General features: G+C 41.6%; 75 protein-coding genes. 46 read left to right on the forward strand and 29 right to left on the reverse strand.

The genetic code is table 11. The features are described from left to right. The first annotated feature begins 207 nt into the window (after positions 1-207). The 25 genes from BP74_RS15240 (at position 208) to BP74_RS15360 (ending at position 40,187) form a co-directional block, all read left to right on the forward strand. Entirely contained in the window at positions 208-1,131 is a 924-nt protein-coding gene (locus BP74_RS15240) for a flavin reductase family protein (protein WP_496375217.1), read from the forward strand. A 580-nt stretch (positions 1,132-1,711) separates the two neighbouring features. Continuing rightward, the gene (locus BP74_RS15245) at positions 1,712-2,317 is read left to right on the forward strand and encodes an RNA polymerase sigma factor (RefSeq protein ID WP_496375218.1); all 606 of its coding nucleotides are present in this window, start codon (positions 1,712-1,714) and stop codon (positions 2,315-2,317) included. A gap of 89 nt (positions 2,318-2,406) precedes the next feature. Then, entirely contained in the window at positions 2,407-3,585 is a 1,179-nt protein-coding gene (locus BP74_RS15250; RefSeq protein ID WP_496375219.1) for a FecR family protein, read from the forward strand. A gap of 200 nt (positions 3,586-3,785) precedes the next feature. After that, positions 3,786-7,223, forward strand: a complete 3,438-nt coding sequence (locus BP74_RS15255) for a TonB-dependent receptor (RefSeq protein WP_496375220.1) — start codon at positions 3,786-3,788, stop codon at positions 7,221-7,223. Positions 7,224-7,241: 18 nt separating this feature from the next. Further along, entirely contained in the window at positions 7,242-8,663 is a 1,422-nt protein-coding gene (locus tag BP74_RS15260; RefSeq protein WP_496375221.1) for a RagB/SusD family nutrient uptake outer membrane protein, read from the forward strand. A 124-nt stretch (positions 8,664-8,787) separates the two neighbouring features. Then, positions 8,788-9,972, forward strand: a complete 1,185-nt coding sequence (locus BP74_RS15265) for a thioredoxin-like domain-containing protein (RefSeq protein WP_496375222.1) — start codon at positions 8,788-8,790, stop codon at positions 9,970-9,972. Between the two features lie 19 nt (positions 9,973-9,991). Then, positions 9,992-11,143, forward strand: coding sequence for a redoxin domain-containing protein (locus tag BP74_RS15270; protein WP_496375223.1), 1,152 nt, complete (start codon positions 9,992-9,994; stop codon positions 11,141-11,143). 43 nt (positions 11,144-11,186) lie between these two features. Then, a complete protein-coding gene (locus BP74_RS15275) occupies positions 11,187-12,395 on the forward strand; it encodes a redoxin domain-containing protein (RefSeq protein ID WP_496375224.1) in 1,209 nt (402 codons plus the stop codon). A 194-nt stretch (positions 12,396-12,589) separates the two neighbouring features. Next, on the forward strand, positions 12,590-13,786 hold the full coding sequence (locus tag BP74_RS15280) for a redoxin family protein (protein ID WP_496375225.1): 1,197 nt from the start codon (positions 12,590-12,592) through the stop codon (positions 13,784-13,786). Between the two features lie 853 nt (positions 13,787-14,639). Beyond that, positions 14,640-15,206: an RNA polymerase sigma factor gene (locus BP74_RS15285; protein ID WP_496375226.1), complete on the forward strand. Its 567-nt coding sequence runs from the start codon at positions 14,640-14,642 to the stop codon at positions 15,204-15,206. A gap of 101 nt (positions 15,207-15,307) precedes the next feature. Further along, positions 15,308-16,435 carry a FecR family protein gene (locus BP74_RS15290; RefSeq protein ID WP_496375227.1) on the forward strand — a complete coding sequence of 376 codons (1,128 nt, stop codon included), beginning with the start codon at positions 15,308-15,310 and terminating at the stop codon, positions 16,433-16,435. 162 nt (positions 16,436-16,597) lie between these two features. Further along, the gene (locus BP74_RS15295; RefSeq protein WP_496375228.1) at positions 16,598-20,170 is read left to right on the forward strand and encodes a SusC/RagA family TonB-linked outer membrane protein; all 3,573 of its coding nucleotides are present in this window, start codon (positions 16,598-16,600) and stop codon (positions 20,168-20,170) included. A gap of 19 nt (positions 20,171-20,189) precedes the next feature. Continuing rightward, complete coding sequence (locus BP74_RS15300; RefSeq protein ID WP_496375229.1) at positions 20,190-21,647, forward strand: RagB/SusD family nutrient uptake outer membrane protein; 1,458 nt, start codon at positions 20,190-20,192, stop codon at positions 21,645-21,647. A gap of 5 nt (positions 21,648-21,652) precedes the next feature. Further along, on the forward strand, positions 21,653-22,819 hold the full coding sequence (locus BP74_RS15305; protein ID WP_496375230.1) for a redoxin family protein: 1,167 nt from the start codon (positions 21,653-21,655) through the stop codon (positions 22,817-22,819). An 18-nt stretch (positions 22,820-22,837) separates the two neighbouring features. After that, the gene (locus BP74_RS15310) at positions 22,838-24,238 is read left to right on the forward strand and encodes a thioredoxin family protein (protein WP_496375231.1); all 1,401 of its coding nucleotides are present in this window, start codon (positions 22,838-22,840) and stop codon (positions 24,236-24,238) included. 784 nt (positions 24,239-25,022) lie between these two features. Continuing rightward, complete coding sequence (ppsA, locus tag BP74_RS15315) at positions 25,023-27,464, forward strand: phosphoenolpyruvate synthase (protein WP_496375232.1); 2,442 nt, start codon at positions 25,023-25,025, stop codon at positions 27,462-27,464. Positions 27,465-27,507: 43 nt separating this feature from the next. Further along, positions 27,508-27,960, forward strand: a complete 453-nt coding sequence (locus tag BP74_RS15320; RefSeq protein WP_496375233.1) for a protein-disulfide reductase DsbD domain-containing protein — start codon at positions 27,508-27,510, stop codon at positions 27,958-27,960. A gap of 61 nt (positions 27,961-28,021) precedes the next feature. After that, positions 28,022-30,025: a protein-disulfide reductase DsbD family protein gene (locus tag BP74_RS15325; RefSeq protein ID WP_496375234.1), complete on the forward strand. Its 2,004-nt coding sequence runs from the start codon at positions 28,022-28,024 to the stop codon at positions 30,023-30,025. 11 nt (positions 30,026-30,036) lie between these two features. Further along, positions 30,037-33,003, forward strand: coding sequence for a M16 family metallopeptidase (locus tag BP74_RS15330; RefSeq protein WP_496375235.1), 2,967 nt, complete (start codon positions 30,037-30,039; stop codon positions 33,001-33,003). A gap of 11 nt (positions 33,004-33,014) precedes the next feature. Beyond that, positions 33,015-34,094, forward strand: coding sequence for a PLP-dependent cysteine synthase family protein (locus BP74_RS15335; protein WP_496375236.1), 1,080 nt, complete (start codon positions 33,015-33,017; stop codon positions 34,092-34,094). Positions 34,095-34,205: 111 nt separating this feature from the next. Then, positions 34,206-35,189, forward strand: a complete 984-nt coding sequence (gene trxB, locus BP74_RS15340; protein ID WP_496375237.1) for a thioredoxin-disulfide reductase — start codon at positions 34,206-34,208, stop codon at positions 35,187-35,189. A gap of 191 nt (positions 35,190-35,380) precedes the next feature. After that, positions 35,381-36,523 carry a histidine decarboxylase gene (locus BP74_RS15345; RefSeq protein ID WP_496375238.1) on the forward strand — a complete coding sequence of 381 codons (1,143 nt, stop codon included), beginning with the start codon at positions 35,381-35,383 and terminating at the stop codon, positions 36,521-36,523. Between the two features lie 5 nt (positions 36,524-36,528). Beyond that, positions 36,529-37,953 carry an L-serine ammonia-lyase gene (locus BP74_RS15350; RefSeq protein WP_496375239.1) on the forward strand — a complete coding sequence of 475 codons (1,425 nt, stop codon included), beginning with the start codon at positions 36,529-36,531 and terminating at the stop codon, positions 37,951-37,953. 731 nt (positions 37,954-38,684) lie between these two features. Next, positions 38,685-38,936: an ACT domain-containing protein gene (locus BP74_RS15355; protein ID WP_496375240.1), complete on the forward strand. Its 252-nt coding sequence runs from the start codon at positions 38,685-38,687 to the stop codon at positions 38,934-38,936. Positions 38,937-38,942: 6 nt separating this feature from the next. Next, complete coding sequence (locus BP74_RS15360) at positions 38,943-40,187, forward strand: hypothetical protein (RefSeq protein ID WP_496375241.1); 1,245 nt, start codon at positions 38,943-38,945, stop codon at positions 40,185-40,187. A gap of 599 nt (positions 40,188-40,786) precedes the next feature. Here BP74_RS15360 and BP74_RS15365 read toward each other — a convergent pair. Continuing rightward, positions 40,787-41,572 carry a transporter gene (locus BP74_RS15365; protein WP_496375242.1) on the reverse strand — a complete coding sequence of 262 codons (786 nt, stop codon included), beginning with the start codon at positions 41,570-41,572 and terminating at the stop codon, positions 40,787-40,789. Positions 41,573-42,474: 902 nt separating this feature from the next. Between BP74_RS15365 and BP74_RS15370 the strand changes: the two genes are divergently transcribed. After that, on the forward strand, positions 42,475-43,377 hold the full coding sequence (locus BP74_RS15370; RefSeq protein ID WP_496375243.1) for a DUF1338 domain-containing protein: 903 nt from the start codon (positions 42,475-42,477) through the stop codon (positions 43,375-43,377). Positions 43,378-43,811: 434 nt separating this feature from the next. Here the strand turns inward: BP74_RS15370 and BP74_RS15375 are convergent, their stop codons facing one another. The 4 genes from BP74_RS15375 to BP74_RS15390 form a co-directional block, all read right to left on the reverse strand. Continuing rightward, positions 43,812-43,997 carry a hypothetical protein gene (locus tag BP74_RS15375; protein ID WP_496375244.1) on the reverse strand — a complete coding sequence of 62 codons (186 nt, stop codon included), beginning with the start codon at positions 43,995-43,997 and terminating at the stop codon, positions 43,812-43,814. After that, complete coding sequence (locus BP74_RS15380) at positions 43,987-44,226, reverse strand: hypothetical protein (protein ID WP_496375245.1); 240 nt, start codon at positions 44,224-44,226, stop codon at positions 43,987-43,989. Before BP74_RS15380 ends, BP74_RS15375 begins: the two co-directional genes overlap by 11 nt. Next, on the reverse strand, positions 44,213-44,626 hold the full coding sequence (locus BP74_RS15385) for a DUF5675 family protein (RefSeq protein ID WP_496375246.1): 414 nt from the start codon (positions 44,624-44,626) through the stop codon (positions 44,213-44,215). The genes BP74_RS15380 and BP74_RS15385 overlap by 14 nt, the downstream gene beginning before the upstream one ends. Before the next feature lie 350 nt (positions 44,627-44,976). Beyond that, positions 44,977-45,732, reverse strand: coding sequence for a hypothetical protein (locus BP74_RS15390; RefSeq protein ID WP_496375247.1), 756 nt, complete (start codon positions 45,730-45,732; stop codon positions 44,977-44,979). A 133-nt stretch (positions 45,733-45,865) separates the two neighbouring features. Between BP74_RS15390 and BP74_RS15395 the strand changes: the two genes are divergently transcribed. Continuing rightward, positions 45,866-46,081 carry a hypothetical protein gene (locus BP74_RS15395; protein ID WP_496375248.1) on the forward strand — a complete coding sequence of 72 codons (216 nt, stop codon included), beginning with the start codon at positions 45,866-45,868 and terminating at the stop codon, positions 46,079-46,081. A gap of 459 nt (positions 46,082-46,540) precedes the next feature. Here BP74_RS15395 and BP74_RS15400 read toward each other — a convergent pair whose 3' ends face one another. Then, entirely contained in the window at positions 46,541-47,968 is a 1,428-nt protein-coding gene (locus tag BP74_RS15400; protein ID WP_496375249.1) for an AAA family ATPase, read from the reverse strand. 946 nt (positions 47,969-48,914) lie between these two features. Between BP74_RS15400 and BP74_RS15405 the strand changes: the two genes are divergently transcribed. Next, complete coding sequence (locus tag BP74_RS15405) at positions 48,915-49,265, forward strand: YegP family protein (protein WP_496375316.1); 351 nt, start codon at positions 48,915-48,917, stop codon at positions 49,263-49,265. A 302-nt stretch (positions 49,266-49,567) separates the two neighbouring features. Here BP74_RS15405 and BP74_RS15410 read toward each other — a convergent pair whose 3' ends face one another. Next, complete coding sequence (locus BP74_RS15410; RefSeq protein WP_496375250.1) at positions 49,568-49,888, reverse strand: ArsR/SmtB family transcription factor; 321 nt, start codon at positions 49,886-49,888, stop codon at positions 49,568-49,570. Positions 49,889-50,245: 357 nt separating this feature from the next. Between BP74_RS15410 and BP74_RS15415 the strand changes: the two genes are divergently transcribed. From BP74_RS15415 to BP74_RS15430, 4 genes are all read left to right on the forward strand, one after another. Next, positions 50,246-50,926 (forward strand): YciE/YciF ferroxidase family protein, encoded by a 681-nt coding sequence (locus BP74_RS15415; protein WP_496375251.1) that lies wholly within the window; start codon positions 50,246-50,248, stop codon positions 50,924-50,926. Positions 50,927-51,453: 527 nt separating this feature from the next. Continuing rightward, complete coding sequence (gene pta, locus BP74_RS15420; RefSeq protein WP_496375252.1) at positions 51,454-53,607, forward strand: phosphate acetyltransferase; 2,154 nt, start codon at positions 51,454-51,456, stop codon at positions 53,605-53,607. A 50-nt stretch (positions 53,608-53,657) separates the two neighbouring features. Further along, entirely contained in the window at positions 53,658-54,875 is a 1,218-nt protein-coding gene (locus BP74_RS15425) for an acetate/propionate family kinase (RefSeq protein WP_496375253.1), read from the forward strand. 166 nt (positions 54,876-55,041) lie between these two features. Continuing rightward, positions 55,042-58,347, forward strand: coding sequence for a WD40/YVTN/BNR-like repeat-containing protein (locus BP74_RS15430; RefSeq protein WP_496375254.1), 3,306 nt, complete (start codon positions 55,042-55,044; stop codon positions 58,345-58,347). 230 nt (positions 58,348-58,577) lie between these two features. Here BP74_RS15430 and xth read toward each other — a convergent pair whose 3' ends face one another. The 5 genes from xth to BP74_RS15455 all read right to left on the reverse strand — a co-directional run bounded on the left by xth (position 58,578) and on the right by BP74_RS15455 (position 64,447). Further along, the gene (gene xth, locus BP74_RS15435; RefSeq protein ID WP_496375255.1) at positions 58,578-59,354 is read right to left on the reverse strand and encodes an exodeoxyribonuclease III; all 777 of its coding nucleotides are present in this window, start codon (positions 59,352-59,354) and stop codon (positions 58,578-58,580) included. A 113-nt stretch (positions 59,355-59,467) separates the two neighbouring features. Then, positions 59,468-61,312 carry a glycoside hydrolase family 2 TIM barrel-domain containing protein gene (locus tag BP74_RS15440; RefSeq protein WP_496375256.1) on the reverse strand — a complete coding sequence of 615 codons (1,845 nt, stop codon included), beginning with the start codon at positions 61,310-61,312 and terminating at the stop codon, positions 59,468-59,470. A gap of 129 nt (positions 61,313-61,441) precedes the next feature. Then, complete coding sequence (locus tag BP74_RS15445; RefSeq protein WP_496375257.1) at positions 61,442-62,116, reverse strand: ABC transporter ATP-binding protein; 675 nt, start codon at positions 62,114-62,116, stop codon at positions 61,442-61,444. Between the two features lies 1 nt (position 62,117). Continuing rightward, positions 62,118-63,371, reverse strand: a complete 1,254-nt coding sequence (locus tag BP74_RS15450; protein WP_496375258.1) for an ABC transporter permease — start codon at positions 63,369-63,371, stop codon at positions 62,118-62,120. Next, complete coding sequence (locus BP74_RS15455) at positions 63,368-64,447, reverse strand: efflux RND transporter periplasmic adaptor subunit (RefSeq protein ID WP_496375259.1); 1,080 nt, start codon at positions 64,445-64,447, stop codon at positions 63,368-63,370. The genes BP74_RS15450 and BP74_RS15455 overlap by 4 nt, the downstream gene beginning before the upstream one ends. Before the next feature lie 155 nt (positions 64,448-64,602). Here BP74_RS15455 and BP74_RS15460 point away from each other — a divergent pair, with 155 nt between their 5' ends. Together BP74_RS15460 and nifJ are read left to right on the forward strand one after the other, a co-directional pair. Beyond that, positions 64,603-66,387 (forward strand): glycoside hydrolase family 9 protein, encoded by a 1,785-nt coding sequence (locus BP74_RS15460; RefSeq protein ID WP_496375260.1) that lies wholly within the window; start codon positions 64,603-64,605, stop codon positions 66,385-66,387. A gap of 211 nt (positions 66,388-66,598) precedes the next feature. Next, positions 66,599-70,168 carry a pyruvate:ferredoxin (flavodoxin) oxidoreductase gene (gene nifJ, locus BP74_RS15465; protein ID WP_496375261.1) on the forward strand — a complete coding sequence of 1,190 codons (3,570 nt, stop codon included), beginning with the start codon at positions 66,599-66,601 and terminating at the stop codon, positions 70,166-70,168. Positions 70,169-70,393: 225 nt separating this feature from the next. Here the strand turns inward: nifJ and BP74_RS15470 are convergent, their stop codons facing one another. The 15 genes from BP74_RS15470 to BP74_RS15540 all read right to left on the reverse strand — a co-directional run bounded on the left by BP74_RS15470 (position 70,394) and on the right by BP74_RS15540 (position 84,182). Then, positions 70,394-70,789, reverse strand: coding sequence for a hypothetical protein (locus BP74_RS15470; RefSeq protein ID WP_496375262.1), 396 nt, complete (start codon positions 70,787-70,789; stop codon positions 70,394-70,396). Between the two features lie 9 nt (positions 70,790-70,798). Next, positions 70,799-72,208 (reverse strand): NADH-quinone oxidoreductase subunit N, encoded by a 1,410-nt coding sequence (locus tag BP74_RS15475; RefSeq protein WP_496375263.1) that lies wholly within the window; start codon positions 72,206-72,208, stop codon positions 70,799-70,801. Between the two features lie 7 nt (positions 72,209-72,215). Continuing rightward, a complete protein-coding gene (locus tag BP74_RS15480) occupies positions 72,216-73,700 on the reverse strand; it encodes a complex I subunit 4 family protein (RefSeq protein ID WP_496375264.1) in 1,485 nt (494 codons plus the stop codon). Positions 73,701-73,707: 7 nt separating this feature from the next. After that, positions 73,708-75,639: an NADH-quinone oxidoreductase subunit L gene (gene nuoL, locus BP74_RS15485; protein ID WP_496375265.1), complete on the reverse strand. Its 1,932-nt coding sequence runs from the start codon at positions 75,637-75,639 to the stop codon at positions 73,708-73,710. A gap of 3 nt (positions 75,640-75,642) precedes the next feature. Then, entirely contained in the window at positions 75,643-75,957 is a 315-nt protein-coding gene (gene nuoK, locus BP74_RS15490; RefSeq protein WP_496375266.1) for an NADH-quinone oxidoreductase subunit NuoK, read from the reverse strand. Between the two features lies 1 nt (position 75,958). Further along, positions 75,959-76,576 (reverse strand): NADH-quinone oxidoreductase subunit J family protein, encoded by a 618-nt coding sequence (locus BP74_RS15495; protein WP_496375268.1) that lies wholly within the window; start codon positions 76,574-76,576, stop codon positions 75,959-75,961. Beyond that, the gene (locus BP74_RS15500; RefSeq protein WP_496375270.1) at positions 76,576-77,052 is read right to left on the reverse strand and encodes a 4Fe-4S binding protein; all 477 of its coding nucleotides are present in this window, start codon (positions 77,050-77,052) and stop codon (positions 76,576-76,578) included. The genes BP74_RS15495 and BP74_RS15500 overlap by 1 nt, the downstream gene beginning before the upstream one ends. 56 nt (positions 77,053-77,108) lie before the next feature. Further along, positions 77,109-78,185 carry an NADH-quinone oxidoreductase subunit NuoH gene (gene nuoH, locus BP74_RS15505; RefSeq protein WP_496375272.1) on the reverse strand — a complete coding sequence of 359 codons (1,077 nt, stop codon included), beginning with the start codon at positions 78,183-78,185 and terminating at the stop codon, positions 77,109-77,111. 76 nt (positions 78,186-78,261) lie between these two features. Continuing rightward, on the reverse strand, positions 78,262-79,407 hold the full coding sequence (locus BP74_RS15510) for an NADH-quinone oxidoreductase subunit D (protein WP_496375274.1): 1,146 nt from the start codon (positions 79,405-79,407) through the stop codon (positions 78,262-78,264). A gap of 63 nt (positions 79,408-79,470) precedes the next feature. Further along, on the reverse strand, positions 79,471-79,923 hold the full coding sequence (locus BP74_RS15515; RefSeq protein WP_496375276.1) for an NADH-quinone oxidoreductase subunit C: 453 nt from the start codon (positions 79,921-79,923) through the stop codon (positions 79,471-79,473). Further along, complete coding sequence (locus tag BP74_RS15520; RefSeq protein WP_496375278.1) at positions 79,910-80,470, reverse strand: NADH-quinone oxidoreductase subunit B; 561 nt, start codon at positions 80,468-80,470, stop codon at positions 79,910-79,912. Before BP74_RS15520 ends, BP74_RS15515 begins: the two co-directional genes overlap by 14 nt. Beyond that, positions 80,461-80,811, reverse strand: a complete 351-nt coding sequence (locus BP74_RS15525; RefSeq protein WP_496375280.1) for an NADH-quinone oxidoreductase subunit A — start codon at positions 80,809-80,811, stop codon at positions 80,461-80,463. The genes BP74_RS15520 and BP74_RS15525 overlap by 10 nt, the downstream gene beginning before the upstream one ends. A gap of 99 nt (positions 80,812-80,910) precedes the next feature. Further along, entirely contained in the window at positions 80,911-81,942 is a 1,032-nt protein-coding gene (locus tag BP74_RS15530; RefSeq protein ID WP_496375282.1) for a 2-oxoacid:ferredoxin oxidoreductase subunit beta, read from the reverse strand. Between the two features lie 3 nt (positions 81,943-81,945). Next, positions 81,946-83,823 carry a 2-oxoacid:acceptor oxidoreductase subunit alpha gene (locus BP74_RS15535; RefSeq protein ID WP_496375284.1) on the reverse strand — a complete coding sequence of 626 codons (1,878 nt, stop codon included), beginning with the start codon at positions 83,821-83,823 and terminating at the stop codon, positions 81,946-81,948. Positions 83,824-83,834: 11 nt separating this feature from the next. After that, positions 83,835-84,182 (reverse strand): 4Fe-4S dicluster domain-containing protein, encoded by a 348-nt coding sequence (locus tag BP74_RS15540; protein WP_496375286.1) that lies wholly within the window; start codon positions 84,180-84,182, stop codon positions 83,835-83,837. A gap of 388 nt (positions 84,183-84,570) precedes the next feature. On the opposite strand from BP74_RS15540, the gene BP74_RS15545 reads away from it, so the two are divergent. The 6 genes from BP74_RS15545 (at position 84,571) to BP74_RS15570 (ending at position 93,981) form a co-directional block, all read left to right on the forward strand. Continuing rightward, positions 84,571-86,142, forward strand: coding sequence for a response regulator (locus BP74_RS15545; protein WP_496375288.1), 1,572 nt, complete (start codon positions 84,571-84,573; stop codon positions 86,140-86,142). A gap of 7 nt (positions 86,143-86,149) precedes the next feature. After that, on the forward strand, positions 86,150-90,184 hold the full coding sequence (locus BP74_RS15550) for a response regulator (protein WP_496375290.1): 4,035 nt from the start codon (positions 86,150-86,152) through the stop codon (positions 90,182-90,184). A gap of 2 nt (positions 90,185-90,186) precedes the next feature. Continuing rightward, positions 90,187-90,555 carry a response regulator gene (locus BP74_RS15555; RefSeq protein ID WP_496375292.1) on the forward strand — a complete coding sequence of 123 codons (369 nt, stop codon included), beginning with the start codon at positions 90,187-90,189 and terminating at the stop codon, positions 90,553-90,555. Between the two features lie 9 nt (positions 90,556-90,564). Then, entirely contained in the window at positions 90,565-91,377 is an 813-nt protein-coding gene (locus BP74_RS15560) for a CheR family methyltransferase (RefSeq protein ID WP_496375294.1), read from the forward strand. Continuing rightward, on the forward strand, positions 91,356-91,955 hold the full coding sequence (locus tag BP74_RS15565) for a chemotaxis protein CheB (RefSeq protein WP_496375296.1): 600 nt from the start codon (positions 91,356-91,358) through the stop codon (positions 91,953-91,955). Before BP74_RS15560 ends, BP74_RS15565 begins: the two co-directional genes overlap by 22 nt. Before the next feature lie 1,828 nt (positions 91,956-93,783). Beyond that, on the forward strand, positions 93,784-93,981 hold the full coding sequence (locus tag BP74_RS15570; protein WP_496375298.1) for a hypothetical protein: 198 nt from the start codon (positions 93,784-93,786) through the stop codon (positions 93,979-93,981). A gap of 2 nt (positions 93,982-93,983) precedes the next feature. Here the strand turns inward: BP74_RS15570 and BP74_RS15575 are convergent, their stop codons facing one another. After that, positions 93,984-94,820, reverse strand: coding sequence for an MBL fold metallo-hydrolase (locus BP74_RS15575; protein WP_496375300.1), 837 nt, complete (start codon positions 94,818-94,820; stop codon positions 93,984-93,986). A 608-nt stretch (positions 94,821-95,428) separates the two neighbouring features. Here BP74_RS15575 and BP74_RS15580 point away from each other — a divergent pair. The 4 genes from BP74_RS15580 (at position 95,429) to BP74_RS15595 (ending at position 101,763) form a co-directional block, all read left to right on the forward strand. Further along, positions 95,429-96,859, forward strand: a complete 1,431-nt coding sequence (locus BP74_RS15580; RefSeq protein WP_496375302.1) for a hypothetical protein — start codon at positions 95,429-95,431, stop codon at positions 96,857-96,859. Positions 96,860-97,020: 161 nt separating this feature from the next. Then, positions 97,021-98,673 (forward strand): sodium:solute symporter family protein, encoded by a 1,653-nt coding sequence (locus tag BP74_RS15585; RefSeq protein WP_496375304.1) that lies wholly within the window; start codon positions 97,021-97,023, stop codon positions 98,671-98,673. A 9-nt stretch (positions 98,674-98,682) separates the two neighbouring features. Then, positions 98,683-98,886: a hypothetical protein gene (locus BP74_RS15590; protein WP_496375306.1), complete on the forward strand. Its 204-nt coding sequence runs from the start codon at positions 98,683-98,685 to the stop codon at positions 98,884-98,886. 927 nt (positions 98,887-99,813) lie between these two features. Further along, entirely contained in the window at positions 99,814-101,763 is a 1,950-nt protein-coding gene (locus BP74_RS15595) for a tetratricopeptide repeat protein (protein ID WP_496375308.1), read from the forward strand. Between the two features lie 172 nt (positions 101,764-101,935). Here the strand turns inward: BP74_RS15595 and BP74_RS15600 are convergent, their stop codons facing one another. After that, a complete protein-coding gene (locus tag BP74_RS15600) occupies positions 101,936-102,538 on the reverse strand; it encodes a hypothetical protein (RefSeq protein WP_496375310.1) in 603 nt (200 codons plus the stop codon). An 810-nt stretch (positions 102,539-103,348) separates the two neighbouring features. Between BP74_RS15600 and BP74_RS15605 the strand changes: the two genes are divergently transcribed. Continuing rightward, positions 103,349-104,509: a right-handed parallel beta-helix repeat-containing protein gene (locus BP74_RS15605; protein WP_496375312.1), complete on the forward strand. Its 1,161-nt coding sequence runs from the start codon at positions 103,349-103,351 to the stop codon at positions 104,507-104,509. Positions 104,510-105,227: 718 nt separating this feature from the next. Further along, positions 105,228-105,941, forward strand: a 714-nt coding sequence (locus tag BP74_RS15610; protein ID WP_496375314.1) for an immunoglobulin domain-containing protein, incomplete at its 3' end; no start/stop codon positions are given.

The raw sequence follows: 105,941 nt of genomic DNA on the forward strand, positions 1-105,941 counted from the left end.
CACAGAGAGCTGTTTTTAACACCCCCTGCACCCCCAAATAATAGTAGTAATAATGTTGAGTAAAACTGATAGAATTAAAACAAAGGGTTCCTTTTTGGACGAGCAAAAAGGGACATATATAATTGCCGAAGGCAAAGAAGTGAATAAATATTAAAAACCAATAGCATTTTCTTCCTCCCCAGCCGTCTATATGAAAAAAAAGCCCAAATGGAATTCGACCTCTCAAAACTATCATCCCATGAATCCTATTCCCTCCTCACCAATCTAATCGCCCCCAGACCCATCGCCCTGGTCTCAACCATCGATGCCGAAGGCAACTCCAACCTGAGCCCTTTCTCCTTCTTCAACATATTCTCTTCCAATCCTCCCATACTAATCTTTTCCCCATTACGAAGAATCAAAAACAACACAACAAAAAACACTCTGGATAATGTAATCGCACATCCCGAAGCAGTCATCAACATCGTTACAAAAGACATCGTTGGTCAATCCTCATTAGCTTCTTCTGATTATGATCAGGGAGTAGATGAATTTATAAAGGCCGGCTTCATCAAGCAATCAGCCCGTGTGGTCAAGCCACCCATGGTTTTGGAAGCAAAAGCCAAACTCGAATGTCGTGTCATTGAGATCAAGCCCTTAGGCCATGAAGGTGGCGCCGGCAACCTGGTCATTTGCGAAGTCGTGTACATGCATATCTCCGATATCTTTTTTGAAAATGGAAAATTAGATCCATTAAAATTGAACCTGGTTGCCAGGTTGGGGGGATCCTGGTATTCCGAAATAAACGCAGGCAATTTATTTCAGCTACCCAAGCCGGCAAAGGAACCAGGAATGGGTATGGACAGCTTATTTGGACGGCTAAAAAACCGGCATCATTTCAACCAAAATGAACAGGCCGCCCTGGCAGGTGTCCCTGCAATCCCGGAAAGGAGAGGGGACTTCTTCGATGAAAAAGTTGATGCCATAGAAACCTACGTCAAAGGCACCCGCAAAACCGAACTATTGATCGCATACATCCGCGAACTCCTCGCAGAACAAAATACCGACTCCGCCTGGCAGGTACTCCTAACCCTTGAACCACATCTATGCAAAGAAACGAGCCCACACGAAAACATGGCCCTCAATCTATGATTGAATGCCTGCCATCAAAATGCCTCTCCAACCTAAAGAACTACAAACTACAAACCTCAAACTATAAACTGCCTATGTGCCTATGTCCACTCTATGTGCCTATGTGGTGAAAACTCTTTCATCCTAAGTAATGCCTGCCATCAAAAAGCCTCTCCAACCTAAACAACTACAAATCACAAACTCTCTTTGTGTCCTACGTGGTGAAAAATTTATAGTGAGCGAAGCGAACCATCCTTTCCCCTAAATAATGCCTGCCATCAAAAAGCCGCTCCAACCTAAACAACTACAAACCACAAACTACAAACTATAAACTCTCTATGTGCCTATGTGATGCCCTATATGTCCTATGTGGTAAATTCACAGTGAAGCTAAGAACCTCTCACCCCATAGAAAAAGTTTACACATAAAAACATGGAAGAAAATTTTTCTTATTCTCCTTCGTGTTTCTTTGTGTCTTTGCGTCTTAGTGGCAAAAGGCCTGAGAAAAAACCTTCCCCCTGCACCTCAGTGCCACCTCACCTCCTCGCATCAAGTTCTCTCTTTTCCCTACTTTTATTCCATCTTCACCATTAATAGCTCTATGCCTGGCCCAACATTAATAAGCGAAAAAGAACTGTTACACCAGGTAGCACAGGGTAGTGAATCAGCCTTTACCCAGGTCTTCAACCACTACCGTAAAAAAATATATTCCATAGGAATTGCCATTACCCATTCCCCTGATATTGCTGAAGAGATGGTACAGGATGTTTTCCTGAAAATTTGGTTGAAGCGCAGCGAATTGACCGCCATTCAAAACTTTGAAGCACACCTGTTTGTCATGGCCCGCAATGTGGCTTATGATATATTGCGGCGCCTGGCCACACAGCGAAAGGCCTACCAGCAGCTACATAAGGAAGCACCCTCTTTTGGAAGCATTACAAATGATGCCCTGGTGGAGAAAGCCAATAAAAAAGTATTGCAGGAAGCCATTGATCGACTGTCACCGCAGCAAAAGCAGGTTTACCTGCTCATGAGAGAAGAAGGACTGAAAAGGCAGGAGGTTGCCGACCTGATGGGTATTCAGCCCAACACGGTGAAGGAACACATGGCAAAGGCCCTTAAAAGCATCCGAGCCTATTGTGTCTCCCATCTCGACCTTTTTATCCAGGGACTTTCCATCATTCTTCCTTTAATGAACCGTAAATAAAAAAATATTTTCACTGCCACCCCCCCCCGGCAGCCTCATTGGTGCGTCTTTACTTCTGTGAGGTGAAGATGGGCCGTAATAAATTGAACATGTTAGAACGATTAGCTTTTTTATTTGACCGTTATATTTCCAGGACTTCCACACCTGGGGAAGTAGATGAGTTGATGACCCTTGTGGAAGACCCCCAGAATAAGGAAATGGTCTATTTACTGTTGGACCAGGTAGTTAGCAGGACAAAAGAAGAGCAGGATCTGAACCAGGGATCAGCAGATGCCATTCTAGCTGCCATCTTTAGTGTTGATGAAAAAGAAAAGGAAACGCCAGTAGTTCCAATGCGTTCCCGGAGGAGAGTATGGCTCACAGTTGCTGCAGCGGCAATATTTATTATTCTGGCAGGAAGCGCCATCTGGTTGCTGAATACTAAAAAAGAAGCACCTGTGGTAGCATCCAGACCCAGTCCTGCAGTCGATATAAAGCCGGGTTCTGACAAGGCCATTCTTACTTTGGCAGATGGGCGCCAGGTGATTCTCGACAATGTAGCCAATGGAGCCGTAGCAGACCAGGCAGGCACTAAGGTCATCAAGATTGGAGGATTACTGTCCTACAAGGAAGTAAATGCAACAGAAGTAGTTTACAACACCATCACTGTACCCAGGAAAGGAAAATACCAGTTGATCCTGGCCGATGGCTCCAAAGTATGGCTGAATGCAGAAAGCTCTTTACGTTTTCCCAATGTTTTTTCGGGAAATGAACGAAAGGTTGAGTTAACGGGTGAGGGCTATTTTGAAGTGGCACATAACGAAAAGCAACCCTTTATCGTTCAAAGAGGGCAGGCCGAAGTAAAAGTATTGGGAACGCATTTTAATATCAATGGCTATGAAGACGAACCTTCCCTGAAAGTAACACTCCTGGAGGGAAGAGTAATGGTTAAGAAAAAGGAGAAACTCGTATTCCTTAGTCCGGGTCAGCAGGCATTGGTACAGCCGGCACAGGATAACATCAGGGTGGATTATGATGTAGATACAGAAGAAGTAATAGCCTGGAAAAATGATTTATTCATTTTTAACAGCGCACCCCTTGAAAGCATAATGAGGCAGATTGAACGTTGGTATAATGTAAATGTGGTATACCAGGGAAGCATTCCGCAAGATAGGTTTAATGGTAACATAAGCAGGAACACGAATCTTTCAGAAGTTTTAAAAGTATTGGAATATAGTAATATTCGTTTTAAGGTCGAAGGAAATACCATTACAGTATTGCCTCAGTAAATAAAACAAACAAAATATTTTAAAAGAACTGCACTCAATAGAACAGGAGCGGTTGCAACGCTCCTGTCTGTAAATGAGTTGCTGTTTAACAATTGGAGACTGCTATACATTAACCCAAACAACACAAAACTATGCAATTTTATGGGCAAACAAAACATGCCTTCCCCAGAAGCTTGTTCTCTCAAAAAACTCTGCTGATTATGAAATTCACAGCTGTCATTTTACTGGCTGCTTGTCTGCAGGTAAGTGCCGGAAGTCATGCACAACAAGTGACGCTTTCCGAGCAAAACAGTTCCCTGCAAAAAGTGTTTAAAGAAATCCGGAGTCAAACGGGCTACCAGTTTTTTTACAACACACATCTCCTGGAAAAAGCGCAAAGGGTTAGCATCAATGTAAACAATGCACCCCTTACCAAGGCCTTAGACCAGGTATTTGCCAATCAGCCTCTTGATTACAGGATAGTTGATAAAATTATTGTGGTCAGGGAAAGAAATGAAATAGCGGCAATAGCAGCCACTTCTGTTTTATTTGCCGACATACAGGGTCGTGTAACTGATGAAAATGGCAAACCCTTAAAAGATGTATCTGTTCAAAATAAAAATACCAACGAAGGCACTGCCACCAATGCCAGTGGAGACTTCTCTTTGAAAGCATCTGTTGGCGATATGCTTGAATTTACTTTCGTAGGATATAAAACACGTCAGTATAAAATCCGTTCAGGACAGGCACCCATATTCATTTCCATGGAAGTGGTGTTGGCCCAGATGGATAGCATGGTAGTCATAGGTTATGGCTCTGTACGCAGAAAGGACCTCACAGGTTCTATAGCTTCAGTCAACCAGGATGAAATAAAAAATCTTCCTTTAACCAGTGTCGACCAGGCGCTTGCTGGTAAAGCCTCCGGTGTCCAGGTTATACAAAGCGATGGTTCTCCCGGTGGGGCCACCCGTATCAGGATACGCGGCGGTGCTTCGCTCCTTGGAAGTAATGATCCGCTTTACATTATCGATGGTGTGCCTATAACGGTGCAAAACAAATACGTTCCTAATGAAGCTGAAATTGCCAACCCCATTGAAACTTATTATGGTGAGGATTTTAATACCGTTTCGGGCACGTTTGCCCGTGGGCTTAATGGATTGGCTGGACTCAATATTAATGATATTGAAACGATAGACATCCTGAAGGACGCCTCTGCTACAGCTATCTATGGTTCTAAGGCAGCTAATGGCGTAGTTATTATTACTACCAAAAAAGGTAAGATCAATACCAAGCCTGTACTTGAATTAAATTATTATGCTGGTGTCACCAGGCCATTGAAAGAAAAGGTACTGAACGCAGAGCAGTACAAAATGATAATGAAAGAGGCAGCAACCAATTTAAATGTTGAAAGAGCCAGGATAGGCAGGTCACCCAATGCCACTGCTACAAAGATCGTGAACGATCCAGACTTCTTTGGTTCTGCCAATACAGATTGGTTAGGTCTCGTCTTGCGTAATGGTGTAGCTCAAAATGCAGACATTTCCGTAAGAGGTGGGGGTAGTGGATCCAGGTACTATACTTCCATAGCTTACACCAGGCAAACCGGGACCTTGATTGGTACAGATTTTAACCGTATTTCAGGTAAAATTAATTTGGATAACGATATTACCAGCCGGTTTAAGGTGATAACAAATCTTGATTACGGTTTTACCAAAAACAATATTACTAATGGTATTTATTCCCATGCCTTATTTGCACCACCAACAGAAAGCCCTTACAATGCAGATGGTACATTCTCCAATTTTGGCTTGCTGAATTCAGCCTACCAGGGATATCAAAATCCTTTGGCTCTGGCTTCAGGCATCAACCAGGCAAAAAATGCTTCATTATTGGGATCATTAGCTGGAGAATACGCTATTTTAAACAACCTGAAATTCAGGTCAGTAGTATCAGTGAATTATGGCACCTATAATCAGATTAACTATGTCCCCAGTTATGTAAAAATCAATTCATTTTATGGAGCGGTCAGTTCCAATGGTGGCACCGGCGGACAGGCAAATACACAATCACTGAATACTTTTTATGAAAATACGCTTACCTGGGATAAAGAATTTAATGCCGATAACAGGTTAAACCTCCTGGCTGGTACTTCATGGGAAAAGTTTCGTTCCAGTTTCTTCTCAGCCAGTGGTTCAGGCTACCCGGATGATAATTTCTTAAATAACCTGAATTCAGCGGCTATCCCTGTTTCAGTAAAAGGTAGTAACCCTGCTGTGCAAAATGCGCTTTTATCCTTTTACCTCAGGGCCAATTATGCGTTGAAAGAAAAATATCTTTTCACTTTCACCGGCCGTTCAGATCAATCTTCCAAGTTCCCATCTTCCAATCAAATAGGTTATTTTCCTTCCGGCGCCGTAGCCTGGCGTATTTCCCAGGAAAATTTCCTGAAGAGCGTTAAATGGATTGATGAAATAAAACTCCGGGTAAGTGCAGGACTTACTGGTACCCAGAATATAGGTGATCATTTGTTCCGCACATTATTTACCCCGGTAAGTTATGCAGGTTTAAATGCTATAATACCATACCAGTTGGGTAACAATAAAATTAAATGGGAACAGACACTGCAAAAAGATCTCGGTTTAGATTATTCTCTGTTTCATGGTAAACTTCGCGGCACCTTTGGTTATTACGAAAAAACCACTGATGGTCTCCTGTTAAATGTATCTACTGCTCCCAGTTCTTCCTTTGATAATGTTATCCTGAACATCGCCAAAATTCGCAACCGCGGACTGGAAGCTGACATCCGCACTGATGTATTAAAAGGAAAAAGATTTGGCTGGTCGGCAGCTTTAAATATTTCCAGGAATATTTCTAAAGTATTGGATATCCAGGGTGGTCCTTTTTCAAATCCCAACGATAGGGATGCATTGAACCTTGGCACCAGCATTGTGAAAGAAGGTGAACCTTTAGGTTTATTATATGGCCGTGTTTCTGAAGGTATTTTTAAAACTCAGAAAGAAATAGACGAATACAATGCGGCTTTCTCCTATGGTTCCATTTTTGCTCCCTATCTGAACATTGGTGACCAAAGGTTTCAGCTTGACTCCAATGCCTTTGGACCTGGCATTGCTTACTATTCAAATGGTATTATTGGCAATGCTACACCCGACTTCTACGGAGGCCTTACCAATATTTTCAGCTTGGGTAACCTTGAGTTGACAACATTATTTACATTTTCTTATGGCAATGATTTGATTTACCAGGCAGATGTTGCCAATGGCACTGTAGATAACCTGGCTAATCGCGGAGTAGCCATATTAGGTCGCTATACACCAGAGAATACTGATAGCAAGCGTCCACGCTTGTTATATGGTTCACAGTTTAGGCCATTGAGCAACGATAATGTATATGACGCTTCTTACCTCAAATTAAAATCGCTCAGCCTTTCTTATACTTTGCCTGGAAAGCTGTCCGATCGTTTGAAACTTAAAAATGCTTCCTTCTATTTATCGGCTACCAATCTTTTTACCATCACCAGTTACCCCGGGCTTGATCCGGAAGTAAGCGATGATCCCAACAGCATCATTGGTGGCGGCCGTGATATAGGTAGCTATCCCACTTCTCGTGCCTATACATTGGGAATTCGCATTGGATTGTAAACCATTTAAAAAATTAACATGAAAAAATTGATTATAAATATGCTGGTAGTGGTGGTTGCGCTTGGCAGCTTCCCGTCCTGCAAAAAAGAATTGAATGCATTGCCGGATCAGGCCAAGGTAGAAGGCAACGTCATTGTAGATCAAAGGAGTGCAGAAGTGGCATTGAATGGAGCCTATTATCGTTTTGCCAATGTAAGAGATAATTATACCACAGGGCTGCCCGGCACCAATTGGACCTATGACCATGAAATTTATTCTTCTTCTATGGCTGGTAATATCGTTTTCTACCAGGGGCCCTATCTGGGAGGTGAAAACGATTTTAAAGCTGAGAGTTATGAAAGTGCAGATGTTTGGAGAACAAGTTACAACCTCTTGAATGCTGCAAACAGTGTAATCAGTGAGCTCGAACCATTAAGTTCATCAAAAATTAATGAGACCCGGAAAGCTGAAATTCTGGCTGAAGCTCATTTTCTCCGTGCATATGCGCATTATACATTGCTTAGCTATTTTGGAGAATTTTATGATGTCACCAGTAAGTATGGGGTTATGCTGCGCAAAGAGCCTGTAACAGTTTCCAACATAGCACAAAGCAGGAGTACCGTGCAGGAAAGCTATGATTTTATTATAGCCGATGTGGACGATGCCATTGCTCATATTAAGGACGGTAATCCAAACTATTTTGCCTCTAAATATGCCGCCATGGCATTAAAAATGAGAATACTCATCAACCGCGGCGGTCCTGGTGATTATGCTGAGGTCATCAACCTGGCCAACAATATCATTACCGGTGGCTCCTATAGTCTGGAACCAAATCTAAAAGACATCTTTAAAACAAAAGGGCTTGCCAGTAAAGAAATCATTTTGGGAACTAAGCCATATCCTGGACAGCCTTCAGAACTGGAAGCTTATTATTACAGGGGTGGGTATCAGTTCTATGCCACAGATTCATTGGTGAGTTATTTGCAAAATGATCCGCGCCTTGACTGGATGATTACGGTTGATAATAATAATCCATTCATGAATTATACCAACGCGTTTTCAAAATATTTGGGCCCGCAGTCTGAATCAAAATACGCTTTTAGACTTTCAGAAGTTTACCTGCTGAAAGCAGAAGCTATCGTTCGCTCAGGTGGTAGTCTGGCAGATGCCAAAACAATTGTGAAAGAGATCATGGCACATGCTGGTGTTACCAATTTTTCCGCTATAGATAATGCATCATCTACAGATGAATTGCTTGTTGAAATATATAAAGAAATTTCTCGTAATCTGGTAGCAGAAGATGGCGCAGACTGGTTTGCACTATTACGGTTGCCTTTTAATACTGTAAAGCAGATTAAACCAACCATTCAGAACAAATTTCAATACATCCTCCCGATTCCTAAAGCCGAACACGATAAAAATCCTGCTATTGGCGAACAGAACCCGGGGTACGGATGGTAGCAGCTCGTTAATATAGCTGGTTATAACATGTTATGTAGTAAATCAATGTTCCTGATCAGGACAGCTATACCTGCGTTTATCGTAGAATGTAGCTGTTTGATCAGGTTATCCAATACTGTTTAATATGATCAATAGGATTGTAATGAATTATTTTCTTGCATCTTCTGTTCTGCTCTTATCTGTCACAACCATTGCGCAGCAAAAATCAAAAGAACAGTTTGTTCTGAAGGGTACAGTGCTGAACCAAAAAGAAGGATGGATGTATTTATCATACACAGATAAAGATGGTAAATACATACGTGACAGTAACGAAATAACAAATGGACATTTTCAGTTCAGGGGTTTTGTCAGTGAACCAACCATGGCTTACTTCAATGGCAAAATGGCAAGCAGGAGTATGGATGATCCAAACACTACTTCATTTTTTTTGGAACCGGCAGATATGAAAATTACAGTTAGTGTAAATGATTTTAAGCATGCCAGGATCACCGGCTCTAAAACTCAAATGGAATATGAAGCATTACAAAAACCCTTAAATAAGCTGAGAGACCAATGGAAAGTAGTGTTTGATACCCTTTCTGCAGTAAACAAACGAAGTAATGCCCAATTCCAGGAGTTGAAAAACTGGGTATTAACACCATACCACGCAGAGGAAAGCAAAATTTACAGCGCATTTTTAAACAGCCATCCCACTTCATATGTGGCACCTCTTGTTTTGCGTTCCCTGGCGGCAGATTTATCAACCGAAAACCTGGTCATGCATTACAACCGTTTTCCGCAACCGGTGAAGAACAGCAGTTTTGGTAAATCCATAAAACAGGAATTGGAGAGAAGAAAAATCGGTGTGCCGGGTACTATGGCCACAAATTTTGTCACTGCAGATATCAATGGCACAAAGCTCAGTCTTGCTGATTATAAAGGAAAATATGTATTGCTCGACTTCTGGGCCTCCTGGTGTGTGCCCTGCCGTAAAGGCAATCCACACTTACTATCATTATATGCTAAGTACAAAGACAAGGGGTTTGAGATCATAGGTGTCTCAGACGATGACCGGAACCATGAAGCCTGGAACAAAGCGGTGGAACAGGATAAAATTGGTGTATGGAAACATGTGCTAAGAGGCTATGACATGGACAAACGATTGAAAGGAGAGAAAAATGAAAATGATATCAGTGACCATTTCGGCATTTCTACTCTTCCTACAAAAATATTGGTTGATCCCAATGGAATGATCATCGGTCGCTATGAAGAGGGTGAAGCAGATGATAAAGCCATGGATAAAAAATTCTCTGAATTATTCGGAGGTTAAAAACTAAAAATCAAAAACGATGTTTAAAAAAAGAATATTGCTTCTGGCAACAATCCTATTTGCCGTACTGGCTTCATTTGCTCAGGAGGTAAAATTTATAGGTACTGCCAATAAAAAATATGACGGTAATAAAATTGTACTGTATAACCGTGCTACCGGGGATCATGATTCAGCAGTATTGAAGGATGGTAAATTTCTTATCACGGTACAATTTAAAGAGCCCACACGCTATCTTTTTTACAGCGATTTCCAACTCAAAAACAAAGGGGGCTATTCTCCATTTGGTATTTTGATTACAGAACCCGGCTCTGTCAAAATAGCGGCAGATATCGAAAACTTTTCCAATTCAAAAATTAAAGGAGCAAAGGAGAATAACCTCTTTAACAGTTTTGCCTCGGTGAGTAATAAAGCACAATCTGAGTTAATGAATAAATTAACCAGTAAGTACGGCGAAAAATTGATTTATAACCGCAATCCTGATACCTCGGATGCCAGGTACAAACAATTGATGCAGGAATACACTGAACTAAGTCAGGCCAATCAGCAAGAGGAGCTGGAGCGGTTGAGAAAATTCCTGAAAAAAAATCCGAACTCATTTTCAGCAATGTATTTATTGGATGGTAATGCCCGCACAATGGAACTGGCTGAAGTGGAAGCTTTGTATGCCTCGCTTTCACCAACATACAAAGAAACCAAAACAGGTAAATCTTTAGCAAATGGCATTGAAGCCCGCAAAATAACAGCCATCGGCAAAATCGCACCTGATTTTTCTCAGCCCGATACCTTGGGAACTGTTGTGAAATTATCTGACCTCCGTGGTAAATATGTCCTCCTTGATTTCTGGGCTTCCTGGTGTGGACCCTGTCGGGCCGAAAATCCAAACCTGGTAAAAACATACAACAGGTACAAGGATAAAGGCTTTACTGTGCTGGGTGTTTCCCTGGACCAGCCGGGTAAAAAAGATGCATGGTTGGCAGCCATTCACAAAGATGGTCTCACTTGGACCCAGGTATCCGATTTGAAATTCTGGGACAATGAGGCAGCCACGTTATATGGAATTAAAGCCATTCCTTTCAATCTCCTGCTCGATCCCTCAGGAAAGATCATTGCCAAAGATTTAAGAGGAGAGGAGTTAGATAAAAACCTGCAGAAATACCTCGAAAATAATTAAGCCTTATTCCCCTCAAAAAAGAACAATGATTAAAATTCATATCATGCTCACCAGATTGATTGTTTTAACAGGCCTGGTAATGATTACCAGCCATATTACAGCACAGCCAAAGCCATTTACCCTCAGTGGAAACATAAAGGGACAAACAGGTCCCTATATTTATATGAGCTATGCCGATGATGAGACTAACACCCGGATAACCGATAGTTCCCGGGTTGAAAATGGACACTTCTCTTTTAAAGGCAAATTGAATGGCACTACACGTGTGATTATGTTCACTGATAGGCAAACAAGGTCATTTGATAATTACCTGGAGTTGTTCCTTGTTCCCGGCGATATGAAGCTTTCGCTGGATAATAACAATTTCCGTGGAGGTGCCGTTTTGAAAGGCTCCCCGGTACAACTGGAGGCTGATGCGCTATCCAAAGCTAAAGAGCCTGTAATGGTACAACTAAAACCTCTGTCAGCAGCTTATGAAAAGGTGGGCAACATATATAGGGAAGCTATCAAAGCAAAGAAAGATGAAGCCACACTGGAATCTTTAAAAGAGGCAGCCAACAAAGCCAAAGATGCTATGGATCCCTACTACGAACAGATGGCAAAGATCGACCGGGATTTTATGGACAGGCATCCTGCTTCCTATGTAACGGCTTCCTTGCTGCGTTATAAGATCAGCAGCATGCCCTTGCAGGAGGGTATAGAACGCTACTCAAAGCTCCTCGATGAAATTAAAAGCAGTGGTTTGGGTAAAGAGATAAAAAAAGAACTCGATGGTTTACAAATGGGCTCACCCGGGGCTACAGCATGGGTATTTGCGTCTAAGGAGCTCAGGGATTCACCTTTAAGCCTGCAGGATTACAAGGGAAAATATGTGTTGCTTGATTTTTGGGCATCATGGTGTGTGCCTTGCCGCAAAGGCAATCCGCACTTGTTGTCTCTCTATTCAAAATACAAAGACAAAGGACTTGAAATTATAGGGATCTCCGATGATGATAATAACCCGGACGCATGGCGAAAGGCCGTAGAAAAAGATGGCATCGGCGTCTGGAAGCACGTCTTAAGAGGCCTGGATATGAAAAAAAGATTAGCAGGCGAAAAAAACGAGTCTGATATCAGCCAGTACTATGGCATTCATTCCCTGCCAACCAAAATTCTGATAGATCCAAAAGGTATCATCATCGGCCGTTATGGTGGCGGTGGTGAAAATGATGAAGCAATGGACAAAAAATTTACAGAGGTCTTTGGTGACTAGATCAATATTTTTTTAAACCTATTTAGAAGCCATGCTTAAATGAAGTATTTAACTACCGGTATAGTATCAAACACATTCGTGTTCAATAAAATCAAAACATTTCTGTTTGAGGTTTTTGATTTTATATGTTTTCTATTCGAAGAAGACGAAATCAAAAAACCATAACAAAAAACTAACTCAATAAAATAAATACAATGAATAAAAATAACCTGGTCCTGCTTGGTTCATTATTGCTCCTATTCAGTTGCAATAACAGCCAGTCCCAAAGCGATAATGATGGTTATATTATTAAGGGCACCATTAAAGGAGTACCAGAGGGAATGATAAAACTGGTAACCAATAATCAGGATGATCGTACCTCGAAGACTATAGATAGTGTAAATTTTAAAGACGGCGCTTTTGAATTAAAAGGCAAAACCGAAACACCGCAAATGGTTTCTGTCATTATTGAGCCGGGCAACTGGTCATTCCAGGTATTTTTGGAAAATAAACCTTTGACCATTACGGCCGACACTACCGGATCTAGCTATTATGACTATACAATGTACGGTAGCACCAAAGGCGCAATGATCAAAAACTTCACGGAAACGGGCTCGCCGAATTTTGATGCCTGGACGAAATATCAAAAGGATCCTGGTCAAAAAAAGTATGAACCTGTATTTGCTGACCTTGGCAAAAAAATTCAAACCACAAAAGATATTGATCAGCAATACCGGTATAGGGACCAAATGGATTCAGTGAGAAACCTGCTCAATGCCTGGAAAGCAAATCAGGTAAAAACGTACATTGATAAAAATCCTTCCTCTGTAGCCGGGGCCTATATGCTCAGCGACCTTTACACCTGGTATACCGATCTGCCCATAACAGATATGCAAACGATGTTGGAAAGTTTCAAGGGAGAGGCTAAGCAATCTATATATTATAAGAGCCTTGAAAACAATCTGGCTAAAAGAAAAGCTGTAATGCCCGGAAGTACAGCTCCTGATTTTACCCTGCTCAAAAGAGACAGCTCAAAATTCACGCTCTCCTCCACAAGAGGAAAATATATCATGATTGATTTTTGGGCCAGTTGGTGTCATCCTTGCCGCAAGGCCATTCCGCATTGGAAAGAGGTGTATGCTAAGTACCACGATAAAGGTTTTGATATTGTTAGCGTTTCCGACGATTCCAAATGGAAGGATTGGTTCAAAGCAATGGACCAGGAAAAAATGCCCTGGACACAGGTTTGCGATGAGTTCCCTGTAAAGAATATGCCTGCACGTGTAGGATCTTTGTACATGGTTCATTACATTCCTTTTTATCTATTACTCGACAAAGAAGGAAAGATCCTCGTATACTCCAGCGACGAATCCAAAATTGATGAGAAATTAAAAGAGCTTTTCGGAAGCTAGAAAACCTATTGGTGTGGCATTATTTGCGTGCTGATCGCTGCGGCAATTTGCCGTTATGGAAATGACATTACATCGCCAGCGTGTCTCGGTTGCCAGTATGGCAAGCTGACTCGCGGGTTTCCATAAAGTTAAGTTTGTATCACATGAAGATTCATTAACTTCTCCCAGGCCAACCACAATGCAAAAACACTTCGAAAATACAGACTGTTCCAGCGCCTCATTGCGGATATTCGATTCCTCTGCCCATAATAATCCGAAGCCCTCCCTCCGCAATTCAGCGCCTTCAGCCTTCCCGCATATCACGTCTTCAATGTAAAGCCTAATACCATCCATAGGAAATTGCCACTGTAAATGAAAGATTGTAATTAATGAATGCTGCCTCCTGTAGTAAGGACTATTGTGCGCCAGCCCGGCAAAGCGGCGGTCCCGCAATGGCGGGATGGTTCCTTTTGGGGCAATGCCAAAAGGAACAATAAAAACTTGCCGAAGGCTAACATCCCATCCCTAACCTTCGATAGAAGCGAACCATTCTTATCATACTATGAAATGTCTGCATCAAAATGCATCTCCAACCTAAAGAACTACAACCAATGAACTCTCTCCGTGCCTATCTGTGTCGTATTGTCTCCGTGGTTCAATTTCCCAGGTGAGCTTGCGAACCAACCTTCGCGTTCCTTCCCGTCTTAGCGCCTTCGCGGCAATTTATCTCTGTGCTTCTCAGTGCCTCCGTGTCCCCGTGGTTCCTCCCTCGTTGCAAGCCTGCGCCGCAACCAAACCCATTCACCAAACTTTCCCTAATTTTAATTCCAATATCTTTCCACAAATGCCCCTGCTTCAAAACGAAACGACCCTCATGCATCAGATGATCCTTGGCGATGCCGACGCCTTCCGCCAGATCTATGAAGCTTACCAGAAGCAGGTCTATACATTCGCTTATTTCCTTACCAAATCCCAAAGCGATGCCGAAGAAGTAGTGCAGGAAATATTCGTTCGGCTATGGGAGAAAAGAAGCCTCCTCACAGAAGACACAAAATTGCTGGCCTATATCAAGGCCATGACGCAAAATCATATTACCAACACCTTCCGCAAGGCCGCCCGCGATAAAACCTACCGGGAGCAGATCTTCCGCAACATGGCTGCACTGCAGCAGGTCTCGGCAGGAGAATTAATGGAAGCAAAGATCAGTAAGATCTACCAGGAGGCGCTTATGAACCTGTCGCCGCAGAAAAGGATCATTTTTACCCTCAGCAGGCATAAAGAGATGACCTATGAGGAGATAGCCGAAAGGCTGGGATTATCCAAAAACACGGTACGGAATCACATGACAGAAGCTATTAAATCTGTCAGGGATTATGTCGAAGGTCATCCTGATGTTTCATGCCTGGTTATCGCCATTATGCTATCCGGAACCCGGAGGTAAAAAAATTTTTACAAGTCCACTGGTACTTTCTTCTTCATTGATTGTTCTAAGCATAGAAGCACCCTCGGCATGAGCTTGAGTGTTCTGTAAATCAATAGATTGTGGCAAGCGAAAGACTTGAATATTTATACCGTCAATATACTGAAGCGCAGGCTACCGAAGCAGAGGTAGAAGAATTTTTTGCATTGGTGGAAAAGGAAGGTGAGGGTGCTGTGTTTCAAAATCTGTTGAGCAACACCTGGGATGAGTTGCAGGCTGCCAATGAAAAACTGGAACAATCAAAAGCCAGGGTCATTCCGTTGTACAAAAGGTGGGCCTTCCGTGTGGCGGCTGCCGCTATATTTATTCTCCTGGCAGGTGGAACCATCTGGCTGGTGAATACCAAAAAAGAAGTACCAGTGGTGGCATCCAAACCCGGTCCTGCTGTCGATATAAAACCGGGTTCAGACAAAGCCATTCTTACTTTGGCAGATGGCCGCCAGTTGATTCTTGACACTTTAGCTAATGGAGCGGTAGCTGACCAGGCAGGTACCACGGTCATCAAACAGGGTGGGCAATTGTTGTACAACCAGGTAAAAGGCTCCGAGGTAGTTTACAATACCATTAAAGTTCCCCGCGGAGGACAATATCAGTTGATTCTCGCCGATGGCTCCAAAGTATGGCTGAATGCAGAAAGCTCTTTACGTTTTCCCAATGTTTTTTCCGGAAATGAACGAAAGGTTGAGCTGACAGGAGAAGGCTATTTTGAAGTAGCGCACAATGCCGGGAAGCCATTCCATGTACAGGTAAATGACATGGATATAAAGGTGTTAGGTACCCATTTCAATATTAATAGCTATAACAATGAACCTTCATTTAAAGTTACATTGTTGGAAGGCAGGGTGATGGTAAAGAAAGGGGAGAAGTTCATTTATCTCAATCCCGGGCAACAGGCAGTAACCACATCTACAGGAAATGATTTAAGTATACAAAACAATGTTGATGTTGATGAAGTAGTGGCATGGAAAAACGGAAAGTTTTCATTTAACAGCTCAGATATTGAAACCATCATGAGGCAGGCGGCAAGATGGTATGATGTGGATGTAGTTTATGAAAGTAAAACAGATGAAACTTTTTCAGGAAGTCCATCACGTTTTGAAAACATATCACAGCTTTTAAAAATCCTGGAAGCCACAGGTAAAGTGCAATTTCAAATTAAAGGCAAACAGGTAATTGTAAAAGCAAAATAAATATAAAAAAAATGCCGGAAGTGCTGTAACACAACCGGCGTGTGAGTGCCCAATAAAAACTTCTGACATCTTTATTATTCAACTCAACAAATCAAAGGTATGCATTTGACTGCTTTTTGCAATGGTGAAAGGTTTATGCTGGTAAAACCAATTCACCGCTTTTTGAAAACGAGGATTTTTTTGCTTATGAAGCTGACCTCCATTTTACTCCTTGCTGCTTTTATGCAGGTAAGCGCTGCCGGGTACAGCCAGCGTGTCACCATTTCTGGTGAAAACCTTTCGCTCAGGAAAGTGTTTGGCGAAATTGAAAAACAAAGCGGGTATTCCTTCTTTTACTCCGACAAAGACCTTCGCAAGGCAAAATTGGTTTCCCTCCATGCTCAAAATATTGAGCTGCTTCAATTGCTCAATCAAATTTTTCAGGGACAACCACTTACTTACAATATCATTGATAAAACTATTGTTGTAAAAGAAAAAACCGGGGAAAACTTTCCTTCCGACGCCAACGCAGCAATTGATGTAAATGGAAGAGTGATTAACGAAAAAGACGAAGGCCTTGAAGGAATTACAGTGAGCGTTAAAGGCACTCAGAACGGAACAGCAACAGATGCTGCGGGAAACTTCTTGTTGCATAATGTCGATCAGAATGCTACATTGGTTTTTACCGGTATCAATGTTGAAAACAAGGAGATTTCGGTCAATGGAAGAAGCAATCTCAACATCATCCGGCTGAAAATAAAAATCAGTCTGAATGAAGAAGTGACCATCACTGTTAACACCGGTTATCAATCATTATCCAAAGAAAGAAGTGCAGGGTCTTATTCAAAACCAAATCTTGATATTGCAAAAAACCGGTCAACCAGTATGAACATTTTGCAAAGACTGGATGGATTGGTGCCGGGATTGACTATTAATAATGCCCCCAATTCAGAAACAATTTTGATCAGGGGCCTTTCCTCCATCAACGGCAACAGGGCGCCTTTATATGTGGTTGATGGAATTTCAATGAATGATGTTAGTTCCATTAACCCGCAGGACATTGCTGATATCACGGTTTTGAAAGATGCTACAGCCGCCTCTATCTGGGGTGCAAAAGCATCGAATGGGGTTGTAGTGATAGTTACAAAAAAAGGATCTGCAGATGAAAAAATTAGAATAAACTATGATGGCTTTATCAATTTCAATGGTAAGCCCGATCTTAAATATATTCCTGTATTAAATAGTCAGCAATACATACAGTCTGCAAAAGAAATTTTCGATCCTGCAATTTTCCCCTGGACCACTGTATCTGCATTCACCAACACCGGATCAATTGGTGTGCCTCCGCATGAAATGATTTTATACAACCAATACCGGGGATTGATTTCTGCTGCTCAGGCCAACAATAGTTTGGACAGCCTTGCATCTATAAGAAATAATCAACAAATTGGGGACCTCTGGTATCGCAATGCTGCATTGAGAAATCATACAATTTCATTAGCGGGCGGCGGTAAAGTGCATTCATTTTATGGATCACTCTCTTATACCGGTAATCAATCAAATAGACCCGGTGAAAAAAATAATACTTATAAAGCCAACCTTCGGCAGGATTTTAATTTAAACAAACATTTGCAGGCTTATTTGATCACCGATCTTACATCGTCCAATAGCAATTCACCGAGAAACATAAATATTGATAATAGGTTTTACCCTTATCAATTGTTCCAGGACGCTAATGGAAATAATCTTTCGGTTCCCTATATTCAATACCTGAGCGACTCAACAAGAATGGCATATCAAAACCTCAGCAGGATCAATCTTGATTACAACCCTTTAAACGAAGTAAACTACGGATACACTAAAAATGACGCCTTGCTGAACCGCCTTATTGGAGGGGTAACAGTAAAATTCATCAAAGGTTTGAGATACGAAGGCGTATTTGGGTATATCAAAGGCAATAACAAAACAACAAATTTTGATAATGCAAACGCTTATTTAGTCAGGAGTGAATTGGTTCAGTTCACGGTGGCTCCCAATACATCTTCAACCCCTGTTTATTATTTACCTTCTACAGGTGGAAGGTATAGTGTTGCTAATTTAATGCAGCGCAATTGGACAGTACGCAATCAAATGGTCTACGACAATTCATGGAACGATAAGCTCCATCAATTGGTATTGTTGGCAGGACAGGAAGCGCAGGATCAATTAACAAATACCAACGCAGGTACAGTTAGGGGATATAATGAATTGCTTCAAACTTATGGCGCAGTTGATTATGCCACGCTTTCCACAACTGGTGTTCCATCTCCGGTCATGGTGAACAACATTGGCAAAAGTATTTTGATTACAAATCCTTTTAGCCAGACAGAAACAGAAACAAGGTTTACTTCATATTATGCCAATGCGGCATACACCTACAAAAGAAAGTACTCTGTCAATGGCAGCTGGAGAATTGATAAGAGTAATTTGTTTGGTGTTGACAGGTCAGCACAGAATAGACCCGTTTGGAGCTTTGGCGGTAAATGGATTGCTTCTGATGAAAGTTTTTTGAAAAGCGCTTATTGGTTAAATAATCTGGCGTTGAGGGCAACCTATGGCATCACAGGAAATTCACCATCTCCCGGCCAGGCAGCATCATTTGATATTCTTAGGGCCGCATCAAATAGTTTCTTTCCGGGAGGGGTGGGGTTAACCATCAACACACCAGGCAATGCTAAACTCACATGGGAAAGTACTGAAACCATTAATCTGGGCCTGGACTTTAGCGTATTAAAAAACCGTTTATATGGAAGTATTGATGTGTATAGAAAAAATACCAGCAACCTCCTTGGAAGTTTATCGGTAAACAGCTTCACAGGTTACAGCTCCATCTTCGGCAATTTTGGTGATCTTCAAAACAAGGGTATTGAGCTGAGCCTTACTTCAACCAATGTTTCCAATAAAAGCTTTTTATGGCAAACCATTTTTACTGCTGCTTATAATAAAAACATCATTACAAATTTGGTTTCTGCTACACCTGTTACCACGGGAGAATTAAAACTGCAGCAGCAATATCTTACCGGCTTCCCCGCATTTGCCGTTTTTGGTTATCGTTATGCAGGTTTGGATACTCTGGGTGATCCAATGATTTATGTAAATGATAAAACAGCAACAAAGGCAAGAAATGCTGCCACCCCAAATGATGTAGCATATATGGGAACCTATCAGCCGGTATGGAGCGGCGGTTTGTCAAATATAATCAGCTACAAAGGCTTTGGTTTGAGTGTAAATGCTGTTTATAATCTTGGTAATGTGATGAGAAGAGATGTGAACCAGTTTTATACAGGAAGATTAATAGCTACAAATGCTTCAATAAGTCCTAATGCTTTTACAACGGGCAATGTGAATGCCGAATTTGTTAACCGCTGGAAAAAGCCAGGTGATGAACAGGTAACTATAGTTCCTTCTTACGTAAGTAATGCCAGCCTTTCTTCTTCCAGGCGGGATGTTACCTATTATACCAAGGCCGATTTGAATGTAGTAAGTGCCTCATACATCAAGCTTCGTGATGTTACCCTTTCCTACAGTTTGCCGAAAGCCTTCCTGGATCGCATTAAAACGAACAATATCACCTTCCGGGTTCAATTATCAAATCTGATGCTATGGAAGGCCAACAAATATGGAATCGATCCGGAATTCCAGGATGCGTTTTATGGTATCAGGAACGTTCGGTCCAATCAACAAACAATTACAGTGGGTGCTCACGTTACACTCTAAACACACAAAATTGATCATCATGAAAAATATTTTCACTCATAATAAGCTATTGCTGCTGGCGCTGGTTATGTTGACAGCATCATGCAGGAAGGATTTTTTGGAGATCACACCCAAAGGCAAATTAATTGCACAAAAAACCTCTGATTACAATCTGTTATTTAATAATCTCGATCTTATAAATATGGCGGCTTTTGGTTCTCCTGGCCTTGCGCAGGTTCCCATGGGCGACGAAATTGCGGCAGTGGACCAATACTTTAATGGTGCAGCGTTAAGAACGCAGCGCCTGTTTCGATGGGATGACGTGATCTATGAACCTGATCAGGATGCAGAGGAGATGGCTGTAACAATGAAAAACATATATACCTACAATAAAATCATTAAAGAAGTAATGGGTTCCGCTGAAGGAACGGACCAGCAAAAAAAATCCTTGCAGGCAGAAGCATTAGCAGGAAGAGCCTGGACCTATTTCTTATTAATTAATTACTATGGAAAACCTTATTCATCTGCTTCTTCCACCGATCCCGGGTTTCCGATTGTTACAGAAGCGGATGTTACTACAACAGCATTTACCAGGTCTTCGGTAAAAGATGTGTACGATTTTATTGTCAAAGACCTCAATACTGCCATCCCTGATTTGCCCCCTCTCACACATCGTTTACGAATGTCAAAAGCTGTTGCTGAAGCACTCCTTGGAAAAGTATATGTTTTCATGGGTAAGTACAACGAAGCTTTGCAACAATTGAATGCAGCATTTAATGATTTAAGTTCTTCCTCTATACCTGCTGTATTGTATGATTACAATGTCACGCTTTCAACGGGTGGTTCTTTTCTTCCTGTTGGCATGTTCGGGCCATCTTATCCTGCGGTCATGAACAATACCGAGAATTTGTACGCAAAACAGTTTGTTAATTTCTGGACGTTCACGAATTCTGAAATAATAATCAATACGCAAACGGTTGCTTTATATGGGGCAACAGATTTAAGACGGAAGTTTTATTCGGCCACTGCTTTTGGCAGCACAACACCTTATCCCAATGGAATGCTGCGAAGACTGGGCCCAATTGCTACACAATTTGGAATGGTCTTGCCCGATATGTATTTGCTCCGTGCAGAATGTAAGGCCAGGTTAAATGATTTAACGGGGGCAAAAGCAGATGTTGAGGCTTTGCGGCAAAAACGGATGCCAGCTGTTGATGCTGAAGTTCCTGCTGCCATTGCAACTGACCAGGATTCATTGGTCAGGTTTATTCTGGATGAACGTATTCGTGAATTTGCGGTGGAAGGTTTCCGTTGGTTTGATATGAGAAGATTGTCTGTTGATCCGCAATTCAGTTCAACAATTGGAACTACTCACTATTTATATTCTAATACAACCGGTGCTGTATTATCAACATTTACATTAAAGCCTGAACGTCTGGTGTTGCGCTTTCCACAAAAAGTGATCAATCAAAACCAGGGCATGCAGAACAACCCCTAATAATTATGAAGAAGTCTTTTTTATTGCTCCTATGCCTCGCAGGCATATTGGAATCGTACGCTCAAAATGAATTTACCGTGAGAGCCAGGATTAACAATCCAAACCACTACACTGTTTTCCTCGCCTATCTCAAAAATGGAAAGTTTGCGGCTGACACCAATTACATTATGGAAAATGGTTGGTATGTTTTTAAAGGCTCTGTTAGTGAACCTGTAGTTGCCAGTTTTGGTTTAAGGGGTAACCCGGCCTTGTCAATTCCAACGGATAGAGGAGGATCTATTCCCGGACCTGCACTCTCCTTTATTTTATCAAATGATGTGATCACTATTAAAGGTGATGCCAATACAGTTTATAGGTCAACTGTGAAAGGCGGTAAAGCCAACAGGGAATGGAATAAAATCAGGAAGCAGGAAAATTTTTATACCGCTAAAACATGGAACCTTCTCAGGGAAGAGTATGAGCACAAACTATCGGATGCTGATTCGGTTGAAAAGAAAGAAAGAGTTGCGGCCCGGCAGGAGGTTGCAAAAAAATCTATTGAGCTTAGGCGGAATTTTATCAAAAACAATCCACATTCAATCGTTAGCATGTACTTCCTTTCCAACGAAGTGAATGATTTAAGTTTAGATGAATTAAAAGCTGTTTATGATAAGCTGGACAATAAACTTAAGAGTTCTGTGTTTGCCACCCGTATTGCTCAAAAGATAGAAGGCATGGAAGCAACAGCTGTAGGAAAAGAAGCAGTTCCTATCAGTAAAAAAGATATGAACGGTAACCAGGTCACCCTGCAAACACTCAAAGGCAAATATGTATTGATTGATTTTTGGGGGAGTTGGTGTGTGCCCTGCAGATTGAGTCATCCCCATTTAAAAGAACTGTATTCAAAATATAAAGAGAAGGGATTGGAAATCCTGGGCGTCGCACAGGAGAATGGTATAAGTCAGGAGGCAAACAGGAAAGCCTGGCTCGATGCCATTGAAAAGGATGGGATTGACTGGATACAGGTGTTAAACAATGAAGGAATTGAACAGTTTGATGCCGTTAAATCCTATGGTGTAACTGCTTTTCCAACCAAAGTTTTATTGGATAAGGATGGAAAGGTTTTGGCAAGATATATAGGCTTTGGCGGAAATGATCTGGATAAAATGCTGCAAAAAATTTTTAATGACTAATTAACCTTGAATTATTTTATGAAATACTTTTTCTCATTCTTACTAATAGGCTGCTTTTACACAGTATGGTCGCAGGAAGGAATCAGCTTCGAGTCCGGGGATTGGAAAGCTGTTTTGTCAAAAGCAAAAGCAGAAAACAAGCTTGTCTTCATTGATGTCTATACAAGCTGGTGCGGCCCTTGCAAAAAAATGGCAGCAGAAGTTTTTCCCAAAAAGGAAGTTGCAGACGTTTTCAATGCATCTTTTGTAAATTATAAAATTGATGCCGAAAAAGGGGAAGGAGTGCAGATTGCAAAAACATTCAGTGTGCATGCCTATCCAACATATTTGTTTGTAAATGGTGATGGGCAATTGGTTTATCGGTTAACTGGTTATAATGAACCAAAGCCCTTTTTAGCTCATGCAGCTATTGCATTAAAGGAGAAAGATGATCCTAAGCCATTGGTGATGTGGAGCAAAGAATATGAATCAGGTAATAGGGACAAGCAATTCTTGGCTGGGTTTTTAAAAAAGCGGGCAACCCTCAAAATGCCCTCAGCTGAAATTATTGAGGATATTACTCCATTATGCTCCCCTGAAGATCTTAAAAACAAAGAGTTTCTGTCTGCAATTTTGTATAGCGATGAGAATATTGAATATGTGCCCAACGGAAAATTCTTCAGCTATGTAACGGCTCATTACAGGGAATTGGATTCATTGCTGGGCAAATCAGCAGGATACAGTCTTCGTTTAATGGAAAATGGGATAAGAAGTTATTTTAATAAAAACATAGTTGCCAACAGTAAAGAGAATATGTTGCCGGTAATCATTGATGCAGGCCAAAAACTTTCCCGGCTATTGAATGAAAAGGATGTGAAAGCCACTTCACGAAGATGGAGCCTGAATTATTACAATAAGACAAAGAATGAAAAAAAGCTGATTCCTGCAGCAATAAATTACGTAAACAATGGCTTGATGAAATTGGATATAGCAGGAATGATTGCTGCTGATGAAGCAGATTATAAAAAATTTATGGAGCCTTACTTATCCGGGCAGAAGGATTCAACACAAGTTGAGAATTGGGAATTTATGAAAATGTTGAGAAAGCATATCAGGATGGTAAACATTTCGTACCAATTGCGTGATGCTGCCGAAGCGGTGTATTATAATACAAAGAATGTAAGGTATTTGTCAATGGCGGCTCATTGGGCGGAGAGAGCCCAGGGTTATTTTTCTCACTTTTCAACCAAAGCGGTATATGCAGGCTTGCTATATAAAGCAGGCGAAAAACAAAAAGGAATACAATTGATGTCGGAGGCATGCAATGATAATATTGTTAAATCAAATCCGGGTTTTCAAAATTTGCTTCTGTCTAATGTTGATAAAATGAAAAACTCCATTGACCCGGAAAATCTGTGGTCTTTGCAACTAAGGCAATAACTGCAATATCAAAATAACCAGCCCCCTTTTTAATTTTCAACATACCTGAAAAATTATTCAGCATGCCCCTCAATGTCCTTTCATGCCCAATGCTCACCGCTCCGTTACAAGCTTGCGTCGCACCTCTTTGCATCCTTCTGAGTTTCCATGGTGATTCTGCGAAACCCTTTGCGCCTCTTCGCGTCTTAGCGTCTTTGTGGCAATCTTCCCCGTGTCCCTCTGTGTCGCCCCTGTCCCCGTGGTTCAATTCAAGTGGTGAGCCCGCGAACCATTTCTCCGTTGCAAGCCTGCGCCGCAACCTTTCACATTCTTTTGTATCGTCCTTTAGTGAGCCTGCTAACCCCTTTGTGCATCTTCGCGCCTTCGCGTCTTCGCGGCAATCTTCCCCTTGTCCCTCTGAGTCTCTCTTGTCCCTTTTGTTTCAAATAGTGAGCCTGCGAACCCTCTTTGATTCTAAGAAATGTTTGCTATTTAGATGCATCTCAAACCTAAAGAACTACAAACTACAAACTACGAACTACAAACTCTCCCCGTGTCCCTCCGTGTCGCCCCTGTCTCCGTGGTTCAAAATCCTGGTGAGCCTGCGAACCAACTTCTTTGCGTTCCTTCGTGCCTTAGCGTCTTTGTGGCAAATTCTCTCTGTGCATCTCCGTGCCCCTGTGTCTCTGTGGTTCAATATCCCGGAGCACCCGCGAATCAATTTCACCCTCACCTAGTACTTTATCAATCTTGAGGCGTCTTCAACTCGCGAACCTAATAAAATTGAGAAAACGATTGCTTTATTATGCTAACTAACGTTGTAAAACTCCACCAGGTCGGTATGAAAGACCTTGATCTCGTCGGTGGTAAAAATGCCTCTCTGGGGGAAATGCTCCAAAACCTTACGAAACTAGGGGTTAACATCCCCGGCGGATTTGTCATCACTGTATCAGCTTACCAGGAATTTATCCTCCACAATAACCTGGACGAAAAGATCCGTGACCTTGTTCGCCAGATAGATTACAAGTCTGTAGAATCCCTGCGCCGTGCAGGTCTGCAGGTAAGAAATCTTATTAGGAATGGCCGTTTTCCAACAGCCCTCTCGCAGGAGATTATCAATGCGTATCTCGAACTTTCGCAGATTTATCACCAGGAAGGCACAGACGTTGCCGTACGTTCTTCTGCCACCGCCGAAGATCTTCCCGATGCCTCCTTCGCGGGTCAGCAGGAAACTTACCTCAATGTCAGGGGACCGGCAGCCCTCATGGATGCGGTACGTAACTGCTTCGCTTCGCTCTTCACGGACAGGGCCATCTCTTACCGCGAAAGTTTTCATTACGATCATTTTGCTGTAGGCCTTTCCGTTTGCATACAAAAAATGGTGCGCAGCGACCTGGGAGTAAGCGGTGTGGCATTTTCATTGGACACTGAGAGCGGGTTCAAAGATGTAGTAGTCATCAATGGGTCCTATGGACTGGGAGAAATGGTGGTACAGGGAAGTGTATCCCCCGATGAATTTATTGTGTTCAAGCCGGGAGTTAAAGAAGGTTATGTCTCCATCATAGAAAAGAAACTGGGTATCAAAGACCAGAAGATGGTGTATGGCGATGACCCCGATGAAAGAGTTAAAATCATTCCGGTAGACAGGGCTTCACAGGAGCGATTTTGCCTCGATGATGAAAAGATCATGCAGCTCTCCCGATGGGTCATGTATATTGAAAATTATTATACCAATCTGAAAGCCCATTGGTGTCCGATGGATGTAGAGTGGGCTGTCGATGGCATTACCAGTGAGCTCTTTATTGTGCAGGCAAGGCCTGAAACCATTCATTCCAGGAAGGCCTATGATTCCCTCACTGAATATGTCATGAAACCGCACCAGGCAAAAGAATTGGTCAGGGGCATCGCGGTAGGAGATAAGATCGGCACCGGCAAGGTAAAGTTCATGTTTTCCCTGGATAAAAGGGTGCACGAAGGACAGGAATTCAACGAAGGCGATGTGTTGGTTACCGAAATGACAGATCCCGATTGGGAGCCTATCATGAAAAAAGCTTCCGCAATTGTTACCAATAAAGGGGGTAGAACCTGCCATGCAGCTATTGTAGCCCGTGAAATGGGCGTGCCGGCAATCGTCGGCTGTGGCAACGCTACTTCCATCCTGGTTGATGGCGACCATGTTACAGTATCCTGTGCAGAAGGGGATAACGGTATTGTTTACGAAGGCCAATTGGAATTTGATATCGAACATACCCAACTCAGGGAACTGCCAGCCATCAATACAGCCCTCATGTTAAATGTGGCTTCGCCCTCGTTGGCATTCCGTTTTTCCCATATCCCAAATAAAGGGGTGGGACTGGCCAGGGAAGAATTCATCATCAATAATTACATTGGCATTCACCCGCTGGCATTACTAAAACATGGCGGGTTAAACGATAAGGAACTTACCCAAACCATACGAAAAAAGATTGCCGGCTTCAGGGATGAAGAAGATTTTTTTATCTCTAAACTATCCTATGGCATTGCAAAAATTGCATCAGCCTTCCATCCCCATAAAGTGATCGTTCGGTTTTCTGATTTTAAGTCAAATGAATATTTCAACCTCTTGGGAGGTAAGTATTTCGAGCCCCATGAAGAAAATCCCATGATAGGATGGCGGGGCGCCAGCAGGTATTATTCAGATGATTACAAAGCAGCCTTTGGCCTCGAATGTAAAGCCATTAAAAAGGTCAGGGAAGAAATGGGACTAACCAATGTAGTCGTCATGATTCCCTTCTGCAGAACAGTGGAAGAACTGCTGAAAGTTAAAGAGGTCATGGCTGAATTTGGCCTCGTACCTGGCAATGATGGATTAGAGCTTTACCTTATGGCAGAAGTACCTTCCAACATTATTATGGCCGGTGAATTTGCCAGGCACATTGATGGTTTTTCCATTGGTTCCAACGACCTCACGCAATTGACACTGGGCCTTGACAGGGATTCCTCTTTAGTAGCACATTTATACGATGAAAGAAACCCGGCTATCAAAAACATGATCAGCCAACTTATAAAAGCAGCAAAGGCTTCAGGGGTCAAAGTGGGTATCTGTGGCCAGGGTCCATCCGATCATATTGATTTCGCCCAGTTCCTGGTGGAAGAAGGGATCGATTCTATATCAGTTACGCCCGATTCAGTCATCAAAACCATCAAAGCCATTCATTCTATAGAGCAGAAAATAAAAACTAAAAAAGAGAACTTATTATCTGTGTGATAATAAAATAAGATGCATCATTTATAACCTTATAAATCTTTACATGAAAAAAATAATCTCCGTTGCCTTGAGCTTGCTGATATGGGTTGCCGTCAGTGCCCAGGTAAAAAATCCAGTCCAATGGACCTTCAGTTCCAAAAAGATCAGTGCTGATCGCTATGAAGTGCACTTGACAGCCACTATCGAAAAAGGTTGGCATATCTATTCGCAAACTACGCCCGATGGTGGACCGGTACCCACTTCCATTGAGTATTTGAAAAACCCTTTGTTTACCCTCGATGGTACCACCAAAGAAGTAGGTAAAATGGAACAGCACAATGAACCTTTATTTGGGGTGGACGTAAAGCAATTCTCAAACAAAGTAGATTTTGTGCAGCAGGTTAAATTAAAGAGCAAAGCGAAAACAGTATTGAATGGAAGTATCGAATTCATGACCTGTAATGATCATGAATGCCTGCCGCCAAAAGCGATAAAATTTTCAATCCCTGTCAAATAATGGTTTGACTACACATCATTATAAATGGAAAGTTCATTGTTAATATCAAATAAGAACTGCTATGAATGCTTTTTTTAAGCGATTGATTCTAATTCAGCTTGTATTCTTTTCATTGCTTGCTCATGCCAATGATTCATTGACAGTTCAATTCTCGTTCGATAAAAAAAGAGCGAACGATAACCAGGTGGTTGTTGATATCAAAGCCATAGTTCCTGGAGGAGTCAAGCTGTATGCTTTACAAAAATTCCCTGAAGATGCTTTATATTCTACCATTGAGTTTGATGCTGCAAGTGCAAAACACCTGGTCGGCCCTGTGCAGGAAACCGGTGGAGTTAAAAACGAAAAGGATAGCACCCTCGGAGCTTCTGTCAACTATTTTACAGATTCTGCCAGGTGGAAGCAAATGCTAAAATTAAATCCTAATGATAGCCTGCTGTTGAAAGGAACTATCAATTACATGTTGAAAGAAGGGGAGGAGTACATCTCTCAAAAAAAGGACTTTAAAGTTTTTATCAAAGCAGCTGACATCGAAACGAAGCCTGCAACCTCCGTTGGCGATCATTCGCTTCTTTGGATTTTTCTATCTGCCTTTGCTGGCGGTCTGCTGGCCCTGCTCACTCCCTGTGTGTATTCAATGATTCCTGTCACCGTTTCCTTTTTTACTAAAAGAAGTAAAACAAGAAGCCAGGGCATTAAAAATGCCTTGTATTATGCCGCATCAATTATTATCATTTTTACTTTACTGGGATTTTTAGTCACCCTGATCTTTGGTCCTGCAGCATTAAATAACCTGGCCACCAATTGGATCGCTAATCTTGTCTTCTTTGCCTTGTTCCTTCTTTTTGGTATATCGTTTCTGGGTGCCTTTGAAATTACATTACCTGCTTCCTGGTCCACAAAGGCGGACAGCAAGGCAGGTACGGGAAATTTCCTGGGTATCTTTTTTATGGCGCTAACGCTTGCAGTGGTTTCATTTTCCTGTACAGGCCCCATCATTGGCAACCTCCTGGTGCTTGCTGCCAAAGGAAGCTATTGGGGGCCACTTACAGGTATGTTTGGCTTTTCATTGGCCCTCGCACTGCCTTTTGCATTGTTTGCATTTTTCCCTTCTAAATTGAATGTATTGGGCAAAGCTGGCGGATGGCTGAATGCAGTGAAGGTTACCCTTGGCTTTTTGGAACTGGCCCTCGCATTAAAGTTTTTATCAAATGCCGATCTGTCAAAAGGATGGAGACTATTGGACAGGGAAATTTTCATCTCGCTATGGATCGTCATATTCGCGGTCCTCGGCCTCTACCTATTGGGTAAAATAAAACTGCATCATGATGATGAACTGCCAAAGAACGATTTTGGCTTGCCCTACCTGAGCGTTACCAGGTTACTCTTCGCCATTGCTGCCTTCATGTTTTCAGTATATATGATCCCGGGACTCTGGGGCGCTCCGCTCAAAGGTATTTCAGCCTTCGTTCCTCCAATGGGTACACAGGATTTTACATCTTCAGGAGCTTCATCACTTCATGCTGTTTCTGCCGCTAGCATTGGTGAAACCGGACCGCCACGCCCGCAGAAGTACTATGAAAAAATGAGGATCTATGAACCTGAGGTAGTCACCAAATATGGTATGGTCACTTATTTCGATTATGCAGAAGCCCTTGAAGTAGCAAGAAAACTAAAAAAGCCATTGATGCTCGACTTCACCGGTATCAACTGTGTCAACTGCCGAAAAATGGAAGGCCAGGTATGGAGTGATCCTAAAGTGATGCAGCGGCTGAAGGAAGATTTTGTTATTGTCTCCCTCTATGTGGATGTCCAGAATATTGACCTCCCGGAAGCAGAACAGTATTATTCTAAAGCACTGGGAAAACAGGTGGAAACATTGGGAGACAAAAATGCAGATATGCAGGTTACAAGTTATGGGGCCAACACACAGCCTTATTATTTCTTTATTGACGGCAATGAAAAAAAATTAGTGAACGAGGGCTATGGGTATGACCCCGATATAAACAAATTTATTGAGCTGCTCGATGGCGCTAAAAAAGCCTACCAAACAACCAATCTTAATTAATTCAAAATAAAATGATGCGCATTCTAAAAACCTTCCTGTTTCTTATTTGTATTTCAGCTTCCTGTTCCACATGGGCGCAGAATAAATATATATGGAAGCAGGCTGAATCTGCAGGTTACTCATATAAATACGTAACCAACGATCCGGCAAATACCCGTTTTTATACATTGAAAAACGGGTTATCGGTTATCCTGTCTCCCAACAAAAAAGAACCACGAATCGCCGCACGCATTGCTGTTCGTGCAGGCAGCAACACCGATCCAAAAGATCATACAGGTCTTGCCCATTATTTAGAGCATCTTTTATTTAAAGGCACCGATAAATATGGTTCGCTGGATTGGTCTAAGGAGAAGCCCTACCTCGACCGGGTAGAGAACCTCTATGAAGAATATAATTCTACAAGAGATGCCCTTCAGCGAAAAGCAATTTATCATACCATCGACAGTGTTTCAGGCATTGCGGCTAAATACGCTATTGCCAATGAATACGATAAACTCATGGCTTCTGTGGGTTCTCAGAATACCAATGCACATACCTGGGTGGAAGAAACGGTATATGATGAAAATATTCCTTCCAATGCCGTTGATAAATTTTTAACCATCCAGGCAGAACGCTTTCGCAATCCCATTTTCCGCATTTTCCATACCGAGCTGGAAGCTGTGTATGAAGAAAAAAACCGTTCGCTTGATAACGACCAATGGAAAATTCAGGACGCCATGCATTACCTGCTGTTTCCTACACACAACTATGGACAGCAATCTACCATTGGTACCATTGAACATTTGAAGAATCCATCCTTAAAGGCCATACGTGATTATTACAACAAGTTCTATGTGCCGAATAACATGGCAATCATTCTTGCCGGTGATTTTAATCCCGACCAAATAATTAAAAAAATAGACGCTGCTTTCAGTTACATGCAGCCACATCCCGTCGAAGGATATAATGGACCAGTTGAGGAACCGGTTAATGGACCCATTATAAAAGAATTATACGGTCCTTCTTCCGAAACCATGCGAATAGTGTACCGCGTCGGCCCCGCAAACTCTAAAGAAGCAGATTTGGCCTATATCACTTCTTCCATCCTTTCTAATGGCAAAGCGGGCCTGCTCGATCTGAACCTTAACAAACAACAGAAATTGTTATCTGCAGGTGCAGGCGTCAGGCAATACAAAGACTATGGCATTTTTATGTTTCAGGGAACGCCAAAGCAGGGGCAAACACTGGAGCAGGTGAAAGACTTGCTGCTTGATCAAATCAGTTTGTTGAAAAAAGGTCAGTTTGATCCCACCCTGGTCAAAGCCATCGTGGCCAACCTTAAATTGTCCGAAATGCAGGCACAGGAAGACAACACTGCCCGCGTAGAAAATATAGTGGACGAATTTATTAAAGACCGTGGCGAGCAGTGGGACAGGAATGTTTCTTTCCTTGATAATGCTGAAAAACTCACAAAAAAAGATATAGTTGATTTTGCAAATAAATTCTTTACCGATAAAAATTATGCAGTCATCTATAAAAGAAAAGGTGAAGACAAGAGCCTGGTGAAAGTGGAAAAACCACCCATCACACCTGTTGAAACCAATGCAGGCAAACAATCTGATTTTGTAAAAATGATCATTAAGGATCCTTTGCCTTCTATTGCCCCTGTATGGATTGATTACAACAAAGACATTAAGAAATCAAAAGCTGGAATAGCCGATGTGCTGTATGTGCCCAACAAAGACAACAGCTTGTTCCGCTTGCATTATTATTTCAACCAGGGCGCATGGAACAACAAAATGCTTCCAATCGCCTTATTGTATTTGCAATTCTTAGGCACAGATAAATATTCCTCCGAGGATATTACCAAACAGTTTTACAACCTCGCTACCAGCTTTGCCACAAATGCTGGCAATGAAGAAACCTCTATTACCATTAGTGGACTGCAGGAAAATTTTGATAAAGCCGTAAGCCTCTTCGACCAGTTATTGCGCCATTGCAAACCAGATGAAACCGCATTAAGCGCACTAAAAGATCGTATGTTGAAATCAAGGGCCAACAACCTTACCAACAAGCAGGCCATTGCACAGGCAGCAAGGTCTTATGCATTGTATGGCGAAAACAATCCTTTTAATTATGTGCTTACAAATGCAGAAATACAGGCCTTAAAGGCTGATGACCTGGTGGCTTTGTTGCATGCATTACCTGATTATAAGCATGAAGTTTTGTATTATGGCCCTGCCCCCGTTGCAAAATTAAGTTCAGGCATCACCAGGCTGCATAGTTTACCTAGAACATGGACAGCCACACCGGCAGCAGTTTCCTTCCGGCCATTGAAGCTATCAACCAACCAGGTGCTTTTCACCGATTACGATGCTGTTCAGTCAGAGATTTATTGGGTGAAGGACCTTGGCAGGTACAATGCAGGTCAGGCCGCTAAAATCGATATTTATAATAATTATTTTGGTGGCGGAATGGGCTCCGTTGTTTTCCAAACCATTCGTGAATCCAAAGCGCTGGCTTATTCCACTTTTGCTATTGTACAATCACCCCGTAAAAAAGAAGACGACTATACCTTCATTGGGTATGTGGGAAGCCAGGCAGATAAAATGAATGATGCCATCGCCGGCATGAACGATCTGCTGCAAAAGCTGCCGGTCATACCTCAGAACTTTGATAATTCAATCAAAGCCCAGAAGAAAGATATTGAAACGGAACGCATCACAAAAGACGATATTATTTTCAATTACCTCGCTGCCCGCAAACTCGGGTTGAACCAGGACCTTCGCAAGTCCATCTATGCTGATCTCAACAAATTAACTATTAACGATCTGGCAAATTATCACCGCACCCAGTTTGAGGGGCAACCATTTGTCTATACTGTTATAGCGTCAGATAAAAAGATCAATGTGGACGACCTGAAAAAATATGGTCAGCTCAGGAAATTATCCCTGGATGAATTGTTTGGGTATGATAAAAATGTAAACAAAGTCTTTTAAATAGCTTCCCGATGAAACTAATGAATGAAACGGAATGCACCTGTTACGACACAGGCATGCCTGCTTCCATAGAAGAAATGATCGACAATAAACTGCAGCATTTGTGGCACATGATCGGCAGCACGCCCATGCTGGAAATTTCATACCGGTATAAAGGAAATTGCCGTAAGCTCTATGTCAAATGCGAGCATTACAACCTTACTGGTAGCATTAAGGACCGCATGGCCTTATACATTTTGCAGAAGGCTTACAAAAACAACCTCATAAAGCCAGGTAATGTCATAGTAGAAGCTACCAGCGGCAACACAGGCATTTCCTTTTCTGCTATTGGCAAGGCTATGGGCCATGAGGTTAAAATCATTATGCCCGACTGGCTGAGCAAGGAAAGAATGGATATCATTAAAAGCCTTGGTGCCGAAATAATCCTTGTTAGTAAAAAGGAAGGTGGGTTTTTAGGGAGTATACAATTGAGCCAGCAGATGGCAGCAGAGGACAATAATATTTTCCTCCCAAGGCAGTTTGAAAATCTATACAACTGTGAAGCACATGAAAAAACTACCGGCAAGGAAATCTGGATGCAACTGCAGTCCATTGATTTGACACCAACTGCTTTTGTAGCGGGTGTTGGCACCGGTGGAACCATTATGGGGGTTGGAAATTATTTGAAAAAAAGAAACCCTTCAGTCAGGATTCACCCATTAGAGCCTGCCGAATCTCCCACCTTGTCTACAGGATATAAAGTGGGTTCTCATCGCATCCAGGGCATCTCCGACGAATTTATTCCTGCCATTGTTAAATTGAATCAACTGGATAAGGTCATCAAAGCTTCAGATGGTGATTCCATTATTATGGCGCAAAAACTATCCACCCAGCTTGGCCTGGCTGTTGGCATCTCTTCCGGTGCTAATATCATTGGAGCCATTCAATTGCAAAATGAATTAGGAGCGGAATCTGTGGTTGTTACAGTATTTAGCGATAGTAATAAAAAATACCTGAGTACAGACTTAATGAAGGAAGAACCCGTCAAAGAGAATTATTATTCCAGCGATGTAGAGTTCCTTGACTATAGGGCTATCAGCAGGTATCAATAAAACTATAATACACTTAAAGCGTTTTCTCATAGTGATGTAGTAATCGGTTTTGTCCTTTGCTTGAATCAGGGGAGTATTTCTATACTTCCCTTTTTTAAAAATTTAAAGAGAATGAATAATCATATAGAAAAAGTTAACCTATTGATCATAGGCTCCGGGCCGGCAGGATACACTGCTGCTATTTATGCATCCAGGGCCAATTTAAATCCCGTTTTGTACCAGGGCATTCAGCCAGGCGGGCAATTGACCATCACCACAGATGTTGAAAATTATCCGGGCTTCCCCCAAGGCATCCAGGGACCCGAGCTCATGGTACATTTCGAACAACAGGCTAAAAGAATGGGCGCCGATATTCGCTACGGCCTGGCAACAAAAGTTGATTTTTCTGCGCATCCTTATAAAGTGCAGATTGATGAGGATAAATGGATAGAAGCCAATGCCATCATTATTTCAACAGGTGCTTCTGCCAGGTGGCTGGGACTGGAAAGCGAACAACGACTGAACGGTTATGGAGTAAGTGCCTGTGCAGTATGTGACGGTTTTTTCTTCAGGGGAAAAGAGGTCGCCATTGTGGGAGCAGGTGATACAGCTGCCGAAGAGGCACTATACCTCTCCAAGCTTTGCTCCTCTGTACACATGATCATTCGTCGTGATGAAATGCGCGCCAGTAAGATCATGCAGGATAGGGTAGCGAATACACCGAATATCAAAATGTACTGGAATACGGAAACTGATGAAATCCTGGGAGAAAAAGTCGTTGAAGCTGTTCGTATCAGGAACAATAAGACAGATGAGACAACTGAAATTCCGGTCAGGGGATTTTTTGTGGCAATAGGGCATACTCCTAATTCAGAGATCTTCAAGGGATTCATTAATATGGATGATGCAGGGTACATTCAAACCATTCCGGGAACTTCAAAGACTAATGTAGAAGGCGTTTTTGCTGCTGGCGATGTGCAGGATAAAATATACCGGCAGGCTGTTACCGCCGCAGGTAGTGGCTGCATGGCTGCCTTGGATGCAGAAAGATATTTAAGTTATAAAGAACATCAGAGGGAGCTCGTTACCCTCCAATTGGTTACCGAAGAAGCCTGACACTGCAACTGACCTTTTCACAGTATTACTTTAATTAGAATCAATGAAACCCGATTACCCTGTAAAATATTTCAACGATAAGCGTCTTTGTTTTATCCATCTCCTGGTGGCCATGGCAGAAGGATCATTCTTTTACAGAGTTGATTAATTCCAACTGGTAAAGCATTTTTTAATTTCTAATTTTTTAAGCCATGCAATCTTACACATCAAAACTTAAAACATTCCTTGCCAATATAAACGAACGGTCCAAAACCTATATTGGTTACCCCGCCTCCGGAGATTTTGATTATTCCGAGCTCTATCCCTTTTTAAATTACAATCTCAACAATGTCGGCGATCCCATGATGGATGCGCATGTTGACATGCATACCAAAACCTTCGAAAGGGAAGTGTTGCACTTCTTTGCCGATCTTTTTCATGCTCCTCAGAATAATTGGTGGGGCTATGTTACCAATGGAGGCTCAGAGGGAAATTTGTATTCCTTATACCTGGCCAGGGAGTTATATCCCAATGCCATGGTGTATTATTCAGAGGCCACGCATTATAGCATCCAGAAAAACATCCATCTATTGGGCATGTCCAGTATCAGCATCCGTTGCAACGAAAAAGGAGAGATGGATTACAATGATTTTAAAGAAACCATACAGATGTACCGGCACCAGCCGGCGATTATTGTGGCCAACATTGGCACCACCATGTTCGAAGCAAAGGATGATGTAACGGTGATCAGGAATATCTTAAAATCCTACGCTATCAAAAACCATTATATCCATTGCGATGCAGCGCTGGCAGGCACCTACCTCGCCTTATTGAACGAAGGTGGTTTTGATTTTCGCTTCGGCGCAGATAGCATTGCCATTAGTGGTCATAAATTTATCGGCTCACCCATTCCCTGTGGAATAGTATTGGTTAAAAAGTCAAATAGAGATCGCATTGGCCGGGCTGTTTCTTACATTGGAAACATTGACACCACCATTACCGGCTCACGCAACAGTATCACGCCTTTATTCCTTTGGTATGCCATCAATAAACTAGGAAAGAATGGGTTTCTAAAGCGTGCCATTGAAAGCCTTCGTGTAGCCGAATATGCCGTTGAAAAATTAAACAGCATCGGCATAGCAGCCTGGAAGAACCCCAATGCATTGACCGTTATTTTTCCATCACCTTCCAATGCCATATGTAATAAATGGCAATTGGCCAGTGAAAATGGAATGTCTCACCTCATTTGCATGCCCGGAATAACTAAAGAACAAATAGATGCCTTTGTCAGCGATTACCAGAATTCAGGTAATTCATCAATTGATGTAGCACCAATCGGTTACTTATTAAATTAACGCGCTTGTCACACGAAGCCATTTCAGTTTTCGATATGTTCAAAATAGGCGTGGGGCCTTCCAGTTCCCACACCCTGGGTCCCTGGCGTGCAGCACAGCGGTTTATTCAAACACTAAGGGACAAAGATCAACTGCAAAAAGTTACAAGCCTCAAAGTCCTTCTGTATGGGTCTTTAGCCAAAACCGGTAAAGGGCATGGCACTGATGTAGCCGTGCAACTGGGTTTGTGCAATGATGATCCTGTTAGTTTTGATGTGGAGCAGATCATTCCAAAGGTAAACGACATAGCTGCAGGAAAGCGATTACTGCTTTCGGGTATTCACGAAATCGTATTCGATCCGGCAACAGAGATTGTTTTTCTCTTCAACGATTCGCTTCCTTTTCATCCCAACGCTTTAAGTTTTTTGGCAGCATTTCAAAATGGGGATACTATGGCTGAGACCTATTATTCTATAGGCGGCGGATTTGTAGTGAGGGAAGGAGAGATCAATAACAATGAACAGATCCATCTTCCTTTTCCTGTCAATACATCTGGTGATCTATTACACTGGTGCATGAAGACTGGTCTGGCCATTCATGAAGTTGTAATGGAAAATGAATCCTCCTGGAGATCCGAAGCAGAAACGAGGAAAGGAGTGCTTACAATTTGGGAGGTCATGCGTGACTGCACTTACCGTGGCTGTCATACTTCAGGCATATTGCCAGGTGGGCTCAATGTAAAACGAAGGGCTGCAGAACTAAATAAAAAATTGCTTGCAGGCAAACCCTATAATTCTCATAAAGAATGGTTTGATGCCATCAGGGCAGGAGGCCATTCCTTTCAATACATCCTGGATTGGGTCAGTTGTTTTGCCTTGGCGGTGAACGAGGAAAACGCATCTTTTGGCCGCGTAGTCACAGCCCCCACCAATGGCGCAGCGGGTGTCATCCCGGCCGTTCTGCATTATTATATTGTTTTTCACCCGGACATTACAGAGGACAAGATCATCAGGTTTTTACTTACGGCATCTGAGGTAGGTAGCATTTTTAAAAAGGGCGCTACCATCTCAGCTGCCATGGGTGGTTGCCAGGCAGAGATCGGCGTATCTTCTAGTATGGCGGCTGCCGCCCTTACCGAGGCATTGGGCGGCACACAGAGGCAGGCATTGATGGCAGCAGAAATTGCCATGGAGCACCATCTGGGAATGACCTGCGACCCCATAGCAGGCCTCGTACAGGTGCCTTGCATTGAACGTAATACCATGGGCGCCATTAAGGCCATTACCGCTTCCCAACTGGCACTGCAAAGCGCTCCCGATTTTGCAAAAGTATCTTTAGATGCAGTAGTAGCCACCATGTGGGCCACTGCCCTGGACATGAACACCAAATACAAGGAAACCGCCGAAGGTGGCCTCGCCCTGAACATTCCCCTGAGCCTCAGTGAATGTTAGAAATAAAAAACCTTTAAACCTACTGTCATTGGTATTGCCACTAAGACGCAAAGGCACTAAGTTGCACTAAGAATTGAAGTATTTTTGAACCACAGAGCCACAGCGGCACAAATCAGCACAAAGGAAAGTATAAGACAATGAATTACTAAAACACCCTTCCCCAAGGTAACGACAACCCAAAAACACTCCAAACTAAAAGACTGTTCCAGCGCCTCATTGCGGGTATTCGATTCCTCTGCCGATTGTCGTTAACGAAATCTCCGCAATTCAGCGCCTTCAGCCTCTCCGCATAGCACGTGATCGATCTAAGTAATCTTCGATACAGTAGTGAAGTAAACACAGTCAAGGTAAGACTGTAGTCGTATTAAATTTACCAATCAATAGTTCTGACCGTTGTGCGCTGGCCCCCGCTGGATACGCGGAGCGTTTATGCCAGCGGTGTCCTTTTTGCTCCACTTTTTGGACAAGCAAAAAGTGGAAATAATAAAAATTGCCGAAGGCAACCCCCTCAATAAATATTTATTTCCCTACCCCAATAGTACTATCACTCCCCACAACCGTCAATCAACCTTGATACCCCAATCTATGCACATACTATTTACAATACAAATCTCCTTCATTATTATAGTCGCAGTCATTAGCCCAATGCCTGGAGGAGGAGTCTGTATGTAAATTCTTAAATAAATTTCTAACTGACCCGCCTCCAACAGGCGGGTTTTTTTATGTCAATTATGGAACAATCAAAATTTATAGTAATCATCAATGCCGAAAAACACCAGAATGTTTTGGTCCGTATCCTCACCATCCTCAACCGGCAACGGTTTATCATTACCCAGATGGCAACTCAATTGGTAGATACTGATGATATTCTAAGGGTGACACTACACATTTCAGAAAATAAGGAAAAAGTATACCAGATATCAAAACGACTTAATAGGGAAATTGATGTTTTGGATGTAAACCTCTATGAACAGCTCAAATAATTCTGTATGAAAAATCGAACTACAAAAGAGCTGCATCAAATGATCAGGAGTCTCAGGAAAGGGGAGAAGAAGAGTCTCACCAGCTATGCCGGTCGCAATTCCCGCCATGGAGATTTAAAAATAGTATCACTGTTCAATGCTTTAAATAGAATGAATACGTATGAGGACTATGAACTCATTCAAAAATTAAAAGGCTGTAATAAGAAGCAGCTGCCCAATATGAAGCTTTCGCTGTTCAATATCATTCTGGATAGCTTACGCATAACAGGCGTTAGGGAATACCCCATTTTGCAATGGCACCAGCTCATGGATCATATTGAAATATTACAAAGGAAGGGATTCAGTTCGCTGGCATGGAAGTCTTTGAATAAATTAAGATCTGTTGCCGCTGAATATCACCAGCTGCACTATAGCCTTCAGGCCTTGCACACCCGCAGGAACATAAACCTTGAATTAGGATTGGGAGATATTGAAACTTTTACGGAAGATCTTCAAAAATTGACCGGGGAATTATTAGCCTACGAAAAATATTCTGCTATGGCCTTAAGGCTTGAAAACTATTATAAGCAATATGGATCCATTCAACAAGAGGGATTAGAAAAAATGGTACTTGAATTAAATATTGTGGATCCTGGTACTATTGCAGGCTTAAGCTTTTATCCCAGGAGCTTTTTTCTAAATGCCCAGGTTATCTATTATCGTTTAACAAAGAATGTTGACTTGTTTTACGCCTCTGCTTTAGAATGGCTGGATCTGTTTGAATCCTTTCCAAAAATAAAAAAGCTGGAAACCGGTTACTATTTGCACTGTGTACTAATGGTAAACGAGGCTGCCCTCGCCGCCTGCAAAAAGGTCAAAATAGTTCAAACATCCAAAACCCTGGTTCAATCTGGCCATCAGTATTATAAACTCTTAGGTAGTTTAAATCTTTGTCTCTTTTCCGGCAAGGCAGATAATGATTTATTCAATGAGTTGTATAAATCTTTGGAAGATATTTCCAATAAAGAACGAATACTGGTGCTCTGTCATAAAGCGGCCCGTCTTTGTGCAATAGAAAACAACTGGTGTCGATGTCTGGATTTCACCAACAAGGGTATGAGGCAAGATGACAATCTCAGGTTAGATTTACAATATCATCTACGACTTCTCAACTACCATGCACATTGTCAATTAGACAATGATCAATTACTCCCTCACCTCCAAAAATCCTTTAAAAGATTCCTGCAATCCCATGCACAATCCAGGCAATAAAGAAAAACGAGTATTGAAGAGTTGAAGTTACAAGTTTGCAAAAACTTTTATTCCTGGTATTCTATCCTAATAAAATTCATAGTGAGCCTGCGAACTACCATTGCCCACTAAAAAATGCCTGCTATCCAAATGCATCTCCAACCTAAACAACTACAAACTTCAAACTATAAACTAGAAACTCTGTATGTGCCTATGTGGTGAAAATTCTTTTTCAGATCTAAAAAAATCTCTGAAATAAATATGCATCTCCAACCTAACGAACTACAAACTATAAAATACAAACTACAAACTTTCTATATGCCTATGTAGTAAAATCAGTTGGTCAGCCTGCGAACTCTTACCAGGTAGAAAACAGGTTACACATAGAAACATAGAAAACTAGTTATTGTTAACTCTTTGTGTTACTACGTGCCTTCGTGCCTTTATAGCAACCCCGTGTCTCTCCGTGATTCCGTGTCTCAGTGGTTTAAAACTTTGTGAGCTTGCGAACAACCTTAGCGTTCCTTCGCGCTTTCGCGTCTTAGCGGCAAAATTCTCTGTGCCTCTCCGTGCCGCCCTGTCCGCGTGGTTCAAAATCCCAATGAGCCTGCGAACCATTTTTAATTCGACTTACCAACGGGTACACGGAAGGAAAAACCAATGGCGATATAGTTTTTAAGTGAAGTGTTTTTTGTAATACCAAAACCACCAGATATATCTGCCTTTACATTATTTGAAAAATTGTAGGCAATGCCTCCATCTGCGCAGTGCTGCGGATGATTGTCAGCATTAAGAAAGCCAAATAATTCTACATAAGCATACCATTTCTCACCAAGGTTGAAACCGGGAGCCAGGGTATATATATAACTGGGTGAGCCATCTTCTTCACCATCCCATTCCATTCCGATATTATAGCCCAATGAAATATTATCAGATAAACTGTTCTGCATGGTAAACCTGAAGTTGGGTCCCCATTTAGGTTGCCTGAACTCTTTATATGCTGCTTTAGGAATGGAAGTATGAGCTATAAGGGAGGTTTTGGGTATCAAACCTCTTTCTTCCCAAAGAGCGATCTTACCACCCACTTGTACCGGTTGCAAACCGGTACAAGTGCGGTTCTCAGAAGAGATGATAAGAGGTGACTGTTCGGTTACATATTCCGTTATCAGACGTAATTCAATCCTGTTGCTGATTCCATACTTATTCAGCATAGTAGGATGGATAAAGGTCTTGCTCCCATCTTTTTCGTTCTCTATATTAAACCCCGTTTCAGATTGAAACCATCTTTTGGGAACCAGGTAAGGGCTTTCGGTCTGGTCGGGCCGGTCCGTTTCTATCTTTTCGGTTAACTGCGCATTGGTAGCACCGGTGAATAATATAAATCCACCTAACAATATTTTTCTCATTTTCTTGAAGTATGATTTATTTTGGACGAAGCTATGGATACTCAACTTGGCAGGTAATTGCCGCCATTAGGCTTTCCCAATTCTGACTCGGGGAAGTCAAAACCGGCGATATTTACTTTTGCATACTCGCCTGTTGTTTAAATAACAGATCTATTTTTTATGGAAAGAAAAACTACAAAATTGCTTGTTTTTCTACGGAGGCTGGCATTACCGCTTTAGATGAATTAGAAAAATAAAAGGGTAAGTAGAAACAAACCCTTGTTTACTTTTTATGCTTAAAAATTAACTATCTATAAAGACGTTTCAACGGATCTTCAATACTATTCCTGTATAAAATATTATACTGTATTACATATTAAAGCAATAAAAGCGATGGCTCACCCGTCCTTGCAAGTCCAACCTATGTGTCTATGAGGCAAATTCCTCATAGTGAGCGAAGCAAACCCTATTGCTTCATCCTAAGAAATGCATGCTGGTCAAATGCGTCTTTCCAAATAATAAAAAAGGGGTATGTCCTCCATACCCCTTACAACTACCGAAATGAAAAATGGAATAATTCCTACATCTAATGACTATTCGCGTAACAAAAAGTACTATAAGTACCAGGTATATATTCAGGCCAGGTCTAAAACACATTCAGCAATAATCCAATCATTTTATTACCAAATAATTGTTACCTCAATGTAAAATAGTACCTCGGTAAACTGCAATCGTCTTTACGGTGCAGAGATACGATGAAGGTCTCTACATAAGGTTATATATGACGGGGTAAGTTTCTACTTACCCCTTTTTAACTGTGTGTTTCCTACACGTATAGATTTTGGAAACATCATCAACAATTACATTTGCACCACGCAATTTCTTTCTGAAGAAATTGTATTGATTGCTTAAAACCTTGCTATATGAACAAATCAACAGGCCTCCGCCTCATTATGGAGGGTCTCGTAAATCGCTATGTACAACGTGTTCCCGAAGTGTCCAGGATTATTGATATAATGATCCGCGAAAGCATCATCAGTTCAGAAGATGAAATTCAAAACGATCACATTGCCTTTCGCACCTTAGGTGTCCCCAACCTGGGAGTAAAGTCATTGGAGAAGATCTTCCTGCATTATGGATACACTAAAAAGGACCATTATTATTTTCCAGGCAAATGCCTCGATGCCTGGTGGTTTGCACCGCCATCAAAGGCATTTCCAAGAATTTTCATTTCAGAATTAAGGGTCTCCGATCTCAGTCCCAGGGCCGAATCCATTATTCGTGCATACACTGGCTCTATCAAAAAAGATCCCGTTGATTTGCTGGATTTAGGCGATCCCCATGCCGTTGACCTGTTTCTGCATTCTTCACTCTGGCGCATACCTACGCTGGCAGATTATGAAAGTCTTGCATCGGAAAGTGAGTATGCAGCATGGGTTATTTACAATCGCTATTACCTCAATCATTTTACCATAGCTGTTCACAATTTGAAGAAAGGGTATAACACTATTATGGAGTTTAACCAGTTCCTGGAAAAGCATGGTATCATTTTAAACGATTCCGGTGGCACCATAAAGCAAAGTGCAGATGGGGATCTGTTGCAAAGCAGCACCATTGCCCATATGGTAGAAGCTGTTTTTGCCTATGGTAAAAAAGGTTTGATACCTGGCTCATACGTCGAATTTGCAGAACGCCGTGTATTAAAAAACTTCAGCGGTTTACCCCTTGACAAAATAACTGATGAACACCGCCGTGAAGGCTTTGAAGCTGCCAATGCCGATAAAATATTCGAAAGCACCTACCTTGAACAAACAGGAAGAAGATAATTACCGAAATATGTTTAAAGCAAAAAAGGACTTACCATGCGTAAGTCTTTTTTCTTTATAATTCTTATAAGGTAAAACTGGTTACTTACATAATACAACAGTGCAATAACCAGCCATTTTTTTGTGCCCCTTCGCGCCTTCGTGGCAAATTTACCGCGACAGTAGAGCTTCTCTATGTGCCTATGTGTTCCCTTTGTGTTCTATGTGGTGAAAATAAATAGTGAGCGAAGCGAACCCCCACCTTTCATCTAAGAAAAGCCTGCTATTATAAAGCACCTTCCACCGAAAAAACTACAAACTATAAACCAGAAACTACAAACTCTCTGCTGTGTCCCTCTGTGTCGCTCGTGTCCCTGTGGTTCAAATTCATTGAGCCTGCGAACAAAGAAAAGGGGCCTTTCAGCCCCTTTATCCCAAATCACCAAAACCAAAAACTATTTTTTAAACTTCCCCACTAAAATTTTTAATAGCAACGACACGCTAAAGCTCACAATTGCACCCACACCAGCCAGCACTACCGTTTTCAAAACCTCCGTGGTACTCAGGTTCAGAAAAAAGATGAACAAGGTGCCACCCAAAGTGCCGGCCTTGGTATTGGTATCAACTGTATTATGGTCCATAGCTTTCAATATCTCCAGGTGACGCTTCATCGTATATAGCCGTCTGACTTACAGCACTGGCCACCATACTGGCCACACCCAGGTATCCCGCTATTTTCACCAGTACCACAGGTAAAGCCACTGGCGCTGTCAATAGTGTACCACTCACTGCCGCCAATATCAATCCTATTGTGCGTACTTTTTTAAAAAATGATGGAGTAGGAGATGTTATCCTTTCACTCAGCTTCATACATATCAGATTTAATAGTGAGAAAAACTTTATTGCCTTTATCCAGTTCCGGAACCACCCGTTTTCTTAATTTTTCCAGGGCCTTCCGTGATTGTGATCCTTTACCTTCTGCAGTTAAAATAGAAACCGGAGCAATACAGCCGTTCAGCTCTTTTTGAGCATCATTAGCAGCATGAATTAATATAAGACTACGCCTGTTAACATTCAATAACTGTAAGTGATGTTTGAACCTTGGGCTGTATCTTTTAGCAAGGGCATACCTGCCTTCCGGTATGCACGAGATGCGGGACTTGTTATCAAGCCATGGAAGTTCTATCGTAAAACAGATACGTTCACCATTATAATAAAGTTCTCCATTGCATCCATTCGGGAAATACACCCTCACCTGCTCCAGTTCCATTTCTTCTGCATTTGCCTATCCAAAAATTCCTGGCCTAAGAAAATTACTTCGAATAAGTATCCTTAACCTAAACCAATCTCATATTTTAATTCCCCGTTACATTTCCAGGCTTTCCCAGCAATCTCTGTGTCCTTATGTGTCTCCCATTTGGTGTCAATTCTTTGGTGAGCCTCCTAACTCTTTTTTTCATTTAGAAAAACCGCCTTTGAAAAGCCTCTCCAACCTTAAGAACTACAAACTTCCTCCGTGTCCCTCCGTGTCTCCGGTGTCCCCGTGGTTCAAATCCTGGTGAGCCTGCGAGCTCCTTCGCGTTCCTTCGCGTCTTAGCGCCTTCGTGGCCAGGCGGAGGCCTACACTCCGCTCACCCCAACAATCGCCAGCGAGTTAAAAGCACCGTTCTTCAACGGGTACTTCACCCCATTTACATCCTGGAAAAACAACACACCCAGTAAAAGGAACAATACATGCGTACTATTCGCAGTGAAGTTATTAGACAGCGTCATTGGTGCAGTAGCAACAGTATCAAGTGGTTGCTGACCCGAGTCGCTTTGGCTCACCACATACACTTCATTTTCAAAATCAATCTCCGCGCCTGCCGACACCAACTGGTAATGTGTAGCACCTGCCGGTGCAGCAATCACGTTCGCGGGGATAAACGGTGCCAGGGTAATTTCAGCCATACCGGCCACACGATTGATGGTCGGTGTATAAGGAGCATACAAGGTAGAAGTCAGGCTAGAATTCGCATTGAATTCAAAATCCTGCAGCAGTTCCGCCTCTCCGTCAATTACGTTGCGCATTCCACGCGGGTTGGTTGCATCCATTTGTATCACTTTCAGCATGTCGGTGGTCAGCCGGCTTGTCACCCTTCGGTCCTTTGCGTTTTGAAGAATCGTACGTATAGCGGTGCGCAACAGTTTGCTCGCCTTGCCGGCGCGACCAAATTCGGCACCATTCTCCCGCGTACGCACAAAGGCAGGATCATTTTTAATACGGTTGCCATCCACGCCGCCTTTTTCCCTGGCCATATGGCCATCCCTTGATTTGTAAAAAGAAATGCCTCCCACAGTTCCTTTTAAGGTAATCACACCCGTCTGTCTTGCCATTGAATTATGGATTTAAAATTTTAATAATTATGCTGTTACAGATAATCAGGCTCAGCCATTATAATTACCTTTACTACAGCCACGTCTGCAAAGTTTAAATCGAAGTTTACCGGAAAAAAAGGGGAGAGGGAGAATGTGCAGTATGATGCAGGAAAAGATACCACCGCGCATGTGCATTTACATGAAAGATGTCATGAACATCACGGGGCGTAAAGAGCGTGCCGCCTGGAAATTAATGGCCGCCATCCGTAAAAAATACAATAAGCAGAAAGGTCAGTTCATCACCGTTACTGAGTTCTGCGAATACACGGGCATAAAAGAAGAAAGCATTCAGGTCTATCTTAAATAATGCAAGAAATTAATAGCATTACGAGGCTTTGGGCGTGCCCCGCCATCGCACAAATCCACCCTTCGGGTCGGGCTGTCCGCTTGTAGTCCTCGCCACAATATCCCTTGCACAATACCCTCAGCTGTGGGCTACCGCTTCCATCCCTCACGCGCGAGCAGAGGCAGTAACCTCTGGGACACCGACGAACGGTGATGAACAAAGTATTTTACTACGAAGACCCGAAAGTTTGTAAGTTCTTGGGTGTAAAATACTTTTTCATTGCCATTTGTCCTGGCGTTCCTGACTTACAAAATTTAATGGTCTTTATTAAAAAATCTTCAATTTTCATGTCAATTATTAAATTACATATACAACTGTCATATGTATTAAAAATCTTTATTTGATATATTTAGCTGTATGAATGTCTCCCAATAAGTTGGGAGCTTTTATTTCCATGTCGAGTTTTTTTTGCTGCTACCTTCATAGGCTCATTCCGTCATCAAACAACACATCCATGCTCAAATCATTTTGCACCATAGAAGCATAACTGTTGTTAACCAATCCATAGGTTGTCACCATGGTAAGATATATAGCTTTCTTGGTTCCCGTTTCTTCCCTGAATACCTGTATTTTATTGCGTAATGACGCTGCATAAGCTTTATCAATAGAAAAAGCACTCATGGAAAATTTCATTTCGCAAAGATTAATCACCTGGTCCCTGCGGTCTATCAAAAGGTCTACCTGTGCACCTTTTTCACCTTGTGATCCCTTCCATGCTGCAGTATGCGTTTGAACTCCGGATATGCCAAGGGCATTTTTAATTTGCTGTACATGCCCCAGGCAAACCTGCTCAAAAGCATAACCACTCCAGGCCCGCTGCGCCGGGCTGTCCAGGCTATTAATCCATGTATTTGTATCCAAACTGGATGTGCCATTTATCCACTTTAAATAAAACAGTGAGTAATGGTCGGTCAATTGATATAGCGATTTCTTTTCCTTAACTCCAAAAGAAGGGTAGTGCCTTATAAAATGACTTTCCTCCAGTTCTCGTAGTATTCTTGTAAGTCCCCCTCCATCAGATAGTTTTGTTTTGGCAACAATTTCCTGGCGGGTCATTCCCTTGCCTTTCTTTGCTAAGGCTTCTATTATCATTATATGATTGTCTGCATGTAAAAAAAGAGAACTATAGAGGTTGTTAAACTCTCCCCTTAAAAGCCCGTCTTCCGAAAAACAAAGCCGGTCAATATTCTGGGCTGCACTTTCATTATTACGTACAGCTTCCAAGTAGAACGGAATGCCACCCATAACCATGTAAAGCAAAAGAATATTATACCTGTCAAAGGCGGCCCCCCTGTTTTTAAAGAAGGCTTCTGTTTCAGCAAGCGTAAAAGGCTTTAAGCGTATCCGGTGCGTCACGCGGTTATGCAGCCCGCCCCGGCTGTTTATAAGATGGTGCAACATCCAGGCGGCGGCAGAACCGCACACAATGAGTACAATATCTTTACGGGCACTAGCCCAGCTATTCCAGAAATGTTCAAGCGCTGGTATAAACCCTGATCGGGGACTATCAAGCCAGGGAAGTTCATCCAGGAAAATGATCTTTCTTCCCTTTTTCTTGTCCAATGCTGCACAGAGCAGCGCAAAGGCATCCAGCCAACTTTCCGGAACATCACTACCTTCTTCATTCGGAAATGCTTTCAAATAGGCAAGATGAAAATTGGCAAGTTGTTGTGCCATCGATGCGCCTGCAATTCCGGTCAGGTAGTAATCAAACTTATTTTCAAAAGCTTCCCTGATCAGGTACGTTTTTCCCACCCTTCGTCGCCCGTATATAGCCACAAATGAAGAAACTTTCCCCTCCATTATGGAGCGCAATTCCCTCAATTCTTTTATTCTGCTAATCAGCATGCTGCTTTAATTTGGCGCAAAGATACCAAATTATCCAATTTTCAGCCAATTATACCATCATATTTGGCTGAAAACTTAATAAAAACCCTTTTTTCAGCCAACTTAAGCTATGTATGTATTATGGATATTCGCCTCACATTTTAGAGATCCATTGATACATCTCCTTATTCATTTAATACTTTGAATGCTCTTTAAGGTAATTTCAAAATCCTTTTGGCCTTACGTCCATATCCATGAAATAGTTCTTAATGTTATGTATCCACACTGAATGAAAATTTATTATTAAAGCCAATTTTATAACAATATGTAATCAAACAATAACTAGTACAACCACGTGGTCATACTAAGAGAAATTACTAATTCATATTTTGAAAATGTCGAAAATATACTGTAGTTGTGAATAGATAATATCTTCACCTTTGAATCCCAGATGATTGATCAATCAGCATATACAGAAATAAAATAAATCAAAAAGCGCCTTTGGAAGGCGCTGAAAATAATGTTAGTTAAGGTCCCGTCTGAATGAGGAAAAAACGCAATAAAAGTTCCAACCTTGAGCGTCCTCCAAATGTCAGCGGGGCTTTTTCTTTTGTAAAGAAAATACTTTTTTGACATTAATTACATATCCAGCCAGTTTTTAATCATTGCGTGCCATAATAAGATATTTCTGTTACCGACTATTTTTTGAAGTTGCCGGACATATAAAAGGTCAGTCCAGGTAGAAAGTTTTGCCAGATCATATTGAATTAGGAATATTATCTCTAAACTCCCCTTTCTATATATGTAAACTTATTAGCACATCTTTTATAACTTAAATAGTACTTAAACTTTTATTAATCGTCTTATATCTGTGACATTCCATTCTCGGGTTTTAAATTACTTTGGTATCAGGGGTCTGTTTCTACGGACCCTTGTTTATGTACGTTCTTCCCGTCGTAACCGACGCATGCAAAAAGATGCACCCCGTTTTATTATATACCGGGCATGCAATCGGTTGTACTATTTCAAATTTGTAGACCATAATGGCCAGACATTACTCAAAAGTGAAGGATATTTTCATTTTTCTAAATGCCAGTCCCTCATTATTCTGGTCAAACAAAATGTAATATTTATCAACCGGTATAAATGTCTCAACTCCAAAGAAGGTTATTATTTCGAATTATTTACAGCTTCAGGTAAATCAATAGCTAAAAGCAGTTTTTTCCCAACACATATTGAGAGAGCTCTGCAAATCAAATCTTTAATGCATTCTGCCCGTTTTGCCCCGGTTGAAAGCACAGTATCTGATCAAATTTGATAAGAAACCCCTTGTTTTTTATTTCTAAAACAGTTGCTCAAATTCTCTGATTTTAAATTAAAAATCCCCTGTAGAAACAGGGGATAATATGAAGTTGTTTAAAACTTCACATGAGAAAAAAGCGTCTGGTATAACTGTTTTGTACGCTACAAAATAGTAGTTAGATTATAAAAAATATGGTCTCATTTTTTGAAACCATATAAATAACGTATCATCCATTAAACGATGTTGATGAAGTCTCTATTTTTTTGCACAAGCCTTATTGGTTGCCTTTCCAGTGTAGAATAAAGGAGTTTAGTTTATTAAAATTTCTCTAGCAGGAATTCGCTATATTGGTGTAGCGACCCTAGTCTATTATAATTTACTGAATAGAAAATGAATGTTCCTTCTCTTTCGGAAATCACAATGTTAGCAGCTCTCAAAATAGCCAAATGTTGTGATGCCCGAGATTGATTAAGTCTGAGTTTTTTAGATATCCTGGTTACTGTCAACCTCCGGTTTTTATGCAGTAATTCTATTATTCGCCGACGAAGTTTATGATTGATTGCTCTATAAACACCTGCTGTGTTTTTAAGTGAAGTCATACCTGCCCGCTCTAACAGGCGCATTGAAGTCTCTGGCATTGAATTCTTTTTGGGATGAATAAAATAATAATTTTTATAAGGATCTAAGTAGGTGGCACTTGATTTTTGATATTGGCCATTTCTCCGGAATTAATATTCTATAATGTATTCATTGCAGTAACATTTAATAGTTTATACCAGGACAAATATTAGTGTTCTGCTTCAAAAAGTAATCCCCTGTAGAAACAGGGGAATAACAATAAAACGTTTAACACTTAAATATTCTGCTGCAATTTATTGTCAGGAGCAGATCTTAAATATTAATTAAGTTCCAACCGTTTGAAAACTTGATTGATCCATTAAAATTTCAGATTGAGCGGGCACAGTTTTTTTAGTATTTAATAAAACAACCTTAACATGGAACCATTATTAGACCTCCGTGATCTTCTTGAACATGAAATAGACGATCTATATTCAGCAGAGGAACAAATTATCGAAGCCATTCCTACTATGGTGCAAAACACCCAGAATCGCGATTTGAAGCAGGCACTAAACCAGCATTTAAAAATCACCCGTGAGCAAAAAAGAAGACTGGACAAAGTTCGAAAGCTCCTGAAAAGTCCATCCAAATCCACTGACAAAAAAGGATTTTTGGAGCGCATTTTTGGTGGAGATACAAAATGTAAGGGAACTGAGGGTTTAATCAAGGAAGGTGAAAAGATGATGGGAGAAGATATGGATCCTGCAGTTAAAGATGCTGCAATAATAGCCTCAGCACAAAAAATTGAGCACTATGAAATTTCTGGATATGGAACTGCCCGGGCATATGCCAAAGAACTAGGTCTTAAAGAAGTAGCACGTCTTCTGGAGCAGACCATGAAGGAGGAGAAAGAAGCAGATCGTTTATTGACCCAGTTAGCCTTAAACAAGGTAAATATCAAGGCTGATGTGGGCAGTAAATCTTCCTCCAGATCATTAGCTTCTTCTAAAAAAGGTGGTGGTGGTGGGGCTCCTCATGGTATAACTTCCCGGAAAACTGCAACAAAATCCAGATCTACCAGTAGTAAGGTAGCATCTAAAAAGGCAGCATCTCGATAAAGATCTTGATCTGAAAGAATATCAGGTGAATAGATGCAACTGTTATTAAGTATAGATAAGGCATATTATAGTAAAAAGCATATGGTTTGATACCACTAATATTCATACAGAGAATTTAATTCCATTCAATTAATATGATTTGACGGACTTTGTTAACTTTATTTAGATTTACAGCAGTATAGTGACAAATTCGGGACTAGAGTTAAAAAAACAATTTGAAACCATTGATATTCAATAAACTAAATATGGGGTTCGATTCCGGTCACCTCCACCAATTTAGCCACCATTTTGGTGGCTTTTTTTATGGTTTGACTATTCTATATGTATTCATTGCTATGTAAGAAGAAATAGTTGGGTAACTGATTTTAACAACCCTTTGTATCCTGAGATTTTCGCACCTTATTGAATTCTGCTTTAACGTAATGCTTGCTGTTATGAAAAATGACTTTAATCATATTTCTCTTAACATGCATCATTCCCATAAAAACCAATCTTCATCAATTTTGCACCAGATATAAATCTTAGCTATGACCAAAAATGTTTTTATTGCTTCTGCAGAACCGTACAGCGGAAAATCAATCGTAGCGTTGGGTCTTGTTAACATGTTGCTTGGAAAGGCACAAAAAGTAGCTTATTTCAAACCCATTATCAACCCGGATTTGAAAAGCAAAAAGGATGTTCATATAGATACGGTGCTTGAATATTTCAAACTTCCCATGCAATATGATGAGGCTTTTGCTTTTACAAGACAACAGGCTTTAAATCTCCTGGAAAAGGAAAATCAAAATGAGATGATTGACACGATCATCAATAAAGTGAAAAAACTGGAGGATGCACATGATTTTACAATTATTGATGGAAGTGACTTCATAGGAGAAGGAACGGCTTTTGAATTTGAGACCAATATCAATATTGCGAAAAACCTGGGTTCGCCTGTCATCATAGTCGTATCTGGAGAAAAGAAAACAACCTCTGACGTCATCAACTCCGTATTAACTGTCTTGCGCAACTTCGAAATGAAAGAAGTGCAGGTCATTGGCATAATTGTAAATAAAATAAAGCTGGACCAGGTTAAGGATGTTAAAGACTTCCTGCTACAGCAGCTAAATAAGGAAGTTATTCTTTCCGTTATACCCGAAGACAAAAACCTTTCTGCTCCCACCATGAAGGAATTATATGAGCAATTGGGAGCTAAGGTTGTTTGCGGGGAAGACCAGCTTTCCAACCAGGTGGATAATTTTGTCACAGGAGCCATGCAGGTACCCCAATTCCTTAACCATATTAAGGAAAATGTGGTGATCGTGACCCCTGCCGACCGTGGAGATATTGTGATCAGTGCTATCCAGGCTAACCTTTCTTTAAACTATCCTAAAGTTGCAGGGGTAGTTATTACAGTGGGCGGTAAGCTTGATAAGCCTGTGCAGCGTCTGGTTGACGGTTTATCATCCGTTATTCCAATTATTTCTGTAAAAAGTGGAACGTTCGAGACCACTGCGAGGCTGGGAACAATCCATTCCCGGATCACTGCTGATAATACCAAGAAGATCCAGCTGGCCATTGATACCTTTGATAGGTACGTGGATGTCAAATCACTGGAAGAAAAACTGGTTACCTACCATTCCGAGGTATTGACACCCCATATGTTTCAATACCAGATCACAAAAAAAGCAAAAGCATTCCGTAAACATATTGTTTTACCTGAGGGTGATGATGACAGGATATTAAAAGCCGCTTCACGGTTGTTGAACCAGCAAATTGTTGATCTTACAATTCTGGGTGATGCACACCAGATAGCCGCATCAATTAAGAGGCTTGGATTGAATTTCGAAAATGTCCGGTTACAAATTGTTAACCCTATAGAATCGCCTTATTATAATGACTATGTTCAGACACTGTATGAGCTTCGTAAAAGCAAGAATGTGTCATTGGAAACGGCACGCGACCTGATGACTGATGTCTCTTATTTTGGTACTATGATGGTTTATAAAGGCCATGCTGATGGAATGGTTTCAGGTGCTAACCACACGACCCAACATACTATTCGTCCGGCATTACAATTTGTAAAGACCAAACCAGGCATTTCTATAGTTTCATCTATATTTTTCATGTGCCTTCCTGACCGCGTTGCTGTCTTTGGTGATTGTGCAGTGAACCCGGACCCAACAGCCGAGGAACTGGCAGAGATAGCTATTTCTTCTGCAGAAAGCAGCAGCCGTTTCGGTATTGAACCAAGGATAGCCATGTTATCCTATTCATCAGGGAATTCAGGTGAAGGGGCCTATGTTGAAAAAGTACGCTTAGCAACCAGGATCGTTAAAGAAAAAAGACCTGATCTAAAGATCGAGGGACCCATTCAATACGATGCTGCAGTAGACCCTGTAGTAGGCAAGCAAAAGCTACCTGATTCTGAAGTGGCAGGCAGGGCCAATGTATTTATATTTCCTGACCTTAATACCGGCAACAATACCTATAAGGCTGTTCAAAGAGAAACCGGCGCACTGGCTATTGGTCCAATGCTTCAAGGCTTGAATAAGCCTGTGAATGACCTTAGCCGTGGATGCACGGTTGACGACATTTTTAATACAGTCATCATCACCGCCATCCAAAGCCAGGAGGGTAAAGAAACGGAAAAAGTTGAACTAAAAGATACAGTTATGACCAGTCAGGCCATCACAGTATAACCATTTAATTAAGAGGGTCAGCATTAAGTCAAAACTGAACGTATATATCCATGAATATTTTTATCATAAACTCAGGTAGTAGTTCCATAAAGTACCAGTTGTTTAAAATGCCCAATACAAAACCCATTTGTACAGGCCTGGTGGAACGCATAGGATTGGAGAATTCAGTCATTACGCACAAATTGATACATGGGGATGAAGAAAAGATCCTTCGCCGAACCATGGACCTTGTTGACCATGAAGCCGGGCTGCACGAGGTGGCCAGGTTATTAACAGATAAAGAAATTGGTGTGATACAGGATCCGATGGAAATTGAGGCTGTGGGACATAGGGTAGTACATGGTGGAGAGACCTTTGCTTCCACAACCCTGATCACCAAAGAAGTAAAGGCCGAAATTAAAAAATTGTTTTCACTGGCACCGTTGCATAATCCTGCCAATTACCTTGGGATAGAAGTAGCTGAGAAAATATTTACCAGGGCATTGCAAATTGCTGTTTTTGATACTGCTTTTCACCAGACCATGCCTGAAGTAGCATATCGCTATGCTATTCCTCAATCCTTTTATACTGAAAGAGGTATCAGGGCATATGGATTTCATGGTACCAGCCATAAATATGTAACGGCCAAAACGCTGGACTACCTGAAAAAGCCCAAAGCCAATATCATTACCATTCATTTAGGTAATGGTTGCAGTATGGCTGCAGTAAAAGAAGGAGTTTCTGTAGATACAAGCATGGGTTTTGGTCCTCTTAACGGGCTTATTATGGGAACCAGGTCAGGAGATATTGATCCCTCAATCATATTTTACCTGGTAAACCAATTGGGGTATAGCCTTGACCAGGTAAATACATTGTTGAATAAGCAAAGCGGTATGCTTGGGTTGACAGGCTTTAGCGATATGAGAGATATTACCAAGGCAATAGCAGCCGGTAGTGAACAGGCTGAATTGGCTTATGAAATGTATGCATACCGTATAAAAAAATACATCGGTTCATTTGCTGCTGTCCTTAATGCACTTGATGCTATCGTATTCACTGCAGGCGTAGGGGAAAATGACGTTTTAATCCGTCAAATGATCTGCAGAGATATGGAGTTTTTTGGAATCAAACTGGATGATGACAAGAACAAAACGAGATCTGCAAACCTTAAAGAGATAGGAGCTGATGATTCACGTGTCAAAATACTCGTGGTGCCCACTAATGAGGAACTGGAGATCGTTGAGCAATGCTTTGAATTGATCAATAAAAGATCAGCTATTTTATCCTAAGCACAAATGACCAATATATAGCTATGCCATATTTTGTTTAGATGAATCTAAACGTGAATTGAGCCAGCTAAGATTTAATATACCCATGTAATAGAATAAGGTAAGGCAACTGCTTTAATTCAGCCTTCTGCTGTATCTTCCCAACTAATTTTCTAAAACATTGCTTATGCGATTCATGTTGACTGTTGTCAGCTTTATGCTGCTGACCATCGTGTCATTAACTGCTTATTCTCAAAAAAAACGTCCAGATACTTCTGCCAAAGTACAAGGCCCGGGAGCATTAAATGCTGCCGTACTGAATGGGTTAAAATTCAGGAACGTAGGTCCTGCCATCACATCGGGTAGGATTGCCGACCTGGCCGTAAATCCAAATAATCATAATGAATACTATGTGGCTGCCGCTGCAGGTGGTGTTTGGAAAACCACAAATGCAGGAATTACCTATACGCCTGTTTTTGATAATGAAGGTTCCTATTCAATTGGATGCGTAGTGCTTGATCCATCTAATCCAAATATCGTCTGGGTAGGCACGGGAGAAAGTAATAATCAGAGAAGTGTGGATTATGGTGATGGAGTTTATAAATCTGAAGACGGAGGTAAAAGCTGGAAAAATGTTGGACTAAAAAATTCAGAACATATTGGGAGGATCGTTATTGATGCCACCAATTCAAATATTGTATATGTAGCCGCCTATGGCCCGCTTTGGTCATCAGGTGGTGAAAGAGGAATATATAAGACCACCGATGGTGGTAAGACCTGGAAGAATATTTTGTCAGTTAGTGAGAATACAGGATTCAACGAGATTCATATGGATCCCAGGGATCCTAATGTTTTATATGCGGCCGCCCATCAAAGACAACGGAAAGTATATATGTATGTAGGCGGAGGGCCCGAATCGGCATTATATAAAAGCACAGATGCCGGTGCTACATGGAATAAGATCATGACTGGCATGCCTAAAGGTGATATTGGCAGGATAGGATTATCCATTTCTCCAGCCAACCCGGATGTAATATATGCAATAGTGGAAGCCACAGATGGTGCCGGATTGTATATAAGCAATGACAGGGGCTCCAGTTGGGAAAAGCAAAGCACGTATGCAACTGCAGGTAATTACTACCAAAGAATTTTTGCTGATCCAAAAAATGTTAATAAGGTTTATGCCATGAATATGTATGCAGGTGTAAGCCTGGATGGTGGTAAGAATTTCAAGGTACTTGGGGAGAAAAGTAAGCACGTCGACAATCACGTGATTTGGATTGACCCTTCCAATACAGACCATTTATTAGAAGGCTGCGATGGTGGATTGTATGAAACATTTGATGGAGCTGCCAACTGGCAATTCAAACCCAATCTTCCTGTTACTCAATTTTACAAGGTTGCTACGGATAATGGTTACCCATTCTACCACATTCATGGTGGCACGCAGGATAATTTTAGTATTGGAGGGCCCTCAAGGACATTAAGCAGCAATGGTATTTTAAGTTCTGAGTGGTACTTTACCAGTATTGGAGATGGATTTGAAACCCAGGTGGACCAGTCAGATCCTAATATAGTATATGCTCAATCGCAATATGGAGGCCTGGTAAGATTCGACCGCAAGAGCGGGGAGTTCTTTGATATCAAGCCAATTGAAATGAGTGGTGAAGCTGCTAACAGGTGGAATTGGGACGCTCCGCTGCTGATATCACAATTTGATAACAAACGCCTGTATTTTGCTGCCAATAAAGTGTACCGCACAGATGACCGGGGCAATTCATGGAAAGTAATCAGCCCTGACCTTTCACGCCAACTTGATCGCAATAAGATGAAAATAATGGGAAAAGTTTGGAGCGTTGATGCGGTGGCGAAAAACCAGTCAACTGACGTCTATGGAAATGTAACCACACTGGCAGAATCAAAACTTGATCAGAACCTTTTATATACAGGCACAGATGACGGCCTGATACATATTACTTCGGATGGTGGAGCAACATGGACAAAGGTTGATGTTGATAAGATTCCAGGTGCTCCTGAAAAGACCTATGTGAACCAATTGATCGCTTCGCAGCATGACAGGAATACTGTATATGCTACATTCAACCATCACCGGTATGGCGATTTTCATCCTTATGTTTACCGCAGCAGAGATGGAGGTAAAACATGGGTGGCTATTCAAAATAATTTACCTGCCAGGGGCACTGCCTATACCATAGCAGAAGATCATGTTGATCCCGATCTGTTGTTTGTAGGTACTGAGTTTGGTGTTTACTTCAGCAATAATGGAGGTCAAAGCTGGACTCAATTAAAAGGAAGCTTGCCAACCATTGCAGTGCGTGATATAGAAATTCAGAGAAGGGAAAATGACCTGGTACTGGCAACATTTGGAAGAGGTTTTTATGTTTTGGATGATTATTCTTCGTTAAGAAACCTTAAGAAGGAAAACATGGAAAAGGCGGCCATGATTTTCCCGGTAAAAGATGCATTGATGTATGTGCCTTCAATTCCATTGGGTGTAAGGGGCAAGGGCTTCCAGGGTGAAAGTTTTTATACGGCGCCTAATCCACCGGTTGGCGCTGTTTTCAATTATTACCTGAAAGAAGATCTGAAGACATTAAAAGAGAAAAGAAAAGAAGTGGAAGCTGATAAGATAAAGAGAGGCGATGCTCCGTATTATCCTTCAACTGATAGCCTGCGATTGGAAGACCGCCAGCCGGCACCTCACTTACTGTTTACTGTATCGGACGAAAGCGGCAATGTAGTGAGAAGGATAAAGGCACCTGGTAAAAAAGGATTCAACCGGATTGTTTGGGACCTTCGCTATGCACCTTATGGACCAATTGACCTTACACCTTTTGATGAATCCTTTGTATTTAGCGATAAAGAAAAAGGATACCTGGCCATGCCTGGAAATTATAAGGTGTCTCTCAGTAAGTTTGAAGATGGCAGTTATACAGAATTGGTGCCTCCACAGCCATTCAAAGCAGTGGCATTACACACAGGTGCCTTGCCGGTAGCCGACAGGAAAGAGGTTGATGTATTTAGTAAAAAGGTAGCTGAATTGAGAAGAGTGGCAGCCGCTGCAGACCAATACCGCGAAGAACTGGCCAACAAAATAAAGTACATGAAGGAAGCGGTAATTCAAACACCTGCGTTACCTCTTACAGTTTCTAAAAATATATATGACCTTGAAAAGAGATTAACAGAAGTCAATGACCTGCTCAACGGGGATGAGGTGCTCTCCAAAAGAGAGTTTGAAACATTGCCATCTTTAAATGGTCGTATCAATAATATTATTGGTGGATTGTGGGGAACAACATCAGCTCCGTCAAATACGTATCTACAATCGTATGAATTGGCAGTGAAAGATTTTGCCCCGGTTTTATCTGAATTGAAAGCCATCGGTACAGAGGTCAAAAAGCTGGATGATCTGCTGGAAAGATCTGGTGCTCCTTACACACCTGGAAGGGTACCGGTTTGGAATGGTAATTAAGAATCTCATTATTTAATAAAAAGAGGCTATCTCGGGTAGGGATAGCCTCTTTTTTTATTGCAAGGTTTTACATTTAAGAGTAACCCATTGAATCATTGCCAGCAAATCGGCAATGTGTTCAATAATAGCTATGGTGTAAGAAAAATTGATGAGTAGATATCTAGAAATAATAGATAATTAGCGTGCCGAATGTGTAGGCAATTTATCATTACCCTTTACCATATGCTCCATTATTTTTCCTTCAACTCAATCCACACTGGTGCATGGTCACTGGTCTTTTCCCAGCCACGGACATGCTTGTCAACGCCAGCAGCCTTGAGGCGCCTGTCAACATCAGGGCTTAATAAAAAATGATCTATACGTAAGCCTGCATTACGACCATAGGCATTGCGGAAGTAATCCCAGAAGGTATATATCGTTTCATCAGGATACAGCTTTCTAATTGCATCTGTCCATCCCTGGTCGGTGAGCTTTTTAAATGCAGTACGAACCTCTGGTCGAAATAAGGCATCATCCAGCCATCGTTCAGGTTTATATACATCCTGTTCCGTTGGCATCACATTATAATCTCCTGTCAGTATAGTAGGCTTTCCGGCTTTCAGCAATTGTTTTCCATGTGTGATCAACCTGTCAAACCATCCTAATTTATAATCGAATTTCGGCCCCGGTGCTGGATTGCCATTGGGCAGGTAAAGGCAACCTATAGTAATTCCATTAATGACAGCTTCCAGGTAACGACTGTGAACATCTTCAGAATCACCAGGTAAGGCTCTCCGTACTTCTTCTGGCTCATCTCCACGGGAAAGGATGGCCACTCCATTCCAGCTTTTTTGTCCATGCCAGATGGCTTTATACCCGGCCTCTTCTATAGCTGCCAAAGGAAATTTTTCCTGGGGTGCCTTTAATTCCTGCAAACACACAACATCAGGCTCGGCTTCACTGAGCCATTTCAATAATACTGGCAATCGTCCATTTACACCATTGACATTATACGTAGCTATTTTCATCTGGAATTATTTCTATCCAACTAATGTAATTAAAAATCATGCTCTATAACAATGAGCTTCTATGAAGATTGAATGCATATTGTATTATGCATTTTGCTAACAGCTTATTCAATTTACTGTTCATCATCCCTTGAATTTAATAAACCTTCCGGCACTTTTAAAGCTGCTGAATGTTCATCTATCAATCCATTCTTTTCATCTTCAATATTGGTGGCCTGTGTATATACATCACCAGCTATTGGCCGGCTTCTTAATTCCTTTTTGAAGGCTTTGATCAACTCAGTACGTCCTTCATTTTCTTTGGGGCCTCCATAATCCGAGAAGCCAAAGCCCCCCCATTCGCTTATGATTAGGGGTATGTGATTTCTATAAAAGAAAGGATCGCCCACCACTAAAGGAAAGGCTGCTACACCAGTCATTTCTCCGCGCACTATTGCATCTAATAATTCTTTCCACCTTTCCAGTTCAGGTGTATAAAGATGGGCGGTGAGCAGGTCGGATTTTAACCTTCCTTCAAAGGATATATGTTGCCAGCCATCATTGTCCACTACTAAAAATTGGGGATAGGCCAATTGCATGAAATGATACATATCGGTTATGTATTGCCTTGTTTCAGGGTTGGTGGCTATATCCTGGGCGCCCCAGTCTTCATTGTATAAACTCCAGATAACCACCGATGGGTGGGTGCCGATCAGGGAGAGCATGCGCAATAATTCTTCACGATGGGCCTTGCGGCTTTTGGATGAGGAATGGTGGGGGCTTGGTACTTCTACCCACAAGAGCATGCCGATCTTGTCGGCCAGGTTATAGATACGGGGGTCTACACCGGCAATGTGTATGCGAACAAGATTACAACCCAGTTTTTTCATGGCCACCATATGAGCCTTGATCTCTTCATAGCTAGCTGTCCCCGGCTGGTAAAGAATGCCATCCAGGTACACCGATTTGTTGTTTAAATAAACACAGCAGCCCCTGGCTTCTATTTTGCGCAATCCAAAATGTGTCTCTATTTCAGCAGCATAGCCTTTTTCATCAATCAATTGGGCTACAAGACGGTACAATACAGGGTTTTCAGGCGTCCACAATTCTGCCGAGGGAATTTCAATCACCACTCTTTGTCTTTTCTCACCTGATTCCAGTTTGAGAGGATAAGTATCTGCTGCCAATGGTTCAGGGGTTTCCTGTTTTCTTTTATATACCTGTAACTGTAATGTATAATTCCCCGGGTCATGTATACGGGTGGTGAGGTTGAAGCGCACCATGTTGTCTTCAACAATACTAAAAACCCCAACCCTTGAGCGAAGCCTGTTGCGTTCCACAGGTTCCAGCCAAACGCTGCGAACTGCACCGGTATACGTCTGGTACCATATACCACCTCTCTTGTAAACATGAGATTCCTGTTTTCCCCTTGGGATGTCAGCATCCATGGAGTCAGCTATCCGAACGGTAAGCCGGTTGGTTTCTTTTAAGGTTTTGGGATTTAATTCATAGGAGAAAGAAGTGTACTCTCCTGTATGAACTTCTTCTCCTTCAATGGTTTTTAATAAAATACCGTTTAACCATACCATGGTCTCATATCCGCAAGCGCCGAAGGTCAATTGTAGCAAAGAGTGAGGATCGCCGTTATTGGTAGACAAGTCAGGAAGGGGAAATTCTCTTTCATACCAGGCAATTACCTTATCCCTCCAGGATTTTTGGGTGGGCTCAATCCTGGCATTTTTCATGTGTTCTTCTATGGAGCCTGGCCACATTCCCGTGTATTCATAGGCATGTCCAAGATGCCAGCTTTCGGTTAATCCTTTATCCTCCAGATCCAGTTTGAATTTCCATTCTCCATCCAACAGGATATAGGAGTTTGGCCGGAGTACGGCACGAGGTAAAAGATTAATGGATGTGTCTTCTGCAAAACTTTCTTCTTTTGTTTTCGAAAGGCCATAATTCGGATGATGTATTTCCATGCTCTTCTTGCTGTTTCAGCCTTTTTACTACTAATATTGCGCCATAGTAAAGCAAATACAGAAAGTGAGATGCTAGCTGGTTTTCTATTGAGTTTACAGTGAGGGCATTATATAAATTATTCAAAGCAATTATACAATCCTTCCATCTTCCATTTGAATGATTCTTTTGGTACGATTGGCGAATCCCGGATCATGTGTTACAATTAATAGAGTTTGACCAAAATTGTCTGATAGTTGTTGAAATATATCAAAGATGAGGTCAGAGTTCTTTTTATCCAGGTTACCGGTAGGTTCATCAGCCAATATAATACAGGGACTATTGATCAGTGCCCTTGCTATGGCCACTCTTTGTTTTTCTCCACCTGATAATTGATTTGGATATTTTGGAGCTAATTGGTGTATGCCGAGAATATTGAGCCATTCGTTTGCTTTTGTTTCGATATCCAACAATGGCAGCCTGGCCATTTTCAATGCTGGCAGCATTACATTTTTAAGTACAGTAAATTCATTAAGCAGGTAGTGAAACTGGAAAACAAATCCTATTTTTTTATTCCGCACTTCTGCCAGGTAGTTTGACTTTTGACCTGTCATCAAATCATTGTCAATATATAATTTACCCTTGTAATCTGTGTCCATCGTCGAAAGGATATATAACAAGGTGGACTTTCCGCACCCTGATCTACCCATAAGTGAAACGTATTCGCCTTTTTGAATGTCTAAATTTATATCACTAAGAATAGGAATGCCAGGTTGTTCTCTGAAAGATTTCTCTATGTGTATGGCCTGTAGAATAATATCGTTCATATTATTTCCCCCTTATGATCACAACCGGGTCTATTTTACTTGCTTTAAGAGCAGGAAGCCAGCCAGCAAGAAACGTTGTAACTAATGAAAACAAAATTCCTATTCCATAAAAGACTGGATTGTAATTGACAGGATAAGTTGAAATACCAGGCAACGATATGGCATGGAATGGTATGCCATCTATGAACCATGAAACCAGGAAACCTCCCAGCAAGCCAATTAGCCCTCCAAAGGTTCCAATGCTTAAGGCTATCATTAGAAAGATGGTTTTTACATCTGTTGTTGAAAAACCTGTAGCTTTTAGTATGGCAATGGCATCCATTTTTTCATAGATCATCATGTTTAAGATGTTATAAATTCCAAAGCCGGCAACGATCAATAAAGTAATTCCGACCATATAGGAAATAAGTGTTCGAATGAAGCTGCCTGTCTCAAATTGAGCATTGGCAGTTTGAATATCTTCAGCATGTGTATTAAATAACTGGCTATATTCTTTGGCCACGAAAGGAGCCTTCTTAATATCAAATAGCTTTACCTGTATATCGGTAATATAACTGGAAGGTTTATTAATCAGCTTCTGTGCCGTTTTTAAAGATGTAAATCCCAGAACTTTGTCAAAGTCCCTGATGCCTGTTGCAAAATAACCTACCAGCTTTAGTGGAAAAATATCCCCCCTGGTAGTGGTTATAAAAACCTGGTCCCCAATATTGGCCACTAATTTTTCTGCAAGGGGTTTACCTAGTATAATGCTATTGGGAATAAGTGCCAGGTCATTGCCTGTTCCCTGGCTTATATAATCATTGAAATGAAACAAACTATTTTCAGCCTGCACATCAATGCCACTGATACTGCCTGCAATCTGCACACTACCTTCATTAAAAAAGACAGGGGTATTGATCTTTAATGCAATGCCTTCCACTCTTTTGTCTGAAGCTATGGTTTTTACTATGGCTGCGCTATTATAAATTTCCTCCCGGGTATTGGTGGTTTTTACTGAAGAAATAAAATGATAGTAGTTTTTATAAGCAGGGGACATGGATATTGGCTGAACAGGGTTGGGTTGTAATTCATTGTAAAGCCGCACATGTGCTGTACGGTTCAAAATAAGACCATCCAGCAATTTATTTAAGCCAGTCATAAAGCTTAGCAAACCTATAAACATGGTAATACTGAAAGTAACCCCTATGGCAGCAACAAGTGATTGTTTCCACCTGGCCATTAACAGGGACCTGGCAATATCTGCACTGAGTTTCATTTAAGAGGTTTTCTTATGGCATCATGGATTGTTAATCCCTTTAAGATCTCTGCCCGCTGGTAATCCTTTAGCCCTATATCAACTTTCTTTTTTTCCCCATTGCTGAGTATTACATAATTCCCATTCACCAGGAAATCGGCAGGAATTGTCAATGCTTTTTCTTTTGAAGAAACAACAATATTTCCTTCGACAGTTAGATTGGGATAAAGACCTGGTGGCTGCTGAATAAAACAGGCTTCAACCTTAAAGGACCTGGTCTTATCATTCATAATAGGATCGATTTTGGTGACAATCGCTTCATATGCCTGGCCTTTATAGCTATCCATTCCCACAATAACCTTTTGTCCTGTGCGAACTTTTGATATATCATATTCATCTACCTGCAGCTCCATTAAAAAGTCTTTTGCATCACCTATAATGGCAACAGGCATTTGAGTGTTCACCATTTCACCTTCTTCTTTTAAGATCGTATAAACTTTACCATCTTTTTTAGCTCTAACATTGTAATCATCATTATTACTGGAACTTATCTCAAGGTTCTTTTTTGATTGAAGAGCGGCAAATGCAATTTGTTTTTTAAGCTGGTTATATCGCAGTAGAGTTGTGATGTAACTGGTGCGGGAATTCTTTAGGGCCAGTTGCCTTTGTTCCAGTTCGTTGCGGCTACCAATGTCTTGTTTCCACAGGTTTTCCTGTCTTTCCAATAGTGATGAATCAAGTTGCACCCTGGTTTTTGCCAGGGTAATGTTGGATTCCAATTCTGCAAGTTTATCTCTATTCAGGTCAACAGAGGAATAGTGTGCTGCCAGTTGTGCATTGTCCCTGGCAAGTTTTGATATTTCGTTATCTACAGTTAGTAGTATGTCGCCTTTTTTCACAGGGTCACCTTCAGTAACATTAATATGGCGTATAATCCCGTTGGCAGAGGAAAAAACCTGGTATTGATCCCTGCTTTTTATATTGCCCGGGGTATACACAGATTCAGTAATACTTTGGAAAACGGGAAAGGTGGTTTCTGTTTTATCCTTACAGGAAAAAAATAACATTACCAGGTATGCAGGAACCAGGTATTTCATGTATTAAACTTAAAAAAATTACTTTCCTCTTCTTATGACACTGGTCATTGAGTATAATGAACTTCATTATAGTTTTAAGATCCACTATATTACTGACCTTTATTTCTTTACACTATTTTGCATTGTGTAATTATAACCTTCATAAGATCCATTACATGAACAAGAACTGGCTGCTCATCTTGATTTTTCTTATCCCGGCCAGAGCCGGATTTGCTACAGAACAACCAGGATACTGGATCAGGATAAACCAATTGGGCTATCCAACTGGAGGCGTGAAAGTAGCCGTATGGTGTTCAAAACAAAAAGATCAGGTTACAGAATTCCAACTGGTTAATGCCCTTGACAGGAAGGTTGTTTTTGCTGCTTCAGCAGGGAAGCCATTTGGAGCCTATGGGCCATTTCAAGAAACGTACAGGCTGGATTTCTCTAATTTCCGGAAAAAGGGCCGTTATTACATACAAGCAAAAGAAGCAAGGTCGCCGGAATTTGAGATAGGTGATGATGTATACAAGGGTGCGGCTGATTTTTGCTTGCGCTACATGCGTCAACAACGCACTGGCTTTAATCCTTATTTAAAAGATAGTTGTCATACCCAGGATGGATATGTATTGTATGGCGCAAAAGGGGGTATAAAAGATAGTACCTACATAGATGTTGTTGGCGGATGGCATGACGCCAGTGATTACCTGCAATACTCAACTACTTCTGCCAATGCCACCTGGCACCTGCTTGCTGCTTACAGGGATTTTCCTTCTGTGTTTGGTGACACCAAAACGGCAAATGGGTTAGAAGGGCAAAATGGAAGGCCTGATGTGTTGGATGAAGCTAAGTGGGGGCTTGACTGGTTGTTGAAAATGCATCCCAGGGATAATTGGATGTTCAACCAGATAGCTGATGACCGTGATCATATCTCTATGCGCATACCCAGGCAGGACAGCCAGTATGGAAGAGGGTATCAGCGCCCTGTATATTTTATTAATGGCGAACCTCAGCAACGTGGAAAATTCATGAATAATACTACGGGCACTTCATCCACTGCGGCTAAATTTTCCAGTGCATTTTCACTTGGTGCAGTGTTGTTCCATTCAGATGCGTCGTATTCGCGAATTTTAAAAACTAAAGCTGTTTCTGCTTACCAATTTGCATTGCAAAAGCCTGGCGTAACACAAACTGTTTCTGTACGGTCCCCATATATTTATGCGGAAGATAATTGGGTGGATGATATGGAATTAGCTGCCGCGCTTCAAAATAAGAACAGTGCCGCATTGGACTATGCAAATCAGGAACCTATAACTCCATGGCTGGGAAACGATACAGCCAAACATTACCAATGGTATCCCTTTATCAATCTTGGACATTATGAACTGGCCAAACGTCTGCATGGTGTTGACAGGCAAAAACTAATCAGTTATTACAGGAAGGGAATTGAAGCCGTTTTATTAAAGGCGGGTTCCAATGCATTTAACAGGGGTGTACCTTTCATATGGTGTAGCAATAACCTTACTGTTTCTTTTGCCATACAATGCTTGTGGTATAAGCAGCTTACGGGAGATAAAAGGTTTGAAGCCCTGGAGCAGGCAAATATTGACTGGTTATTTGGATGCAATCCCTGGGGCACTTCCATGGTATATGGATTACCTGCATCCGGAGATACACCTGCTGATCCTCATTCCGCCTTTACACACCTGGGACATTACCCTATTGATGGAGGCCTGGTGGATGGACCGGTTTATACAAGCATCTATAAGGGCTTGATCGGCATTAGTTTACATGAACCAGATGAATATGAACCTTTTCAAAGTGAACTTGCTGTTTATCATGATGATTATGGGGATTACAGTACCAATGAGCCTACAATGGATGGCACAGCTTCGCTGATTTATTTATTAGCCGCCATGGAGACACAGGGGAAGGCGGTCAATTTGAAGAAAAATAAGTAGAGATGGTATTAGTTGAACAAACGCTTACACGAAAACGTAAAATTAATTGAGTAACCTGTTCCTTAACACTCAATTATAGCAACCTGTCAGTTTTTATTTTATTGGCCTGACCAAAAGCAGGTTTTAAAGGGTTTCTTTCTGATCCTTATCATATGTTCTGGCTGTGGCATTGGGTAGCTTTCCACTTTATTTTACTACCAAAATTTCAATAATGCAAACAGCTTTGGAACCTATTTCCGCAGGCACTCCGGAAATAAAAAAAGATGATCTCGCCATAATGGATGGCAATGAGGCTGCGGCCTATATTGCCTATAAAACAAACGAGGTTTGCGCCATTTACCCCATAACCCCTTCATCAACAATGGGTGAGTGGGCAGATGAGTGGAGTGCGCAGGGAATCAAAAACATATTTGGTCAGGTGCCACGGGTGATGGAAATGCAAAGTGAAGCCGGTGCGGCAGGAGCCGTTCATGGTGCTTTACAGGGTGGAACACTGGCTACAACTTTCACAGCTTCACAGGGATTATTGCTAATGATCCCAAATATGTATAAGATCGCAGGAGAATTTACACCTGCAGTATTCCATATTGCAGCCCGTGCGCTGGCTACTCACGCCTTGTCCATTTTCGGTGACCATAGTGATGTAATGGCAGTACGCTCGGTAGGCTTTTCCATGCTTTTTGGAAATAACTCCCAGGAAGTAATGGATATGGCATTGATCGCGCAGTCCGCAACATTGGACAGCCGTGTACCTGTCATGAATATTTTTGATGGGTTCAGGACATCCCATGAATTGACCGAAGTAAACGTGATCCCAGATGATGTCATCCAGGCTATGATCAACCTGGATGCGATAAATGAACATAGATCAAGAGCATTATCTCCTGATAATCCTTTCATTCGCGGAACAGCCCAAAACCCGGATGTATTTTTCCAAAACAGGGAAGCTGGGAATAAATACTATTCCGGTGTTGTGGATATAATGAAAGATAAAATGAGTCAATTGGGTGCCCTGACAGGTCGTAACTACCAGCTTTTTGAATATTATGGCCATGCGGAAGCAGAGCAACTGATCGTGATTATGGGTTCAGCGGCAGGTACAGTAAAGGAAACTGTCAATTATTTGAATGAAAGAGGTGCGAAAACTGGTGTATTAGTAGTACGTCTTTTCCGTCCATTCTCTGTGGCAGATTGTATAGACGCCATCCCTAAAACAGTAAAATCAATTGCAGTTCTTGATCGTTGCAAGGAGCCTAATAGTAATGGCGAGCCATTGTATATGGATATTGTCAATGCGCTGAGCCAGGAAAATGATTTCAGACCACATATAATTGGAGGACGTTATGGATTATCATCCAAGGAATTCACTCCATCCATGGTAAAGGCCATTTTTGAAACGCTGCAACGCCCCGGAGCTCCCAGGCAATTTACCATAGGCATTGAAGACGATGTGACTAACCTGAGTATTCCTTACGAAAAGAATTTTTCACTGGATGGCCAGCATTTATTTAATGGTTTGTTCTTCGGGCTTGGAGCCGATGGTACTGTAAGTGCCAATAAGAATTCAATTAAGATCATTGGTAAGAAAACTGATAATTATATACAGGGATATTTTGTGTATGATTCCAAGAAATCAGGATCATTAACGGTTTCCCACTTGCGCTTTGGTAAAAAGCCCATCCAGTCAACCTACCTGGTGAGCGCTGCCAATTTTGTAGCCTGTCATCATTTTAATTACCTCACTAAATATGACATACTCAAAGATGCCAAGCCAGGGGCTGTATTTTTATTGAACGCTCCATATGCAAAAGAAGAGATTTGGGAAAAACTTCCCCGCAAGATTCAGGAAGAGATTGTTCATAAAAAACTGAAATTTTTTGCCATCAATGCACATGCTGTGGCGAAGGAAGCCGGTATGGGCTCAAGGATCAACACCGTTTTACAAACCTGCTTTTTTGCTATCAGCAATATTCTTCCACGCGAGGAAGCCATTGCCAAGATCAAGGAAGCTATTTATGAAACCTACTGGAAAAAAGGCGAGGCTGTTGTAAATAAAAATTATGAAGCAGTAGATCAAACACTGGCTAATTTGTATGAAGTTGATTACTCCCAATATGCATTAGGGGACAGACCTTTGGATGATCTTTTACCAGCATCTGCACCGGATTTTGTAAAAGAAGTATTAGGAAAGATCATTGCTGGTGAAGGTGATGAATTGCCTGTAAGTGCATTTCCTGCCGATGGCACTTTCCCATCAGGCACTACCCAATGGGAAAAAAGAAATATTGCTGATGCCGTACCCGTCTGGGATACCAGCCTCTGTACACAATGTAATAAATGTGTGCTGATCTGCCCTCATGCTGCCATCAGGGCAAAAGTGTATAACAAGAGCTTATTGGAAACCGCTCCTTCAGGCTTCAAATCAATGGATCCTATCGGTAAAGAATGGGATAAAACCACTGAGGCTTATACACTTCAGGTTTCTACAGAAGATTGCACAGGATGTAATCTTTGCGTGGAATTCTGCCCGATAACAAGTAAGACTGATCCTGGCCATAAGGCAGTGAATATGTATGATAAGACAGGCATACAGGAAGTGGAAAAAACCAATTGGGACTTCTTCCTGGATCTGCCTGAAGTGGGAAGAGAAAGGATCAATAAAAACACAGTTAAAGGTTCACAGTTCTTCCAGCCTTTATTTGAATTTTCAGGTGCCTGCTCAGGATGTGGTGAAACTCCATACCTGAAATTATTGACCCAATTATTTGGAGAAAGGATGATCGTAGCCAATGCTACGGGTTGTTCTTCCATATTCGGTGGCAACCTTCCTACTACGCCATGGACGAAAAACAAACAAGGGGTAGGACCAGCCTGGGCCAACTCATTGTTTGAAGACAATGCTGAATTTGGATTGGGTATTAAACTGGCCAATGATAATAAACGTGAATCTGCTATTTCATTATTAGACCAGTTCAGGGCAGAGGTAGGTGATGAACTGGTAGATGCCATTATCAATGCGCCTGAAACTACAGAAGGAGAGATCAAGGCAAAACATGACATGATCAAAGCCCTGAAGCAGGAATTGCGTAATATAAATACCTATGCAGCCAGGAACCTGTTGCATCTTGCCGATTTCCTTGCTGCTAAATCCATGTGGATCATTGGTGGTGATGGCTGGGCCTATGATATTGGTTATGGTGGTTTGGATCATGTTCTTTCAACCGGTGAAAATGTGAACATACTGGTAATGGATACCGAAGTATATTCCAACACAGGCGGACAAAAATCGAAATCAACTCCAATCGGTGCCAGTGCCAAATTCTCGGTCAATGGAAAGACCACGGGTAAAAAAGATCTGGCACTACAGGCCATTGCTCATGGTACAGCTTATGTGGCACAGATCGCGATGGGCGCTAACGACGCACATACTATCAGGACCATTTTGGAAGCTGAAGCTTATCCAGGTCCATCTCTGATCATTGCCTATGCACATTGTATAGCTCATGGTATAGAAATGAACCGGGGTGCTTATGAACAGGATATGGCTGTGAAATCAGGTTACTGGCCATTGTTCCACTACAATCCATTAAAACCACAGGGTCAACGCTTCGTGATCGATTCCAAGGATCCGGCATTACCACTTTCAGATTTCATGTACCAGGAGAATCGTTTTAAAGTGATCAAAGCGAAAAATCCTGAACTGGCTGCAGAATTCCTCGAGCAGGCAGAAGCAGCTAAATCCGAAAGATGGCACAAGCTTTCCACATTAAAAGCTTTATAAGTCTACAACTATCAAAAAGTAAAGAACCGGGAGACCGGTTCTTTTTTTATGGGCAGGCGGAGATAATTTGATTTTGTCAATCACATGATTTGACATAATAGCAGCTACTATAATCATGTTCGAAATGCACAAACAATCTTGACCTGGTTAGAGAACACGTTATGGAGCAAAAAATAAAGAACCGGCAGGCCGGTTCTTTTTATTGTCTGGCAAGAAAAATGAAAACTAGGAATTTCTGTCTTCGAAATAAGGAATTTCGTCCAGTGGTACTGGTTCTTTTTGTTTCCAGTAAGCCAGTGTTACAATATGTTTATCACGCGTTTTTAACAGCCGGCCAAAGATGGCATTGGTAGGGTTAAATGTTACATCAGTGACGCCTACGGTAAATGTGGAAGGAGCAGGTACAGGTTCCACAACACCAGGTTGATTTTCTGTTGTGGCTACAGGAGGCGGTGCGGGAGCTGCTTTAGGTGGAGGACTGGCAACCACTATTACAGTATAATTATTCACTTCAAGGATATCTTTTAAAAAATCCACTCTATCCTGTGATGCGTTTCGTTCAACAATGGCGCATTTAACCCCGTTCAGTTCCTCGAATTCATGATTTTTATTGATAGCCATAAAACAGTTTTAAAAAGGACTATTGAGTGAGTGAATGTATTCATATACATAACTGAACAAACCAATGAATAATACGCCAATCACGCATGCATATAAAGCAATCCGTGGAAAAACAGGGATGGTGATTTTGGCTATAGGTTGTTCGTTTGGATCCATAAAGATGGCTTTCACTATTCTTAAATAATAATAAAAGGATATGATCATATTGAGAGCGGCAATAGTGATCAGCAAATAATTTCCTTTGGAGGCCCCTGCCAACAACAGGAAAAACTTACCAAAAAAACCGGCAGTAGGTGGTACCCCCGCCAGTGAAAATAAAGCAATGGTTAGTATCCAGGAAAGCACTGGATTCGTTTTATAGAAAGACCTGTAATCACTGATCTTTTCTTTTCCTGTCAAGGCACTCACCAATGAAACAACGCCGAAAGCTGCCAGGTTGGAAAACACATAGATCAGTACAAAATAAATAACGGAGGTAGAACCTGTTTGTGAACTTCCGGTAATACCGATCAGGATAAAGCCTACCTGGGCTATGGATGAAAATGCGAGGAACCGTTTGAAATTGTCTTGCCGGATCGCAAAAAGATTACCTGTAATGATGGTCAATACGGAAAGAATGAACAACATATTGTACCAGGCTTCGGCAAGCGGTTTAAATACTGTGTACAAAACCGAGACAAATACAAACAACACTGCGCCTTTAGAAACTACAGACAGGTAGGATGTAACTGCTACTGGAGCTCCTTCATATACATCCGCTGTCCACAAATGGAATGGTGCCACCGAGATCTTAAATGCAAAGCCGGCGAGCAATAATATAAATGCAAATATTTGTAAAGGTGTGTTAGTGAGTAATTGAGGTAATTGAGAAAATACCAAAGTGCCTGTCGTTCCATAGATCATGGAAATACCAAATAATAAAAGACCGGAAGAAAAAGCTGAAGAGATGATCAGCTTCATGGCAGCTTCAGATGATTGTCTTTTGGTAAGATTGAAGTTGGCAGCTGCTGCCAACGGTATGGTAGAAAGCTCCAGGCCCAGATAGAACATGAGTAAGGTGCCTCCTGAGATCATAAAGAACATACCTAGCAGTGTAGACAACAAGAGCAAATAAAACTCAATCACATGCTTATGCGTTTTTAGCCATGACCATGATTGCATGGAAATGATCAGCATGGCCAGGCTCAGGATATTTTTTTCCAATACCATTAATGGATTGGTCCTGAACATCTCGTTAAAGAGCATGCCCTGGCTGTTGCCAATAAAACCAAATATTACATTGAAAAGCAGTAATGCATTTACTATGTGCATTATCGTCTCATTACTGCGGTCTTTACCTAGTTTTAAAAAAAGCAATATAAATATGATGGCCGCAACGGTCAGTTCCTGCTTCATCAATATAAAAAACTCGTTCAACATACGGTGGTCATTTAGAAATGATGGTTTTTCCTATTTGCTGCATGATGGTCTCTGTACCTCCTGCAATTAATTGATTGATCAAAAAAGGAGCAATACCAATGATGACGATGCCCGTGATCAAAACACCAGCGGCCAGTTTCTCATTCCATGTGGCGTCATTCAGTCGCAAATACGATTGGTTTATAGGCCCCATGATGGTTTTGCCAGTTGCTCTTAAAATATACACTGCGGTCACTACTATGGAAGCACAAGCCAGTATGGTGGCTACTCTGTAAAGTGTATCCGGGTTTTGCCAGGAACCCATAAATACTGTCATTTCCGCTACAAAGCCACTGAACCCCGGAAGACCTAAAGAACAGAGACCCGCAATGACAAAAACGGTGGATATAAAGGGGGTGACTTTCAATAACCCACCCAACTGCGCAACCATTCTTGTATGTGTCCGGCCATAGATCATTCCAATGGCGGCGAAGAAAAGGGCTGTCATCAAACCATGCGATACCATTTGCAGTACTGCGCCATTAATGGATGTTTTTGTTAGCATGCCAATACCTAATAAAACAAAACCACAATGGCTGACGGATGAATACGCATTAATATATTTCAGGTCCTTTTGCATCATGGTGGCAAAGGCCCCGTAAATGATGGCAATGGTTGCCAATGCAATGATGACACCTGAATAGGCATGTGCTGCATCAGGCATCAGGTAGGTGGCTACCCTGAGGCATCCATAGCCCCCCAACTTCATAGATATGCCCGCCAAAAACATCGATGCTGCGGTGGGAGCAGAGGAGTGGCCATCAGGTACCCATGTATGAAAAGGAAATAAGGCGGTGAATATGCCAAACCCTATGAAGGCGAATGGGAAAAATAGTTTTTGAGTGGCTAAAGGAATGTGAAGTTGTGCTATCTGTAAGATATCAAATGTATTGGTATGGAAGAAAATGCCCGCCAGGCCCACAAATACCAGGGCTGATCCGCCCATCAACATGAGAGCAAGCTTCATGGCACTGTATTCCTTCTTTCCACTGCCCCAAATACCTATCAGCAAAAATTTCGGTATCACAGCCACTTCCAGGAAAAAGAATAAGGTGAACAGGTCCAATGATATAAAGAACCCATAGGCACCCATGCTCAAAAAGAGCAACAAAAAGAAATATTCCCTGTTCCATTTTTCTATAGTCCATGAAACCAGTATTCCTGCCAGTACCACGAATGCTGTTAATAAGATCATGGCAATGGATATACCATCCACACCTACATGATAGTTAATATGTAAAGGACCAAACCAAACATAATTGTATTCAAACAGCATAGGTGCTGTATTCCCCAACGAACGTTCCTGTAAATAGGCAGTAAGCAGGAATAGTGCTAAAGCCAGTTGCACGACGGCGCCCAGTAAAGAAACGATCCTTGTTGTTTTCGCCTCCTTTGAAAATAAAATAGCGATGGCTGTCAAAAAGGGCACTATTATGAGCAATGATAAATTCATACAAACATTATTTCCATAAGTAAATAAAGATGACTGCCAAAGCAGCTATTCCACTAAAAAAATACAATGCATAGTTCTGAACACTACCTGACTGGAGGCCTTTGATCCTTTGTGATGTTTTGCCGGTAACTGTTGCCAACAGGTTAACAGATCCATCAATGATATTGCGGTCTATCCATGCTGCAGGACGGCCAATCAAATTGAATACAACTTTTTGAGTGATGAACAGGTAAACTTCGTCAATGTAAAATTTCCTTTTTGCTGCTATATATAATGTTCCTAAGGATTGTGACAGCTTTTGTGGCTTTGTGTTTTCTTTTTTGTAAAGGTTGGCAGCTATCAATATGGCTAACAGGGCCAGGCCCACAGGGGCAATTGAAAATAATAGGTTCATATGCTCTTCCAGCGGTAAACCATCAGTGGTGATCAATTTTGAGAAAGGAACAAACCCTGCCAGTATGGAACATGCTGTTAATATGATCAATGGAACCTTCATGGACAGCGACCCTTCTCCATGATATGTCTTTTCAGTTGAAGCTTCTTTATTCCAGAAAATAGAGAAGTAAAGCCTGAACATATAAAATGCTGTAAGGGCGGAAGTGAAGAGCGCAATAAAGAAAATGAACTTATTAGATTCAAAGGTAGCCATCAGGATGCCTTCTTTGCTGAAGAATCCGGCAAATGGAGGTATGCCCGAGATGGCCAGGCAGGCGATCAAAAAGCCAAAATGCGTTACCGGCATAAGCTTTCTCAGGCCGCCCATATTCTTCATGTCATTACTGTGCACGAGGTGAATGATAGAACCGGCACAAAGAAATAAAAGCGATTTAAAAAAGGCGTGGGTGAATAAATGGAACATGGAGGCTGTGTAACCCAATCCTCTTGCTTCTCCATACCCTGAAACGCCAAGGGCAAACATCATAAAGCCAATCTGTGACATCGTCGAATAAGCCAGCACTCTTTTGATATCAGTTTGCGTACAGGCAATAATGGCTGCCACCAAAGCAGAAATAATACCTGCATAAGTTACTACCTGTAAGGCCGCTTCATCCATGGCAAAAAGAGGAAAAAGCCTGGCCACGAGGTAAACACCTGCCACCACCATGGTAGCCGCATGTATAAGGGCAGAAACCGGTGTTGGTCCTTCCATGGCGTCCGGTAACCAGATATGGAGTGGGAATAAAGCAGATTTACCCGCACCACCCATAAATACCAGTAACAAACCCCAGGTAAGCATAGATACACCAAGGAATGAAGCTGTTGTAATACTTATAAATTCGCTGGATTGAACAGATGTTAACCGTTGTAATAAAGTACCAAAATCAAGCGATCCCCCATAGAAGCCAAGGATCAATATGCCAACCAGGAATCCAAAATCGGCAAACCGGGTAACAATAAACGCTTTTTTAGCTGCGGCTACTGCAGATGGCCTGTCATAATAAAAACCAATCAACAGGTAGGAGGACACACCAACAAGCTCCCAGAAAATATAGATCTGGAAAATATTAGTGGAAAGCACCAGTCCCAACATGGAGAAGGTGAAAAGTCCCAGGAAGGAATAATAGGTGGCAAACCGTTCTTCTCCTTTCATATACCCAAGACTGAATAGGTGTACCATCAGCGAAACAAAACTCACCACTACGATCATCATAATGGCAATAGGATCTAAAAGGAAACCCATATCAATGGATAGGCCCGGGGAAAATTGCAGCCAGGTATGTTTCATTACTTCTATCTTCCCATAAGCTCCATTGATCTTTCCATCAACAAAGAAATAAGAATAAGCGGCATAAAGGGAAAGGAGCGTAGAGCCCATGAGTGAAGCAGTGCCTAGGATCCCCGCAGTTGACTTAAAATATTTTTTTCCCCAAAGCCCCAGCAAAATAAAACTGGCCAGTGGTAACAATGGGATCAGCGCTATGTAAGAATAGTTCGACATGTCTTAAAATTTCAGTTCGGTTGCATCTTCCACATCTATTGATTGATGTGTTCTGTATAGATTAATGATAATGGCTATGGCTACAGCAGCTTCGGCGGCAGCAATGGTAATGATGAAGATCACGAAGAAAATACCATCTAATTTGTCGGGGTAGAGGTATTTATTAAAGGCTACGAAATTGATATTGACACTGTTCAATATCAGTTCAATGGCCATTAGCATCGTGATCAGGTTGCGTCGCGTGAACAAGCCATACATGCCAATACAAAAAAGGGCTGTGCTTACAAATAATATATGTGTCAGTGGTACCGTTCCCATATTACATTTCCTCCGCGGTTTCTTTTTTAGTAATGGTAGTATTGATCAATTCTTCAATATTCACAGGCATTTCCGGTTGAACAGGCGAAGGTTTGATAGCAGCCTGTTTTTGTTCCGGTGTTTTCATGGCAATGACTATGCATCCTACCATGGCAGCTAGCAACAGCATGCTCACCACTTCAAAAGGAAGTACGAAGCCGTGTGATGTGGTGCTAAGCATTTGTGTGCCTATTTCAGAGACACTGACATTGAAGGGCGTAGTTGTATTGGCAGTAAACCCATAATTGCTGATCAGGTTATAGCTGAAACCTAAACCAAAAAGAGCCGCAAGTATAGAAAATACAGTGCGCTTCATCATAGGCTTCGCCATTTCTTTTCCCGATTGTTGTGTAAGGAAAATGGAGAATATGATGAGTACCACTATACCACCTACATAAACAATGATCTGTATGGCTCCAATAAAGTTTACATCCATCCAGAAATACAGCGCGGCTACACCCACCAGTGTAAATAACAACCAAATGGCTGACCGGAAGATCTTCCTGGAAGTGACCGCCAGCAGTCCTGATCCTAGCAGGAATGCTGATATAGCATAAAATATGATGGCTGATGCATTCATTATTCAACTCCCTCCCTGATTTTAGATCCTGGTTGATTCAGTTTCTTTGTTAATTGGCTCCTGTCGTAAACACTGTGTTCAAAATTCTGTCCCATCTTTATGGCACTTGTTGGACAAGCCTCCACGCACAGGCCGCACATGGTGCAGAGTTCCAGGTGATAAACAAAAGTGTCAAGCGCTTTTTTCTTTTTGCCTTCAGGCGTTAGATCAAATTTGGTGATGATCTTTATAGTGGCATTCGGACAGGCCAGTTCACATGCGGTGCAACCCGTGCAGGCATGTTCATTGTTGGCATCATGCGGCATGACCACTTCACCCCTGAAACGTTCAGCCATCACCAGGGTTTCCCTGTTGTCAGGATATTGCTCTGTAATGATCTCCCGGGGACGCACAAAATAATAACCGGTGCGCTTCATTCCCGTGAGCAATGATTTGGTGCCCCTGTAGATATCCGTTAAGTATTCTTTGATAAACATGGTTATTGTTTCAATCGTTTTTGTGTATCAACCGGAATTCACCGGTTGATTTTATTTTAAAAATGCCACCCAAAAATGGCTATTACTGTCACCAGTAATAAATTGAACAGGCTTATAGGCAATAAATATTTCCACTCCAGGTTCAGCAGCTGGTCCACCCTTAACCTTGGGAATGTCCATCGAAACCACATGATCAAAAAGATCAGGAAAAATGTTTTTCCAAAAAACCAGATCGATGAAGGGATATAATCCATAATATGGTTAAATGCCTGCCAGCTTCCAATATGAAAAGGCATCCATCCTCCCAGGAATAAGGTTGCACCGATAGCACAAACGATAAATATGTTGATGTATTCCGCCAGGAAGAACAGGGCAAACTTCATCCCCGAATATTCTGTATGGAAACCAGCTGTTAATTCAGACTCGGCTTCCGCCAGGTCAAAAGGTGCCCGGTTGGTTTCTGCAGTCACCGCAATCATGAAAATAACAAAGGCAATGATTGCAGGTATGTGCCCTTTAAACAACCACCAGCCATTTTGCTGGCTGGCAATAATATCGTTGATGGAAAGGCTTCCGGATAAAACAACAATGCACAAAATGGATATGCCTGCAGATAGTTCATAACTGACAATCTGGGCACCACTTCTCATGGCGCCTAATAAGGAATATTTGTTATTGCTTGCCCATCCTGCCATGAGTATGCCGATAACGGACAGGGAAGAAATAGCTGATACATACAATACTCCAATATTGAGATCCCAGATCTGGAATCCTTTGGCAAATGCAATAGGTGCCAGTATCAGCATGGCTACGATCATTACTACAAAAGGTGCCAGGTTGAATAAGAACTTATCAGCTCCATCAGGAGTAAGACCTTCTTTCATGATCAGCTTCAATGTATCTGCTGCTGTCTGGAACATGCCTTTCGGACCCACTCGGTTGGGACCCAGGCGTATCTGCATGTGCGCAGCCACCTTTCTTTCCATCAGTACCAGTACCAGGCCTAAAAAGGCAAATAAGGCAATCGCCAATACAATGACGATCAGGCATTCGATGATCAACGCCCAGGTAGGATTGAAGTTGGCGTACAGCCAATCCTGTAAAAATTTTGTTATGCCTTCCAAACTAAACATAAATAGTTATTTCATTTTCTTTAAACTTCTTAACACCTTTCAACCTGTCAACTAGTTAACTTGTCAACCTCACCACCTACCTGTCAATATCCGGTATCACCAGGTCCAGTGTGCCCATCATGGCCATCAGGTCGCCTATCTTGCTACCTCTTGCCATATGATCGAGCGCAGAAAGGTTGGAAAATCCAGGTGATCTGAATTTTATACGGTAGGGTGTTGTTCCACCTTCACTTACTATATACACGCCCAATTCACCTCTTGCTGTTTCCACTCTTGTATAGAATTCACCTTTCGGTAATTTTAATACTGCCTTGGTCTTTGCCTGGAAATCACCCTCGGGTATATTATCAATTAATTGTTCAATGATGCGGATTGATTGGTGCATTTCCCTGATCCTTACCATGTAGCGGGCAAATGAATCCCCTTCCGTTTCTATTATTTCATCAAAAGCCACCTTGTCATAAACCTCGTAAGGGTATAATTTTCTGATATCGCAGGATACACCACTGCCACGGGCAACGGGCCCACTGCAACCATAGGAAATAGCATCTTCTTTTGAAAGAACACCAACGCCTTTCATCCTGTTTTGAAAGATGATGTTGCCGGTAACCAGTTCGTCATATTCATCGATCTTCGACTTAAAGAGCTTTATAAAATCTTTCACCCTTTGTTGAAAAAGAGGATGGATGTCTGCCATCACGCCACCGGGAACCATGTAATTCATGGTCAGCCGTGCGCCACAGGTTTCTTCCATGATGTCATTAATGGTCTCCCTCTCACGGAAGGCATAAAAGAATGGTGTAAAAGCGCCAAGGTCCATTGCCATGGCTCCCCACCATAATTCATGTGAAGCGATCCTGGTCAGTTCATCCATGATCACGCGTATATATTGCGCTCTTGGAGGCACTTCAATCTGCAATCCCTTTTCTACTGTCATAGCGCAGGCATGGTTATTCATATGGGCTGATAAATAATCCATGCGGCTGGTGACGTAAATAAATTGCCTGTAGCTCAGGCTCTCGCACATTTTTTCAATGGACCGGTGAATATATCCCAGGTGCGGCTCCACTTTCTTAATGGTCTCACCATTCAGCGTGATCACAAGGTGCAATACGCCATGGGTAGCCGGGTGCTGAGGTCCTACATTGATCACCAGTTCTCCTTCCTGCCCATTGGAAGTGAATTGCGTAGTATCTTTTATTATTTGAGTTTCAGTGTACATAAACAGGATCTTATTATAGAGCTTCCATTATAAATTGATAGGCATAGATGTCTAAGTGCATCATTATAATTTTACCATATTTACCGGGTCTTCAAAATCTTTACGCAATGGAAATCCTTCAAAATCGTCAGTCAGTATCAATCTCCTCAGGTCAGGATGATGTAGAAATTGAACACCGAATAGTTCAAAGACCTCTCTCTCATGAAATTCTGCTGTCCTCCATATATCCGAAACAGTTTCTACTTGGGGTTGCTGCCTGTCAAGTTTTATCTTGATCACAATAGGTATGCGATGCAAGGTGGAGGTGAGATGATACACCACTGTCAAAAGTGTTTTCCAGTCAATACAGGTCAGGCAGAACAGGTAATCCATCTGTAGAACGGAACTGCGAAGCCATTGTGCCATAGCTTTCCATTCTGTGGATTCTACCTGCACGTTCAACCATTCGCCGGTTTCATCAAAGACCGCCGTTGGAAGTGCAATGGTTATAGATTCTTTTAGTTCATCCTTTGTCATACAACAATTTTTCATTGATCCCTTGTTCCCTTGTCAGCCCGCTTTTTATCTTTTCCTGTAATGAGATCAGGGCATGTAATAAGGCCTCGGGCCTGGGAGGACAACCGGGTATATAAACATCTACGGGTATTACGTGGTCAGCGCCTTTTACAACTGAGTAGGTATTGTAAAAAAATGGTCCGCCGCTAATGGCACATGCCCCCATGGCGATCACATATTTGGGATCAGCCATCTGGTCATACAATCTTTTTAATACCGGGGCCATTTTGTTTACAATGGTACCTGCAATGATGATCACATCTGCCTGGCGGGGAGTAGCCCTGGCTACTTCAAATCCAAAACGGGAAAAATCATATTTGGATGATGCCACACTCATCATTTCTATACCGCAGCAACTGGTGGCAAAGGTCAAAGGCCATAGCGAATTGGACCGCGCCCAGTTTACTATATCCTGGAAAGTACCCGCAATGATCCCTCCGCCCGGGGCCTCAATGATCTGGCCGGGGAAGTCTTTATTTTTTTCTCTTATTTCATCTCTTACATCCATTTAAGCGCTCCTTTTTTATGGGCATACAAAAACCCCATGAATAGAATGAAAATAAATACCACGATCTCCACCAGTGCAGTGACACCGATCTTTTTTACCACCACTGCCCAGGGATAAAGGAATACCAGTTCCACGTCGAAGATCAGGAACAGCAAGGCAAACAAATAGTAGCCTACATTGAATTGGTGCCAGGGCGAGGTCTTGGTGGGAATACCACATTCGTAGGCTTCACCCTTTTGCAGGTTCTTGCTTCCTTTATTAAATAATTTGCCGACAAGTATACCACCAGCCGAAAAAAGCAGGGCGGCTAACGTAAGTGCTATGAGGGAGATAGGGCCCATATAAAGTTTTTAAGCAGGTTTCGTTAATATGGTTTGGGATTCCACAAGTAAGTTATTCAATTCCTGTCACAAAAAGGACATACATATCCACATTGTGAATTAGAGTATTGTCCAGGTTTTATTGCCTGATAAGATCTTGTTCATCGGTACTTTTCCCTTACGTATGTACAATGTTTCCATCTGCTGGTTCAGGATATCATCATAAGTAGGTCGTTCTTCTGCGAATATGACTCCAAACGGTCTTGGAAAATGATTTCCATTGAACTCTGTATCGAAGAATCTCGAGATCAGGTTTGCCTTTGTTTTATCTTTTTCATCATGCACCCAAAGGTCATTGTTACATTCCTGGGTCATGTCAACAATTACAGGAGTCAGGCCATCCAGGTGAATGCCTTTTTCATTGTTTTGTCCAAATATGAGGGGTTTGCCATGTTCCAGGTAGATGCTTTCTTCTTTTTTGGTTTCTTTATCTGAATAAGCAAAGAAGGCACCATCATTAAATACAGGGCAATTCTGGTAAACTTCCACAAACGAGGTTCCTTTATGCTGGTGTGCTCTTTTCAATATTTCCTGCATATGCCTGGGATCCCTGTCCAGCGTGCGGGCCACAAAAGAAGCCTTGGCTCCCAGTGCCAGTTCAGAAGGGTTAAATGGCTCTTCAATAGATCCAAAAGGCGAGGTTTTGGTCACTTTGCCTTTTTCGGATGTGGGAGAATATTGACCCTTTGTCAGGCTATAGATCTGGTTGTTGAACAACAGGTAGTTGACATCAAAATTCTTCCTCATCAGGTGGATGAAATGATTACCCCCGATAGAAAGAGAATCCCCGTCACCTGAAATGATCCACACACTGAGATCGGGATTAGAGGCTTTGACGCCTGAAGCTATGGCAGCTGCACGACCATGTATGCTATGCATTCCAAACGTGTCCATGTAGTAGGTAAAGCGTGAGGAACATCCAATGCCTGATATAAATACAAAGTTCTCTTTGGGAATGCCAAGGTCAGGGAATACAGTTTGCACCTGCTTTAATATGGAGTAATCCCCGCAGCCGGGACACCATTTCACATCCATCTCAGAAGCAAAGTCTTTCGCTGTAAATTTTTCTGTGTTCCTGGTAATCGTTTCCATACATTAAGCTTTTAGCAGTTCAAGCATTTTATCTTTCAATTCTGTGGTGGTGAATGGCATGCCCTGCACTTTTGAAAATCCTGTGGCAGGCACCATGTATTTGGCCCTTATCAATTGCAACAGTTGCCCGCTGTTCATTTCAGGTATCAATACATGATCATAACTATGCAGCAGTTCTCCCAGGTTTTTGGGGAATGGATTGATGTGCCGCAATTGTATATGCGAAACATCAAAACCTTTATCCAACAATTCTGTTACAGCAGATTTTATGGATCCATAGGTAGATCCCCATCCCAATACCAGCAATTTGCCTGTAGTGTTGCCTGAATCAGGAGCAGCTAAAGGAATAAAATCTTCAATTGCCTTGATCTTGGCAGCCCTGAGACTGACCATTTTTTCATGGTTCAATGGATCATAGGAAACATTACCTGTTCCATCCTGTTTTTCCAGTCCACCTATACGGTGTTCCATGCCTTTGGTGCCAGGTTTTATCCAGGGACGTACCAGGAACTCATTTCTGGCATAAGGCATTAGTCCGGCAGGACCCAGGTCTTTTTGAGCCAGGAATTTTGTTGTAATTTTTTCAAGTTCTTCCTCTGTGGGAAAGCGCCAGGGCTCGGAGCCGTTGGCTATATAACCATCACTTAAAAATATCACGGGGGTCATGTGCTCCACAGCTATTTTGCATGCTTCAAATACAGTAGCAAAACAATCGGAAGGTGAAGTAGCGGCCAATATTGGTAATGGTGCTTCACCGTGCCGGCCATACATGGCCATTAACAGGTCGGCCTGTTCGGTTTTAGTTGGCAGGCCGGTGGAAGGACCACCCCGTTGCACATTTACTACCACCAGGGGCAGTTCCAGCATAGTTGCCAATCCCAGTGCTTCGGTCTTTAACGCCATTCCAGGCCCTGAGGTGGTTGTTACCGCCAGGTTACCGGTATAGGAAGCACCGATGGCGGAGCATATGCCTGCAATTTCATCTTCTGCCTGGAAGGCCTTTACCCCGTTTGTTTTGTATTTGGAAAGTTCCTGCAGGATATCTGTGGCAGGTGTAATAGGGTAGGATCCTATAAATAAAGGCAGGGCTGCTTTTTGGGCGGCTGCCAGCAAACCTATGGCTGTAGCAGTATTACCTGTAATATTCCTGTAAACACCAGGGGGTAATTTTGCGGGTGCCACCCTGAATTGCGTGGTAAACACTTCTGTGTTCTCACCAAAGTTCCATCCTGCATTCAGAGCCTTTGTATTGGCATCAGCTATTTCAGGTTTGGAAGCAAATTTTTCATTGATGAATTTCAATGTATGATCCAGGGGCTTATCAAACATCCAGAACAGCAGGCCCAGAACAAACATGTTCTTGGATCTTTCAATTTCTTTCATCCCCAGGCCAGTACCTGATAAGCTTTCGCGTGTATGTTTGGTTATGTCAACTTTATGAACGGTATAATTCTGTAGGGAACCATCTTCTAAAGGGTTTATGTCTTCCGGGTATTTTGCCAGGCCAAGATTCTTACGGTCAAATCCCTGTGTATTGGCAATGATGATACCACCTTGCTTCAGCCTGGGAAGGTCAACCTTCAGGGCTGCTGCATTCATGGCTACTATCACATCAAAGCTGTCGCCGGGCGTATAGATCTCCGTGCTGCCAAAATGTATCTGGAATCCAGATACACCTGCTACAGTGCCTATTGGAGCCCTGATCTCTGATGGGTAGTCCGGAAAGGTGCTCAGGTCATTGCCAAATAATGCGGCAGTATCAGAAAACTGCATGCCTGTCAGTTGCATGCCATCACCGGAATCGCCGGAGAAGCGGACAACGATCTTGTCCACTTCTTTTATCTCCGGTTGTTTCCCTTTAATTTGTTCAACGGTTTCCATTGTTTCCTTTTTTAGGAATGTAAGGCCTCTTTCCGGGCCAGTAATATTTCTGTTGTTTCAACGCGTGCTTCATCAGGCACACAGCAGTCTACAGGACAAACACTTGAACATTGTGGAGATTCATGAAAACCCTGGCATTCCGTGCATTTTTCTGGTGCCACATAATAGGTGTCAAGACTTAAAGGTTCAAAGCGCTGTGCCGCTCCTACAATGGTTCCATCACTTAATACATAATTGCCTGTAACAGTTGTGCGGTCTCCAATAGACCAGCCCATACCGCCTTCATAAATTGCATTATTCGGACATTCAGGTTCGCATGCACCACAGTTGATGCACTCTTCGGTGATTTTGATTGCCATACAATAGAATTTTTGTAATTGAGATAAAGAACTCTTTGATAAAGGGACATTTGTTTAGGTTGGTATTATATGATGAAAGTCAAATTTTTAAATGTTTTTTATCAGGTAGAAGGGTCTAAACCTTTGACCATGGCCAATTGCAGCGCACTTTGCAGGTCATGGCCGGAAGGCAATAGCGTGGTCTGTATTTATATTTATAAGCAATTATATGTATGCTCACAAAGATTTAGCAGGTCAACAGAAGTAGAATGAAGTTGACTATCCAATATATTTCTGATTCACCTTTTCAAATGGTAGTCAGGTATTAGTTTGGTAAAATGGTCTAAATTCGGCGTTCAGGTCAAGTGACCAGCCATACTTATATTGAAAGCCACAAACACCCGGATCAATGATTCTGATTGTAGACGATAAGCCTGAGAACCTCTATTCCCTTAAACAGATACTGGAGGTAAACTCCTTTCAGACCGATACTGCTCAATCCGGGGAGGAAGCTTTAAAAAAAGTTTTAAAAAACAACTATGCCCTGATCCTCCTGGATGTACAAATGCCTGGAATGGATGGGTTTGAAGTGGCTGAATCGATCAGTAGCCTGAATAAAACCAGGGACATTCCCATCATATTCTTATCTGCGGTCAATACCCATAAGCGGTTTGTGACCAAGGGATTTGAATCAGGAGGCGTGGATTACATTACCAAGCCGGTCGATCCGGATATCCTGATATTAAAAGTGCGCAACCTTCATAACCTCTATGAAAAAACGGATGCGCTGAAGAAGGCGGAAAAGGCGTTGACAGCCACCGTTAATGAATTGCATACTACCCTGGAATCATTGCCGCAAATAGCTTTCACAGCCAATGCGCAGGGCAAGATCGAATTTGTCAATAGTGGCTGGTTTCAGTATGCAGCCACTATGGGTACTTTTCCTGTGTTACATCCTGATGAGGGAAACCTGGAAGTAAAATGGTATCAATGGATCAGGGAGGGACAACCTGTTGAAACTGAGGTCCGCTTAAAGGATCTCCTCACCGGTGCCTTTTGCTACCACCTTTTAAGGATTATTCCGGTTAGGGTGGGAGATCAGCTGGTAAAATGGGTAGGCACACTTACAGACATCCATCATCAAAAATCTTTGAACGAACTGCTGGAACTTAAAGTGGCTGAAAGAACAAGGGAACTCCTGGAGATAATCCGGGAACTGGAGATCACCAACCATGACTTGCAGCAATTCGCCTCCGTTGCTTCCCATGATTTGAAAGAGCCACTGAGGAAGATCCTGTTCTTTGGTAACCTTATCAAGGACAGGGCAAGTTTTGATGATACCATTGGCATCTATCTCAACAAAATATTGCGTTCATCTGAACGGATGAGTAACCTGATCGGTGATCTTTTAAATTTTACGAGGTTATCAGCTGCTGATATATTTGAGATATCTGATATTAACAGGATCATAGATGAAATATTGAACGACCTGGAACTGACCATTATGGAAAAAAAGGCCACCATTAATGTGGAACCCATACCCAGGCTGGAGGTTGTTCCTGGATTGATGCACCAGTTATTCCTGAATATCCTGAGCAATGCCCTGAAATTCTCCAGACCAGGCATTCCACCCGTTATACATATTCAATCAGAGATCATTAAAGACCCGATACTTGACAGTCCTGCTGCTTCTTACGGATCTTTTTGCAGGATCACCATCGCTGACAATGGGATCGGGTTTGATGAACAATACCGCGACAAAATCTTTACCATTTTCCAAAGGCTGAATGCGCAGGTAGAATATGAAGGCACAGGTATAGGCCTTGCCATAGCTAAGAAAATTGTGGATAAACACAATGGCTTGATAGATGCCAGGAGTCAACCGGGAGAAGGCGCTACCTTTTATATTATACTACCCATGCGACAACCAGCAGAGTCCAGGACCATCATTGATAAAAATCTCATAGCCCACCATTCTTAATTCTTTTATGAACTTATTTTTCAAAAGGCTTCCATTATATGCCAAATTGATACTTGTAGGGCTATTGCCTTTAGCATTGCTGTTCTATTTTGCCCTGCAGATCTATAATGAAAAGACAGACAAGCTTTCCATCTTAAAAAACTACCTGTCACGAGTAGACCAGGTTAGTAATATCAATAACCTGATCAGCGAATTGCAATCTGAGCGCAGGTACAGTTTTGGTTATGCGCTCACCCAGCAATGGCGCAGTGAATTGGTGATGCAACGGCCACGTACAGACGCGGCTTTAAAACGTCTTCATGCAGATAATGATTCACAATACCTGAAGGTTGAATCTTATACATTTCTTGACAGCCTATCGGAGATGCGCCGGCAACTTGATGGCAGATCAATTTCTGCCAATGAAACCATCAACTATTTTAACAATGCCATCTTCCGTTTGAATACCTTAAACAGTATTTCCTCCAATAACATAGTATTTCTTCAACCAATCGCAAAGGAGCTGGCTGGCCAGAAATTGTTATCTGAAATGATAACAGATATGGGAAGATTAAGAGCAAACATCTATTACCAGCTCTATACACATAGTGTAGTCTCTTCTTTGATGGAGAACACCAAAAATTTTTACGAGATCTATAAAAGCTATGAGAAAGAATTTTTGGTAAAATCCACGCCGGCTTCTATTGCTGCCTATCAACAAATGGTCTCTTTAGGTTCCCTGAAACCGGTAATGAAAACTGTTGATGACCTGTTTCTATATAACAGGATCGACAGCAATTTTGATGCGGAAAAATGGTGGTCTGTATCAGCAACCGCAGTAGATGATATGAAGACACTGCAGGCTAAACTATTGAATGATGTGCAGGCAGGTATTCATGGCACTTATGAAAAGGAAAGATCCAAAAGGTTTGCCACACTCATTTATTTATTATTGAGCATAGTAGTGGTTATTGCATTTGTGAGCTATATTATTTCATTGGTCACAAAATCTTTGCAATCGCTCAATCTAGCTGCTCAAAAAATTTCAGAAGGGGCCACCGGGCTCAATATCCGCAAAGACTCGAACGATGTTATCGGCAACCTGGCTCAATCCATGCTGCGGATCGATTCCAATAATAAAGCCCTGGCGGTGGCCGCAGATGCAATTGGCAGTGGCAGGTTTGAAGTACCTGTTGTTCCCCGCAGCAGTGAAGATATATTGGGCAATGCCATTCTGCGCATGAAGAATGACCTGCAGCAATTTAATAAGGAAAATGAGGAAAAATTATGGGTGCTGGCTGGCGTGGAATTGGTCAATGAACAGCTCCGGGGTGACAAAGATGTCAATTCACTGGCTGAAGATGCATTAGACGCCCTGACTACTTATGTTAATGGAGATGTAGGATTGATGTATATAACGAAGGATGATTTTCTACGCTATGCCGGTGGATTTGCTGTGCCAGGCCTGGAAAATATTCCCCGTGAACTGAAATATGGTGAAACTTTACTGGGACAGGCAGCCGAGAAAGGTAAGGTCATGCACCTGGATAATGTTCCTGATGAATTTGTCAAAATAAAAACTGCTTCCGGGCAGGCAAGGCCTAAGAATATATTGGTGATCCCTTTTGTACATGAAGGGAAAGTGGAAGGCGTCGCTGAAATTGGCACCATAGGAGCATTTAATGATTCTTCCCTGGCTTTTATTCAGCAGGTTGCGCCTGCCATTGCAGTGGCACTTCAGTCAGCTAAAAGCAGGGAAAGATTGCAGGAGCTTTTTGAAGAAACACAGGCGCAATCAGAGGAGCTGCAGGCACAACATTCAGAACTGGAAAATATCAATGCCGAACTGGAAGCCCAATCTGAAAAATTGCAGGCTTCGGAAGAAGAGTTGAAAGTGCAGCAGGAAGAATTGATGCATGCTAACCAGGAGCTGGAAGAACGATCCCGTTTACTGGAAGAAAGAAACCAGGTAATAGTGGAACGCAACCTGGAGATACAAAAGAAAGCAGAAGAACTTCAGTTGAGTACAAGGTATAAATCGGAATTCCTTGCCAACATGTCCCACGAACTCAGAACCCCTTTAAATTCTATATTACTGCTTTCCCGCCTTCTCTCTGAGAATAGTGAAAAAAATCTTTCCAGCGACCAGGTGGAATATGCCCATGTAATTCAAAGCTCGGGAAATGGACTTCTTTCCCTGATTGACGAGATCCTGGATCTGTCGAAAATAGAAGCAGGGAAAATGGACCTCGAATACCAACCTGTTTCCATCAATGAAGTTGTACATGATATGCAGGCCTTATTCGATCCTATTGCAAAGGACAGGGGATTGGACCTGTTAGTGCATATAGCTGAAAATATACCATCGCAGATCGAAACAGATAAAATGCGCCTGGAACAGGTATTGAAAAATCTCTTATCCAATGCATTGAAATTTACCTCCAAAGGTTCAGTGACCTTATCTATCAGCTCTCTTCCGGAGAACGATTTATTCTTGTCGTTCTCTGTAAAGGATACCGGTATAGGCATCCCACTGGACAAACAACACCTTGTTTTTGAAGCCTTCCAGCAGGCCGATGGTTCCACTCGTAGAAAATATGGTGGTACAGGCCTGGGATTGTCCATCAGCCGTGAATTGGCCAAGCTCCTGGGAGGTGAAATAAAACTAACAAGTGAGCCAGGGAAGGGTAGTGAGTTTACTGTGTATGTACCGATATATAAATTAGCTGTAAAAGATCAGCAGAAGAAAAACTGGCAGTATGCAGGTACAGAAATGGAACAGGAAATCCCGGAAGTAAATAATCGGGTAAAACCTGTATATAAAACGGATCAAATCCCTGAGCCTGTGCCCGATGACAGGAACTCTATCAGTGCCACTGACAAGACCATTTTGATCATAGAAGATGATACCGCTTTTGCTAAAGCCTTGCTTGATTTTGCACATAAAAACGGGTACAAGGCACTTGTTGCGGTTAGAGGTGATGAAGGCATTGACCTGGCACTTCAGTTCAGGCCTGTGGGTATCCTGCTCGATTTACAACTCCCTGTAAAAGATGGTTGGGAAGTGATGGAAGAATTAAAATCAAATATTCAAACCCGCCACATACCCGTACATATTATGTCTTCGCTGGAGGCTAAAAAAGAAAGCCTTCAAAAAGGTGCCGTGGATTTTATTAATAAGCCTATAGCTTTTGAACAAATGCAGGAGGTCTTTAAGAAGATCGAACAGGTAGTGATGAAGGAAAATAAAAAAGTGCTGATTGTAGAGGAGAATCCCAAACATGCCAAAGCCCTGGCCTATTTCCTGGAAGCTTCAAATGTCAATGCACATATCTCCGGTAGCATTGACCAGGGCGTAGAAAACCTGCAGAAAAAAGAAGTGGATTGTGTGATCCTGGATATGGGTATTCCCGACCAAAAGGCCTATGAAACCCTGGATGCATTAAAGAAAAGCGCCGGCATGGAAAACCTGCCCATAATAATTTTCACAGGTAAGAACTTATCTAAATCAGAGGAAGGGAAGATCAGGCAATATGCAGATTCTATAGTGGTAAAAACAGCACATTCCTTCCAGCGCATCCTTGATGAAGTGTCACTTTTCCTGCACCTGGTAGAAGAAAATAATACTAACGGTACCCAGCCTGCAAAATACAGGAGGCTGGGGGCCCTGAATGAAGTGCTTGCCAATAAAAAAGTTCTGGTTGTTGATGATGATGTGAGAAACATCTTCTCATTGACCAAGGCATTGGAACAACAACAGATGAAGGTGCTTTCGGCAGTAGATGGAAACGAAGCCTTACAGGTTTTGAAAGAAAACCCTGATATGGATGTAGTACTGATGGATATCATGATGCCTGAAATGGATGGGTACACTGCCATACAGGAGATCCGAAAGAATAATAAATTCCGCAACCTGCCAGTAATAGCTGTAACAGCGAAGGCAATGACAGGTGACAGGGAAAAATGTATAAAAGCCGGTGCGTCAGATTATATTTCGAAACCCGTCGATGTGGACCAGTTGTTATCCCTGTTGCGTGTATGGCTGTATGATAAAAGCATGTAAGTATGAGTAGTGAAAAAACGATCCTGATCATAGACGATGACAGCCGTAATATTTTTGCCTTATCCGCGGTGTTAAAGGCAAAGGGATATCAGGTGGTGTCTGCGCTTTCTGCGGTGGAAGGCATCACCCGGTTAAAGAACAATAAAAGCATCGCAGTGGTATTGCTCGACATTATGATGCCCGACATGGATGGATACCAGGCAATAGCTGCCATAAGAGCTACAGATGCAATTTCCCGTATCCCCATTATTGCTGTAACTGCACAGGCCATGGTGGGGGATAGGGAGAAATCACTGAACGCGGGTGCTAATGAATATATTTCCAAACCCATTGATGTGGACATGCTTCTTGACCTTTTAGCTAAATATTAAACTGGTATCATGATTAAAGATGCGGAAGTAAATCAATTGCTTGCAGATCTTATGGATCTGTATGGATATGATTTTTCGGATTATTCTAAAGCATCTTTAAAAAGAAGGGTCAATCGCCTGTTCATGCTCGATAAATTCCCATCTTTTGCCGAATTCCGCTTTCGTGTAAAAAACGACGAGGCCTACCTGAAGCGATTTGTTGAGGAGATCACTGTTAATGTTACCGAGATGTTCAGGGACCCCTCATTTTATCGTTACGTAAGAGAAAATGTATTGAAAGTGCTGGCCACGTATCCACTTATACGTATCTGGCATGCCGGCTGCTCCACGGGTGAAGAAGTGTATTCAATGGCCATCCTGTTGCAGGAGGCAAACCTGCTTCATAAATCTCTTTTGTACGCAACCGATCTCAATCCGGATGTATTGGAAAAAGGGCGAAGGGGTATCTATCCCCTGGGCAATATGAAACAATATTCCGAGAATTATATCCTTTCCGGAGGAACAGTTGATTTTTCAACTTATTATACCGCCAAATACGACCATGCCTTGTTCAATAAAGAATTGTCCAGGAAAATGATCTTTGCCACCCATAATCTGGTCTCTGATCGTTCGTTTAATGAATTTCAATTGATCCTTTGCCGTAATGTGCTCATTTATTTTGATAAGGATTTGCAGGATCGTGTCCTGGCTTTATTTGATCAAAGTCTTGACGGCCTTGGTTTTTTGGCACTTGGCTCCAAGGAGACACTTCGTTTTTCTCCTCTTGCAAAAAGATACACTCAATTGGATAAAGAAAAGATATGGCGAAAGACATCAGCCTGAACAAATACCAGTTATTGATCATCGGGGGTTCTGCAGGTAGTCTTGAAGTGATACTGGAGATCCTGCCGGTATTAAGAAGCGATATTGATTATGCCATCGTCCTGGTCATGCATAGAAGGGGTGGTGACTCATTGCTCACAGGTTTACTTTCCGATAGAACCAACTTAGAGGTCAGGGAGGCGGAAGAAAAGGAAGCCATACGCCCGGGCGTCATCTATATTGCACCCGCCGATTATCATCTATTGATAGAACAGGATCAAACCTTTTCGCTGGATTTCTCAGAAAAGATCCATTACAGCCGGCCTGCCATTGATGCCAGTTTTGAAACGGCAGCCGAAGCATTTGGAACTACCCTGGTGGGCATATTATTATCTGGCGCTAATGCCGATGGGGCAGAAGGACTGCTCCGGATAAAAGAGGCCGGGGGAATGACCATAGCGCAGGATCCTGCAGAAGCATCTGTATCCTATATGCCACAACAAGCCATAGAAAATAATGCTGCCAGTCAAATATTGACCACCAGGCAGATCATAGACCTGATGAATGAGTTAAACCATTCCATTAAACCAGTCAAATAGAAAACCTTGCATGCTGATGCCAAAGGCAGTAAATATTTATAGATATAATGATGCTAAATAAAATGCGACCCCTATGGGGTCGAATAAAAAAGAGATGATCTATTTCTATAAGTATATTATTCCTTCGGGATAATAATACCTGAATGCTGATGGTAAGGCATCATAGGTTTATATTTTGAATGATTCGGAATTAACATAAGAACATGATGTGGTCCGATCATGTGGTTACAATTCTATCAGGGAATGGATGAGGAGCCCTGTAGGGTCGGTATTGTAGAAGAAGGAATCATGAATGGGTCACAAAGCCCCAGCGGGGCGACATTTACTTAGCTGTAAATTCCAGGTATTTTCCTCATAGATATGGAAGATAAACCTGTGAATTGTTTTCACATGATTATATAAAATGTCGCCCTTACAGGGCTTTGTTCTTCAAAATACAATGTTGCTACTACCAAAATATCGCCTCTCTGAGGCTTGCGAATTCAGTGCCCAATGGCAGCCTACCTATGCGCCATGGCGTAATCAGTATCGCATAGGAAGCAGCACTTTTCTCAAAGTATCCGATAAGAAGAAAGCCAGGTACTTTCACTTTGCAATCAGATCTTTGATATTTATCTAACGAAACCCAAAAACACTTCAAAATTTCAGACTGGTACAGTGCCTCATTGCGGAAATTCGATTACTGAAACCTTTTAGGTGGAAGCCCACCGTCCGCAATTCAGCACCTTCAATCTCTTCGCATATCACGTGATCGAACTTTCTGTATCTAACTATATGAGATGAAGTAAACACTGTCAGGAAAAGACTGTAATTCAAATGTATCAAGCTATATATTGTAAAGATTGTTGTGCGTTGACCCCCTTGCGCTTGCGGAGCAATAGCGTCAAGGTGCCCTTTTCTTTGGTTACTTTCTTTTGGGCAGCAAAAGAAAGTGACTCGCCAAAGGCACCAATCATAAAAAATAAAAACACGCTAAATCCTAACCAATCCCTTAACTAAGTAAAAACGACTTCAATATTAAAGGCAGCCTGCCTGTGCATTCTTGCTTAACAAGTTTCGCAGAGATCCTTTAGGTTAATATTAGTTCATAGACATAATAGAATAGCAGAGAGAAGAGGGCAAGACTCTATACAATTGCCATCATTCCTGAAACAATTGGAGAGCCCTGTAGGGGCAGTATTATGGTAGAAGAAGGAATCATGAATGGGTCACAAAGCCCCAGAGGGACGACATTTCTTAGCTGTAAATTCCAGGTATTTTCTCATAAGTATGGAAGATAAACCTGTGAATTGTTTTCACATGATTATATAAAATGTCGCCCTTACAGGGCTTTGTTCTTCAAAATATAATGTTTCTGCTACCAAAATATCGCCTCTCTGAGGCTTGGTCCGGGAATATCTTCTTCTTTGCTATCAAAAATATATGCTGCTTTATATTGTTAATGACTAAACACTGTATATAATATTATGCTGCCGGAATAAAGGTGTCAACACGATAGGATGGTGTTGAATATTAAAGAGACAACCCTATTTCTATAATCATGTTATTCAGGGATAAAAATTCCTGAAAGCTGATGCCAAAGGCATCACATATTTATAGAAAGAAGAAAGCCATTTCAGTATGCGACCCCGATTGGGTCGAATAAACATCGACTTCTATTTATAACTATAGACATGCAATGCTTTCCGTATTGAAGACCTGGTGTTGATGTTAACAAAGACAGCAACTGTTTAGTTGATGAAGGATTTAAAACCAGATGCCATACATGGATTTACCTATTGCATAATAACCGGAAATACAGTTTATTTGTTCTTCCATATCCTATCTTATGCAATTAATGATGTTTTTAGGTAACGACATGATTGATTCCATACCTGTTCAATTGGATCAATTATCCTTGCCCGGGTACCTGGGAAGGTTCAAGCGGGTGTTAAAAGAGAAACATGCTGTTCTTATTCGGGAATCTCAATCGCCCCCGGAATTTTTGGTGGTAGATCCATCCCCCGTTAAGAAACAAACCAATTAAATTCAGGCAAAAGCAAATTCCAGTTGAGGGAAAGGCATGCCTTGCGGTAATGTAGCTGCTGGTTTTTCGGTTTTGTGCCGAATAGCGTAAACGCTGGTTTCTTCATACCGCGAAGCAACGATGATCCTTACCCCTGCGGCGTGAGCATTAAACAGGTCATTGACCAGCTTAGGGCAATTATTGTTTTTAGATATATGGGAAAGCACCAGGTGACTCATGTATGCAGGGCGATAAGCAGTAAACAATTCCAGGGCCTGTTTATTGGATAAATGACCTTTTTCTCCCCTGATGCGGTGCTTTAGGTAATAAGGGTAACCGCCTGTGTCCAGCATATGGTCATCATAATTAGCCTCCAGGAATGCGGCATGGCATTGCCTGAAATGGTGGATCAGCTGGGGGCAGGTAGTACCCAGATCGGTGAATACGCCCACATTCAATCCATTACCACTGACCAGGAAGCTATAAGGGTCAGCTGCATCATGCCATTTAGGAAAAGCAGTTATGGTGAGACCGCCAATGGAAACGACACCCGACGGTCGAAAATCCTTTATGAGTTCTTTTTCCAGGAAAAGGCGCCCATTTCTTAGCGTGTCCGGGGTAATGTAAACAGGGATCCTGTATTTTTTCGAGAGGTTGGCCACACCCTTGATATGATCGGTATGTTCGTGGGAGATGAACAGGGCTTTTACCTTTTGCATGCTAAGCTGCAGCCTGGCCATACGCCTTTCAATTTCCTTACAGGTAATACCTGCATCAACCAAAACAGCTTCGTGTTGATTCCCCACATAATAGCAATTGCCATTACTTCCTGACGCCAGCGCTGAAATGAATAAAGACATGGATGAGCAAAGAAAACGATTACTATGTAATTTTTAATATTTAAGATATAATATTTGGGGAACTACACCCAGCAATCACTTTGTGTTCCTTCGCGTCTTTCCGCCTTTGTTGCCTCTCTTCCTTCATCATTCGATATTCCTTGTTCTATTGTTCAATATTCCCATTCTCTGTGCATCTCCGTGCCGTTTTGTCCCTGTGGTTCCTCTTTCCTTGAAAGCCTGCGCAGCAATACCTTGTATTCCTTCGCGTATTTCCGCCTTTGTGGCCTCTCTTCCTTCTTCATTCGATATTCCTTGTTCTATTGTTCGATATTCGCTTTCCTGTGCCTCTCCGTGCCGTCATGCCTCCGTGGTTCAATTGACTCCTGACTGCCGACTATCGACTCCCGACTCCATTCTCCGTTATAATACCTACGGTCCCAGGTGTTTTCACGGTTGTTAGCCGTAAGCAGCTTCAATAGCTTTGTACCAGGTTTTTTCATAGGATATTGGACTTTAAACCACTTCGGGGCAGAATTTTTATTCTAGCCCCTTTTTTTGCCCTATCCTCAAATAAATTTGACTGCCAACCTTTTTCCCTTGGATTTAATCCTTATTTTATTCCATAATTGTCAACCACTATCTTGCTGACCAGGATGCGCTTTCAAAAAACAATATGGCCCTTTCTTGTTTTTCTTGTCATACCCTGGCAGTTAAAAGCCCAGGATATAACAGGCCTTTGGACCGGTTACCTGGAAAGCTCCGGTTCTCGGATACCCTACGAAGTGGTGATCAGTACTAACGGGGATAAATGGAATGGATATGCCCTTACTGCCTTTACATTCAACGAAACGGAAAACATCGGTATCAAAACCATAGAGCTTAAAGAGAAAAAAGGTGCTTTATCTCTGGAAGATCATGACCTCGTCTTTGATAATTACAAAACACCTCCACGGCGCATTAAAATGATTGCAAGCCTGGTTGCCAGGGGAAGAGACAGCAATATGGTCCTGGAGGGAAGCTTTTTTACCCGCTCACTGGATTTCCGTTCGCAGGACAAGGCTGCATTTACTGGAATTATTCATTTGAAAAAGCGAAACAACAATGAGGTGACCAGGCTAACCTCCAAGCTGGATGAAATGAATTTGTTAGCCTCCCTTTCTTTTGCCACTTCCCAGCCTCCAAAAGGATCCATTGCCTCCTCAAAATCCACTGAGGCTAATAATTCAAGCAACCCTGGACAAAAGGAAATGGCTAAATCAACTCCAACACCAACTGCGACTGCCCCGGAAATCAATGAAAAGGAATCTATAGCTGTTGCCAAAAACCCTGCGGTGCCTCAACAGGATACATCTGTAAACATTGAAGAAACATTGCCGGAACAAAAGGAAAAATCTGCAATAGTGAAAGGCCAACCAGCCGCACAACCCAGGGATAAATGGAAACCTTCCAATAACAGCCCAACAGAAAAAAAATTGGTTAAGACATTACCAACTGTGAAGGTAGAAGATAAACCTTTAGCCATTATCAATAAACCCGTGCCTGCTCAAAAGCAACCAGAAGCAAATGTCGTTGCACCTCCTGCTACTGCAATGAATACAAAAGATGCTACCGGCAAAGACCAACCTTCACAAAAGGTGTTGGTAAAAGAAATTCCCGCAACCATCAAAAAGCCTGGAGTTGTACTGGTGCCACCACCTGCAGCTGCCCTGGCCAACAGGAAGACAGAGGTGATACAAAATATTTTCTTTTCATCCGATAGCCTGTTATTAAGCATCTATGATAACGGTACGATTGATGGCGATACCGTGAGCGTGGTGCTCAATGGGCGGGTGATCCTGGCCCGCAAAGGACTTACGGCCAATGCCATACGTGCAACCATCCCCGTTACACCAGACATGGGCGACTCGCTGCAACTGGTGATGTATGCAGAGAACCTGGGTTCAATACCTCCCAATACAGGGTTGCTGATCATCCAGGATGGAGATCAACGGTATGATGTCCGCTTCGCAGGGGATATGAAAAAAAGTTCAGCAGTCATCCTGCGCAGGCGCCGGTAATTTCCTGACCAGTGTAGTTACTGTTCCTGATTTTTGTTAGCTCCCTTTATTGCAGCTATGTAATAATATTGGCAAGTTTTTGTTTTCAAGACAAAAACAGGTCGATGCTATCAGCATTCTTATGAAAATCACTTATCATTACAAACAATTTTTAAAACCGCATGTCCTTACATCTTATTGATTACGCGATCATTGTATTGTATTTTCTTTTTGTCATCGGGATTGGTTTCTTGCTCAAGCGAAGAATGAAGACGAGCAATGACTTCCTTATGAGTAACAGGAGCATTCCACTTTGGATCACATCTTTAGCTTTTATCTCTGCCAACCTAGGTGCACAGGAAGTGTTGGGTATGGCAGCCAGTGGTGCTAAATACGGCTTATACACAGCGCATTTTTACTGGCTGGGTGCAGCCTTTGCCATGGTATTTCTTGGCATTTATATGATGCCTTTTTATTACGGCAGCAAGGCACGCAGTGTGCCGGAATATTTAAAGCTACGCTTTGATGAAAAGACAAGAACCTTCAATGCATTGACGTTTGCTGTCATGACGGTCTTTTCTTCTGGCATTTCATTATATGCCCTGGCCATGCTGATGCAGGCTTTCCTGGGTTGGGATTTTGATGTGTGCATCTGGGTGGCCGCGGGTATTGTGTTGATCTATACTTATCTCGGCGGATTGACCAGTGCTGTATACAATGAAGTGCTGCAGTTCTTTCTGATCGTGCTGGGTATAGCACCGTTAGTGTATATAGGGCTTCAAAAAGCAGGTGGACTGCAGGGCCTTATACATAATGTGGATAATGCTAAGCTGCATTTATGGAAAGGCATGGGTAGTGCTTCCACCAATCCAATGGGGGTTGATGCCTTTAGTCTTGTATTCGGACTGGGCTTTGTATTGGCCTTTGGTTACTGGTGTACAGATTTTCTCGTAGTACAGCGTGCCATGATCTCCCGAAATTTAAACTCTGCACGCCGTACACCAATCATTGCGGCTATGCCCAAGATCATTATGCCTGCAGTGGTTATACTTCCTGGTATTATTATCCTGGCCTTACAAAACCAGTTTACAGGTTTTGAATTGCCTAAAAATCCCAGTGGTGACATTGATTATAACATGACATTGCCGCTGTTGTTGTCAAAATTGTATCCCAGTGGAATATTGGGTGTTGGCATTACCGCGCTGATCGCCTCCTTCATGTCAGGCATGGCGGGAAATGTGACAGCCTTCAATACCGTGTGGACCTATGATATTTACCAGTCGCACATTAAAAAAAACGCTTCTGAAAAACATTACCTGAATGTGGGAAAAGCCAGCACCGTTGCCGGCATCCTTATCTCTATTGCCACTGCCTATGTAGCCCGTGGATTCAATAGTATCATGGACCTGCTGCAACTGGTGTTTTCATTTGTGAATGCACCCTTATTTGCCACCTTCTTTTTAGGCATGTTTTGGAAACGTACAACATCAAACGGCGCATTCTGGGGATTGCTTTGTGGTACAGCTTCGGCTGCGATTACACATGGATTGACAATGGCAGAAGGTAAGGGCGGATGGTTAGGTAATGTGCACGAATTTTACTCCGGGACCAGCCAGGCGTTTACCATCGCCGGTATCGCATTTATTGTTTGCCTGGTGATGACAGCGCTGATCAGTTTACTTACCAAGCCAAAGGCGGAAGCTGAATTAATTGGCCTGGTTTACAGCCTTACACCCAGGCAAAGAGATGCTGCCAAGGTTTGGTATAAAAATCCATTGTGGCTCGGTGTCATTGTGGTGATCATTACCGTGGTATTTAATATTATCTTCTATTAAAAACTTGTTATGAATAAATTATTTGACCTGCGGTTTGTTATTGGTGCCTTCTTCTCCATTGCGGGCATTTTGTTACTGGTTTATGCTCTCGTTACAACAGAAACCGGGCAGGAGATTAACGGATGGTGCGGGGGCGTATTTCTGGCTTTCGGGTTGCTGATGATCTTTTTGTCGCTGCAAAAGGACGCCCAGGATGAGTTGTTGGAAGAATAGGTGAACGTACTGGTTTACAATGATTTAATTATTTAAATAATATTCCGTCAGATTGTTATAAAATATAAGTAAATTTAAACTGCAGTTTTCTCATATAAGCAGTTTAGTTTTCAGAGCCCCTGTTTGCGCAGGGGTTCTGACATTTAATAGTTTATAGTTTGAAGTTGTAGTTCATTAGTTGGAAGACAATTTTTAAAAATGTTATATCCCTAGACAGAAAGGCGCTATTGCTATTGTGTTATTTATAATTGGAAAGTGTAAAATAGAATGTGATAGACCGTGTCATTAAACAGAGTAGAGTTCTAACTTAACTATTTAAGCATTTTACCTGCCACTTGCATTGGCATATATAGTAGCAAAAACAATTGGTTTAGGATGGCATCTTCTTGTAAATGCTTTTTTTGCTTTTTTTCTATTCAGAACCTATATTATTTCTATAGAGCATTTAATAAAACATATATTCTATTTCATGGGTAGAAAGATTTTAATGAACAAGTTTCTAATTGTAAAGTATTTCCCGCTTTAGAAAGGACATTTATAATTAGCCAATGCAAAAGCCCCAGAAACATTTAGCTTTTCTCAGGCTAGAGAATTTCGCGAAATAACACTTTCACTTACTAAATAATTGCATAAGAAAAAAGTTACCTTTTTAAATCCTTCATATCTGAATAGTATTTTTAATAAATGTATTTAATTGTAGTTAAGTGAAAGTCCTTTGAAAATATATTCTATAATGTTATTAACTGCGATTTAATTTGTTCTTTGCGTAATGGTACAGCGGTTATATTCAACAATTATTGTAACAATATTTATCTTATAAAATATTGCAATATTTAAAATTCAATTTTAGTTTCGTATTTGGATTATAAGATATAAAATTATTGATAAAGAGGATTTATCAATAGCCATCTATTAATAGATTATTTGATGAAAAAGAAACAAATAAGGAAAAGCTCAGTACCTATCAAAAAATCTAATCAAAAGCCAATAATAGAAAATATTGAAGGCTTAAGATCAAAAAAAATGCAAACTTATTTGGGTCTTATTATTGCAATTTTTGCATTCCTATTATATGCCCAAACCCTAAGTCATGAATATACGTTAGATGATCATAATGTGGTGGATAAAAATAGGGTTACAACAATGGGTATCGCTGGAATACCTACTATATTGAAAACAGATTATTGGTATGGTTCTGGAAAGGATGACTTAAGAGGTCCAATATATCGACCTACATCTTTAATAGTATACGCTTTGATTTGGGAAATTTCTCCGAATAATCCGCACACCTATCATTTAATCAATGTGATTTTATATGCTCTAACTGGTTTTGTTTTATTTATTTTATTATGTAAAATATTTAATACCTACAATGAAATAGTTCCTTTTTTATGTACTTTTCTTTATATAGCTCATCCCTTACATACTGAAGTAGTAAATAATATTAAAAGCCTTGACGAAATTCTTTGTTTCTTATTTGCAGTTTGTTCAATATTATTTCTATGGAAATTTATTTATACAAAATCAAAGATTTCATTTCTTTTGGGTGGACTTTTTTATTTTCTCACTTTAACATCAAAAGAAACAGGTATAGCATTTTTAGTTATCATCCCACTCATAATTTACTTTTTCAGTGATTGTTTCAAGAAAAAAATTATAATTCCGATTTCAATTTTGTTGGTGATTATAACCACCTTCTGGTTAGTTTTAAGAGCAATTGTATTTACAGACTTGCATCAAAATATTATAACACAAACATCTGCATTAAATAATACTTTGTATGCTGCACCCAATATTTCTAGCAAGTATGCAACTGCATTTTATATATTAATCCGATATGTTGGATTGTTAATATTTCCCCATCCTTTAACCTGCGATTATAATTATGCTCAAATAGAAATTAAGACATTTAATGATCCTCTGGCGTTAATCGGCTTCCTTTTCTATTTTATGATTTTCTGTTTTTCTATTTTTTATTTTAAAAAGAGAAGTATTATTTCTTTTGGTATTTTATTTTATTTAATTAGTCTGTCTCCAGTGTCAAATATTTTTTTTCTTGGAGGATCTTCAATGGCAGAAAGGTTTATGTATATTCCCTCCTTCGGTTTTTGTATTATTTTCACTTATTTTTTATTAAAATTATTTAGTCCAGATGCTTTAAGAAATGGAAGCAAAAGTGTTTTAAATTTTCATTCAAAAAATAAAGCAATAGTATTCGTAATAAGTGGCGTTGTAATACTGTATTCAATTAAAATTTTCGATCGGAATCAAGATTGGAAAAATACTTTAACTATTTACAGTCACGACATTCATATTTCAAAAAATAGTGCTACTGCAAATGAATTATTGGGTAACTCTTTAGTTCTGCAAACTGCTTATATTTCCAATAAGAAAGATAAAGCTGACACTTTCAATTTAGCTAAAGTTTATTTAAAAAAAGCAATTGAAATTGCTCCAGCTTTTTATAATGCTTCATCGAATTTGGGATATATCTATTTAGTTGAAAATAAACCAGATTCAGCTTTCCTATACTTAAGTCAAGGGAAAAAATATGGACCTGATGATGAAGAATTAAATTATTATTTGGGGTCATCACTTTTTTTATTGAAAAAATTTGATGATGCTGTTAATGTATTAAAACATACTGTTTCTTTAAACCCTAATAATGAGACCGCCTATTCTATGCTTGCTTCTTCATATTTAAGCAAAGGTGAAGTGGAAAATGCAATGTTATATTTCAATAAAGTAATTGAATTAAATCCCCAAAGTGCAGTGGCTTATTATAATTTGGCGCAAATATATAAGGCCCGTGGTGATATTGAAAAGTCAAAACAATATATTGATAAAGCAATATTATTAGGTTATAAGTTGAAATAAATATGAACATTTTTTACTCTTAAGCTATTGAAAGGTGGCTCTCCTGGCATTTAAGAATGGCTTGATTACCAAAGAGTGATAAATACCCTATGAAAAATAAGCCAATGGTTGGAAAAATGGTCTGTGTAATTTTGGTATGGACATCCTATCTAACAATAAACCGAAACTGCTTCTATGCTACATGCTTAAGCAAAAACAGTGGTACCTGGTAATCAGCTGGAAAGTCTCCCTGAAACCTGATGGTCCAGTCATAATCATCCATGTACAATTGTAAGTACTCGGTGTCTTCTGCACTAAGGGGTGCTTTCACTGTAATCTCCAGCTTGTTCTTCATCTTCTTTACCTTCTCCCGCTTTGGCTCTTTGAGCCTTCCTGCCAGCTCCTGTTCAAAGGAAGAGAGAAGAAACGTAAACTGCTCATTGGTTAAAGAAGTACGCTTTTGCTCAGTAAGGAAGGTATGCAGGGCTGTGAATACCCCTGGTTTATCCATTCCCTGCTTTAAACAAACAATGGCTATGGTCCTTACCTGTTTAAACAACTGCCTGTACCTTCTTTTAACCGGTACAAAGCGGTAGAGGATCGAAGAGATGATATTGCCTGTACCAAACCTCTCAGCGCTTCTCCTACTTCCTTCAAAGGCAGGATCCTTCCAGAAGCGCTTACTGCTTACCCCCGGAAGCATTCTTACCAAAAATCCCCATTCCACATCCTTATAAAAGTTGGTGTCACCATCCACGGTGCCTGTTGCTGTAACGTATCCTACTTGCCTGGCCATAACTGGTATTAGATTTTAATAGCTGCAAGTTTTTGAAAATCCCTCTCAGTTCAAAACCCCTATGTCCGTTTTGGCCGTTTTTGACCGATTTGACCGGTAATGTCCGCTTTTGACCGATTTGACCGTTTTTGTCCGTTTTCCTCTCTAACCAATTGATCCTTACTCCTTTTCCCCTCATTGAACATTGAACATTGAGCATTGCTCATTGATCATTATTCCTCTTTCAACCTATGCCAGGACAGCTATAAACAATGCCTCTCCAATCTAACTCCACTTCACCATTCGAAATTCCTTGTTCTATTGTTCGATATTCCCCTCCTTCTCCCTATCTACAGTATACCAGCGCCCTACCTGCAGTATAGCTACGGTATAGATACTGCGTGATCACCACGCAGTATCTATACCGTAGGTAGGGAGTAGATAGGGGGCAGCTATACTTCAGACCTGGAGTAGGAAGGCCTCAGGTAGTTTAGTAATAGCTATGAGACTTAAATATGGCTGATGCTATCGAAATTTTTATTTCATAGTAGAAATACGAATTTCATGCACTCCTCATGCACCAGGTATGCCGTTGGTATGCCTTTACTATGCCTGGACTATGCAGCTTTTATAACTTTACAACTATTGTAAGCAATTAATAATTGCTTTGGCAGGAATAGAGTCTAAGGAAAATTACTTAGTAAATTATCGCATATGCATCCTGGTAGAATTACAGGATGCTATATAGTTTCACTTATTGACAAATAAAATCCCGCTGGTTATTGCAATCTCCATTTCTATTGTTGTATTTTACCCGCAGAAGCCAAATCCATGAAAAGCGGTCTTACACGTTTTTTGTTTTTTAACCTGCTCCTTATCGTTAGCTCCTCCATTTTTGCAAGAGAGCTAAGGGTCTGCACTTCGGGCTGTTCTTATTCTACTATCCAGCAAGCCATAAATGCCGCCAATAAGGGCGACACCATCTTACTCAATGTGGAGGGAACATTTACTGAAAACAATATTGCTGTTTCCAAAGACCTGTTGATCCGTGGTCTGGGACAGGCAGTGACCATTTTACAGGCACATGCCGAAAGAGGTCAGGCTAAGCACCGGCTTTTCTATATTACAGGAGGCGCCAAAGTAGTTTTAGAATACCTCACCATACAGCATGGAGTGGAAAAAGCAGATCCAACTCCCTGGAAGGGAAACGGGGGAGGAATTTTGGTTGATGGTTCCCATACATCATTGACATTGAATTACGTTTCACTGAAGCATTGTGATGCTGAGCTTCCGGGAGCTTCCGGCGGGGCTATAGCTTTATTGGGATCGGAAACCACACTTTCACTTAATAATTCCCTGCTGGAAAATAATATCGCTAATAATGGAAGCGGCGGAGGTATTTACCTGGCCAATAAGGGTGGAGATTGTTTTACCAGGAATTCAGGGTTTGATAATAATGTAGCCGCCAATGGCAACGGGGGCGCTCTTTATATGGAAGGTCCGGGTACCAGCACGTTTATCTCCTGCAGTTTTACCGGCAACCAATCATTGAACCAGCACAATGGGGGCGCCGTTTTCATATCCGGCTCTGTACCTACTTTTAATAACTGCCTTTTTTTGCGCAACAGTGCCGATAAGGATGGGGGCGCCCTGGAAATTGATGGCGCAGATATAGCCAACTGCACTTTTTATTTTAATACGGCCCTAAATGGAGGTGCTATCAGCCAGGAAGCAGAAAAGGAAAACAGGGAATTATATCTTTCCAACTGCACCTTGCTGAACAATGCTGCCACAGGCTTTGGATCTTCAGGGGCAGGCTTGCATACCAGTTCCGCATCCGCCCAGGTTTATATGATCAATACGGTCATTGATAAAAGCACTTCCGGTGCCGACCTGTACCTGTTTGCCGCCTCCAGCCTAACCACCAATGAAAAGAACCATATAGGGAAAGCCAGTTTTGCCAATGGGTCAATAAGATTTGGTACGAATTGATCTTTCACATGAATTTGTTTTGAATTTCAGCATCCTTATTTATGTTTTTCGGATAAGCATAAACACTTAAGTTGGGTTTAGTATACTCCATTATAGCTATGATGTAGCTAAAAAACCAGCCACTTGTTGAATGTTGGATTAGAGTCACCTTCAACTTAGGCTAATAAACAATTATTTAGTATATTGTAAGTAATTGATGTCTAAATATTTATGACCTTTATTGCAGAGTTGTAAAAAGAGCTGTAAATATTAGGAATCAACGAAATAAATTTCGTTATTTGTCCCTGCATCCATGATGTCCTTTTGAAAATCTTCCTTATAAAAATTTCCGTTATCCTTCCTGGAAAATCATGGAAAGGTTTTACACGACAGATGCTTCTCCTGAATACTAAAAAGGTATAAAGTTTCATACTTCAACTGCCAATCCTTTTTAAACCATTTCGAGTTGTTCCAATTATTGATTTTTAAAACCTGCTGATCACAGATCAGCCAGAATTAATTACGCCAAAACAATCCTACAGAACGACTGAAGATTCCTTATTCCTGTGCAAAGTATATCTCTATTTTAAACAGTTTTAACCGACTTATAAACGCCACCAGTTTATCAAACCCCATGAAGCGCGGGCCGGAAGGAATATATGAGCTAAGCCAGTACCGCTGTGAAAGAGTTGTGTCTTCACGGATGTTTCTCTTATTGGTTTTCCCAATAGTTTGTTTCTTGTTTTCAAATAATTTGTTTTCCCAGCAACCAGGTCTTAGAAATATTAATGCCAGTTTTATATATAGTACTTTAGGTAGGTATAATATAAATTTTAAAACGCTTGGAAATACAGCTTTTTTACTTTCATCAAAAGCCGATAAAGCGGTTGCAGATCCACCATGTAATATTACAGGCTCAAATATTATTTGTGAAGGTGAAACAACTTCTTTTACTGCCGAATTAGTTACCGGTGCAACGTACAGTTGGACAGGCCCGGGAGGATTTACAAGTTCTGGTCAAAGTACAGGACCAATTAATCTTGCAGGTACTTATACTGTAGTTGTGACAGATGCCACTGGAAGTAGCAACTGTTCAAGAGACCTTATTGTGAATCCTACACCTCCTACACCCACTATCAGTGCAAGCAGTCCTCTTACATTTTGTGCAGGTGGGAGTGTAACACTTACTTCTTCTGCGGGTTCGGGTAACCAGTGGTACAACAATGGTACGTTGATCAGTGGTGCTACCAATACAACCTATTCAGCCAATGCAAGTGGTACTTATACTGTTGTTACCACCAGTGCTTCGGGATGTCCATCAGCAGCATCTGCCGGTACTACCGTGGTGGTGAACCCCACACCAGCCACACCCACTATCAGTGCAGGCGGTCCTCTTACATTTTGTGCAGGTGGGAGTGTAACACTTACTTCTTCTGCGGGTTCGGGTAACCAG

The organism is Flavisolibacter ginsengiterrae DSM 18136 (genome assembly GCF_059568575.1).

Bases quoted from the DNA above. Each gene is read 5' to 3' on its own strand.
- BP74_RS15240 (WP_496375217.1), top strand. From the start codon at position 208: ATGGAATTCGACCTCTCAAAACTATCATCCCATGAATCCTATTCCCTC.
- BP74_RS15245 (WP_496375218.1), top strand. From the start codon at position 1,712: ATGCCTGGCCCAACATTAATAAGCGAAAAAGAACTGTTACACCAGGTA.
- BP74_RS15250 (WP_496375219.1), top strand. From the start codon at position 2,407: ATGTTAGAACGATTAGCTTTTTTATTTGACCGTTATATTTCCAGGACT.
- BP74_RS15255 (WP_496375220.1), top strand. From the start codon at position 3,786: ATGAAATTCACAGCTGTCATTTTACTGGCTGCTTGTCTGCAGGTAAGT.
- BP74_RS15260 (WP_496375221.1), top strand. From the start codon at position 7,242: ATGAAAAAATTGATTATAAATATGCTGGTAGTGGTGGTTGCGCTTGGC.
- BP74_RS15265 (WP_496375222.1), top strand. From the start codon at position 8,788: ATGATCAATAGGATTGTAATGAATTATTTTCTTGCATCTTCTGTTCTG.
- BP74_RS15270 (WP_496375223.1), top strand. From the start codon at position 9,992: ATGTTTAAAAAAAGAATATTGCTTCTGGCAACAATCCTATTTGCCGTA.
- BP74_RS15275 (WP_496375224.1), top strand. From the start codon at position 11,187: ATGCTCACCAGATTGATTGTTTTAACAGGCCTGGTAATGATTACCAGC.
- BP74_RS15280 (WP_496375225.1), top strand. From the start codon at position 12,590: ATGAATAAAAATAACCTGGTCCTGCTTGGTTCATTATTGCTCCTATTC.
- BP74_RS15285 (WP_496375226.1), top strand. From the start codon at position 14,640: ATGCATCAGATGATCCTTGGCGATGCCGACGCCTTCCGCCAGATCTAT.
- BP74_RS15300 (WP_496375229.1), top strand. From the start codon at position 20,190: ATGAAAAATATTTTCACTCATAATAAGCTATTGCTGCTGGCGCTGGTT.
- BP74_RS15305 (WP_496375230.1), top strand. From the start codon at position 21,653: ATGAAGAAGTCTTTTTTATTGCTCCTATGCCTCGCAGGCATATTGGAA.
- BP74_RS15310 (WP_496375231.1), top strand. From the start codon at position 22,838: ATGAAATACTTTTTCTCATTCTTACTAATAGGCTGCTTTTACACAGTA.
- ppsA (WP_496375232.1), top strand. From the start codon at position 25,023: ATGCTAACTAACGTTGTAAAACTCCACCAGGTCGGTATGAAAGACCTT.
- BP74_RS15320 (WP_496375233.1), top strand. From the start codon at position 27,508: ATGAAAAAAATAATCTCCGTTGCCTTGAGCTTGCTGATATGGGTTGCC.
- BP74_RS15325 (WP_496375234.1), top strand. From the start codon at position 28,022: ATGAATGCTTTTTTTAAGCGATTGATTCTAATTCAGCTTGTATTCTTT.
- BP74_RS15330 (WP_496375235.1), top strand. From the start codon at position 30,037: ATGATGCGCATTCTAAAAACCTTCCTGTTTCTTATTTGTATTTCAGCT.
- BP74_RS15335 (WP_496375236.1), top strand. From the start codon at position 33,015: ATGAAACTAATGAATGAAACGGAATGCACCTGTTACGACACAGGCATG.
- trxB (WP_496375237.1), top strand. From the start codon at position 34,206: ATGAATAATCATATAGAAAAAGTTAACCTATTGATCATAGGCTCCGGG.
- BP74_RS15345 (WP_496375238.1), top strand. From the start codon at position 35,381: ATGCAATCTTACACATCAAAACTTAAAACATTCCTTGCCAATATAAAC.
- BP74_RS15355 (WP_496375240.1), top strand. From the start codon at position 38,685: ATGGAACAATCAAAATTTATAGTAATCATCAATGCCGAAAAACACCAG.
- BP74_RS15360 (WP_496375241.1), top strand. From the start codon at position 38,943: ATGAAAAATCGAACTACAAAAGAGCTGCATCAAATGATCAGGAGTCTC.
- BP74_RS15365 (WP_496375242.1), bottom strand. From the start codon at position 41,572: ATGAGAAAAATATTGTTAGGTGGATTTATATTATTCACCGGTGCTACC.
- BP74_RS15370 (WP_496375243.1), top strand. From the start codon at position 42,475: ATGAACAAATCAACAGGCCTCCGCCTCATTATGGAGGGTCTCGTAAAT.
- BP74_RS15375 (WP_496375244.1), bottom strand. From the start codon at position 43,997: ATGGACCATAATACAGTTGATACCAATACCAAGGCCGGCACTTTGGGT.
- BP74_RS15380 (WP_496375245.1), bottom strand. From the start codon at position 44,226: ATGAAGCTGAGTGAAAGGATAACATCTCCTACTCCATCATTTTTTAAA.
- BP74_RS15385 (WP_496375246.1), bottom strand. From the start codon at position 44,626: ATGGAACTGGAGCAGGTGAGGGTGTATTTCCCGAATGGATGCAATGGA.
- BP74_RS15390 (WP_496375247.1), bottom strand. From the start codon at position 45,732: ATGGCAAGACAGACGGGTGTGATTACCTTAAAAGGAACTGTGGGAGGC.
- BP74_RS15395 (WP_496375248.1), top strand. From the start codon at position 45,866: ATGTGCAGTATGATGCAGGAAAAGATACCACCGCGCATGTGCATTTAC.
- BP74_RS15400 (WP_496375249.1), bottom strand. From the start codon at position 47,968: ATGCTGATTAGCAGAATAAAAGAATTGAGGGAATTGCGCTCCATAATG.
- BP74_RS15405 (WP_496375316.1), top strand. From the start codon at position 48,915: ATGCAAAAAGATGCACCCCGTTTTATTATATACCGGGCATGCAATCGG.
- BP74_RS15410 (WP_496375250.1), bottom strand. From the start codon at position 49,888: ATGCCAGAGACTTCAATGCGCCTGTTAGAGCGGGCAGGTATGACTTCA.
- BP74_RS15415 (WP_496375251.1), top strand. From the start codon at position 50,246: ATGGAACCATTATTAGACCTCCGTGATCTTCTTGAACATGAAATAGAC.
- pta (WP_496375252.1), top strand. From the start codon at position 51,454: ATGACCAAAAATGTTTTTATTGCTTCTGCAGAACCGTACAGCGGAAAA.
- BP74_RS15425 (WP_496375253.1), top strand. From the start codon at position 53,658: ATGAATATTTTTATCATAAACTCAGGTAGTAGTTCCATAAAGTACCAG.
- BP74_RS15430 (WP_496375254.1), top strand. From the start codon at position 55,042: ATGCGATTCATGTTGACTGTTGTCAGCTTTATGCTGCTGACCATCGTG.
- xth (WP_496375255.1), bottom strand. From the start codon at position 59,354: ATGAAAATAGCTACGTATAATGTCAATGGTGTAAATGGACGATTGCCA.
- BP74_RS15440 (WP_496375256.1), bottom strand. From the start codon at position 61,312: ATGGAAATACATCATCCGAATTATGGCCTTTCGAAAACAAAAGAAGAA.
- BP74_RS15445 (WP_496375257.1), bottom strand. From the start codon at position 62,116: ATGAACGATATTATTCTACAGGCCATACACATAGAGAAATCTTTCAGA.
- BP74_RS15450 (WP_496375258.1), bottom strand. From the start codon at position 63,371: ATGAAACTCAGTGCAGATATTGCCAGGTCCCTGTTAATGGCCAGGTGG.
- BP74_RS15455 (WP_496375259.1), bottom strand. From the start codon at position 64,447: ATGAAATACCTGGTTCCTGCATACCTGGTAATGTTATTTTTTTCCTGT.
- BP74_RS15460 (WP_496375260.1), top strand. From the start codon at position 64,603: ATGAACAAGAACTGGCTGCTCATCTTGATTTTTCTTATCCCGGCCAGA.
- nifJ (WP_496375261.1), top strand. From the start codon at position 66,599: ATGCAAACAGCTTTGGAACCTATTTCCGCAGGCACTCCGGAAATAAAA.
- BP74_RS15470 (WP_496375262.1), bottom strand. From the start codon at position 70,789: ATGGCTATCAATAAAAATCATGAATTCGAGGAACTGAACGGGGTTAAA.
- BP74_RS15475 (WP_496375263.1), bottom strand. From the start codon at position 72,208: ATGTTGAACGAGTTTTTTATATTGATGAAGCAGGAACTGACCGTTGCG.
- BP74_RS15480 (WP_496375264.1), bottom strand. From the start codon at position 73,700: ATGAATTTATCATTGCTCATAATAGTGCCCTTTTTGACAGCCATCGCT.
- nuoL (WP_496375265.1), bottom strand. From the start codon at position 75,639: ATGTCGAACTATTCTTACATAGCGCTGATCCCATTGTTACCACTGGCC.
- nuoK (WP_496375266.1), bottom strand. From the start codon at position 75,957: ATGGGAACGGTACCACTGACACATATATTATTTGTAAGCACAGCCCTT.
- BP74_RS15495 (WP_496375268.1), bottom strand. From the start codon at position 76,576: ATGAATGCATCAGCCATCATATTTTATGCTATATCAGCATTCCTGCTA.
- BP74_RS15500 (WP_496375270.1), bottom strand. From the start codon at position 77,052: ATGTTTATCAAAGAATACTTAACGGATATCTACAGGGGCACCAAATCA.
- nuoH (WP_496375272.1), bottom strand. From the start codon at position 78,185: ATGTTTAGTTTGGAAGGCATAACAAAATTTTTACAGGATTGGCTGTAC.
- BP74_RS15510 (WP_496375274.1), bottom strand. From the start codon at position 79,407: ATGTACACTGAAACTCAAATAATAAAAGATACTACGCAATTCACTTCC.
- BP74_RS15515 (WP_496375276.1), bottom strand. From the start codon at position 79,923: ATGACAAAGGATGAACTAAAAGAATCTATAACCATTGCACTTCCAACG.
- BP74_RS15520 (WP_496375278.1), bottom strand. From the start codon at position 80,470: ATGGATGTAAGAGATGAAATAAGAGAAAAAAATAAAGACTTCCCCGGC.
- BP74_RS15525 (WP_496375280.1), bottom strand. From the start codon at position 80,811: ATGGGCCCTATCTCCCTCATAGCACTTACGTTAGCCGCCCTGCTTTTT.
- BP74_RS15530 (WP_496375282.1), bottom strand. From the start codon at position 81,942: ATGGAAACGATTACCAGGAACACAGAAAAATTTACAGCGAAAGACTTT.
- BP74_RS15535 (WP_496375284.1), bottom strand. From the start codon at position 83,823: ATGGAAACCGTTGAACAAATTAAAGGGAAACAACCGGAGATAAAAGAA.
- BP74_RS15540 (WP_496375286.1), bottom strand. From the start codon at position 84,182: ATGGCAATCAAAATCACCGAAGAGTGCATCAACTGTGGTGCATGCGAA.
- BP74_RS15545 (WP_496375288.1), top strand. From the start codon at position 84,571: ATGATTCTGATTGTAGACGATAAGCCTGAGAACCTCTATTCCCTTAAA.
- BP74_RS15550 (WP_496375290.1), top strand. From the start codon at position 86,150: ATGAACTTATTTTTCAAAAGGCTTCCATTATATGCCAAATTGATACTT.
- BP74_RS15555 (WP_496375292.1), top strand. From the start codon at position 90,187: ATGAGTAGTGAAAAAACGATCCTGATCATAGACGATGACAGCCGTAAT.
- BP74_RS15560 (WP_496375294.1), top strand. From the start codon at position 90,565: ATGATTAAAGATGCGGAAGTAAATCAATTGCTTGCAGATCTTATGGAT.
- BP74_RS15565 (WP_496375296.1), top strand. From the start codon at position 91,356: ATGGCGAAAGACATCAGCCTGAACAAATACCAGTTATTGATCATCGGG.
- BP74_RS15570 (WP_496375298.1), top strand. From the start codon at position 93,784: ATGCAATTAATGATGTTTTTAGGTAACGACATGATTGATTCCATACCT.
- BP74_RS15575 (WP_496375300.1), bottom strand. From the start codon at position 94,820: ATGTCTTTATTCATTTCAGCGCTGGCGTCAGGAAGTAATGGCAATTGC.
- BP74_RS15585 (WP_496375304.1), top strand. From the start codon at position 97,021: ATGTCCTTACATCTTATTGATTACGCGATCATTGTATTGTATTTTCTT.
- BP74_RS15590 (WP_496375306.1), top strand. From the start codon at position 98,683: ATGAATAAATTATTTGACCTGCGGTTTGTTATTGGTGCCTTCTTCTCC.
- BP74_RS15595 (WP_496375308.1), top strand. From the start codon at position 99,814: ATGAAAAAGAAACAAATAAGGAAAAGCTCAGTACCTATCAAAAAATCT.
- BP74_RS15600 (WP_496375310.1), bottom strand. From the start codon at position 102,538: ATGGCCAGGCAAGTAGGATACGTTACAGCAACAGGCACCGTGGATGGT.
- BP74_RS15605 (WP_496375312.1), top strand. From the start codon at position 103,349: ATGAAAAGCGGTCTTACACGTTTTTTGTTTTTTAACCTGCTCCTTATC.